107 protein-coding genes and 13 pseudogenes are annotated in these 115,343 nt (G+C 36.6%); 112 read left to right on the top strand and 8 right to left on the bottom strand.

What is annotated here, in order from left to right:
- Positions 1-70: 70 nt before the first annotated feature.
- Positions 71-844, bottom strand: coding sequence for a DeoR/GlpR family DNA-binding transcription regulator (locus A3IA_RS0102105; protein WP_018379691.1), 774 nt, complete (start codon positions 842-844; stop codon positions 71-73).
- A 438-nt stretch (positions 845-1,282) separates the two neighbouring features.
- On the opposite strand from A3IA_RS0102105, the gene lacA reads away from it, so the two are divergent.
- The 39 genes and pseudogenes from lacA (at position 1,283) to A3IA_RS0101905 (ending at position 36,038) form a co-directional block, all read left to right on the top strand.
- Positions 1,283-1,711 carry a galactose-6-phosphate isomerase subunit LacA gene (gene lacA / locus A3IA_RS0102100; RefSeq protein ID WP_018379690.1) on the top strand — a complete coding sequence of 143 codons (429 nt, stop codon included), beginning with the start codon at positions 1,283-1,285 and terminating at the stop codon, positions 1,709-1,711.
- 35 nt (positions 1,712-1,746) lie between these two features.
- Positions 1,747-2,262 carry a galactose-6-phosphate isomerase subunit LacB gene (gene lacB, locus A3IA_RS0102095; RefSeq protein WP_018379689.1) on the top strand — a complete coding sequence of 172 codons (516 nt, stop codon included), beginning with the start codon at positions 1,747-1,749 and terminating at the stop codon, positions 2,260-2,262.
- Between the two features lie 47 nt (positions 2,263-2,309).
- Positions 2,310-3,239, top strand: a complete 930-nt coding sequence (locus A3IA_RS0102090; RefSeq protein WP_018379688.1) for a tagatose-6-phosphate kinase — start codon at positions 2,310-2,312, stop codon at positions 3,237-3,239.
- Between the two features lie 3 nt (positions 3,240-3,242).
- The gene (lacD, locus tag A3IA_RS0102085; RefSeq protein ID WP_000156583.1) at positions 3,243-4,226 is read left to right on the top strand and encodes a tagatose-bisphosphate aldolase; all 984 of its coding nucleotides are present in this window, start codon (positions 3,243-3,245) and stop codon (positions 4,224-4,226) included.
- A gap of 23 nt (positions 4,227-4,249) precedes the next feature.
- Complete coding sequence (locus tag A3IA_RS0102080) at positions 4,250-4,567, top strand: PTS lactose/cellobiose transporter subunit IIA (RefSeq protein ID WP_001078303.1); 318 nt, start codon at positions 4,250-4,252, stop codon at positions 4,565-4,567.
- A complete protein-coding gene (locus tag A3IA_RS0102075; protein WP_001013687.1) occupies positions 4,567-6,264 on the top strand; it encodes a lactose-specific PTS transporter subunit EIIC in 1,698 nt (565 codons plus the stop codon). The genes A3IA_RS0102080 and A3IA_RS0102075 overlap by 1 nt, the downstream gene beginning before the upstream one ends.
- A 72-nt stretch (positions 6,265-6,336) precedes the next feature.
- Complete coding sequence (lacG, locus tag A3IA_RS0102070; RefSeq protein WP_000169292.1) at positions 6,337-7,743, top strand: 6-phospho-beta-galactosidase; 1,407 nt, start codon at positions 6,337-6,339, stop codon at positions 7,741-7,743.
- A gap of 216 nt (positions 7,744-7,959) precedes the next feature.
- Positions 7,960-8,028, top strand: a pseudogene (locus A3IA_RS12890) (DNA-binding protein); the annotation flags it as partial.
- 971 nt (positions 8,029-8,999) lie between these two features.
- Positions 9,000-9,356, top strand: a pseudogene (locus A3IA_RS11690) (replication initiator protein A); the annotation flags it as partial.
- A gap of 164 nt (positions 9,357-9,520) precedes the next feature.
- Positions 9,521-9,703, top strand: a complete 183-nt coding sequence (locus A3IA_RS11685) for a hypothetical protein (RefSeq protein ID WP_416124056.1) — start codon at positions 9,521-9,523, stop codon at positions 9,701-9,703.
- A gap of 394 nt (positions 9,704-10,097) precedes the next feature.
- On the top strand, positions 10,098-10,289 hold the full coding sequence (locus A3IA_RS0102040; protein WP_018379684.1) for a hypothetical protein: 192 nt from the start codon (positions 10,098-10,100) through the stop codon (positions 10,287-10,289).
- Positions 10,289-11,170 (top strand): replication initiator protein A, encoded by an 882-nt coding sequence (locus A3IA_RS0102035; protein ID WP_018379683.1) that lies wholly within the window; start codon positions 10,289-10,291, stop codon positions 11,168-11,170. Before A3IA_RS0102040 ends, A3IA_RS0102035 begins: the two co-directional genes overlap by 1 nt.
- A gap of 4 nt (positions 11,171-11,174) precedes the next feature.
- Entirely contained in the window at positions 11,175-11,297 is a 123-nt protein-coding gene (locus tag A3IA_RS13540) for a hypothetical protein (RefSeq protein WP_280513101.1), read from the top strand.
- Between the two features lie 9 nt (positions 11,298-11,306).
- Positions 11,307-11,627 (top strand): hypothetical protein, encoded by a 321-nt coding sequence (locus A3IA_RS0102030; protein WP_018379682.1) that lies wholly within the window; start codon positions 11,307-11,309, stop codon positions 11,625-11,627.
- Positions 11,628-11,642: 15 nt separating this feature from the next.
- Entirely contained in the window at positions 11,643-11,969 is a 327-nt protein-coding gene (gene ssb / locus A3IA_RS0102025; protein WP_018379681.1) for a single-stranded DNA-binding protein, read from the top strand.
- Positions 11,970-11,979: 10 nt separating this feature from the next.
- Positions 11,980-12,135 carry a hypothetical protein gene (locus A3IA_RS13215; protein WP_016480938.1) on the top strand — a complete coding sequence of 52 codons (156 nt, stop codon included), beginning with the start codon at positions 11,980-11,982 and terminating at the stop codon, positions 12,133-12,135.
- A gap of 290 nt (positions 12,136-12,425) precedes the next feature.
- On the top strand, positions 12,426-12,737 hold the full coding sequence (locus A3IA_RS0102015; RefSeq protein WP_018379680.1) for a hypothetical protein: 312 nt from the start codon (positions 12,426-12,428) through the stop codon (positions 12,735-12,737).
- Positions 12,738-12,753: 16 nt separating this feature from the next.
- Positions 12,754-13,473 carry an LPXTG cell wall anchor domain-containing protein gene (locus A3IA_RS0102010; protein WP_018379679.1) on the top strand — a complete coding sequence of 240 codons (720 nt, stop codon included), beginning with the start codon at positions 12,754-12,756 and terminating at the stop codon, positions 13,471-13,473.
- 80 nt (positions 13,474-13,553) lie between these two features.
- Positions 13,554-15,770: a YSIRK-type signal peptide-containing protein gene (locus tag A3IA_RS0102005; RefSeq protein WP_018379678.1), complete on the top strand. Its 2,217-nt coding sequence runs from the start codon at positions 13,554-13,556 to the stop codon at positions 15,768-15,770.
- A 201-nt stretch (positions 15,771-15,971) separates the two neighbouring features.
- Positions 15,972-16,199 (top strand): hypothetical protein, encoded by a 228-nt coding sequence (locus A3IA_RS0102000; protein ID WP_018379677.1) that lies wholly within the window; start codon positions 15,972-15,974, stop codon positions 16,197-16,199.
- Between the two features lie 105 nt (positions 16,200-16,304).
- The gene (locus A3IA_RS0101995; RefSeq protein ID WP_018379676.1) at positions 16,305-16,850 is read left to right on the top strand and encodes a hypothetical protein; all 546 of its coding nucleotides are present in this window, start codon (positions 16,305-16,307) and stop codon (positions 16,848-16,850) included.
- A 54-nt stretch (positions 16,851-16,904) separates the two neighbouring features.
- Positions 16,905-17,657 (top strand): type IV secretion system protein, encoded by a 753-nt coding sequence (locus tag A3IA_RS0101990; protein ID WP_018379675.1) that lies wholly within the window; start codon positions 16,905-16,907, stop codon positions 17,655-17,657.
- An 81-nt stretch (positions 17,658-17,738) separates the two neighbouring features.
- Complete coding sequence (locus A3IA_RS0101985) at positions 17,739-18,197, top strand: hypothetical protein (protein WP_018379674.1); 459 nt, start codon at positions 17,739-17,741, stop codon at positions 18,195-18,197.
- Positions 18,181-18,759: a hypothetical protein gene (locus A3IA_RS0101980; RefSeq protein ID WP_026217513.1), complete on the top strand. Its 579-nt coding sequence runs from the start codon at positions 18,181-18,183 to the stop codon at positions 18,757-18,759. Before A3IA_RS0101985 ends, A3IA_RS0101980 begins: the two co-directional genes overlap by 17 nt.
- Positions 18,760-18,805: 46 nt before the next feature.
- On the top strand, positions 18,806-19,165 hold the full coding sequence (locus tag A3IA_RS0101975; protein ID WP_018379672.1) for a PrgI family mobile element protein: 360 nt from the start codon (positions 18,806-18,808) through the stop codon (positions 19,163-19,165).
- Positions 19,107-21,497, top strand: a complete 2,391-nt coding sequence (locus A3IA_RS0101970) for a VirB4-like conjugal transfer ATPase, CD1110 family (protein ID WP_026217512.1) — start codon at positions 19,107-19,109, stop codon at positions 21,495-21,497. Before A3IA_RS0101975 ends, A3IA_RS0101970 begins: the two co-directional genes overlap by 59 nt.
- Position 21,498: 1 nt before the next feature.
- Positions 21,499-21,772, top strand: a pseudogene (locus A3IA_RS13355) (hypothetical protein); the annotation flags it as partial.
- A 354-nt stretch (positions 21,773-22,126) separates the two neighbouring features.
- The gene (locus A3IA_RS0101960; RefSeq protein ID WP_018379669.1) at positions 22,127-24,862 is read left to right on the top strand and encodes a phage tail tip lysozyme; all 2,736 of its coding nucleotides are present in this window, start codon (positions 22,127-22,129) and stop codon (positions 24,860-24,862) included.
- Between the two features lie 13 nt (positions 24,863-24,875).
- Positions 24,876-25,460 (top strand): hypothetical protein, encoded by a 585-nt coding sequence (locus tag A3IA_RS0101955; RefSeq protein WP_018379668.1) that lies wholly within the window; start codon positions 24,876-24,878, stop codon positions 25,458-25,460.
- 1 nt (position 25,461) lies between these two features.
- A complete protein-coding gene (locus tag A3IA_RS0101950; protein WP_018379667.1) occupies positions 25,462-25,839 on the top strand; it encodes a helix-turn-helix domain-containing protein in 378 nt (125 codons plus the stop codon).
- Positions 25,836-26,441: a hypothetical protein gene (locus A3IA_RS0101945; protein ID WP_018379666.1), complete on the top strand. Its 606-nt coding sequence runs from the start codon at positions 25,836-25,838 to the stop codon at positions 26,439-26,441. The genes A3IA_RS0101950 and A3IA_RS0101945 overlap by 4 nt, the downstream gene beginning before the upstream one ends.
- A gap of 21 nt (positions 26,442-26,462) precedes the next feature.
- Positions 26,463-26,723, top strand: coding sequence for a hypothetical protein (locus tag A3IA_RS0101940; RefSeq protein WP_018379665.1), 261 nt, complete (start codon positions 26,463-26,465; stop codon positions 26,721-26,723).
- Positions 26,724-26,737: 14 nt separating this feature from the next.
- Positions 26,738-27,535: a hypothetical protein gene (locus A3IA_RS0101935; RefSeq protein WP_026217509.1), complete on the top strand. Its 798-nt coding sequence runs from the start codon at positions 26,738-26,740 to the stop codon at positions 27,533-27,535.
- Positions 27,536-27,553: 18 nt separating this feature from the next.
- Positions 27,554-28,045, top strand: a complete 492-nt coding sequence (locus A3IA_RS0101930; protein ID WP_018379663.1) for a DUF3801 domain-containing protein — start codon at positions 27,554-27,556, stop codon at positions 28,043-28,045.
- On the top strand, positions 28,046-30,091 hold the full coding sequence (locus A3IA_RS0101925; protein WP_018379662.1) for a VirD4-like conjugal transfer protein, CD1115 family: 2,046 nt from the start codon (positions 28,046-28,048) through the stop codon (positions 30,089-30,091).
- A gap of 32 nt (positions 30,092-30,123) precedes the next feature.
- A complete protein-coding gene (locus A3IA_RS0101920) occupies positions 30,124-33,441 on the top strand; it encodes a PBECR4 domain-containing protein (protein WP_018379661.1) in 3,318 nt (1,105 codons plus the stop codon).
- A gap of 51 nt (positions 33,442-33,492) precedes the next feature.
- Positions 33,493-33,801 carry a hypothetical protein gene (locus A3IA_RS0101915; RefSeq protein WP_018379660.1) on the top strand — a complete coding sequence of 103 codons (309 nt, stop codon included), beginning with the start codon at positions 33,493-33,495 and terminating at the stop codon, positions 33,799-33,801.
- Positions 33,802-34,060: 259 nt separating this feature from the next.
- Positions 34,061-34,435 (top strand): plasmid mobilization protein, encoded by a 375-nt coding sequence (locus A3IA_RS0101910; protein WP_018379659.1) that lies wholly within the window; start codon positions 34,061-34,063, stop codon positions 34,433-34,435.
- Positions 34,407-36,038: a helical hairpin domain-containing protein gene (locus A3IA_RS0101905; RefSeq protein ID WP_018379658.1), complete on the top strand. Its 1,632-nt coding sequence runs from the start codon at positions 34,407-34,409 to the stop codon at positions 36,036-36,038. The genes A3IA_RS0101910 and A3IA_RS0101905 overlap by 29 nt, the downstream gene beginning before the upstream one ends.
- 483 nt (positions 36,039-36,521) lie before the next feature.
- On the opposite strand, the gene A3IA_RS0101895 is transcribed toward A3IA_RS0101905, so the two are convergent.
- A protein-coding gene (locus tag A3IA_RS0101895; protein WP_156802390.1) for an IS3 family transposase occupies positions 36,522-37,627 on the bottom strand; the annotation gives its coding sequence in 2 pieces (ribosomal slippage) (positions 36,522-37,351 and positions 37,351-37,627; 1,107 coding nt in all).
- A 93-nt stretch (positions 37,628-37,720) separates the two neighbouring features.
- Here A3IA_RS0101895 and A3IA_RS11675 point away from each other — a divergent pair.
- From A3IA_RS11675 to A3IA_RS0101820, 12 genes and pseudogenes are all read left to right on the top strand, one after another.
- Positions 37,721-38,990 (top strand): annotated as a pseudogene (locus tag A3IA_RS11675) (UPF0236 family transposase-like protein).
- A gap of 96 nt (positions 38,991-39,086) precedes the next feature.
- On the top strand, positions 39,087-40,811 hold the full coding sequence (locus tag A3IA_RS0101880; protein ID WP_018379652.1) for a DUF262 domain-containing protein: 1,725 nt from the start codon (positions 39,087-39,089) through the stop codon (positions 40,809-40,811).
- Between the two features lie 494 nt (positions 40,812-41,305).
- Complete coding sequence (locus A3IA_RS0101870; RefSeq protein ID WP_018379650.1) at positions 41,306-42,007, top strand: replication initiator protein A; 702 nt, start codon at positions 41,306-41,308, stop codon at positions 42,005-42,007.
- 148 nt (positions 42,008-42,155) lie between these two features.
- Positions 42,156-43,218, top strand: a pseudogene (locus tag A3IA_RS11670) (DNA cytosine methyltransferase); the annotation flags it as partial.
- A 1-nt stretch (position 43,219) separates the two neighbouring features.
- Positions 43,220-44,446, top strand: a pseudogene (locus A3IA_RS11665) (phage tail tip lysozyme); the annotation flags it as partial.
- Positions 44,447-44,567: 121 nt separating this feature from the next.
- Positions 44,568-45,161: a type IV toxin-antitoxin system AbiEi family antitoxin domain-containing protein gene (locus tag A3IA_RS0101850; RefSeq protein WP_018379647.1), complete on the top strand. Its 594-nt coding sequence runs from the start codon at positions 44,568-44,570 to the stop codon at positions 45,159-45,161.
- On the top strand, positions 45,158-46,000 hold the full coding sequence (locus A3IA_RS0101845; RefSeq protein ID WP_018379646.1) for a nucleotidyl transferase AbiEii/AbiGii toxin family protein: 843 nt from the start codon (positions 45,158-45,160) through the stop codon (positions 45,998-46,000). Before A3IA_RS0101850 ends, A3IA_RS0101845 begins: the two co-directional genes overlap by 4 nt.
- 6 nt (positions 46,001-46,006) lie before the next feature.
- Positions 46,007-47,401 (top strand): hypothetical protein, encoded by a 1,395-nt coding sequence (locus A3IA_RS0101840; RefSeq protein WP_018379645.1) that lies wholly within the window; start codon positions 46,007-46,009, stop codon positions 47,399-47,401.
- Positions 47,402-47,896: 495 nt separating this feature from the next.
- Positions 47,897-48,805 (top strand): putative cross-wall-targeting lipoprotein signal domain-containing protein, encoded by a 909-nt coding sequence (locus A3IA_RS13625; RefSeq protein WP_026217506.1) that lies wholly within the window; start codon positions 47,897-47,899, stop codon positions 48,803-48,805.
- Between the two features lie 170 nt (positions 48,806-48,975).
- Positions 48,976-49,551: pseudogene (locus A3IA_RS13620) on the top strand (GbpC/Spa domain-containing protein); the annotation flags it as partial.
- 15 nt (positions 49,552-49,566) lie between these two features.
- Positions 49,567-49,803 (top strand): annotated as a pseudogene (locus tag A3IA_RS13300) (DUF5962 family protein); the annotation flags it as partial.
- 13 nt (positions 49,804-49,816) lie between these two features.
- Entirely contained in the window at positions 49,817-50,116 is a 300-nt protein-coding gene (locus tag A3IA_RS0101820) for a DUF5966 family protein (RefSeq protein WP_018379643.1), read from the top strand.
- 43 nt (positions 50,117-50,159) lie between these two features.
- Here A3IA_RS0101820 and A3IA_RS0101815 read toward each other — a convergent pair whose 3' ends face one another.
- A complete protein-coding gene (locus tag A3IA_RS0101815; RefSeq protein WP_018379642.1) occupies positions 50,160-51,047 on the bottom strand; it encodes a tyrosine-type recombinase/integrase in 888 nt (295 codons plus the stop codon).
- Positions 51,048-51,137: 90 nt separating this feature from the next.
- Here A3IA_RS0101815 and A3IA_RS0101810 point away from each other — a divergent pair, with 90 nt between their 5' ends.
- Positions 51,138-52,127, top strand: coding sequence for a hypothetical protein (locus A3IA_RS0101810; protein WP_018379641.1), 990 nt, complete (start codon positions 51,138-51,140; stop codon positions 52,125-52,127).
- A gap of 266 nt (positions 52,128-52,393) precedes the next feature.
- Here A3IA_RS0101810 and A3IA_RS0101805 read toward each other — a convergent pair whose 3' ends face one another.
- Positions 52,394-53,356: a polyprenyl synthetase family protein gene (locus tag A3IA_RS0101805; RefSeq protein ID WP_018379640.1), complete on the bottom strand. Its 963-nt coding sequence runs from the start codon at positions 53,354-53,356 to the stop codon at positions 52,394-52,396.
- Positions 53,357-53,742: 386 nt separating this feature from the next.
- Here A3IA_RS0101805 and A3IA_RS0101800 point away from each other — a divergent pair, with 386 nt between their 5' ends.
- The 17 genes from A3IA_RS0101800 (at position 53,743) to A3IA_RS0101700 (ending at position 72,433) form a co-directional block, all read left to right on the top strand.
- Complete coding sequence (locus A3IA_RS0101800; protein ID WP_018379639.1) at positions 53,743-54,066, top strand: hypothetical protein; 324 nt, start codon at positions 53,743-53,745, stop codon at positions 54,064-54,066.
- Position 54,067: 1 nt separating this feature from the next.
- Positions 54,068-54,196, top strand: coding sequence for a hypothetical protein (locus A3IA_RS13535; RefSeq protein ID WP_018379638.1), 129 nt, complete (start codon positions 54,068-54,070; stop codon positions 54,194-54,196).
- Positions 54,197-54,813: 617 nt separating this feature from the next.
- On the top strand, positions 54,814-55,209 hold the full coding sequence (locus A3IA_RS0101785) for a hypothetical protein (protein WP_039827289.1): 396 nt from the start codon (positions 54,814-54,816) through the stop codon (positions 55,207-55,209).
- A gap of 153 nt (positions 55,210-55,362) precedes the next feature.
- Complete coding sequence (locus A3IA_RS11655; RefSeq protein ID WP_018379634.1) at positions 55,363-55,755, top strand: hypothetical protein; 393 nt, start codon at positions 55,363-55,365, stop codon at positions 55,753-55,755.
- 3 nt (positions 55,756-55,758) lie between these two features.
- On the top strand, positions 55,759-56,988 hold the full coding sequence (locus A3IA_RS12425; protein WP_018379633.1) for a hypothetical protein: 1,230 nt from the start codon (positions 55,759-55,761) through the stop codon (positions 56,986-56,988).
- Positions 56,976-57,377 carry a hypothetical protein gene (locus tag A3IA_RS0101765; protein ID WP_018379632.1) on the top strand — a complete coding sequence of 134 codons (402 nt, stop codon included), beginning with the start codon at positions 56,976-56,978 and terminating at the stop codon, positions 57,375-57,377. Before A3IA_RS12425 ends, A3IA_RS0101765 begins: the two co-directional genes overlap by 13 nt.
- The gene (locus A3IA_RS0101760; RefSeq protein WP_018379631.1) at positions 57,358-57,651 is read left to right on the top strand and encodes a hypothetical protein; all 294 of its coding nucleotides are present in this window, start codon (positions 57,358-57,360) and stop codon (positions 57,649-57,651) included. Before A3IA_RS0101765 ends, A3IA_RS0101760 begins: the two co-directional genes overlap by 20 nt.
- 262 nt (positions 57,652-57,913) lie before the next feature.
- Entirely contained in the window at positions 57,914-59,491 is a 1,578-nt protein-coding gene (locus tag A3IA_RS0101755) for a CHAP domain-containing protein (protein ID WP_018379630.1), read from the top strand.
- Between the two features lie 129 nt (positions 59,492-59,620).
- Positions 59,621-59,917 (top strand): WXG100 family type VII secretion target, encoded by a 297-nt coding sequence (locus tag A3IA_RS0101750; RefSeq protein WP_018379629.1) that lies wholly within the window; start codon positions 59,621-59,623, stop codon positions 59,915-59,917.
- Positions 59,918-60,343: 426 nt separating this feature from the next.
- Positions 60,344-63,622 carry a type VII secretion protein EsaA gene (gene esaA, locus A3IA_RS12205; RefSeq protein WP_018379627.1) on the top strand — a complete coding sequence of 1,093 codons (3,279 nt, stop codon included), beginning with the start codon at positions 60,344-60,346 and terminating at the stop codon, positions 63,620-63,622.
- Positions 63,623-64,090 (top strand): type VII secretion protein EssA, encoded by a 468-nt coding sequence (essA, locus tag A3IA_RS0101740; protein WP_018379626.1) that lies wholly within the window; start codon positions 63,623-63,625, stop codon positions 64,088-64,090.
- A 14-nt stretch (positions 64,091-64,104) separates the two neighbouring features.
- Positions 64,105-64,350, top strand: coding sequence for an EsaB/YukD family protein (locus A3IA_RS0101735; protein ID WP_018379625.1), 246 nt, complete (start codon positions 64,105-64,107; stop codon positions 64,348-64,350).
- Entirely contained in the window at positions 64,350-65,549 is a 1,200-nt protein-coding gene (gene essB, locus A3IA_RS11640; RefSeq protein WP_018379624.1) for a type VII secretion protein EssB, read from the top strand. The genes A3IA_RS0101735 and essB overlap by 1 nt, the downstream gene beginning before the upstream one ends.
- Positions 65,550-65,555: 6 nt before the next feature.
- Positions 65,556-69,965 (top strand): type VII secretion protein EssC, encoded by a 4,410-nt coding sequence (gene essC, locus A3IA_RS0101725; protein WP_018379623.1) that lies wholly within the window; start codon positions 65,556-65,558, stop codon positions 69,963-69,965.
- A 15-nt stretch (positions 69,966-69,980) separates the two neighbouring features.
- Positions 69,981-70,340, top strand: a complete 360-nt coding sequence (locus tag A3IA_RS11635; RefSeq protein WP_018379622.1) for a TIGR04197 family type VII secretion effector — start codon at positions 69,981-69,983, stop codon at positions 70,338-70,340.
- Positions 70,341-71,209: 869 nt separating this feature from the next.
- Positions 71,210-71,599 (top strand): hypothetical protein, encoded by a 390-nt coding sequence (locus A3IA_RS12200; RefSeq protein ID WP_018379619.1) that lies wholly within the window; start codon positions 71,210-71,212, stop codon positions 71,597-71,599.
- Between the two features lie 9 nt (positions 71,600-71,608).
- Positions 71,609-72,433 (top strand): hypothetical protein, encoded by an 825-nt coding sequence (locus A3IA_RS0101700; protein WP_018379618.1) that lies wholly within the window; start codon positions 71,609-71,611, stop codon positions 72,431-72,433.
- Here A3IA_RS0101700 and A3IA_RS13615 read toward each other — a convergent pair.
- Positions 72,424-72,585, bottom strand: a pseudogene (locus tag A3IA_RS13615) (IS30 family transposase); the annotation flags it as partial. The gene A3IA_RS0101700 and the pseudogene A3IA_RS13615 sit on opposite strands and share 10 nt — an antisense overlap.
- 176 nt (positions 72,586-72,761) lie before the next feature.
- Here A3IA_RS13615 and pezA point away from each other — a divergent pair.
- The 26 genes and pseudogenes from pezA to A3IA_RS0101565 all read left to right on the top strand — a co-directional run bounded on the left by pezA (position 72,762) and on the right by A3IA_RS0101565 (position 92,388).
- Complete coding sequence (pezA, locus tag A3IA_RS0101690; RefSeq protein ID WP_018379617.1) at positions 72,762-73,238, top strand: type II toxin-antitoxin system antitoxin PezA; 477 nt, start codon at positions 72,762-72,764, stop codon at positions 73,236-73,238.
- Positions 73,238-73,996, top strand: coding sequence for a type II toxin-antitoxin system toxin PezT (gene pezT / locus A3IA_RS0101685; RefSeq protein WP_018379616.1), 759 nt, complete (start codon positions 73,238-73,240; stop codon positions 73,994-73,996). Before pezA ends, pezT begins: the two co-directional genes overlap by 1 nt.
- A gap of 34 nt (positions 73,997-74,030) precedes the next feature.
- Complete coding sequence (locus tag A3IA_RS0101680; RefSeq protein WP_018379615.1) at positions 74,031-75,647, top strand: dsDNA nuclease domain-containing protein; 1,617 nt, start codon at positions 74,031-74,033, stop codon at positions 75,645-75,647.
- Positions 75,634-76,176 carry an ABC-three component system middle component 1 gene (locus A3IA_RS0101675; RefSeq protein ID WP_018379614.1) on the top strand — a complete coding sequence of 181 codons (543 nt, stop codon included), beginning with the start codon at positions 75,634-75,636 and terminating at the stop codon, positions 76,174-76,176. The genes A3IA_RS0101680 and A3IA_RS0101675 overlap by 14 nt, the downstream gene beginning before the upstream one ends.
- Positions 76,169-78,814 (top strand): AAA family ATPase, encoded by a 2,646-nt coding sequence (locus A3IA_RS0101670; protein WP_018379613.1) that lies wholly within the window; start codon positions 76,169-76,171, stop codon positions 78,812-78,814. Before A3IA_RS0101675 ends, A3IA_RS0101670 begins: the two co-directional genes overlap by 8 nt.
- 346 nt (positions 78,815-79,160) lie before the next feature.
- A complete protein-coding gene (locus tag A3IA_RS0101665) occupies positions 79,161-79,520 on the top strand; it encodes an SAG1252 family conjugative relaxosome accessory protein (RefSeq protein ID WP_018379612.1) in 360 nt (119 codons plus the stop codon).
- Positions 79,521-79,529: 9 nt separating this feature from the next.
- The gene (locus tag A3IA_RS0101660; RefSeq protein WP_018379611.1) at positions 79,530-79,889 is read left to right on the top strand and encodes a MobC family plasmid mobilization relaxosome protein; all 360 of its coding nucleotides are present in this window, start codon (positions 79,530-79,532) and stop codon (positions 79,887-79,889) included.
- A 78-nt stretch (positions 79,890-79,967) separates the two neighbouring features.
- Positions 79,968-80,735, top strand: a pseudogene (locus A3IA_RS12870) (DDE-type integrase/transposase/recombinase); the annotation flags it as partial.
- A 63-nt stretch (positions 80,736-80,798) separates the two neighbouring features.
- Entirely contained in the window at positions 80,799-80,969 is a 171-nt protein-coding gene (locus A3IA_RS13210; protein ID WP_244862319.1) for a hypothetical protein, read from the top strand.
- An 88-nt stretch (positions 80,970-81,057) separates the two neighbouring features.
- Positions 81,058-81,381, top strand: coding sequence for a hypothetical protein (locus A3IA_RS0101650; RefSeq protein ID WP_039827329.1), 324 nt, complete (start codon positions 81,058-81,060; stop codon positions 81,379-81,381).
- Positions 81,382-81,568: 187 nt separating this feature from the next.
- The gene (locus tag A3IA_RS0101645; RefSeq protein ID WP_211209170.1) at positions 81,569-81,985 is read left to right on the top strand and encodes a hypothetical protein; all 417 of its coding nucleotides are present in this window, start codon (positions 81,569-81,571) and stop codon (positions 81,983-81,985) included.
- A gap of 67 nt (positions 81,986-82,052) precedes the next feature.
- Positions 82,053-82,787: a hypothetical protein gene (locus tag A3IA_RS0101640; protein WP_244862318.1), complete on the top strand. Its 735-nt coding sequence runs from the start codon at positions 82,053-82,055 to the stop codon at positions 82,785-82,787.
- Positions 82,777-83,121, top strand: a complete 345-nt coding sequence (locus A3IA_RS0101635) for a hypothetical protein (protein ID WP_018379606.1) — start codon at positions 82,777-82,779, stop codon at positions 83,119-83,121. Before A3IA_RS0101640 ends, A3IA_RS0101635 begins: the two co-directional genes overlap by 11 nt.
- A gap of 99 nt (positions 83,122-83,220) precedes the next feature.
- Positions 83,221-83,955: a hypothetical protein gene (locus tag A3IA_RS11625; protein WP_244862317.1), complete on the top strand. Its 735-nt coding sequence runs from the start codon at positions 83,221-83,223 to the stop codon at positions 83,953-83,955.
- Positions 83,945-84,241, top strand: coding sequence for a hypothetical protein (locus A3IA_RS0101625; protein WP_018379604.1), 297 nt, complete (start codon positions 83,945-83,947; stop codon positions 84,239-84,241). Before A3IA_RS11625 ends, A3IA_RS0101625 begins: the two co-directional genes overlap by 11 nt.
- 781 nt (positions 84,242-85,022) lie before the next feature.
- Entirely contained in the window at positions 85,023-85,367 is a 345-nt protein-coding gene (locus A3IA_RS0101615) for a hypothetical protein (RefSeq protein WP_018379602.1), read from the top strand.
- A gap of 187 nt (positions 85,368-85,554) precedes the next feature.
- The gene (locus tag A3IA_RS11620) at positions 85,555-86,148 is read left to right on the top strand and encodes a hypothetical protein (RefSeq protein WP_018379601.1); all 594 of its coding nucleotides are present in this window, start codon (positions 85,555-85,557) and stop codon (positions 86,146-86,148) included.
- Positions 86,138-86,482 (top strand): hypothetical protein, encoded by a 345-nt coding sequence (locus tag A3IA_RS0101605; RefSeq protein ID WP_018379600.1) that lies wholly within the window; start codon positions 86,138-86,140, stop codon positions 86,480-86,482. The genes A3IA_RS11620 and A3IA_RS0101605 overlap by 11 nt, the downstream gene beginning before the upstream one ends.
- A gap of 99 nt (positions 86,483-86,581) precedes the next feature.
- A complete protein-coding gene (locus tag A3IA_RS11615) occupies positions 86,582-87,316 on the top strand; it encodes a protein kinase family protein (RefSeq protein WP_244862315.1) in 735 nt (244 codons plus the stop codon).
- The gene (locus tag A3IA_RS0101595; RefSeq protein ID WP_018379598.1) at positions 87,306-87,536 is read left to right on the top strand and encodes a hypothetical protein; all 231 of its coding nucleotides are present in this window, start codon (positions 87,306-87,308) and stop codon (positions 87,534-87,536) included. Before A3IA_RS11615 ends, A3IA_RS0101595 begins: the two co-directional genes overlap by 11 nt.
- Positions 87,537-87,749: 213 nt before the next feature.
- A complete protein-coding gene (locus A3IA_RS0101590) occupies positions 87,750-88,481 on the top strand; it encodes a hypothetical protein (RefSeq protein ID WP_244862314.1) in 732 nt (243 codons plus the stop codon).
- On the top strand, positions 88,478-89,734 hold the full coding sequence (locus A3IA_RS0101585; protein WP_018379596.1) for a Tle-like phospholipase domain-containing protein: 1,257 nt from the start codon (positions 88,478-88,480) through the stop codon (positions 89,732-89,734). Before A3IA_RS0101590 ends, A3IA_RS0101585 begins: the two co-directional genes overlap by 4 nt.
- Positions 89,724-90,128, top strand: a complete 405-nt coding sequence (locus A3IA_RS0101580) for a hypothetical protein (protein WP_018379595.1) — start codon at positions 89,724-89,726, stop codon at positions 90,126-90,128. Before A3IA_RS0101585 ends, A3IA_RS0101580 begins: the two co-directional genes overlap by 11 nt.
- A gap of 3 nt (positions 90,129-90,131) precedes the next feature.
- Complete coding sequence (locus tag A3IA_RS11610) at positions 90,132-90,434, top strand: hypothetical protein (RefSeq protein ID WP_018379594.1); 303 nt, start codon at positions 90,132-90,134, stop codon at positions 90,432-90,434.
- Between the two features lie 343 nt (positions 90,435-90,777).
- The gene (locus A3IA_RS0101570) at positions 90,778-91,884 is read left to right on the top strand and encodes an ImmA/IrrE family metallo-endopeptidase (RefSeq protein WP_018379593.1); all 1,107 of its coding nucleotides are present in this window, start codon (positions 90,778-90,780) and stop codon (positions 91,882-91,884) included.
- A 3-nt stretch (positions 91,885-91,887) separates the two neighbouring features.
- Complete coding sequence (locus A3IA_RS0101565; RefSeq protein WP_018379592.1) at positions 91,888-92,388, top strand: DUF4411 family protein; 501 nt, start codon at positions 91,888-91,890, stop codon at positions 92,386-92,388.
- 81 nt (positions 92,389-92,469) lie between these two features.
- Here A3IA_RS0101565 and A3IA_RS13350 read toward each other — a convergent pair.
- Positions 92,470-93,046 (bottom strand): annotated as a pseudogene (locus tag A3IA_RS13350) (transposase); the annotation flags it as partial.
- Between the two features lie 44 nt (positions 93,047-93,090).
- On the opposite strand from A3IA_RS13350, the pseudogene A3IA_RS0101555 reads away from it, so the two are divergent.
- The 7 genes and pseudogenes from A3IA_RS0101555 to A3IA_RS0101525 all read left to right on the top strand — a co-directional run.
- Positions 93,091-93,300: pseudogene (locus tag A3IA_RS0101555) on the top strand (IS3 family transposase); the annotation flags it as partial.
- Between the two features lie 653 nt (positions 93,301-93,953).
- The gene (locus tag A3IA_RS0101550; protein WP_018379590.1) at positions 93,954-94,178 is read left to right on the top strand and encodes a helix-turn-helix domain-containing protein; all 225 of its coding nucleotides are present in this window, start codon (positions 93,954-93,956) and stop codon (positions 94,176-94,178) included.
- A 271-nt stretch (positions 94,179-94,449) separates the two neighbouring features.
- Positions 94,450-94,683 (top strand): hypothetical protein, encoded by a 234-nt coding sequence (locus A3IA_RS0101545; RefSeq protein WP_018379589.1) that lies wholly within the window; start codon positions 94,450-94,452, stop codon positions 94,681-94,683.
- Positions 94,684-94,777: 94 nt separating this feature from the next.
- The gene (locus tag A3IA_RS0101540; protein WP_018379588.1) at positions 94,778-96,286 is read left to right on the top strand and encodes a tyrosine-type recombinase/integrase; all 1,509 of its coding nucleotides are present in this window, start codon (positions 94,778-94,780) and stop codon (positions 96,284-96,286) included.
- A gap of 93 nt (positions 96,287-96,379) precedes the next feature.
- A complete protein-coding gene (ylqF, locus tag A3IA_RS0101535; RefSeq protein ID WP_018379587.1) occupies positions 96,380-97,231 on the top strand; it encodes a ribosome biogenesis GTPase YlqF in 852 nt (283 codons plus the stop codon).
- Positions 97,218-97,997 carry a ribonuclease HII gene (locus A3IA_RS0101530; protein ID WP_018379586.1) on the top strand — a complete coding sequence of 260 codons (780 nt, stop codon included), beginning with the start codon at positions 97,218-97,220 and terminating at the stop codon, positions 97,995-97,997. Before ylqF ends, A3IA_RS0101530 begins: the two co-directional genes overlap by 14 nt.
- A 1,012-nt stretch (positions 97,998-99,009) precedes the next feature.
- The gene (locus A3IA_RS0101525) at positions 99,010-101,913 is read left to right on the top strand and encodes an NADH-dependent flavin oxidoreductase (RefSeq protein ID WP_018379585.1); all 2,904 of its coding nucleotides are present in this window, start codon (positions 99,010-99,012) and stop codon (positions 101,911-101,913) included.
- A gap of 31 nt (positions 101,914-101,944) precedes the next feature.
- Here A3IA_RS0101525 and A3IA_RS0101520 read toward each other — a convergent pair whose 3' ends face one another.
- Positions 101,945-102,820 carry a LysR family transcriptional regulator gene (locus A3IA_RS0101520; RefSeq protein WP_018379584.1) on the bottom strand — a complete coding sequence of 292 codons (876 nt, stop codon included), beginning with the start codon at positions 102,818-102,820 and terminating at the stop codon, positions 101,945-101,947.
- A 191-nt stretch (positions 102,821-103,011) separates the two neighbouring features.
- On the opposite strand from A3IA_RS0101520, the gene A3IA_RS0101515 reads away from it, so the two are divergent.
- The 7 genes from A3IA_RS0101515 (at position 103,012) to topA (ending at position 110,870) form a co-directional block, all read left to right on the top strand.
- Positions 103,012-104,220 (top strand): MFS transporter, encoded by a 1,209-nt coding sequence (locus A3IA_RS0101515; RefSeq protein WP_018379583.1) that lies wholly within the window; start codon positions 103,012-103,014, stop codon positions 104,218-104,220.
- Positions 104,221-104,248: 28 nt separating this feature from the next.
- The gene (locus tag A3IA_RS0101510) at positions 104,249-105,121 is read left to right on the top strand and encodes a shikimate 5-dehydrogenase (RefSeq protein WP_018379582.1); all 873 of its coding nucleotides are present in this window, start codon (positions 104,249-104,251) and stop codon (positions 105,119-105,121) included.
- Between the two features lie 11 nt (positions 105,122-105,132).
- Positions 105,133-106,329: an MFS transporter gene (locus A3IA_RS0101505; RefSeq protein ID WP_018379581.1), complete on the top strand. Its 1,197-nt coding sequence runs from the start codon at positions 105,133-105,135 to the stop codon at positions 106,327-106,329.
- 19 nt (positions 106,330-106,348) lie between these two features.
- On the top strand, positions 106,349-107,101 hold the full coding sequence (gene aroD, locus A3IA_RS0101500; protein ID WP_018379580.1) for a type I 3-dehydroquinate dehydratase: 753 nt from the start codon (positions 106,349-106,351) through the stop codon (positions 107,099-107,101).
- A 50-nt stretch (positions 107,102-107,151) separates the two neighbouring features.
- The gene (locus A3IA_RS0101495; protein WP_018379579.1) at positions 107,152-107,700 is read left to right on the top strand and encodes a sugar O-acetyltransferase; all 549 of its coding nucleotides are present in this window, start codon (positions 107,152-107,154) and stop codon (positions 107,698-107,700) included.
- A gap of 68 nt (positions 107,701-107,768) precedes the next feature.
- Positions 107,769-108,611, top strand: a complete 843-nt coding sequence (gene dprA / locus A3IA_RS0101490) for a DNA-processing protein DprA (RefSeq protein WP_018379578.1) — start codon at positions 107,769-107,771, stop codon at positions 108,609-108,611.
- 123 nt (positions 108,612-108,734) lie between these two features.
- Positions 108,735-110,870, top strand: a complete 2,136-nt coding sequence (gene topA, locus A3IA_RS0101485; protein WP_018379577.1) for a type I DNA topoisomerase — start codon at positions 108,735-108,737, stop codon at positions 110,868-110,870.
- A gap of 354 nt (positions 110,871-111,224) precedes the next feature.
- Here the strand turns inward: topA and A3IA_RS0101480 are convergent, their stop codons facing one another.
- Entirely contained in the window at positions 111,225-112,109 is an 885-nt protein-coding gene (locus A3IA_RS0101480) for a LysR family transcriptional regulator (protein ID WP_018379576.1), read from the bottom strand.
- A gap of 152 nt (positions 112,110-112,261) precedes the next feature.
- Between A3IA_RS0101480 and A3IA_RS0101475 the strand changes: the two genes are divergently transcribed.
- The 3 genes and pseudogenes from A3IA_RS0101475 to A3IA_RS0101465 form a co-directional block, all read left to right on the top strand.
- A complete protein-coding gene (locus A3IA_RS0101475) occupies positions 112,262-113,254 on the top strand; it encodes a D-2-hydroxyacid dehydrogenase (RefSeq protein WP_026217497.1) in 993 nt (330 codons plus the stop codon).
- 321 nt (positions 113,255-113,575) lie between these two features.
- A complete protein-coding gene (gene trmFO / locus A3IA_RS0101470) occupies positions 113,576-114,919 on the top strand; it encodes a methylenetetrahydrofolate--tRNA-(uracil(54)-C(5))-methyltransferase (FADH(2)-oxidizing) TrmFO (RefSeq protein ID WP_018379574.1) in 1,344 nt (447 codons plus the stop codon).
- Positions 114,920-115,133: 214 nt separating this feature from the next.
- Positions 115,134-115,343 (top strand): annotated as a pseudogene (locus tag A3IA_RS0101465) (helix-turn-helix domain-containing protein); the annotation flags it as partial.

The following is a 115,343-nucleotide window of genomic DNA, read 5'->3' as shown; positions in this document are numbered from 1 at the left end:
ATACAAAAATAAAGACACTTCTCTGATTGCAGATTTAGAAGTGTCTTTATTTGTCTATTAGTATCATTTTTTACTTGTCAGCGATGACAATTTTGGAAAATTCCTTATATTTGTCAAGTACCTCTTTTGAGATTTTTTTATCTGTGACAATCAAATCCATCCGATTCAAATCATAGAAATTATAGAAATCATAACCATCAAACTTTGAACTATCAACTAGTAGTATTTTTTCAACAGAATTATCCAAAGCTATTTTTTGAATATCACCTTCAACATCGCTGTAAGTTGCAATAGAATTATTAAACACAGCATTAGCACTGACAAATGCTTTTGAAAATGATAAGGATTTCAAATTATTTACGGCTATAGAACCAACAAAAGCTCCAGTAATTTCTCGACATTCACCCCCAATTAAGATTAAGTCAACAGAACTGCTAGGATGTAAAATTAAAAATACTGGGAGACTGTTCGTGATAACCCTAATGTTTCGATTTTTTAACTCAACAGCTAAATGTTCTAGAGTTGTACCTGGACCAATAAAGACAGTTTCACCATCTTTTATTATTTTACTGGCTGCTCGAGCTACTTGTTTTTTTTCATTTGTTTGCAAAACTTTTTTCTCGGTATGCGTTTTTTCATGACCTTCTTCGGTTTCGTTTGAATGATTTAGAAATTGGGCACCACCATGTGTTCGAATCAGTAACCCATCATTTGCTAGTGTGTCCAGATCTCTTCTGGCAGTCATATCAGAAATATTCATTTCAGCTATAATATCTTTAACTTTAATAACACCGTCAACTTTTAAAATATCGAGAATTTTTTCATGACGTTCTTTCTTTTTCATCCTAACCTCCTATTTTTTTGTTTAAGAATAACTAGTATAGGTATAATAACATAATTTTAAACAAAAAATCAAACAAAAAATCATTATATTTTAAACAAAACATAATAAAAAATGTTTTATATGAAACATTTACTTGATAGTTTGAGCTAATTTGAGCTGGAATAAGCTGATATTTAAGCTACTTATAAAAAATATCACCTAAGATTTCTATTCTAATAAATAAACACACCGGAAACACATTAAAACAAACATAAAGAACATAGATTGTCTATTTTATATAAAAATAAACAAAAAAAGTGTTGACTTGTGTTTTGTTTAGGTGTATTATAAAGTCATAGAAATAATGAAAACGTTATTTCAAATGATTTTGCAAATCTTTTCTTAGATATCTACGTAGGTTTTCCACATTTACTAATTCTAAATCATAGGAGAAATAAAATGGCAATTATTATCGGTGCTGACCAAGCAGGCAAAGAACTCAAAGAAGTTATCAAAAAGTACCTTAAAGAAGGAAACTATGATGTCATTGATGTAAGCGAAAATGAAGAGCACGATTTCGTTAACACAACACTTGCAGTTGCTAAAGAAGTAAACAAGTCAGAAGATAACTTGGGTATTGTGATTGATGCATACGGTGTTGGTCCTTTCATGGTTGCTACTAAGATTAAAGGAATGGTAGCAGCTGAAGTTTCAGATGAGCGTTCAGCATATATGACAAGAGGACATAATAATGCTCGAATCATAACCCTTGGTTCTGAGATTAGCGCACCAGGAATTGCAAAGAATATTGTAAAAGGTTTTGTTGAAGGTGAATATGAAGGTGGACGTCATCAAGTCCGTGTTGATATGCTTAATAAAATGTCTTAATTGCTTAAAATAGGGTAAAACGAGGAGAACAAAAAATGAAAATTGCTGTAGGTTGTGACCATATTGTTACTTATGAAAAAATTGCTCTTGTTGACTATTTGAAAACACAAGGCCATGACATTATTGACTGTGGGACATACGATAATGTTCGTACTCACTACCCAATCTTTGGTAAAAAAGTTGGGGAAGCAGTAGCAAGTGGTGAAGCTGAGTTAGGTGTTGTTATTTGTGGTACAGGTGTTGGTATTACAAATGCGGTAAATAAAGTACCTGGAATTCGTTCAGCACTTGTAAGAGATATGACATCAGCCATCTATTCTAAAGAAGAATTAAATGCAAATGTTATTGGTTTTGGTGGAAAAATTATCGGTGGTTTATTGATGAATGATATTGTTGATGCTTTCATCGCCGCCGAATACAAACCAACTGAAGAAAATAAAGAATTGATTAAAAAAATCGATAGTTTACAACATGCTAGTCAAGAGCAAAGCAACCCACATTTCTTTGATGAATTTTTAGAGAAATGGGATCGCGGGGAATACCACGACTAATATTTGAAACTAAGTTATATTAAATAGATAAAAAGGAGCTATCTATTGTGATTTTAACCGTTACTTTAAATCCAGCTATTGATATCTCATACCCGTTGAATGAACTGAAATTTGATACGGTAAATCGCGTCGAAGATGTTACAAAAACACCAGGTGGCAAAGGCTTAAATGTTTCTCGAGTTCTAGATGAATTCGGTGAAACAGTTAAAGCTACTGGTTGTATCGGTGGTGAAAGTGGTGAGTTTATCATTAATCATCTGCCTGATTCGATTTCAAGTCAATTCTACAAAATTTCAGGTGATACTAGAAGTTGTATAGCAATTTTACATGAAGGTAATCAAACGGAAATTTTAGAAAAAGGGCCATTATTAAGTATTGATGAAATTGAAGGTTTTACCAATCATTACAAATATTTATTAGATGATGTCAATGTAGTAACCATGTCAGGTAGTCTTCCTGCGGGAATGCCAGATGATTACTATCAGAAATTGATTACTATTGCCAACCTTAATGGAAAGAAAACGGTTCTGGATTGTTCTGGAAATGCTCTAGAAGCAGTATTGAAAGGCGATAGTAAACCAACAGTTATCAAACCTAATCTTGAAGAACTTTCTCAACTTCTAGGTAAAGAAATGACAAATGATTTTGAATCCTTAAAAGAAGTCTTACAAGATGAACTATTTGAAGGAATTGAATGGATAATCGTTTCTCTTGGTGCTAATGGTGTATTTGCAAAACACAAGGATACGTTTTATAAAGTTGACATCCCTAAAATCGAAATTGTAAGCGCTGTAGGTTCTGGTGATTCTACAGTAGCAGGTATCGCTTCGGGTTTAGCGAATGATGAAGATGATCGAGCTTTATTAACAAAAGCAAATGTCTTAGGTATGTTAAATGCGCAAGAAAAAACAACTGGGCATGTTAACATGGAAAATTACGATAAGTTATATCAATCTATTAAAGTCAAAGAGGTATAAAAAATGACAATTACTTTAACTGAAAACAAACGTAAAAGCATGGAAAAACTAAGTGTAGATGGTGTTATTTCTGCCTTAGCCTTCGACCAACGTGGAGCTCTCAAACGTATGATGGCCCAACATCAAACAGAAGAACCAACAGTAGAACAAATTGAAGAGCTTAAAAGTTTAGTTTCTGAAGAACTTACACCATTTGCATCATCAATTTTACTTGATCCTGAATATGGCTTGCCAGCAAGTCGTGTTCGTTCAGAAGAAGCAGGCTTGTTGTTGGCATATGAAAAAACAGGATACGATGCAACAACAACTAGTCGCTTACCTGATTGTTTAGATGTTTGGTCTGCGAAACGTATTAAAGAAGCTGGTGCAGAAGCAGTTAAATTCCTTCTTTACTATGATGTTGATGGAGATAAAGATGTCAATGAGCAGAAAAAAGCTTACATTGAACGTATTGGTTCTGAATGCCAAGCAGAAGATATTCCATTCTACCTAGAAATTCTAACTTATGATGAGAAAATCTCTGACAATGCTAGTCCTGAGTTTGCAAAAGTTAAAGCTCATAAAGTTAACGAAGCAATGAAAGTATTCTCAGAAGAACGCTTTGGTGTTGACGTGTTGAAAGTTGAAGTTCCAGTAAACATGAAATTTGTAGAAGGCTTTGCAGAAGGTGAAGTTCTCTTTACAAAAGAAGAAGCAGCTCAAGCTTTCCGTGATCAAGAAGCTTCTACTGATTTACCATACATTTACTTGAGTGCAGGTGTTTCAGCCAAGTTGTTCCAAGATACTTTGGAATTTGCAGCAGAATCAGGCGCAAAATTTAATGGTGTATTGTGTGGACGTGCTACTTGGGCAGGATCTGTAAAAGTCTATATTGAAGAAGGACCTGAAGCAGCTCGTGAATGGCTGCGTACAGAAGGTTTCAAAAATATTGAGGAATTAAACAAAGTACTAGATAAAACTGCAAGTCCTTGGACTGAAAAAATTTAACATTATTTTCGGAGGAAACTACAATGAATAGAGAAGAAACTACTCTTTTAGGTTTTGAAATCGTAGCCTATGCTGGTGATGCCCGTTCTAAATTCCTAGAAGCTCTTAAAGCAGCGCAAGAAGGGAATTATGCTAAAGCAGAAGAATTAATCGCAGCAGGTAGTGAATGCTTGAACGATGCTCATAATGCTCAAACAAGTCTACTACAAAAAGAAGCTGCGGGAGAAGATTTGGCATATAGTGTTACTCTCATGCATGGTCAAGATCATTTAATGACTACCATTTTATTGCAAGATTTAATGAAACACATGATTGAACTTTATAAGAGAGGAGCAAAATAATGAATGGATTAATTGCTCAGATTGAGAAAGGGAAACCTTTCTTCGAGAAAATTTCTCGAAATATCTATCTTCGTGCTATTCGTGATGGTTTTATCGCTGGTATGCCAGTCATCTTGTTCTCAAGTATCTTTATTTTGATTGCCTATGTTCCAAACGCATGGGGCTTCCATTGGAGTAAAGATATTGAGAATCTTTTGATGACACCATACAATTACTCAATGGGTATTTTAGGTTTGTTTGTGGCTGGTACGACTGCGAAAGCATTAACTGATTCAATGAACCGCTCATTGCCTAGCACGAACCAAATCAACTTTATTTCAACCATGCTTGCTGCTATTGTAGGTTTTCTACTAATGGCCGCTAATCCAGCAAAAGACGGTGGTTTCTTAACTGGATTTATGGGAACAAAAGGTTTGTTGACAGCCTTCATCGCAGCATTTATTACCGTAAATGTCTATAAAGTCTGTGTGAAAAACAATGTCACTATTCGCATGCCTGAAGAGGTTCCACCTAATATTTCTCAAGTATTTAAGGACTTGATTCCATTTACGTTATCAGTTGTACTGCTTTATGTGATTGAATTGATTGTTCATACTACATTAGGCGTTAACGTTGCGGAATCGATTGGTAAACTTCTTGCACCATTGTTCCAAGCAGCAGATGGTTATGTTGGAATCACTATTATCTTCGGTGCATTTGCTTTCTTCTGGTTTGTTGGTATCCACGGTCCTTCTATTGTTGAACCAGCCATTGCAGCGATTACTTACGCAAATGCTGAAACCAACCTTCAATTACTTCAAGCTGGTGAACATGCGGACAAGATCTTGACTTCAGGGACTCAAATGTTCATCGTTACCATGGGTGGTACTGGTGCAACTCTCGTCGTTCCATTCATGTTCATGTGGTTAACAAAATCAAAACGTAACAAAGCCATTGGACGTGCATCTGTTGTTCCAACATTCTTCGGTGTTAACGAACCTATCTTATTCGGTGCTCCACTTGTTTTGAACCCAATTTTCTTTATTCCATTTATCTTGGCACCAATTGTCAATGTATGGATTTTCAAATTCTTTATTGACACACTTGGAATGAACAGTTTTACTGCAAACTTGCCTTGGACAACACCAGCACCATTAGGTCTTATTCTTGGGACAAACTTCCAAGTGCTAGCATTCATTTTGGCAACTTTGTTAATCGTTGTTGATGTCATTATCTATTACCCATTCTTGAAAGTATACGATGAGCAAATTCTTGCTGAAGAAGCAGCAGGTACGAATTCATCAGATGCGCTCAAAGAAAAAGTAGCAGCAAACTTTGATACTAAGAAAGCTGATGCTATTCTTGAAAAATCAGCAGCTAAAGAAACTAAAGAAATCACTGATCAAACTAATGTTCTCGTTCTTTGTGCCGGTGGTGGTACTAGTGGACTACTAGCAAATGCTTTGAATAAAGCAGCTAAAGAATATGGTGTACCTGTCACTGCAGCAGCAGGAAGTTATGGTGCTCACCGTGAGATTTTATCACAATATCAACTTGTTATCCTTGCACCTCAAGTAGCTTCTAACTATGAAGATATGAAAGTGGAAACTGATAAACTTGATATTAAATTAGCTAAAACAGAAGGGGCTCAATACATCAAATTGACTCGCGATGGTCAAGGTGCATTGGACTTCGTTAAAGAACAAATGGAAAAATAATATTTCGCAAGGGAAGGTTGGGGGGACTCAATCTTCCTTTATAGTGAAATGAAAATTTAGAAGAGGTATATCATGACTAAAACATTACCTAAAGATTTTATTTTTGGTGGTGCTACAGCTGCTTACCAAGCTGAAGGAGCTACCCACACAGATGGCAAAGGACCAGTAGCTTGGGATAAATACTTAGAAGACAACTATTGGTACACTGCTGAACCAGCAAGTGATTTTTATAATCGTTACCCTGTTGATTTGAAACTAAGTGAAGAATTTGGTGTCAACGGCATCCGTATCTCTATTGCCTGGTCTCGTATTTTTCCAACAGGAAAAGGAGAAGTTAATCCTAAAGGGGTAGAATATTACCACAATCTCTTTGCAGAGTGTCATAAGCGTCATGTTGAGCCTTTTGTTACACTTCACCATTTTGATACACCAGAAGCTCTCCACTCGGATGGTGATTTCCTCAATCGTGAGAACATTGAACATTTTGTAAATTATGCAGAATTCTGTTTTAAAGAATTCTCAGAAGTTAACTATTGGACAACATTTAACGAAATTGGGCCTATTGGTGATGGCCAATACTTGGTTGGTAAATTCCCTCCAGGTATTCAATATGATCTTGCTAAAGTTTTCCAATCACACCATAACATGATGGTTTCTCATGCTCGTGCCGTGAAACTCTTTAAAGACGGTGGCTATTCAGGTGAAATCGGTGTTGTCCATGCTCTTCCAACTAAGTATCCATTTGATGCTAACAATCCTGACGATGTTAGAGCGGCTGAACTTGAAGATATTATTCATAATAAATTTATTCTTGATGCAACTTATCTTGGTAAGTATTCAGATAAAACAATGGAAGGTGTTAACCATATCCTTGAGGTGAATGGTGGTGAACTTGATCTTCGTGAAGAAGATTTTGTAGCACTGGATGCTGCAAAAGATTTAAATGATTTCCTTGGTATTAACTACTATATGAGTGATTGGATGCAAGCTTTTGATGGTGAGACTGAAATTATTCATAATGGTAAAGGGGAAAAGGGAAGTTCTAAATATCAAATCAAAGGTGTTGGTCGCCGAGAAGCACCAGTTGATGTTCCAAAAACGGACTGGGACTGGATTATCTTCCCACAAGGTCTATATGATCAAATCATGCGTGTCAAAGCCGATTACCCTAACTACAAGAAAATTTATATCACAGAAAATGGTCTTGGTTACAAAGATGAGTTTGTAGATAATACAGTCTATGATGATGGTCGTATCGATTATGTAAAAAAACACTTAGAAGTTATTTGTGATGCCATTGCAGATGGTGCAAATGTTAAAGGATACTTCATGTGGTCATTAATGGATGTCTTCTCATGGTCAAATGGCTATGAAAAACGATACGGTCTCTTCTATGTGGACTTTGAAACACAAGAACGTTATCCGAAGAAGAGTGCGTATTGGTATAAGAAAGTAGCAGAAACTCAAGTAATAGAATAATTTTGCAAATACTTATTTTATACATCATGGTTAGCGGCTCTTTGTCAGCTGTAGTGGGTGACTTATAGCTAACATCTAGAGAGAACCAAAATGGGAGCCCACTGAAAAAGTAAGCTCTACGGTTTAAATAAAAGGAAAAAAGAGGAATCTAGCTCATACTTGGGGAGGTTCCTTTTTACTTTTGGCTTGTTAGAGCCATAATCCTCTTCATATCAGAAATTAGTCTTTATTAATTTGGAAGGATTTGAAGAGTTTTTTAGATCGAAGCAAAGAGCGGTAAAATAAAGAGAATCGTAGTATAATAGGCATTGTCAATTATTCTATTAAATACAATCTCGATTTTCTTTTAGTTGATAATATATTATGTATTATAGAAAAAGCAATTAATGCACTAAATAACTTCATTGAGAAAAATCAAATTTCTTTATCTGCTTTAAAGACTTGGTTCTGTAAGTATTTTCGACCATTAAATGATTGGATAGAAAAATACTACAGTCGCAGAAAAATGAATTTGAATTTATAAGAATTCCGAGATATAATCGGAATAAAAGACAGCTATCTTCCAAGGCATGTTAATGTTAATACCATCTCAAAATTGTTAAAAGATATTAAGAAACATCATTCTGATTTTGAGATAGTATGCACACGTGAAGAAAAGTAAGAAATTATTGGTATGAGATGGTTTGGTAAAATCAGACTAATTTGGTGACCCGATGAAATTTAGGCTGGTTTGAACCCATCAAACCCTTGATATGAAAGGAATTATAAACTCATGGCTACTATTCAATGGTTGGATGGAAGTCGAGATTTTTTTTCAGAAAATCGAGCTTAATTTTTTAGGAGAATTGACTGTTAAACCCTTGATTATAAGGGTTTTTCTTATTGATTATTGAAGCACCATCAATCGTGATAAAAATTGGATTTGAGCAAAAATAAGCAATGTTAATCAATTTTTTGGTGACTAATTTGGTGATTAAAAAAATGAACAATTAAAACATATCAGAGGACTAGACATAAAAATGGGTTGTATATTATGCGAGAACATTTCAATAAGTGTTCTCGTTTTTTTATTTTCAGAAGGAAAAACATGCAAAAGGAAGAACAGTCCTCACGACAAATTGTGGTGTGTCATCTTATGGCTATGATGAAATTGATATTGAAAAAATAAGTAGGATTGTTTCAGAACTGGAAGAATCTGGTTTAATCCAGTTTGATGAGTTGGGAAATGTTAGTCTGTTAGTGTTGGAGGGAAAATCATGAAACGCATTACTGCAAATCAGTATCAGACATCAGAGCGTTACTATAAGCTCCCAAAACTCTTGTTTGAGAGTGAGAGGTACAAGGACATGAAGTTAGAAGTTAAGGTTGCCTATGCAGTTTTAAAAGACCGATTGGAATTGTCACTGAGTAAAGGTTGGATTGATGAAGTACAACAGTCTTCTAGTAAAAAAGGACGGCTCGCAAACAAGATTTATCTTGGCGAGTTGGAGCATGAGATGCCTCTAGTATTAAATTCAGACGAGGCTAGTATTCAAAAAACACTAGGGAGGTGTCAAAATCAGCCGAGGCAGGTCTTAAATTCAGCCACTAGTGAGACTGAAGTTAGTGAGACGTAAGTGTCTAGAGTTTTGGGAAAAGTAAAAATCAAATATTTATTGTCTAAGAGAACGAGAAAATCGTTCTCTTTTTTCGTTGTCTAAAACCGATGAAAGGATACAAGATAATGTCAGATAATCTAGAAATCGTAATGGATATTGATACTTTAGAAATCTTTGAAGTGATTGATCTAGATAATGCTTCTGAAAGTGAAATTTTAATATCTAAGGATGTTACGAGAGAAATCAAGATATTTAATTCAGAGACTTATTTTGAGAGTCGTTTTCGTCAAACTTTGTTATTTAGAAGTCTTTTGAAATCTTGTTCTGACTATAGTAATCAACTATTTTATGATTCTTCTTAACGAAAAGGTGATTACTTGATTCATATTAGCGATTAAAAAATAATTGTTGAAATAAAAAACCTGGACTAAGCCAGGTGTAAGGAGAATAAGATGAATATTTTCATTAAGATTTTTACTAAAGTAACGACATATATTTTTTTAGGATATGCCCTAGTTATGATTAGATGGGTAGGTGGATTTTCAACTTTAGTATCCTTAATGTCTATCAGTTTATTCCTCACCCTTCTTGTTTACGGTTGTACAGTTATTGAATCATTTTTAAAGCAACGAAAAGACACCAATAGCTGATATTTACTCCATAGCATCTCCAATAGCATAGTTGACTAAAAAGAGATATTAGGAACGAAAAACTCTTAGTACGTTAATACTAATAAAAAAAGTGATTGAGGTATGTATGAATCAAAAAAATAAAAAATGCCGACTTAAACAACGTCAATCTAGAAATTTATTGATTGTGTCGCTTATGAAAGAGACTGGTTGGGAGCGAGAGAGGGTAGTTGATGCTCTTGAAGAACTTGAGACCTTTAATCTAGTAAAGTTTCCCAAAAAGGGAGGCATGTTACTTAAAACAGGAGAGGTAAGATAATGGCATACGGAAGAATTTCATTGGAACAAGCACTTAATAGTGATAATTTTTATCAGCTTCCAAAGGTCATTATTGGAACAAAATACTATCAAAGATTAAAAGCAGAGGCTAAATTACTATTCATGCTTTGCCGTGATCGTATGAGTGCTTCATTGGATTCAACACGAAAAGGAGATCTTCGCTTTGTAGATGATGATGGTGATATCTTTATTTATTACTCTATCGAAGATCTTTCTGAAGACCTAGGATGTGGTCGTGCTAAGGTCATTAAACTAAAAAAAGAACTTATCAAATACGGGTTAATTGATGAAGTGAGACAAGGTGTCATGAAAGGCAATCGGATTTATGTAAAGAATGTGATCACCGATATTCAACTTTTAAATATGGATTTTGATGAAGCACAACACTTGTTAAATCCAGTAGTATCAACTGAAGTTCCAAAATCGAACTTCAAGAAATTCGAAAATGAGACTTCAAGAAATTCGAAAATCGAACTTCAAGAAGTTCCAAAATCGAACGCAACTTATATTAAAGAGAGTGAGACTAAAAAGAGTAATACTAAAATAAATAATTTAGAGGACGACGAGGAGAGTATTGCTTCTCACGAAGAAAAAAATTCCCAAGATATCATTCGAAAAGTAGAACAAGTTACTCCGTATGATCAAGATTATATTTGGAACTTAGTCTATGAGAAATTGATATGCGAAAATTTCACTACCTCTTCAGCTGATTATGCCATGGTCTACTTTGAAAAGCGATACCGTTATGCTCTTGAACATATGAGATTTGCAAAATCGTCTGAAGCGATTGCCGAATATGTATTTAATGGTGTCTTAGCAGAATGGAATCAAACGGTCAGAAAAAATCAAGAGGTGATTTAGGTAAATGAATTATTTAAGACACAGGCTACTCTATCTCATCATCGGAAAAACGGTTAAGAAAGGATATCGTAAGTCAGCCTGGCAAGGTATCAGAATTGGGCGTTTATTATTAAGGATTTTGAAATAGGAGGTAATGATGGCACGATTAAGTAAAGACCAACAGTTAAAAACCCAGTTGTTATCAGGACTTGATACTTTTTTAGAAACCTTCGATGATTTTTGGAACATCTTAGACAAGGAATGCCAAAAGAATAAAGGACATCTTCTGCCACCAGTCTTGAAAATCGCTTTAAAACAGTATTACGAAGAAAAAGCTGCACGCTTAGCAGTCTTAATGGCTGGCAATTCTTTCACTATCGAAGAAGCGATGGAGATTCTGCCTGAAATAACGTTACTAGCCTATGCTTCTGAAGAGAAAGAAAAACTAGAGAAAATAGTGATGGCCTCTCGTTTGTAAGAAGGAATGACGGATATGAATACCACTAATTTAATCGGTCGCTTGACCAAGAAACCCGAGCTATATCAAACACCCGATAAGAAGACTTATGCACGTTTTACCTTAGCGATTAATCGCAAGAAGAAAGTCGGAGGTGCAGGCAATGAAGCTGATTTTATCCCTTGTGTGATTTGGGGTAAAGCTGCTGAAAACCTTGTTAATTGGACTGATAAAGGAGTCCTAATTAGCTTAGAGGGAGAACTTAGAACACGAAGTTATGAGAAGGAGGGGAAAAGGACTTTTGTTATGGAAGTTTGGTCAAACTTTTTCCAAGTGTTATCAAAACCACATCAGAATGATTAGAGGATAACGAATGACCAGTAGAGAATGCATTGAACAACGGATTGAGCAGTTAGCACAACAGAATGAACGACTTGCTAGCTTAGCTCAAAACCAATATGATCTCTTAATTCAGACAGGTGCTCAAGAAAGACACTATCAGACATTTTTACAAGATTTGACCTTTTAACGACGAGTATGAATTGACCTAAGCACGTCATGAAACTACTTTGTCCTTTGAGAACTAAATATCCAGACCGTCCTGATCAGCGAGCCTATGAATAAGACATAATGAGGGCGGTGATACACGCTAGGCTACCTAGTTCAGGCTCAAAACATACTAAAAGCACGTTAATCTAATTAGCGTAATGAGGTTGATGTCAACCAGCTGAAGGAGTTACGAGGAACCAAGCTTTAACTCGTGCGTCAAAAGACAGATGGTGATAGATCACCACATAAGTCACAAGGAGGTTATCATACATGACCAACAAATTTTTATCAGATCAAAGCATTATGCGCTTATCTGATCTACGCTGTCTCGGTCGTCAGGGAGGAGCAATACTTACCCTTGATGATGGCAGACAAGCTCTAATTAAACCACAGTTTGCGGTGGTCATAAGACCAGGTAAACATACTAATAATCCATCCTATGAGACAAATGAGATACTACGATTTCACTTAATTTACCATGCTATCACAATCGTCAAACGAAAACACTTTATTATAGCGAGAAGAATACAACGAAATCAACGGTCAAAACTTGTCTTAACAGGGATTGGTTATCATCGTTAGACGAAAAGGAGAGAATATGTTTAAGAAACAATTGTATGCCACATTGCTCTTATCATCAGCTTTATTGTCGGTATCAACACTAGCTAGCGCTGATGAAGCTCCAACACCAACTGATGCAACAGCACCAGTCGTTGTGATACCGACAGAACCAACACAACCCGTTGATGTTCCAGTAGAACCAACGCCTGCTCCAACACCAGAAGCACCAGTTGATACAACTACTCCAGTTGAAACGCCGACTGAGACATCAGTTCCTGAACCAACAGATCCAACGACGGCACCTTCTACAGAGGAGTCAAGCCAACCTGAGGTGACACCAGAAGCACCAAAGACAGAAGAAACGCCAGATACAACAGAACCTGCCACTGAGAAACCTGTCTTACAGCCTGAGATCTCTCAGCCAGTACAGCCCACAGAAGGACAAGTATCGCCATCAACTGGTCAAGTAGTTTCTACGGTAACGACAGAAGCACCCGTTGAAACAGCTGCGGGTGTCTCAATCGTAAGCACTAAAGAAGGCAAAGTCGTGCTATCAGATGGCTCTAAAGTTGCTCCTGAAGAAGTTGGGGGAAAAACTAACGAGGACAAAACTATTACGGTTACTAAAAACGACGGCTCAAAAGTGACACTCCCGCACACAGGAGACGCTAAGACACTAGGCTTATCACTCTTAGGCGCTTTAATGGCACTAACGGGTACGCTTGTCTGGAAACAGAAAAAAGTCCAAAACAACTAAAACGATTAATGCTTATTAACTGACCTAGGCAAGTCATTAAACTGTTTCGAACAATCATTTTTTTAAAGGAGATTTCTGAGATGACTCAAGAAACAAAACAAATTTTTTCAATTCGTAAATTTAGCACGGGTACTCACTCTGCTCTTCTTGGCAAGGCTAGTCTTGCTTTGGCGGCTACAGCTATCGTAATAGGAGCTGTCGGAAGTGTCTCTGCGGATGAAGTAACAACACCTGTAACACAGCCTGCGACAGAAGTCGTTGCACCTACACCAGAAGCAACAACTGCAGAAACACCAGCTATCACAAGCGACATCCGAACAGCTGTACCAGCTAATACAACACAAGACCAAGCAGTCACAGCTGTTGATGAAGCACAAGCAACGTTGAAAGACAACGTGAAAACAGCGACTGAAACTGGTGTCGTTGTTAATGAGGGTGAGACTCAAGAAGTTGTCATTAATGACGCTAACGCTTCTGAAAAAACATCAGAAGTCTTGACTGACTTGAATAAACAGGATCAGGCAGTTAAGGAAGCAACAGCTAAACAGGCTGATAACCTCAAAGCTTATGAAGAAACCACAACAGCTCACAAAGAAGCTGTGACAGAAGGTCAAGCTAATCTAGCAACCTCGACATCAGAAGTTGATAAACTCCTAGAACAAGCGAAAAAAGCAGGTCTATTGGTCACAGAAACAACAACTGATATGACACCTGAGTACGCAGATACTAAAGGTTTAACAGGTGATGACTTGCGTCAAGCAATGGCAGACAATCTGACCTTGTACAAGGAAGCTATCAATGCAGGTATCGCTATCCAAGGTAAATCGGTAGAAGACCTTAAACGTGCGTTAGCTCTGTACTCTAATAACCAAAAAGCCTACACAGAAAGCAAAACAGCTCGTGATTTAGCTGTTTCAGAAGGTCAATCAACATTAAAAAATGCAGTAGCTAAGCTTGACGAGCAAATCGCTATTGCTAAGAAAAATGACCTAACGGTCAATGAGTCCACAACGAATAACACACCAGCTTACAAAGACACTAAGGGTCTAACTGGTGAAGCTCTAAAAGTGGCTATGGCAGAAAATATCAAGCTTTACAATGACGCTGTTAAAGCGTCAGCAGGCTTGATGGATCAATCAACAGCACAAATGAAAAAACAAATTGACGCTTATATTTTAGCCCTTGCAGATTACAAAAAAGGTATCGGCACAAACACTGGACTTAAATGGCAAAATGGTGTCACAGTCTCTGCAGGCGCAGGAGCACAGAAAATGACGGGTGCTGAAAAAGTGGTTAACTTTGCGGATGGTACGCTTAAGTCTGCGGCTATGTATGCCACTCAATCAAACGCTCTTAATCAAAACACAGACGCTAACTTTAACAATATCTTCAAAATCAATGGCTCAGGCACAATTTACGTGAAGAATACGACTAACGGTGACGTGACATTGACATTCAGTGAAATCAATTCCCCAGGAAATACTGGAACATATGTGGCAGTTTGGGGTGCTGATAACGGTGGTATTGCTTGGTCAGTTTTCGCAACTTATACTGGTGGTGCAACTGGTGGTGTCGGTGAAGCTGCAGGCGGTGGCTCTGGCGTTGGCGGAGCAATCCTCAACTACGTTTATTCCTATAAAGTTAAAGCAGTCACAGCTAATGATGTCTCTGTTGTAACCTTTAATGATTTGGATGTTGAGCAATCTATCAAGGTATCAGGCTTAGATGGAGCGACTATCGAAAAAGGTAAAAATATTTCAGGATCTGGCACAAACTTTACGGGTACTCCAGGAGAGGAATCACAAGCCTCTGCAGGTGTTCTCGATTCTAACGGTGTTGGATGGACGTTCGAGACTGCTAAGAAACAAGACTTTACCTTTGTACACAGCGTACCAACTAAAAATTCATCAATCGTTGGTGGAATCTTTGGGGTAGCGAGTGAAAAACCAAAAGAACCTAAGAAACCAACGCTTGAAGCTAAGAAAGCTACGGTAGACGCTCCAGCAACACCAGAAGCTCCTAAAGCGCCAAGTGTAGCCGTGAACAAAGTAACGGTTGAAGCACCAGATGCTCCAGAAGCACCAAAACCAATTGAAGTTGACGTACACTACTACAAGATGACCAAAACGCCAGCGCCAGAAAAACCACAGCCACAAACACCTGTACAAGGCGCAAGTGTGGCAACTTTACCAGAAACTGGTGAAGCAGACAATGTATCAACTATTGCGACAGCGCTTGGACTTATGACTATTGGTTTTGTTGGCTTTGGTCTTAAGAAAAAGAAAGAAGAAAACTAAGCTAAAAGGCTTAAGTAACTGAAAAAACAGGCTTTGCCTGCTCAAGCTAGCAACTGAGACATAGAAATTATAATCTCCTAAAATATTCTCTCTAACTCAGTTGTTAGCTTGGGCAGGTAAGGTATTGTATTAGTTAATCACAGAATCTAAGTAGATTTTGTGATCTTTTTGTTTTAAAAATGAAAGTGAGAACAGATAACTATGGATACAGCAGCACGTGTAGTGACCGCTTTAGGTGCGGTACTAGCAATTGTCGGGCTTGGATGGGTCTTGACAGGTGCTTTTGATTATTTTGCGGGACGCAAAAACGGTAACCCTCAGATGATGGACCAGGGGATGACTTCAATGATTTCAGGTGGAGCCATTGCGGCTATCTCTGCGGGAGTAGCAGCTGCGATTGTGGCAGCTATGCGGGCCATTTCTTTTTAACCCTCTATTTGAAAAAGCTGATTAAGGCAAGAAAAGTGGGGCACCATTGCTCTAAATTATGGTATAATATGATTAAGAAAAACAAGCGGAGAGGAAAGTAAGATAATGGCTGAAACCTTTGATTATGTGGCTTTTGCCAAAGACTTTGAAAGAAGAAATGGACGACCACCGACAGCTGCAGAATTGGAGCAGAAGGTTGATCCTCTGGAAGGGATTGTGACCTATCATACGCCTGAAGAGACCCAAGCTGAGATTGAGCGTATCAATGCTTTTTATAAGCCTAGTTTAAGCGAGCGCTTAAAAACAGGACTCAGTTTTGTGACAAGAAACTTCTTTCGAGCTATTATGCTTTTAATCAAAACGCCAGTCTATCTGACTCTCTTCTTCTTTAATGTGATTAAATCAGCGATTGGTGTTGTGATTATCTTTGTTGTGACAAAAGGAATTGTAGGAATTTTGTTAGCTGAGTTTCTTAGTTGGCGTAACATAAATACTTTATCGCAAGCCCCAAGTCTAATTCGATTTTTCGCTCAAAATTTTATGATGAATAACTTAGAACCAATTTATTTTACTGAAACTGATCTCATGATCTGTATTATTTCTACATTATTCTTAGCTTTAGTTGCCACTTTTTCAAATACAGAAGTTTAATTGTTTTAAGAACCTTTCGAGGTTCTTTTTTTATTTGAGTTAGAAAGGAGATCAATGAAAGATATACTTTCAGAACTAACGAAGGGTTTGGGAAGTTACAATAAAACGGTCAATAGCTCAATGACGGCAGTGAATAAATCGTTAATGGCTATCGGTTACATCCTGGTATCTCTTTTATTTTTGATTGAAATGTTATCTTGGTATCGATTTATCCGTAACCAAGGTGGAGAAATGACCTGGAAGCTCTTTTTAGAAGTGGCTGTGAAATATCTAATGGCTTATTTCCTAGTGGCGCAATCAGGAGCTATCCTTAATGCTATTCTATGGTTTGCAAATGGAGTTACTAAAGTAGTCGGTGTAGATCTAAGTGGAAATAATTTATTTGAATTTAGAGCCTTAAAAAAGGGGGCGTATGGAATACGAACAGGCCTCAACTTTTTAGCATATTTAATTGGCGCAACAGCTATTGTATCAATAAGAGTTATGGTATTACTTCGATTTATTGAACTTTATTTTTACAAAGCAATTGCACCAATTATAGTAGCTTTTTGGATGAGTGATGATACCAGACCAATTGCCAAAAATTTTCTCAAAACTTTTGGGGCTATAGCACTTCAGGGAGCTGTAATTGTTATATTTTTAACTATTTGGCAAGGGTTTAAAATTGATACGGCAATACAATTAGATGAGAATAGTTGGTTAGGAACATATGCCCCAGCTATTAGTTACATCGGTAAATGTGTGATCTTTTTAATTTTACTCTTTGGCTCTCAACGCAAAGCCAAACAGTTATTACAAGTATCATAAGGAAAGTAACACTATAATAAGTGACAAACACTTTGTATCAATGCAAGGTGTTTTTTTGTTCAATGGAAAAGGAGAATAGGGATGTTTAACGACGAACAGAAAGACCATTATTTTCAGGAAAAAATCAGTGCTCTAGAAAGTGAAGTGAGCCGTTTGTCTCCTTATGAATATGACTATCGGTTGCTGAGAGATGTTGTAGCCGATTGTCTTTTACAAGGGCGGTTAACAGTCAGTGAATTGCCACAAGTCACTCGTTTACTACAAAACGATGATCTTTTTTACACTTATGCGTGGCGGTTTGTGGAAGCTAAGGGAGCTTATCAAGAAGGAATCATCATCTTAAAAACGCTTCAAGACGACTTGAACTATCTATTATCAATTGGGAAACTATCACAAGAACAGTATTCTCAGTGGCTGGAGAAGTGGTTAAGTTTTTTAGAACGTGGTAGAATAGCTTTTAAAGGAGAGAAAGACTTTGAGCGCTATTTTCAAGACCAAAAAGAAGTTAACCGAAGCTTATTCAGTGATTTCAACTTATGATAGGCAGTTAAGAACTCTAAAAAGAGAAAATAAAGCTTTGAAAAGGCAATTAGCCTACTTTGAAGAGTTCAATCAGAATGACCGAAAGTTACTCTATTGTCAGTCTGTCAAAGGCATCTATATGCTTGCAAGTGTATCTTATTCACTTGATCATCTAAAACGGATTAATCGTCTGGAGTTTAAGGTAAATGATACTTTTAAGCATAGTCGTAAAGACCGATTGAATTTTTTGAACGTGGAAGCTTATTACCATGATAAAGAGAGTGATAAGCTTGGGACGTTAAACTATTTATTGATTAGAGATTTTCTTATGGCAAAACCTAATAAAGGCTATGGTAGTTTCTTGTTGCGAGAAGCATTGTTTCATATTAGCCAATTATTTGGAGAACATGTGAAGATTAAGGGTAAGCTATCTTTTGTTGATGAACGAGACCCTAACAATCAGGCTCGTCGAGATCATGTCTATCAAAAGTTTGGTTTTACACTTAGAGACCATAGTATTAGAATAGACACTATCCCATTAGACAGGATTGCTAAGGAAAGAGAAAAATATAATAAATGACAAACAGTTCTACGTGAGCTGTTTTTTTGATAGAAAGGGACTCGCTATGAACAAATTAGGCAGTGAGTTTTTCAAAGCCATAGACCAATTTGAAAGAGGGATTATTGGTGGAGCAACCTGGAGACAAGTAGTGATGGTCATTGGGATTGCTTTGGGAGTTAGTCTTGCGACAATCATTTCATTGTTGCAGCTGCCAAGCATTCTCTTTTACCTCTCGCTTGCTTTAACAGTGCCACCAGCCTTTGTCTATGGTATTAAAAAAGATGAACAACTCAAAGAAGTTATAACCTTTAGGCTCAAGGTACAAGAAAGAGCCTATCAAACGGAATTTGAAAGTGAGGAGATACATGGTAAGTTTATTCCCGAAAAGGGCACCCAAGAATGGAACGCCCCTAACGAAAGCTGATAAAGAAAGAGCCAAGCAGCTCCAGAAAGCCCTGAAGGCTAGCACCCAAAACACGATTAAGTATACCTCTTTATTCGAGGATGGTCTCATGCATATTGTTGAGGAAGATTTTTCAAAAACCTGGCAATTGGGAGACACCAATTACATTACAGGTAGTGAGGATGAAAAGCTAGATATTATTGATTATTATGTGGAGGCTTTAAATGGTTTAGATAGTGACAACACCTATCAATTAACCATTTTGAATAGACCCGTCCCGTCTACCTTGTTAGACCAAATCACCTATGATCTAGAAGGAGATGACCGAGACGTCTTTCGTCAAGAATACAATGAGATGATTCGTTCCCGTTTTGCCACAGATCAAAATAACTTTAAAGTAGAAAAATTTGTGACTGTCTCTACCTCTGCTAGAGATCGTAAACAAGGCTACCGTAAACTCAATGATATTGCTAATCACTTTACCAAACAGTTTCAGATTGTGGACATCCCTTTTCAAGCACTGGATGGGACGGAACGTCTTAATATTTTTGCGGATCTCTTAAGAGGAAACCCTTATCTCAATGTGGATTACAAAGATGTGAGAATATCAGGGCTTCGTACCAAATCCTTCATTGCTCCAGGTCGTCTATGGTTTCAACCTGACCAGTTTATGATGGATAAAAAGTATTGTAAGATTTTGTTTGCAAGAACTTTTCCGGCCTTTTTAAATGACCGCCTAATCAAGTCCTTGACGGACATTGGCATTGAATTAACCATTTCCATTCATGCTAACCCCTATGATGTGGCTGAAGCAGTGAAGAAAGTGAATACCGCTGAAGCTAGTGTTAAGATGGATATGGTTAAATCTCAAGTGGCTGCTGCTCAAAAAGGAGTATCAGGAAACTTAGCGGTTTCAAGCGTCGCCCAGGGCACGGCAGAAGAAGCGGATAAGTGGAAAACAGAAATTAATGACAACGACCAGAAAATGTTTTCTGGCGTTTTTTTAGTTATGGTTAAGGCTGATCGTGCCGAAGAATTGGCAGACTATACCAGTCGTATCAAGCAAGCTGGTCGTAAACATGTCATTGAGTTTGAAGAAACCTATTATCATCAGGAAGAAGCACTTAATAGCATGTTGCCGATTGGAAAGACCTATATTGATGTCAAGCGTCGTTTTATGCGTGACATGACGACCACTAATATTGCCACACAAATTCCCTTTACCAATACTGACTTACAAAGCGCCAGCCCTCTAGCGAATTACTACGGGCAAAATCAAATTTCAAATAACATCATTACCCTTGATCGTCAACGAGATTTAGATACAGCATCAGGGGTTATTTTGGGTTCTTCTGGTTCTGGAAAATCAGTCTTTGTCAAAACCAATGAAGTGATTCCAGCTATTTTAAGGTTCCCTAATGACCGAACCATCATTGTGGATCCTGAGGAAGAGTACGTTGATATCGGTCGTGCCTTTGGTGCCCAAGTCATTGATATTTATCCTGGTACCAAAACGCACTTTAACCTCATGGATATTCCTGATTTAGATAAACTACAAGACGAAGATAAAGACTTTGTTGGTCAAAAGTCGTCTCTTATCATGGGGCTCTTTGAAAATATCCTACAGGAAGTGACAGATGATGATGTGTCATTGATTGACCGTGTGACACGACTTTGTTATGAACGAATTACAGATCGGACACCAACCCTAAAGGATTGGCATGATATTCTCTTAGAACAACCCGAAGAAGAAGCGCAAAGCTTAGCTCTGAAATCAGAATCCTATACCAAGGGTTCCCAAGATATATTTGCTTATGAAACTAATGTAGACCTCAATAATCAAGTGGTTATTTTTAACCTGAAGAAACTCTCAGGTAAGCTAAAACCGTTTGCCCTAATGGTTATTCAAGATTATATCTGGCAACATGTTGTCGATCATAAAGATGACTTTGTGACCAGGGTTTACTTTGATGAGATGCAAAATCAATTTGAAACGGACGACCAGGCTAGGTTCTTCACCAATATGTATGCCCGTATTCGTAAATATGGCTCTATTCCAACTGGAATCACTCAAAACGTGGAAACCTTATTATCTCGTAAAGAAGGGCGTAACCTGCTTTACAACAGTGAATTTATCGTTCTCTTAAAGCAGAAGAAAACAACCATTCCCTATCTACTTAAAACCATCAATCTTACCGATGCCCTTATTCGTTATATTGAAAAACCAAAATCCCTTGGAACAGGGCTTATTATAGCAGGGTCGACGACGGTTCCATTTGAAAATCCAATTCCTGAAACGACTGAATTGTTCCGTTTAGTTGCGACGGATGCTTATAGAAATATGGAGGTATAATATGTTTGAAGATGTTACTCTAAAACTATCCAAAAAAAGGAAAAAGAATTACTAGCTAATTATAGTGCTAAATTACAAGTTGCTTTTGAAAAAGCTATAGCTGATCAAGAACATTGGAAACCTTATGTTAGGATGTCTGATTTATGTCAATACTTGGGGGTCTCACCACAACCTTAATCAAATGGCAGAAAGAGGGCATGCCACATATCGTTATAGACGGTGTAACCTTGTATGACAAACGCAAAATTTCAAAGTGGTTAAGCCATTTTGAAAGAAATAAAATCATAGATCAAGAAAATCAGATGAAGCTTTTACCTGGCTATTTATCCATCAAGCATGTTTTTGGGACTATTGTTACCTATCCTAAGAAAGTGCTTCTAGAGTTAATCGAAGACCTTAAAGAAGGGGATATTCAAGAATTTTCTTATTGGTCACCGCTATATTTTTTAAAGTATGACGAACTAGGGCAACCTGTTTATCTCATTTATCTAGTTAATGAAGTTGGTTCTGCACTGCATCCGGAATGCTATTACTATGTTACATTGACAAAAGAAGAAGAGCATTTATTGGAAAGTTTGGAACTATCTCTCTAGGACAGACTATTAGAACAATAAAGAAAGGAGGATTCTGTGACAAAGGAAAAACAAGACCTTAGAAGCCGAATTGTAAGGCAACGGCAGATTAAAGAACGCGTGCAGCGTCACAACGAGTCTTCCGCAAAGAAAGCACAAAAAGCAGCTAGAGGAGACTTCCTAGAAGCCACACAGAATTTAAGAAAAGCAAAAGAAGTCTATTCAAAAGCTCAATCAGACTTCAAGGCAGGAGTGATTGACGATCAAAAGCTTCAGGAAGCCAGGACCAGTCTTAAAGAAGCTCAGGCAAATCAAAAGATTACCAAAAAAGTTAAAAGGAAAGTCCGTAAAACAAACCCTACTATTGGTCAAAAAGCTCGTCAAACAGGGCGTCGCATAACGACAAGAGCTGGTCAAGAATTTTTGGAAGTAGGTATGGATCAAGACGATGCCTTATCAGACCTTCTTAGGATGAAACGTCAAGCTCGCCAAGCAAGAGTGACAGCTAAACAAGCAGGTCGAGCAACAGGAAGAGGAGCGAGGCTAGCCTATCGTGGGGCTAAAGGCACAGTTAAAATGGGTGCTAAGGGCACTAAATACACCTATGAGAAAACTCGTAAGGGAAGCCTAAAAGCGACTCAAGCAAGTGCGAAAGTTGCCTCAAAAGCAACTCAGGTCATAGCGACAGCTACTAAGGCGATTGTTAATGTCGCAACCCCAATAATAACCAATCCTTTGACTTGGCTCATTTCAGGAGTGATGGGCTTGTTGCTGCTGATTATTATTCTAGTATCTTCAGTCTTTGCTAGTAATATCATCCAACAAGATGAGTTCACCTTAAATCACTCCTGGCTACACATTTCCAGAATGGATCGTAAAGAATCAACGGACAAGGTAGATTACTACACGGATATTGACTCTATCTTACTCTACATGAATTATCGCTATGGTGGTGAGTGGGAGCCAGATGCTAAATGGGAGGAAGGTCGAGGGGGTAAGTTGAGTGGAGTTCTTGGGTTTAACCACTTTTCAGATGCTTTAGATGATATCTGGAAGGAAGAAAATAAAGATCCCAATAACCTGAAAACTATGGCGGAACTCTATACGAACGGCAAAGAGTGGATGAAGTTTTCTAGTGATGAGTTAGAGGAATATAAAGACATTCTTGATAGTCAATCCGAGACAGGAAAATATTTAGCTTATCAAGAATTAGCCAATCCATTTTACTCAGTTGATGATGAGAAAGCAGAAACCGAACATTTAACCGTAACCCAACGTTATGGCTACACAGATAAGAATACTATTGATCCTACCACAACAGTTCAGGCTGCTAGCGATAAACTCTATGCGCCAATGGATGGGAAAGTAACCATCACAAAGACAGACCTTAAAGGCAAAAAGACTAAAACAACAAATGTGATAATTGCGGATAAGGAAGCAAGATTTATCTTTTATGATGTCAAACAGATCAGGGTTAAAACAGATGATAGCGTTGAAACAGGCGTAGAACTAGGTAAAGTATCTGGTGATACGCAACAGATTGCTTATGCTAAAAACTATGGTGAAATCGAGGATAAGGACGCCAAATGGCTCAAAGAGATTGGGACAAAGGATGTTTCTTACGCCTTTACCGAAAAGACTAAACAAGATAAAACAAATACCTGGGTACTCGTTAATCCAGGTTTTTATTTTCCCTTTGTAACGTATGCCCAACAGACAACCGTTATCCAAGAAGCATCTGAAATGAGTGGTCGAGCCAAACAATTTTATGACCTGGTCAAAAAGAAAGTTAAAAATGCGACTGATAATGGTATCGCAGCTATTGTTGGTTGTTTTGGCGTAGAGTCAGGTGTTCAGCCTAAACGAGCAGAAGGCGATTTCCTTAGTCCTCCAGTCGGGGCTAGTCCATCCTCCTGGGATGATGCCAAATGGTTAGATATTCCTGGTCCTGCTATCTACGGTGGTGGTTATCCTAATATCCTACGTCGAGGACTAGGGATGGGGCAGTTTACAGATACAACAGATGGTGCTATCAGGAATACCCTCTTGCGGGAATATGCTAAGAAAAAAGGGAAAAAGTGGTATGACATGGAATTACAAGTGGATTTCATGCTAGAAGGAGACAATCCATACTACACTAAAATCTTTAAGGAAATTGCGACCAGTAATCGTGACGTCGATACTTTAACGGCTGAATTCTTAGCTAAATGGGAAGGTGTACCAGGGAATAAATTAGCCCAACGTCAAGCCATTGCCCACCAGGCTCTAAATTGGTTTAAGATGGATTTCTCTATTGGCGGAAGCATGTCTATTGCAAAAGGAGAAATTGCTCATATCTTTTCTGTTCCCTACACCGTGGTTCAACCATATGGTAAAACGCCTTGGTCGCAAGGTGGAGGGGCTTGGATGTATCCGATGGGAAGACATTCAGGTATTGACCTCCAGGGACAAGGTTTCCAATCAGGTAATGTCTCTGTACACAGCGCCACAGATGGCAAAGTCAATACCGTTTCAGCTGACCCTATGGGAGGCTACTATATTGTCATAGAGCCTAAATTGGGAGGTTATATCTATTACGGACACATGAAATCAGCGTCTGTACAAAAGGGACAAACCGTTAAAAAAGGGCAACAAATTGGCATTATGGGAATGGGAGGTGGTGTTTACCATGTTCACTTTGAATATAATACCAATATTGCCACACTCGGTACCGCCCTGTCGCAAGATAGAGACCCTGGCTTTCTGATCCCTGCAAAGGGTTTAACGCAAAACCAAGTTATCAATCCAAAATAGAAAGAAGACAAACATGTATTTAGACAGACAAACGAAAGTCATTTACGGGATGATTGCGACTGGAGTGGTTGTTTTATTGCTCATAACGGGTAGCCTTGCCTACCATTTTGGTAAGCAAGCGACACCTCAAACAACTTCCCAAGTGACGAAACAGATTAAAACAGAGACAGTAAAGCCAGCTGATGTCAGAGCTTTTCTAAAAGCATACACGACCAAGCAAAAAGATGGTGACAATCGACGTGACTATCGTCCGTTTATGACCCCAGAAATGTACCAAGAAGAAGTCTCAAAAGAAAAAGAGCCTGATCGTAAGCAATTTGGAGCTTTTATGGTGGACTACAAGTACCAGAACTCAGATATCTATATCAATCCTGAAAAACCAGAAGTCCTGGTAAAAGTTGATTACACCTTGACCTATCTTCGCAAACCTGATCAGTATGAGGATGCTCAAAAAGGGATAAAAAATACCCTGCAGCTAAAGCTGACTTATATCAAAGAAGGCAACCGCTACCTGGTCGATCGGATGGAACCCGTCACTTTAGAAGATGTGACAGCAGCGTCAACTCAAGCAACACCAGAAATAGCAAGGATGCCTTAGTTTGGAAAATAACGTTAAAATTTTTAAAAAACCACCAACAAGAATTAGAAAGTTAATATCCGAATCAGGTAAGAAACTAAAAGAAATCAGCAACGAAGCCGATATACCTTATGGCGCTCTTAGTTCTTACAACCAAGGTATTAGGACACCTAAAAAAGAGAATGCCAAAATCTTAGCTGATTATTTTGGTGTATCTGTGCCTTACTTACTAGGATATGAAAAAGAGCCTAACTTGATAAAAGCAGAACCTATAATTCCTCTAGAATTGGTTCAAGAGTTGTCTTCTATCAATGACAAAAAGGAAAAAATTCTACAAGAATACTTAGAACTGGGTAAAAGAGAACAAGTTATTCTCAAACAGATAAGGGAGGATTTATGATTGATACGGTTAAGCTAAAAATATTTAAAGGGATCATGATTACTATAGGTATTTTGATCATTTTCTTTATTGGTTTAGGATTTGGTCAAATGGGAAAAAATGAAAATCAAAACACCGCAGTGACTACGACAAAGCCCAAAAAAGCTAAAGAAGGTAGTCGGCTAACTGAGGATTGGGTCAAGCAATTTCTAGTTGTTTACTATACCAAAAAAGATCTCGAAGAAAATCGTTCTAGATACAAAACTTATATGACTGAAGGACTATACCAAGGGGTGATTACTGAAGAGGAGACGGCTAAACATCAAGCTTATAAAGGCTTTAAAGTTAACTATGAATTTCAGTCAGCTAATATTTTTATTAACCAGACGACTCAACAGGTTATTTGTGAAATCACTTTTACAAACGATCTCTTAAAAGCCAAAGACAATACAACAAACGCTCAAAAAAGCATATCTCATCACATGACCCTACAGTTGGATTACACTGACCAAGATGGTATCTATTTGATTAATCAGATTAGTCCTATTGACATTACAGTAGACGAGGAAGGAACAATTGTTCCTGATGATACTGACGACATGGTGTCAACAGAGGACGAGTAAGAAGAAAAGAGGAATCACATAATGACAGAACAAACTTATCAAGAAAGACCTGAAATGAAACCTAAGACACGTCGTCAAAAATCGACAAAAGAGCGATTAGATGACAAGGTGAAGCAACTTAAGAAAGCGAATGACTCACTGGAAGTCATTCAAAAGAAAATAAAGACGTTAAAAGAAGATATTGTTATTTTAGAGGGCAAACGCCAACAGGAACTACTCAAGGAATATGATATGAGCCTGGAAGATCTGGAGGCATTGATGGCTGCCAATAAAGACAGATAAGGAGGTCACAAATGATGTTTCGACTACAAAACCAAGCCAACGGTAAGGAACAAGAATATGCTAATAGAGCAGCCTTATTGATTGGATTAGAAGGTGAAGAAAATAGATGCTTACAACTAAATATGAGTGCCACTTTTTATCTTTTCCATATCGATAAACAAGGGGCAGTGATGGAATCAATGGAGTTAACCATTCCTTCTTCTGAAGACACTTCTATCAAAGAGCTGCTAGGACAATTTGGGTTAAAGAAAGACGATAAGAAAGGCTTTTCTGCTCGTTTTGCTAAGAAAACGCCAACTAAAGAAAGCCAATCACTCGCCAAACAGGAGAACCAGGTATCAGAAGTGACGTCTCATCAAAGAGGGCGAGTGTTTAAGGGACTCCTTTGGACGGTACCGATGCTCCTATCCTTAACCAGCCTTATTCTAGCGCTTCAGAAACCGACAGAGCTACCCTTAGCTAGTCATCAGGAGATGTCAAGGGAGCAGGTAACGGTTATTGATCATGAACCAGATGTTTTTGCACGTTACTTTATTGGTTCTTATTTTTCAGGATCAGGCACTAGGGAAAAATTCCTGTCTGAAGACCTTTCTGTTGATGACATCACCGTTGACAAAGCCACCCCAACAAGTGTCTTATTAGAGTCTCAACGAACAAAGGGTGATACCAGTACATTGACTTATGTGATTACTATTCGTGATGAAGAAGAGAAACTTAGTAGTAAACGATTAGAACTGACAGTTAAGAAGTCAAAGAATGCCACTTATGGCTATCTCATCCACAAAACACCTCGGTTAAACAGTTACCCTTAATCAAGAAAGGAGATCATCATGGATCAAGAAAGAGTGATGGAAAAAGGCGCTAGGGTTACCCTAGAAACAGGTAAGCAACTTTTCCAATTTTTAGCCTATGCCTTTAGTCAAGGCGCTAAACAGTATCAAGAACACAGACAAACAGGAGAGCAATCTTGGAAGGATTTTATGAAAAGCTCTCATACTAAGGATCATATCGACTTTCAAGAAGCTGAAGTCAATTTTGATAAATTCAAAAAAGAACTAAAAAAATCAGGTGTTAACTTCCACTTCACAGATAATAAGGATGGTACCAAGCAAGTATGGTTTGAGGCGATTAATCAAAAAGTCATCCAAGAAGCCCTGAAAAAAACCATTCAAGAGATTGTTAATGATCCAAAGGCTGCCACTAAAAAATACATGAAGCAACCAGAAGAGCTGACCCCTAAACAACAAATTGAAAAACTTAAAAATACTGCCAAAACACCAACTGAAGCAGTTGTCAATAAGAAGAAAGGAAAGAGCCTTTAAATGATAGTAAAACGAAAACCCCTCATTCCTTATCTCTTATTAGGTACCCTCTTAGCTTATATAATGCACCGTGCCTATGTGCTTTATAGCATGGCACCAGAACCCGATATCACCAATCTGTTTAAGCCCTATGCCTATGTTTTGGAGAAGATAACGGAAAGACCGTACTTTTATTGGAATACTAGCCCACTAGCTTTACTTGCAGCTCTAGTGGGCTTTTTTATTGGTTTGTTATTCTATTTGAAAGTTCGACCAGACGGTAATTACAGGCATGGTGAGGAGTCAGGATCTGCTAGATTTGCGACAGCCCAGGAGTTAAAAGGATTTCAAGATGACAAACCAACCAACAATATGATTTTTTCCAAACAAGCACAAATGGGGCTCTTTAATAAGCGATTGCCCTTTGAGTGGCAGCTCAATAAAAATGTCGTGGCAGTCGGTCTGCCTGGAGACGGAAAAACCTATACTTATGTAAAACCTAATCTGATGCAGATGAATTCTTCTTTTGTTGTGACAGATCCAAAAGGGTTGTTAGTCCGTGAAGTAGGAACCATGTTAAAAGAAAATGGGTATCAAATCAAAGTTTTTGATCTGGTCAATTTGACCAATTCGGATATGTTTAATCCCTTTAGGTATATGACGTCAGAATTAGATATTGACCGTATCACAGAAGCTATTGTGGAAGGAACAAAGAAAGGAGATCGTGAGGGTGAAGATTTCTGGAATCAAGCGAAATTGCTTCTGAATCGTGCTCTTATTGGCTATCTTTATTTTGATAGTCAAGTTCGTCATTATGAGCCTAATCTGTCGATGGTGGCAGACTTACTGAGGCATATGAAACGCCCTAATGAAAAAGAACTTAGTGCGGTTGAGAAAATGTTCAATCAATTAGAAGAAAGGCTCCCCGGTAATTATGCTAGCAGACAATGGGAACTCTTTAACAGTAACTTTGAAGCAGAAACAAGAACCAGTGTCTTAGCGATTGTAGCGACTCAATATTCCATCTTTGATCATGATGCTGTCACCAATCTCATCAAGACGGATACCATGGAAATGGATACTTGGAATACCGAAAAGACAGCGGTCTTTGTGGCCATTTCAGAAACCAACAAAGCTTTTTCTTTCTTAGCATCAACCTTTTTTACGGTGGTTTTTGATCAACTGACCCATAGTGCAGATGCCATCATCCAGGGTGATAAGCAAGGATATGAACCAGAAGACCTCTTGCACGTGCAATTCATTTTTGATGAGTTTGCGAACGTTGGTAAGATCCCTCATTTTAACGAAGTTCTAGCTTCTATCCGTAGCCGTGAAATGTCTATCAAAATTATCATTCAAGCGATTAGTCAGTTGGATAGCCTTTATGGTGTTCCTGCTCGAAAATCAATAGTTAATAACTGTGCAACCTTACTCTTTTTAGGGACAAATGATGAAGATACCATGAGGTATTTCTCTATGCGAGCTGGTAAAGAAACGATAACGCAAACGAGCTACTCAGAACAACGTGGTCAGAGGGTATCAGGAACAACAAGCCATCAAACGCATCAACGGGATCTGATGACTCCAGATGAAATTGCTCGTATTGGTGTCGATGAAGCCTTGGTTTTTATTTCCAAACAAAATGTATTTCGTGACAAAAAGGCTCAGGTATCTGACCACCCTATGAAACATCTTCTAGCCAATCACTATAAAGATAAGACTTGGTATCACTATAAGCGATTTATGGAAGAAGGCGCAGAATTTATTGATGCCGTTATGACTGGAGAAATAGCTGAAGAAACTATTTGGGCTCCCGATATGGAGGAATACCCAGTCTTTTTAGAAGACAATGGATTTAATGAGCCCCTTGAACAAGCTCCTGAGATGACAGTTCGTGAACGAGTGCCTGAAACTGATCCTGAAATGAGCTCAGAAAGCCTCTCTCAGACACTAGAAACGTCTAAAAAAGTCGTGGATATGGATACTGGAGAGATATTTGAGTTACCACCTGAAGACCAGGATGACTACGGGGAAATATCTTTTGAAGATTACCGAGTGGAGGTCTAAAACCTTCACTTTTTTGATAGAAAGGAAATGATATGTCAAAAACACAAGATTTATTATCACAACGCTTTGAAGCACAGAAACAAAAATTAATAAGTATGGATATTTTAGCGGTAGCGACTTCTTTAGGGATGGATGTGAAACCAGGCTCAAGTGGTAGCTATTATTGGAAAGAGCACGATAGTTTTCATATCTATCCAGATACCAATAGTTTTCGCTGGTGGTCAAGGCGTACAGGAGGTGACACGATTAATTTAGTCCAAGTAGTCCAGGAAGAACTGACTGGGAAAAAGCCTAATTTTAAAGAAGCGGTCAATTATTTGGAAACAGGTTCTTTTGAGCACGTCGAGGTCAAAGAACGGGTCTATGAACCCTTTGATTATTACTTATCTCCTTATGAGCATCAGGATTTTGAATTTGGCAGAAACTACCTCAAAGAAGAGCGACAGCTATCAGATGAGACCATTGATACCTTTTTAGCCACTGGCAATTTAGCACAAGCGACTCGTAAAAAAGGGGATTATTTTGAACCTGTTATTGTCTTTAAAAGCAGAGATGAGGATGGAAAACTGATTGGTGCTAGTTTACAAGGGATTGTCGAAAATCGAGTACAACATCCTGAAAGAGGTCGCCTTAAACAAATCATGAAGAACTCAGATGGTTTATCTGGTTTCCACTTAGATATAGGGAAACCAAATCGCTTAATCTTTGCGGAAGCTCCTATTGATTTGATGAGCTATTACGAACTCCATAAAGACCAGTTACAAGACGTGCGCTTAGTAGCTATGGAAGGACTCAAAAAAGGAGTCATTAGTCGTTATACAGTGGACTTGCTGACGGATGGAAAATATTCTCAGACCATGAGTCGAGAACAAGTCAGAGGCGCCCTAGATGCTCTAGCCAAGACCACCAGTCATCTAGAAGAGCCTCCAAATCTGATCACATTAGCCGTTGATAATGATGAAGCAGGACGTCGTTTTGTCCAGGACTTGCAAGAAGATGGTATTCCGATCACTGCTGCGCTTCCTCCTCTTAAGGAAAATCAAGAAAAAATGGATTGGAATGATTATCTGAAGCAAGCAAAGCGTGTCAGAGAACCAGAAGTAGCTACTCAATTACCCCCAGTTTATTTAGGACAAGATGGCAACCTCTACGAAAAGTCAGATGAAGCTATCCGTTCAATCAATCCTAAACAAACAAAAAAAGCCCTTGATACAACTCAAGGACAAACAAAAAAGATTGAGAGCCCAATCGGGGATTATCCTGACAAGAGTCAGGTGGCAGCACCTCTACCTAATCCTCATAAAGAGGATTCTTTGAATGAGCCGTCACCGACTCAAACTCAGTCTCAATCTTTACTTTATTTTACCATTTCTGACCCAGAAAAGTCAATGTATAAACAAGGTTATCATCCTATCAAGACAAAAGAATTAAATAAATTAAATCGCTATGCTTCACAAATTCAGGAGAACGCTGCCTGGTATCAATCGGAACTAGCCAATAGTCAAGTGACCTACTTTTACTATAATCACAATCAATTACAAGCACTTCAGGTATCTTTTAAGCCGGAGCACTATCCGCATTTAATTGGTCTTTTTGCAATTGATGATCATCAAACAGCAGCTAAAACCTTAACAGATTTAGTCGAAGGTAAGGGAGATTATCAGAATATTATGATTGCTAACCAGGGAGCAACGTTTAGTAAAATCCAAGTGTTACCAGATTTCAAAGCTGTTGTGGATGCCAATAGCTTTATTTTTGATGATTTAACAGAAGTGGAACGCATGAATCGTCTTGACTTAGCGAAGGCTATTCGGACAGAAGATCGTGACGTCTTAGTTGCTTTTAGGAATGTTGATGGTGAATTATTTCCAGCATCGTTAATGAAAGTGACAAATAAACTAGAGACGGATTTATCTATTGCTTCAAATAAGGCTATTCTAGGTGTTCTTAGTGAAAAGGACGGGCAAGTAAAAATCCTATCTGTTAATGATCAGTATATTACAGATGGTGGCTTATCTCTAAAAGCCATGATAGAAAACCGTGAACTAGAACCAATTAAAACAGAAACACTACAACGGACAAGCAATCAAGAGTCTCTCTCTCCAAAAGATTCAGATGGTGATGGGTTAACGGATGATGAAGAAATGGCATTAGGGACTAATCCGTATAGCCCAGATAGTGACGGTGACGGTATCGCAGATAGTATTGAAAAAGCTAGTGGAACAGATCCAACCAACGCTTCTGATAATGACATGACAAGAAAAGCAGAGGATAATCAACGTGATGTCACCTTATCAGAAATGATAAAAGCCAAGAATACTGTGGCACTTAATCAGCACCTTCAGGAAGGTATTAAAAACTATTTTGACAGTGACGCCTATAAGCAATATCTTGATGGCATGGCTCACTTTAATAACTATTCCTCTCGAAACATTCAACTGATAAAATCACAATTACCAGAAGCTACAATGGTTGCTTCTTTTAATGAGTGGAAGAAGCGAAATGGCTCGGTCAATAGAGGAGAGAAAGCTATCTATATTCAAGCCCCTGTTTCTGTGATTAGAAAAGATGAGAAAGGTAATCCCATTCTTGATCCCAAAACAGGTGAGAAAGAAACAATCACCTATTTTAAACCTGTTCCTGTTTTTGATGTTAGTCAAGTCTCTCCACAACAAGGAAAAGAACTCAATATTCCAAAAATGGTGGGAGATATTCCAGAACAATTGGATAAAAGCTATTATCAAAATATTTATCGCAGCTTAAGAGATATTTCTCAAAACGAGAACCATGTCTCTATTCGCTTTAGAGACCATGGAAGAGAAGATGGCTTCTACAATCCTAATACAAATGATATTGTCATCAAGAAAGGGATGTCTTATGAACGAACACTGTCAACACTAATCCATGAAATAGCACATTCTGAACTACATAATAATCAAAGTTTAACAGAACGCTTCGGTGGTCAATTGACAAGAAGTACAAAGGAACTGCAAGCAGAATCCATTGCTTACGTTGTGTCAAGTCATCTAGGTTTTGACACTAGTCAAGAGTCTTTTCCTTATCTGGCTTCCTGGTCAAAAGAAAAAGATGGACTTGCTAATTTATCGGCTCAACTAGAGATTGTACAAGAGACAGCTAAAAGTCTGATGGATCGTCTTGATAAACAATTGAGTAAATACCAAACGATGTCACTCAATCAAGAGGCTAAGACGTTTGAGAAACAGGAAGTGACAAAACAGGCTCACCCTTTTTATCAAAGTTTAGCAGCTGCTAAATCATCAACAACTCAAACGCCGTCACAAGATAAGGAGACTAACATAAAAAAAGACAGACGACCTACGATGCCGTAGTGCAACGTAGGTCATCATCAAAAACAATGACACTATCAGGAGGACAAAGAAATGATAACCGAAGAGATGAAGACTACAACTGAAACTATTTTAATGACTTACTTAATGGATATGGTGACTTGGTTAATCGGTCAAAAAAATATCAATCAGGATATGGCGAGATTGGATAAAGAAGAAATGCTTACCGTTCTCAAAAATGACTATGATGATTTCAAAGTTGATCAGACGACAGAGTACGATGAAGAACTTTTGACGGCAATCACAACACTTGAAAAGTTATCTGAAACACAATTCCAAGAATTAAAAATGACCATTCTGTCTTGGGAACCAATAAGGACAACATCAAAAACAGCACTTTAAAAAAGTGTGCCAGTTTAAAAAATGCACGTAGTGCCAAAAAGGGGATTGGGGATTTCCCCAAATGGTAAAAAGGCAAAAGTCTGTTTGTGGGATTCCCGCAAATAGGCTTACTGACCTTTTTATTTACACATGTGGGGTACCACATGCTACGCTTGCCAGAGAACAAGTCTGCCAGCCCCTGTAGGATTTGTCAACCCCTATAATTTAGCTGTTTTGATGTTTGTGAATCCACTACTTTACACATAAAGGAGAATATAGTATGACACAGAAAAAGCGAAAACGTTATTTAGAGTTTAAGCTACGCACGACACAAGAAGAAGCCGACCTTGTTAGACGTCGTATCACACAAGCCAATAAGAAAACATTTCAAGCTTATGCTTTAAAGATGTTACTACATGGCAAAATTGAAACCTACGATTATTCTGAATTACGACAACTACGGATTGAGGTCAATCGTATTGGTCAGAACGTCAATCAGCTAGTGCGATATGTTAACACTTTTGAGGAATTGGATAGTGAACTTTTAGAAGCTTTGCAAGATGACATTAAAGAAGTGAAGAAACTCGTTACGAATGAATTTAAAAGAAAGGAGCACGCGAAACAAAATGGTAGTCACCAAAGTAATTCAAATTAAAAGCAGTAAAAATCTTAAACGTGCCATCAATTATATTGCTAGAGATGATGCAACACTAATAAAGGATAATGGCAATCAGGCAGATGAAGATTATTCTTATGAAGTTGTTAATGGTCAAGTGATGAAACGGTTAGTCACTGGTCATGACCTAACAGATATTTCTGATACTGATATGATCTATGAAGATTTCATGTTATTAAAACAGTCTGTCGATGCCTTATATGATAATGACACTTTGTCAGATTTGAAAAATGCCAATCGTGTTTTAGCGCATCATGTCATCCAGTCCTTTTCCCCAAATGATGAGTTGACACCTGAAGAAGTAAACGAGATTGGTAGAAAGACAGCTTTGGAATTGACAGGAGGTGATTATCAGTTTGTGATTGCCACACACCAAGACAAGGGACACTTGCATAATCATATCATTTTCAGCACAACCAACCAAGTCACTCTTAAAAAGTTTCGTTGGCAAAAAGGTACTAAGAAAAGTTTAGAACATATTTCGGACAAGCATGCGGAGCTATACGGCGCTAAAATCTTAGAACCAAAACTTAGAAACTCCTACACAGATTATTCAGCGTGGCGTCGAAAAAATAATTTTCGTTATGAAATAAAAGAGCGATTGGATTTTTTACTGAAACATTCTTTAGATAAAGATGATTTCTTCCAAAAAGCCAAAGCATTGAACCTACACATTGATGCGAGTGGTAAGTATGTTACTTATAAACTAATAGATAGTCCACAAGAAAGACCTATCCGTGATCGCACATTATCTAAAAAAGGAAAATACCGTTTAGATAAAATGGTAGAGCGTTTTGCGATTAATGAAGTTGTTTACAATTTAGAGCATATTAAAGAAAAGTATGATGAGGAACAGGATAAGAAAGCAGAAGACTTTGAGATGAAGATAAGGATTGAACCATGGCAAATTAAACAAATGACAAACCAGTCCATTCATGTTCCAATCATTTTTGGTTTAGACAGACAAGGCACGGTTTCTATTCCTGCTCGCATGCTTGATCAAAGTGAAGATGGATCTTTTACGGCTTATCTCAAGAAAAATGATTTCTTTTACTTTTTAAATGCGGATCATTCGGAGCAGAATCGATTTGTCAAAGGGACGACATTAATCAAACAACTCTCAGCTCAAAATGGAGAAGTCATTCTTACGAATAATAAGCAGATTGCAGAATTAAATCGTTTAGTGGATGAATTTAACTTTTTGGCTGCTAATCAAGTGACTGATTCAATACAGTTTATGCAACTTAAAGAAACGTTTTTGGAGCAGTTAGCAGAGTCAGATAAAACATTGGAACAATTAGATGATAAAATGACTTATCTTAATAAAGTGTTAGGCGCTTTGACGGATTATCAAAATGGTATTATTCCGTCAGAAGTTACCATGACAATTCTTGATAAGGCTAAAGTTGATAAAGATGGTGACACGAAAAGTCTTCGAAAAGAAATCAAAGAATTACAAATTGAACGAGAGACTCTTCATAAAGTTCGTAATCAAATAGTTAAAGACTATGATTTTACGATTGAAATGACTAATCGTTATGATGAAAGCAAACAAGAATCTAAGAGAAGGAGTATGCTTTAAAGAACATATTAATAATTTTTTAAGACAGCTCTTGCAAATGCAATGGTGTTTATATTAATCAAATATATGTAGTATAATTAAAGAAGCATAAAATAAAAGGAGTTATTTAAGTATGAATTTTTTTGGGAGCTTAATAGAATATTTGGGAAATTTATTTGTATCTGGCTTATGGGCAGCAATGGTTACCATGTTTTTATTTATTGTTTTACTACTTGTAGAGAAATTTACAAAGCTAAGTTTCTTGAGACACGGAAAGATTACTATAAGTATTATGGCTGTAATATTTTTTATACTGTGGATAGTTGGATATACAGTAATCTTACCGAATTTATAAAGTTTGAGTACGAGAGGCTTCTCTTAGCCATTGTCTAAGCAACCTAATAACCAAGTATCTTGAAAGTAATTTTCAGAAATTCTTTTCAAGATATTTTTAGTTTTGAAAAGGTAACCCTTTTCTGTACAAAATTTATAAAGTGCTTTTTGTTAAGCGATAACTCGTCTAGCCATGGGTGTTTGATAGTTGAGACTGCCGTGAATGCGATGATGATTCCACCAGTGGACGTAGTCCTTGGTTTTAAGAGTTAGTTCTTCAAGTGAATGAAAGCTTTCTTGATTAATAAACTCCAGTTTGAAGGAGCGATAGGTACTCTCAGCTACGGCATTGTCATAAGGACATCCTGCTTGACTAAGTGAACGGGTGATACCGAATGCTCCTAATACCTCATCAATCAGCTGATTATCAAACTCCTTGCCACGATCAGAATGGAAAAGATTGACCTTGGTTAGTGCATAAGGGATACTCTGGATAGCTTGCTTTACGAGCTCTGCAGTCTTCTGCCAACCGACTGACAGACCAATGATTTCACGATTATAGAGGTCTATTATCAAGCAAACATAAGCCCAGCGCTTACCAACACGAACATAAGTCAAGTCAGTTACAATCGCTTCAAGTGGTCTTTCTTGGTTGAATTGTCTGGCTAAGAGATTTGGAATGAGTGCTTCATTTTTCCCTTTAGAATGCGACTTGAAGCTAGTCTGCTGGTAAACAGATACGAGATTCAATCGCTTCATTATCCGATGAATGCGACGGCGAGACAAGAGGAACCCTTCTGTTTCCAGGCATTTTTTGATCTTTCGAGCACCATATCTAGATTTGCTCTCAAGGAAAATGCGTTTAACCATTTCTTCAAGCTCTGTTTCCGATACTGGCTCTATGGCTTTGTAGTAATAGCTGGCACGAGGGAGGTTCAACCAACGACACATGGCTGAAATGCTATATTTATCCTTGTTAGCAGTGATTATTTGCCTTTTTGTGCCATAATCACTGCCGCTTGCTTTAGGATGTCTAGCTGCATTTTGAGTTCTTTATTGTGCTTTCTAAGGGCTATTAGCTCTCGTTGTTCCTCTGTTAGATTATCAACCGATTTGAAGGAACCGGTTATTTTGGCTTGTCTCACCCATTTGTCGAAGGTTGAGGGGGTTAAATCATATTCTTTGATGATCTCGCTACGTTTCATGCCTGCATTGTGAAGGTCAACGATTTGTTGTTTAAAATCATCTGTGAATTGACGACGTACTTTTCTAGACATAAATTTCTCCTGTTTTTGATTACTATAGAACACTTTATAAATTCTGTCTAGTTTAGTATAACCGATTCAGTTTAGTAAACTATTAGTATGAATATGGGATTTGATGAAAGAGTATTTGTATCAGAAATGGCTAGATTGTGTGAAGAGCAATTTTTGAAAAAAGTTCGTGCTTATGATAATGAGGTAGCAGCTACTATGCGATTAAAAGGATATAAGCGAGTAGATGCTAGCGAACGTACGGTAGTCTTTACTTTTGGAGAAATGACCTTCAGTCGCAGCCGATGGCGAAAAGATGGTATAACATGCTATCCCGTGGATGACTGGCTTGGGTTAAAACCTTACATGCGTTATTCTTCTGAATTAATTTTTCATCTAGCTAGGCATGCTTCGGTCTTGTCTTATAGAGAAGTGTGTCGAACTATACAATTATCCTATCAAATCGATGTAACTAAAGATGCAGTTCTAAAAGCTGTTAAAGTTGCGGGAAAATTATTTGCGGAAAAAGAGCGTTATCGTTTTTATTTAAACGAAGAGAAGCCCCAAAAAATCCAGGCAGACAAAATCTACCTGGAAGGGGATGGGGTGATGATCAAGACTACTTCGGAAGGAGATGAGCGTCACAATACCGATCTAGCTCATTTTTTGATCCATACTGGCGTAAAGAAGATTGGGAAGAATCGTTATATCCTGCAGAATAAACATGAGATTATCCATACCAAGCATGATAAAGCTAAAGAAGAGCTTTTGGACTACCTCTACAATCATTTTGAAATCACCGATCAAACGGTTTTAATTACTAATTCGGATAATGGTAAAGGCTATACTAAGCGAATTTTTCAAGAGATCAAAAAAGCTCTGGGGATTAAACACCACGAGCATTTTTGAGATGCCTATCATCTGAATGAAAAAATCAAACAGTATTTTAAATCGTACCCTGGACCATTAAAAGAATTAATGTTTAAAGCCATCCAAACACACAATAAATCACTAATGATCACCGTTTTAGATACTGTTGAGTCTTTGATTTTATCTGAGGAAGAATTAGAGCGATACCGGCATTTTAGACGTAAACTGGTTAGCCGATTTAAAGAGACTAAGCCTCCTAAATTACGTGGGTTATCCTCTCGAGGTATTGGTGTCATGGAAAGCCAGCATCGCAAAGTGACCTATCGAATGAAGCACCGTGGAATGTATTGATCAGTTAGAAGAGTTGTTTTTTGGTGATTGGCGGCAGCGCTACCTTTATTATCGAGGGAATCGTTTTAGCGCAGGTCATGTCGTGAACCACTATCCTCACAAACCTGTCTTATATAGTCGAAAGTGTAAAATTTTTAGAGGGGACAGAGGTAGATTTATAGAGTAAATAATGGCTGTAACGACTGTGGGAAACCATTGTGGTTACAGCCATTTTTTGCTTTTTGTGGTAAAATATAGATAATAAAAATTAAGGAGAACTACGATGGTTAAAGGGTTTCAAAGTCCAATAACGATAAAGGAAGCAATGGATAAGATTGATGAAAATAAATTTGTTTTACCGGGGATTCAGAGACGGTTTGTCTGGCAACCTGAACAAATCGAATTATTATTTGATAGTATCATGAGGGATTATCCAATGAACTCACTAATGCTATGGGAAATCACAGACCCAAAAATAAAAAATGAATATAATTATTATTCTTTTTTGAGGAAATATAAACAAAGATTTGCTGTGGAGAATGAATTGATTAATAAAACTGCATCAGATTCTGATTTTTTTGCTGTAATTGATGGGCAACAGCGATTGAATAGTTTATATATTGGATTGAAAGGGAGTTATACTGTAAAAAAATCCCACAAACAGTGGATTGATAAATCGGATCACTTTGATGAAAAATTCTTATTTTTAAATATTTCATCTGAATTTACTAGTGAGTCTAGTATTGATAGGCAGTATGAATTTAGATTTTTGACCCAAGTTGAATCAGAGGAGGATGGGAACAACTGTTGGTATAAGGTAACAGATATTTTAGCAATTAATCAAGATGATATATTTGAAGAAATTTCTGACTTCGTAAATAGTCATGAAAATATTTTGGATAAAAAGTATGCTCGCAAAACGTTAGACAAATTGAATAAGGTTATCAGAGAAAATAAAATTTTAAACTATTACCAAGAAGACGAGCAGGATTTAGATAAGATATTAGATATTTTTATTAGAACCAACGATGGTGGAACTAAGTTAACTTTTTCAGATTTACTGATGTCAGTTCTAACTACTCATTGGAAAGAAAGTCGTGATGAGTTCGATGAATTGATTAAAGATATTAGAAATTTTGGGGATTTCAATATTAATTCGGATTTGATTATTAAATCAATCTTGGTAATTTATTCGTCGGATATAAAAAATAGGGTGAAGAATTTTGACCAAGAATTGCTGAGGAATGTAATTAAAGATTGGGATCGCATTAAGATAGTCGTTTCAAATGTTTTCCAAATGTTTTATAAAATGGGATTCAATGGTCAGACTTTCCCTGCATTAAATGCGGCTATACCGATAATTTATTTTGTTTATAAACATCAATTGGAACATGAAATAGTTAAAGTTAAATTCATTGGAACTCAGAATCACAAATCAATTAAGAAGTGGCTGATTCTTGCTTTCTTAAAGAGAATTTTTGGTGGCCAGGCTGATACAGTACTCTTGGAACTTAGAAAAATAATAAATGAACAAAATGATGGGGAATTTCCACTTCAATCCATTATCGATAAAGCTAAATCTCATCCAACGAAGAACTACAATTTCGATTCAGAATTTATTGATGAATTGTTTGAACGTACATATGGTGGGGACGTATTTTTCGTTCTATCTTTATTTTATCCTGATCTTGATTACTACAATCAAAACTTCCATGTTGATCATCTTCATCCACAAACTTTATTTAAACAGAAAAATTCGGAGTACGGTGATCTGCTAAGTCGTGTCTCAAATAATTGGAATAAACTTGGGAATCTGCAATTACTGAATAGTGAGTTGAATACTGCAAAAAATGATAAATTGCTGAAAACATGGGCAGAAGAGAATGATATTTCTAGACAGAAACTATTCATTTTTAATGAAACTAGCTTAGATTTTTCAGACTTTGAGGCTTTCTATAATGAAAGGGTTAAATATATGAAAGAAAAACTAAAGACTTTATTAGAATAGTTTCGTTCAAAAGTATAATCCTAAATCTGACCAACTTTATTTCGTTCTATAGTATAGAGGGTTGCTCTCAGCACACGTCGAGTGTGTAGTGTTGCTACAACGAAGCAACGGGTAAAAATCCTTTATTTTAAGCACTTTTTCAAGCATTTTGTCTTTATTGAAAAGAGTGATTTTGACATAAAAAAGGTTCAAAAAAGTACATTGATGTGAACGTCTGTTTGGATGTCGACTGAGTAGACAAAAAATAGATAAGTCATAAAATATAATAGTTCAGCGAGAACATTTTAATAAGTGTTCTCGTTTTTTTATTTTCAGGAGGAATTCATGCAAAAGTATGAACAATCATCTTGTTAAATGGTGATGTGTCATCTCGCGGCTATTTTAGGAGTTGATATCGAGAAAGAAACTCAGCTAATTGATGAATTGGAACAAGTAGGTTTAATCCGATTTGATGAATTTGGAAATGTTGGAATATTAGTCTTGGAGGGACAATCATGAAACGTATTACCGCTAATCAATATCAGACATCAGAGCGTTATTACAAACTCCCTAAAATTTTGTTTGAGAGTGAATGTTATAAGGATATGAAGCTGGAGGTTAAGGTAGCCTACACGGTTTTAAAAGATCGGTTAGAATTGTCTTTGAGTAAGGGCTGGATTGATGAAGTCCAACAGTCCTCTAGTGAAAAAGGTCGTATGGCAAATAAAATTTACTTAGGAGAATTAGAACATGTGCCTATCCCAGTCTTACATTCAGACGGGGCTAGTGTTAAAAAAAAAACTAGGGGGGCTCAAAAAAAGACGGGGCCGGTCTTATATTCAGCCCCTAGTGAGACTGAAGGAAGTGAGACTAAATATAGTGAAACTAAAGGGAGTGATTTCCTTATTGAGGACGAGGAGGAGAGGCAGCTAGTAGATGAGAAACAAGAAGAGAACTTTACTTCAAAAGTTGATGGCGTGACCAAGTACGATCGAGACTATATTTGGGGTTTGGTTCATGACCAGTTAAGACAGACAGGTCTATCTCAGTCAGCTAGTGACTATGCCATGCTCTATTTTAGTGACCGTTATCAGTATGCTTTGGAACATATGCGATTTGCTCTGTCAGCGGAAGTAATAGCTGAATACGTATTTAATGGTGTGCTGTCAGAGTGGACCAAGCAACTGAGACGACAAGAAGTAAAGGGAGGTGAATAAGGTGATTTGGTGGATACTAGGTGGAATCTATCTGATTTCTATCGTCATTTTGATTGTTGAAATCATCCGTGCACCTGAAATGGATGAACATATATAAGCAAGAGTTTTACAAGTTTAAGGCTCTTTTTTAGTTGGAAAGAGAGGAAAAATGAAATTTTTAGATTTATTTGTTGGGATAGGCGGTTTTAGGCTAGGGATGGAATCACAGGGTCATAAATGCCTGGGCTTTTGTGAAATTGATAAATTCGCTAGAACATCTTATAAAGCCATGTTTAACACAGAAGGGGAAATAGAATACCATGACATTAAAGGAGGTCACAGACCATGACTTTAGACAATTTAGAGGGCAAGTGGACATCATCTGCGGGGGATTTCCTTGCCAAGCATTTTCACTCGCAGACAGACGATTGGGATTTGAAGATACTCGAGGGACTCTCTTTTTTGAGATTGCTCGAGCGGGCAAACAAATCCAACCACGTTTTCTATTTTTGGAAAACGTCAAAGGCCTACTCAATCACGACGAAGGACGGACGTTCGCCACAATCCTCTCCACGTTGGATGAATTGGGGTATGATGTCGAATGGCAGGTGCTTAACAGCAAGGACTTCCAAGTCCCGCAAAATAAGGAGCGGGTCTTTATTATCGGACATTCTAGAAAATACCGTTCCAGATTCATATTTCCTCTCAGAAGAGAAAACAGCCCAGCTCATCTTGAAAGGCTAGGAAATATCAATCCCTCTAAACGTGGTTTGAATGGTGAAGTCTATCTGACGAGTGGACTTGCTCCTACACTAACAAGAGGTAAAGGAGAGGGAGCTAAAATCGCCATTCCAGTCTTAACACCAGATAGACTAGAAAAATGGCAACATGGTCGTCGATTTAAGGACAATCAAGCTCCTATGTTTACTTTGACAAGTCAAGACAGACACGGAGTTGTTGTCGCAGGAAATCTGCCGACTAGCTTTGACCAGACTGGAAGAGTATTTGACATTTCTGGTTTGTCACCGACTTTGACCACCATGCAAGGTGGAGACAAGGTGCCAAAGATTTTACTGAGGGAGGAGCTGCCATTTCTGAAAATCAAGGAAGCCACAAAAACAGGGTACGTAACGGCAACTCTTGGAGACTCTGTCAATCTGGCTTATCCAGACTCAACCAAACGTAGGGGACGTGTGGGAAAGGGAATATCCTATACCCTGACGACTTCAGACAGGCATTCATTCAGGTCGTGTGAGTGAACATCAACAAGTCTTGGCAGGAGATATTATTGGTCAGACCAAAGACGGAACGGGTCTAAAAGTCACCTATCAAAAGGTTGATGATGACACGGATAAGCTAGTCTATGTCAATCCAGCTTTCTACTTTCCAAAAGTGATCCAAGTTCAGACCACCATTCTTCCAACTATCGGTCAGTTTGGTGGCGATGAGTTAGAGAGAGCCAAGGCTATTTATGATTATCTTAAAAGTAAGGGTGCTACCAATCAAGCTATTGCAGCCATTTTAGGAAATTGGTCGGTAGAATCCTCCATTAATCCAAAACGAGCTGAAGGCGACTATTTATCTCCACCAGTTGGTGCGACAGATAGTTCGTGGGATGATGAGGGCTGGCTCTTACTTAATGGTCCAACTATATACAATGGACATTACCCAAATATTCTTAAGCGTGGTTTAGGCTTAGGCCAATGGACAGATACCGCGGATGGGTCACGCAGACATACTTTATTGTTGGAATATGCCAAAGGAAAACATCAAAAGTGGTATGACTTAGGGTTACAACTGGATTTTATGTTGTATGGGGATAGTCCTTATTACACCAACTGGTTAAAGGACTTCTTCAAAAATTCAGGTAGTCCGGCCAGTCTTGCCCAACTCTTTATCATTTACTGGGAAGGAAATAGTGGTGATAAGCTACTTGAACGTCAGATACAAGCAAGTGAGTGGTATTACCAAATTGAAAAAGGCTTTAGTCAACCTAACGGTGTGACAGCACAAAGTGATTCAAAAGCACTTGAAGATTTACGAGGAGACCTTTTTGAAAACTCGGTTCCAGGAGATGGTGACGGGATGGGTTACGCTTTCGGCCAATGTACTTTGGGAGTTGCAGCCCGTATCAATCAACTGGAGCTAAAACACAAAGGTAAAAACGGTGAGAAAATTCCAGTTATCAGTACCATGGGCAATGGCCAAGATTGGGTACGAACAGCCGCAAGTCTCGGTGGGGAGACAGGGACAAGTCCACAAGCAGGAGCTATTCTTTCCTTTGCGGGAGGAGGACATGGCACCCCAACAGAATACGGACATGTGGCTTACGTCGAAAAAGTCTACTCAGATGGCTCATTCCTTATCTCCGAAACCAATTACAATGGCAATCCCAACTACACCTTCCGTAAATTATCTGGAGTGGATAGTAGCTTGAGTTTTGCCTATACGACGAAATAAAAAAGGATATACTAACAATAACTTGATTTGTTAGCATATTATTTCGTTTATCGTTGATTATTTTAAAACAATGTGCTAACATTGTTTTAAAGTGTTAGCATATTGTTTTGGAGGTGGTGATATGGATTTGTTAGAGAAACCCGTTTATAATTATATTAAAAATAATCATGGAGTAATAACTTTTCGTGATATGGAAGAGCTTAACTTTTCTTATCAACAACTGAATCAATTAGTCTCAAAAGGGAAAGTGGAATCAATTGAAAGAGGTATCTATCATCTGCCAGATACCTATATCGATGACTATTTTAGTTTACAGTACCGTTTTCCAAAAGGAATTTATTCCTTAGAAACAGCACTTTGGTTACATGGTCTGTCCCTTACCATTCCATTTGAGCCTGTGATGACTTTTCCTTTCGGGACAAATACGAGGCCAATGAAAGAAGCTGGTGTCAAGCCAATCGTCGCTAGAAAGTATCATGAAATCGGTATTATTAGACTGGAGCGACAGGCTGGACAGTTTATCTCAGTATATGATATGGAACGAACATTAGTGGAGTGTTTGAGAACAGCTTACCATGTCGATATTCAAGTTATTGCCCCAGCTTTTCAAGCTTACTTCAAAAAAGAAGTTGTAGATTACACTAAGTTGTATCACTATGCACATCTATTTAAAGTAACTGAAAAACTACAATCATATGTGGAGGTCTTGTCGTGAAATTTTCAAATGCTAATAGTTTCAAAGCAAAAGTCAAGAATATTGCAAGAGAAAAAGGAATACCTGCTCAACAAGTTCAGCAAAATTTTCTGATTGAACAAGTCTTAAAACTCATCTCAGAGAGCAGGTATAAAGATTCTTTCATTGTGAAAGGTGGATTTCTTATCGGACAGATGATTGGCTTAGATAAACGGACAACAATGGATTTAGATGTTACCTTGAAAGATAAACCTCTTAACGAAGAAAGTATTCAATCAATCTTCAAAGAAATAATCAATCGACCTTCTGAAGGTTTCCAATTTGAAATTGATAAGTTAGAGCCAATTCGACAAGATGACGAATATGGTGGTTTTTCCCTTAAACTAAATGCGACATTTGACACCTTACGTGAAGTTGTCTTTATTGATATAACGACAGGTGACCATATTACGCCACGAGAAATTACATACCAATTACAATCCATTTTCTCAGAGGATAAGCTAGAAGTTTGGTCTTATAATTTAGAAACAGTTCTTGCTGAAAAATTAGAAACCATTATAAGTCGAGGAGCTGCTTCAACTAGACCTCGTGACCGCTATGATCTCTATACATTGTACCATCTTCGAAAAGATGAGATTGATGTACACATATTGAATACTGCTTTGCACAATACTGCTAAAAAAAGAGAAAGTTTAGATATTTTGATAAATTGGGAAGAGCAATTAGAGGCATTACGTAGATCTGACTATCAGAAACAGCTTTGGTCTCGTTATCAAAAATCTTTCAGATATGCCAGTGAAACGAGTTTTGAGGAATCTGTGGACATAGTAGCAATTATTTTAAATCATTTGGAGGTTTAGTATTGTATGCTGACAGGAACTTTACAGATGATGGGGTATGAATTTTTCTTTACGTTCGATGAAGAAAGTTTATCCTTGATTCCCAAAGAAGAGGAAAAGGATGAGATTAGGTATGCTTGGTTCCATGCAAAAATAGGAACAGCAATCTTTGCTTGGCCAGAGAATCCTAAATTCGTAGAAGAAGACTTTCTTTATGGACGGGCAAATGAAACAAATCGAGCTATTACATTTCTAACAAATAAACACACGCAACTTCAGGAAAATAACGGTATCATTACAGTGCCGATTTTGGCCTATTTTTTTAGTTATTCTGACAGACCTAGGATTAGTCGAATATCATTTAGCGGGCTAGAGTTAAACTATATTCATCCAATTAATCGTACCTTTGAAATTTCGTATAAACCTGAAGAACACGATGGAAAAATCAATATTAGTACCTATGATTTTGATTCAACAACGACAGAAGAACAGAAATTTAACGTTTTTGGAAAAGAAGTTCAAGTTTATTTCGGCGTCACTAGAACAACAAGTTTATCTATCGAAAAGCCACCTCTAGCGTTATCATCGTCAATGATTTTTCATTTTGAAGAAACTCAAGATTATACTTTTGTACGAGAGTTATATCGTATCGCAAAGGAATTTATCCAATTTCTTTGTAATCGAAGAAATGTTAGTTTTACAGATATTCGATTATCAAATACTCAAGGAAAGGTTGGGGAATTCAATGTGATTGAAGAAAGTATTGAGATTGAGATGAAGCCATTGAAAGACGGAAGATATATTCAACAAAAATATATTGCTGGTTATGAGGGAAAGATATTAGATGACATAGCTGAAAATAATCTATATCTCAGACATCTAGGTAAGAGTTTTAGGGATAGTCGGATAATTGATGCTGCTAGTTTTGTATTAAGAACCGCTGCATTTGAATGGGAGTTTAGTAGACTATTTTCAGGAGATAAGTGGAAAAGTGATCAACGAAAAATACTGGAAGAAGAAGCTAGTAAAGAATTAGAGCGTTTGATTGAAAACTCAACAGGTAAACTGAAACAGATATATAAAGATTTGAAAAAATCAGTTGTTTCTTATCTATCTCTTTCTCAAAAAATTAGTCAAATTTTTGAAGAATACGGTGTGACTATACTGGATAAATTCGGTCATTACATGTATAAATTAAACAGTATTTCTTATAATCACTCTGAAAATGCAGAGCGAATAGGCAAACAAAGAAATAATTTTGCTCATGGAAATTTAGATAAGGAATTTATAAATGAGTCTTTGCTAGATGTGGTGTTCCTTGAACAAATTGTCCTAGCTATGCAACTCCAATATTTTGGAATAGGTGAAGTAGAAACTAAAAAAATCATAAATGAAGTATTTCGTCATAATTTAATCATATAGAGTTGTTAAAAAAGTATATTCCGAAAGTCTAGAAATACTAATTTTGTAGATTTGTGTTCACATCATGGCTTCATTTTAGTTTTGCAATAGAGTATAACGATAGAAGTTGTCAATTCAATAAATAAGTAAGTTTATTTACGGAAAACGAAATTAGTGGTATCATATTTGTATCGAATTGGGGCGTGCTTGTCACGTCTGGGAGGGTCTGATGCGTCAGTCCTCCTCTTTTTTTATTTTTAAGTATTCTTCAGAGGTTACTGGTTGTGCTTCCGATAGCTTTTTTCTTTTCACTGAACTTAATGTGATAACAAAATCAAGTCATCTTTTTTATAATGGTATTGAACTTGGGCTACGAGCTGTACAAAAAAGAGAGTTTCTCCTAGAACGGAAAGTTCTTCGTCAAAACTCCTATTTTTGTCGTGCTCGCTTAACGCCCTCGTATCTAATAAAGAGTGACAGTTTGTTGCTACAGAAAAAAGAAAAGAAGGACTATTTATGACCAAAACATGTAATCATCACTTTCTTGTCAATCAGGAAAAAAGCGAGAAACACGTCTTTCGCAAGAGTAAAAAATATCGAACGCTATGTTCGGTTGCCCTTGGAACTATGGTGACTGCCGTTGTTGCTTGGGGAGGCACGGTTGCACATGCTGATGAAGTTACACCATCAGTTGACACTACCATTCAACGAACGGAGAATCCAGCCACGAACTTACCAGAAGCACAGCCAAACCCTGTATCTGAACAAACTGAAAGTTTAGCGTTAACTGGTCAATCCAATGGAGCGATTGCTGTCACCGTACCACATGATACGGTAACACAAGCAGTTGAAGAGGCCAAGGCTGAAGGTGTTTCTACAGTTGAAGATAGTCTAATGGAATTGGGGAATACAACTTCAGCGTCAGAGACCACCCAACAAATTTCAAAAGCTGAAGCAGATGCCCAAAACCAAGTTGAGGCTATTAATGAAGTTACTGAAACCTACAAAGCTGATAAAACGACATACAAATCGAATAAAGCCCGCATTGAACAAGAAAATAAGGAGCTGACACAGGACTACGAAGGGGCCAATCTAATTGGTAAAGAGACAAATGCTTGGGTTGATATTAAAGTCAATGACCTAAAATCCCAGTATGCAGATGCTGATGTGACAGTAAAAGAACAAGTAGTTTCATCAGGAAATGGGACATCTGTACTAGACTATACAAACTATGGCAAGGCTGTTGAAACCATTCAATCAACTAACGAACAAGCTGTAGCGGATTATCTAAAAAAGAAAACCAAGGCAGATGATATTGTTGCGAAAAATCAGGCCATTCAAAAGAAAATGAAGCTGGACTTGCTAAGACAAAGGCAGATAATGAAGCCATTGAAAGGCGTAATCAGGCAAGTCAAGCAGCTGTAGATGCTGAAAACCGTACAGGCCAAGCTGCGGTGGATCAGGCTAATCAAGAGAAACAACAATTAGTTTCAAATCGTACAGCTGAGATTGAAGCCATTACAAAACGCAATCAAGAAAAAGAAGAAGCTGCCAGAAAAGAAAATGAAGCGATTGATGCCTATAATGCCAAAGAAATGGAACGCTATCAACGTGATTTGGCCGAGATTTCAAAAGGTGAAGAAGGTTATATTTCTGAAGCCCTTGCTCAAGCCCTCAATCTCAATAACGGTGAGCCACAAGCACAACATGGAGCCAATACCCGAAATCCTGATCAGATCATTTCAACTGGCGATGCTTTGCTGGGTGGCTACTCAAGAATATTGGATTCAACAGGATATTTCGTCTATGATAGCTTCAATACAGGTGAGACCCTTAGTTTTAACTATCAAAATCTTCAACATGCACAATTTAATGGAAAAAAGATTAGTCGTGTGACTTACGATATTACCAACCTTGTATCACCAGCTGGAACTGATGCCGTGAAATTAGTTGTACCAAATGCCCCTACCGAAGGCTTTATTGCCTATCGAAATGACGGAAACGGTGACTGGCGAACAGACAAGATGGAGTTTCGTGTAGTTTCTAAGTATTTCTTGGAAGACGGCTCACAAGTTACCTTCTCCAAAGAAAAGCCAGGTGTCTTCACGCATTCTTCCCTCAATCATAATAACATTGGTCTAGAATATGTTAAAGATTCATCTGGGAAATTTGTGCCGATTAATGATTCAACCGTAGATAGGGCAAACTACCAAACTTTAAAGGAACAGTATGAAGATGAGACCTTTGATTACAGTTTTTCAAAGCGTGAAAGTACTGGACAGCTGGAACTCATCATCACAACTCGTGAGAATGACTTTCCAGATCTAGATGAGGTGTTGAAGGCGAAATACCTTGATTTGGTTACCCAACTTGATGAACTTAACCAGGAACAGGCTGACTATTATCGCAAGCAATTAGCCTAGAAAGAGGTGTAAGATGTTGGAGCAAATTCTACAAAGCCTTTTAATTATCGTCGTAATAGGATTGATGTTGCTTGTCCTTTATCAGATTGTGAAAGGTTCAGGTACTTTATTTCTTATCGGGATCATCAGTGGATTAATCTTTATTGAAATCTATGGAATCTATCTCTTCTTTACTGAGAGATACCTCTATTCAGTAGATTTAGCAACTAATGGTGTTTGGAGTTTTACAGGATCCTTTATTATTTTTAATATTCTGCTAGTGCTTGGACTTATGACCAACCTCGTGAAAAGTAGAATTACGGAATACAAATAGGGCTACCTGATTCTAGGTAGTCTTTGTTTTTGTATGTTTTTGATTAAGTGTAGATAGATGAAATTGGATTATAGGAACTTAGTATCTCTTTTTGTCTTGATTGTGATACGTGTGTATATATTTGAGTAATCGAAATAGAACTGTGTCCAAGTATCTGCTGGATGTACCGAATATCGACATCATTATCTAATAACATCGTAGCAAAGCTGTGGCGAAACATATGAGGTGTAATAGTTGTAGTGAGTCTGGTTTGTATTTTGGCTGTTTTTAGAAGCAAACGAACACTTTGTTCTGTTAGTGGTTTTTTTAGGGATTTTCCGGGAAATAAATAATCGTCTGTATGAGTGCAATAACAAGTGATATAAGCTTTTAATAACTGAAAAGTTCGTTCATCCCCAATAAAAATCATACGCTCTTTTTTACCTTTTCCTAGAATTTGGAGTGTTTGTTCCGTTAGATTAATATCTTTGATTTGAATATGACACAGTTCAGAAATCCGAATGCCAGTAGAAAGTAATAAGGAGACAATTAACAAATTTCTTTCAGCTTTCTGTTTTTGATAAATAGTTTTGGCTGAGATAATCTTCTTTTGTAGATAGGCATATAGGATTTTTAAACTATCGTGAGGGATTGTCTTCGGCAATGTTTTTTCTGCTCGAAATTGAAACCGTAATTGATTAAAGGGATTGTCGGTAATAACATTTTTCAATTGAAGATAGCCATAGAACACTTTTAAACTTGCGATTTTTCGCCGTAAAGTACTAGTCTTTAAGTTTGAATGTGTCAAACCTTCAATATAACTTATCACACATTCGTAATTGGAATTGTAAAATTGCATTAAATCGTTTTTATAAGCCCGCAGGGTGTGTGTACTCAAGCGTTTATGAGCTTTACAATAATCCAAGTAGTTAGAAATAATAGTATATTCCATAATAGTCTCCTTTAACGATAATGACGCTATTATAGACTGATTTTGACGCTTTGTATAGTGATAATAAATAGTTATCGGTAGGAGAATGCTATGAATATATGGATTGTTGATAAAATTCTTTCAAAAAAATGTCTATGGGGTGTTATTTTTACATGCTGGATTTTTTTTGGAATAATTCTATCAATTTTTGACTCTTCGCTGAAGAATAACTATGTATACGTAATCGGTGTAAATCTTTTGCTATTTGCACAAATTGTAACGTATCATTCCCTAACGAGGAAAGAGGATCTACTTTCATTGTCTATTTCAGGCATTACTATTGATGGATATTCGCTATTTTCGATATGTAACAGATTTGGAACTTATCTACAAAAATGGTACAGTATCATTATTTCTATAGCAATTGGAATTATCTATATCATTTCATTGATTTTGCTAAAAGTATTAATGTGGAACAAAGTTATTACAGTATACGGTAGTATTACTTTAATCTTTACAGTTTTTATTGCAATACAACTATACTTAAAGTACATATTTTACATTCTTACTTTAAGAAAAATTGCAAATCTAGAATTTACTACATTTACTCCAATTTCTCTTCATAATCCATCTGAGGCTACTTGGATTGTTAAATTCACAGACACAATGAGCACTTTTGGTAATTACTTTGGTGTCCTTGGGATTGCTTATACTTTATTATTTTATTTAACAACTCCTTTATCTGCTATATCATTTTCAAATAATAAACTAAATATAAATACGTCTAATGATATTGTATTCATAATAACATGGGGAATTATCGTTATATTAATTGGTTTGGGTTATATATTATTTGATTATCTATGGAAAACTTATATCAAGATTATTATAAAAAAAATAAAGAGAAATAGACTTTTAGAATATGACAATAGCCCGAATCAACAATCACAATTAAATAAAGACTTTATCGATCTCTTTAATTTATATAGAGACACACCTAATTTCCCTGAATTATTCAACGGGCAACACGTAAATCCTCTTGGTTATATTCCAGTGATAATCAACCTGTATAACGTAATAATCCCTTTTCTATCACAATAATAACTGAACAAAAGAGACTGGGCAAGACATCCATGATGGCTCCGCCCTCACCCACAGAATAATGAAAACGAACATAAAGCCCTCATGAGGTGTATAATCTTAGTGAGGGAGTTTTTGCATTCTTTTTAGTTTTCGTATAAAAACTAAAAAATTCCCCCTCCTATAAAAATTTTATTTTATCAATCAAAAACATCTTAGAATCAACGCTTCTGACATCGCGATTCTAAGATGTTTTCTATTTTTAAGACTTTTTGCCCAGCCTCTTTTTATTTGATACTCGCCCTAGTTTTAGCTAAGTTTATAGCATAGTCAATAAAGAATGATAAGCGTTGCACATTCATAGTTTCTCCTAAAATATTTAAATTATTCTGTATATCTAATTCAATACAGTAAATTTCTTTTTTTATTAAATCCAATATGTTATATTTATTCAACAAATTATCCAGAATAGAGTACTTTCCGCGATCAAGTTCGGATTTTTCTTTATAGTTAAGAGACTGTTCTAAATATGAATAACATAAATTTTTTCGCTGCTTGTTAATATCAAAATTCATATTTCCTTTATATTTTATGGAAAATTCAGGATTAAAATATACTTCACAATCATTCAACAATTGAAACAAATACCCTAATTTATAACCTACTATTTCCAAATATTGATTATTGATAGATTCATTATAGGATTTCATACCAATCAATAAACTATTCTGTATTACTTGAGAAGTTTGGTTGTCCAAAATTTTTCTAATATCTGCAATAGCTGTCTCATCGTTAATATTTAATTCACTCAATGTTCCTTGGCACATCTTAATAATCATCTGACTAAATAATCTAACAGTAGAATCATCAATATCTGACAGCATTTCTATACACTTTCCTAGTAAAAATACTGATATTATCAAAGCTTCATTTAGAGAATATTGTTGATGAACAGTTGGCATACCATGCCTTTTTATATCTTGATCAATAATATCGTCAATAATAATAGAAGCCTTATGAATTAATTCGATTGCTGTGGCTGATTGATAAATAGTTTCATTTAACTCATCAGAATATAATGTATACCCATAATATGTTAATAGGGGGCGAAAACGACTTCCTCTTACAATTTGTAAGCTGTTATGATATGATTCAGGCAACTCTAGTAATAATGCTTTTATTCTAGAATCAATTTCAAATAAAAAGAGTTTTTCATCATTATTTAATTCAATTTTCGGCAAATTTTTCATAGTTCTCTCCTACCGATAACTATTTATTATCAGTAGTATATCATAAATGTCAATGTGTTAATGTTTAAAAAATATTAAGTCAACTAATTAAACGGATTCTGGTCAATGGATTGCTAATTAGAATTCTCTCAATAAACAGGAAAAATGTAGGTAGATATTATAATACAAACAAAAATCGTTTTAGACTTTGCCAAGCAAGTTGAAAAGGATCTTAGATGTCTCTATCATGTTAGAGGAACAGTTATGAGTAAAAATCTTTGTGTTATACTATAAGACAATAATTATTATTGTTTTATAGCATAATATAAGGGGGAATTATGAGGAAAAATAGTTTAATAGTAAGTCTAGTTATTATATTAATCGTTTTTTTAATAGGAGGGTGTCGTATGAAAGAAAAAGAAACATTAACAAAACGTCAACAGGATAATGTGGTGCGCTGGATTGCACGTGGTTATGATGTAAATAAAGTCAAGTTTTTAAATTGTGAGAAAAACCCTACTACAGGTACTTACAGTTTAGTCTTTAGAATAGATGAGAAAGCAGAGACTAATATTGTACAGGTTGAATCCTTGAAAGAATTTGATGATTCAAACGGAGATATTGGCTTGGATCCTATAGAAGATTTTATAGATTTAGAAAAATCAACTCCATTAGATAATGATGAACCTGTAAATATTAGTGATATAGAAATTACATACTTAGGAGAATAGTGTGGTAACAGAAAAGCAATACAGATGGATAGCCGATCATGTTTACAGTGTTGATCACAATAAACATGATGGACAGTATACCAAAATAAAAGAAAAACGTATTATTTTGACAGGAGAAACAAAAATTTAGGTCAATTCCAAGTCCTCAAAGTAGAAGACAACACTGATAACGGCATGCAGGCCATGGCGGTAGCACCGGTTGATAAAAATGGTAAGGCGGATTACAGCGAGTTTGTGATTGCTTATGCGGGTACCAATTCTAAGAATATCGCAGATTTGGTTACAGATGGGAAAATGATTGGCCTAGGAGATACAGAAGCTTATGGGTTTCATCCTAACAGGATGATGATACCTGCCCAATCAGCGACCGCCCTAGACTNCGCCAAGCAAGTNGAGAAAGANGTCAAAANGAAAAATCCNNNTGCTGTTATNACNACNACTGGTCACTCNTTAGGNCAGTCACTTGCCATGTATGTGGGTTTAAAACAAGGTTATGCCAATGTCGGCTACAATGGTCCAGATATTCATAAGATGATTTCTGACAAGGAAATCAAGTATATGCAAGAACATCCAGAACAGTTCCGTAATTATCGCAATAAGCATGATGANATCGGAAATGTCATGGGCAATGTGACGAAAACAGCTATTTACCCCAAGGTCACAAAAGCTAGATATGAAGTGAAATATTTGTATTATACTATAAGGTAATAATCATTGTTGTTTTATAGCATAATATAAGGGGGAATTATGAGGAAAAATAGTTTAATAGTGAGTTTAGTGGTAATATTTACAGGTTTAATAATAGGAGGCGTAATAATGTTTAATTCCTTTCCTAGTAAGGATGAGTCGAAGTATAAAGAAGAACAGGATCGAATTGTTCAATATATCGAAAATCACGTAGGATTAACTGATGGAAAACCAGTAAGTAAGATTGAGTTTATAGAGTTTAAACAAAATGATATGACAGGAACCTGGAGAATAACAACTAAAATTAATGAAACATATAAAATTTCATTTACAGAAGATGAATTAGGAGGAGAAATCGAAACATCCAATTATTCGCCGAAAGAGTTTAAAGAAAACGATGATATACTGGAGAATAATATTATAGATAATGTTGAGATAGATTATTTTGAGGAGTAAAAGTGGTAATAGATAAAGATTATAAAACCCTTGCAGACCGTGCTTATGATGTTGATTCTGGAAAAGTAGATAACCCTATCAAACAAACTCTTTGTGTTAAACTATAAGATAATGAACTTCATTGTTTTATGGGATAATATAAGGAGATTACTTATGAAGAAAAGCTTAATAGCAGGTTTGGTTACTATATTGATAGGTTTAATAATGGGAGGAATATTGATGTTTAATAGTCAAGAGAAGAAAAGAGAACAAAATTATAAAAGAGAACAAGATAGGATTGTCAAATATTTTGTTGAGAACTATGAGTTATCAGATGGTGATACTATTAAAAATATCGAATTTACGGAGTTTGAGAAAATTGTAGAAACTGGATATTGGCATATCACAATCTTAGTTAATGATGCCTATTATATTTCTTTTAGTGAGACTGAATTCGGTAAAGAACTTGATGGAAGTGGATATTATTCGAGAGAAATATGGTATTTAAAAGATAAGAAAAAGGCAACTGATATTGAAAATATTAAAATAAAGTACATTGAGGATTGATTTATGATAACAGAACGAGATTATAATAAAATATCGGACGATGTCTACAAAGTGGATTCAAGAAAGGTAAAAAGGCCTTATCAGACAGGACAAGAGGTTGCTGATGGCAAGTATGTCATTATTAACGCTAAAGAAAACGTAGATAATGGTATGCAAGCTATGGCTGTTGCTCCAATTATGGGATATGATGAAAAAAAGACTCCTATTCCTAATTACAGCGAGGTTGTGATTGCTTATGCAGGTACCAATTCTGAGAATATCGCAGATTTGGTTACAGATGGGAAAATGATTGGCCTAGGAGATACAGAAGCTTATGGGTTTCATCCTAACAGGATGATGATACCTGCCCAATCAGCGACCGCCCTAGACTTCGCCAAGCAAGTAGAGAAAGAAGTCAAAAGGAAAAATCCCAATGCTGTTATCACGACGACTGGTCACTCCTTAGGACAGTCACTTGCCATGTATGTGGGTTTAAAACAAGGTTATGCCAATGTCGGCTACAATGGTCCAGATATTCATAAGATGATTTCTGACAAGGAAATCAAGTATATGCAAGAACATCCAGAACAGTTCCGTAATTATCGCAATAAGCATGATGACATCGGAAATGTCATGGGCAATGTGACGAAAACAGCTATTTACCCCAAGGTCACAAAAGGCAAGGACAATATAAAAAATAGCATATCAGATCACTCACTGACTAATTGGCAATTTACCAAGGATGGGCAGCTAAAAGATTTGGATGGCAAAGTTGTGACGGATAAAGTCGTCAGTGCTTATGCTCAAACGATTGCTGTTATGGCCCGCATTACTGCCAAAAGTGAACAGTTGGCAAAAGGCGGATACAGTAGTAGGGAACAGATTTTTCTGGACACTGTTCAAGGTGCTGCTGTGGCACAGGGCATGGCTGCTGCTGCTCAAGCTGGCGCTGATGATATTGAGCAAGTCGTCAAAGAAGGTGTCGAGAAAGCTAAGAGCTTATGGGAGGCGATCGACTTTACAGCTTACCAAGAGTTGAGTTACGATGAAGTTGTGAGTCTATTTGCAAGCCAAGGGGCTACTTATGAGAGCATTGTGACAGAGACTCAGTCGACGCTTGAGGTTGGTCAGACAAATGCTGGCACGAAGGCCGAAGCCTTTACGACTTTAAAGGGACAAGTTGACCAAGTGATTCAAGCAAACATAGCCACCGATAAAAATCTAGCAAAGGATATTGAGAATTGGACAAGATAGACTTAGGGATGAAAGCCTACCGAGAACTTTCTGCAAAAGAATCTGAATATGAGGCGTTTATTGCTGATTATACTCGTCAACTCCAGATATACGAAGATGAACGCCTAGAGTTGCACCAGCGTTGGGTGGATTTACAACGTCTGGTTGAAAATGAACAAATGCTTATGAAGCAGTTCGAAGAAGTTCTTGGTGATTCAGGAGATGATTTAGTAGCCCATATTAATGAATTAGAGGGTCTAGTCGGAGAATCAGAAATCATTTATCATCAAAAAATCGCTGATATTGACAATGATGAGAGTATGACGAGAGAAAACTTTCAGAAAAAACGACTTGATTATGAGGACAAAATAGAGAGGTTACGACAAAAATATGCTAGTACCTACCAATGAGTATTATACAGAAGAAGAGCATGCGCATGCTCTAAAAATGATGCGTCGGTCAATGGAGACAAAAAGAGCTATTACCCAAGCTAAGGCCGTCGTCACCAAGAAAAATAATAATATTGAGACCTATAAACAACTTATTCAAGAAAAGGCAACTCAAACTAAAACTGCTGTTACCAACATAAAAGGACAACTAGATACGGCCATCAAAGGAGCTACTTCTGATAAAATTAATGAATCTGTAGATACACTGGTAACAGGTTATGACGAAATTGTTTGAGTGGTGAATTTTAAATAGGAATTATACGGCATCTCACAAAATAATCAATTAGTTTTAAATAATAGAGGTCTGATCCGAAATGAACAACAAAATAGCTACCGTTATCAAAACACTATTCACTTGAGTAGTGTTTTTTATAGCCAAACCTTTAAGAATTGTTTGAATAGTGAAAATTGGACTTACATTTTTTGCTTTTTAATGTTATAATTGATAGCAACTTTGTATATTTATCAAATTTATTAATTCACCAAAGGAGATAGTAATGAGAAAGAGTAAAGTGCTGACTTTACTGTTATTGAGTAGTTTAGTGTTTTCGGTTGCTGATCCAGCTATGGCTGTGACAACCATGGCAGAAAACAAAACTTCTGAAAGTAAAGAGAAGACTTTGGATAAAATAGAAGAATCTAGAACAGAAGCCCCTTTACCTTTTGAAACTCAAGAATCAAAAGACAATAGTAATGCTTCTTCAAAAGATATTAGAAACCCTAAGGAGCAAACTTCAACTTCAGAAACTATTGTAGAAGTAAGTACTGACACGAGTGAAGAAGTGGAAACGACTACTAATACATCACCAGAGCAAGTGCTACCGCAATCAAATAAAGATTCAAACGAAGGTTTAGGTGAATCCGATAAACCAGAGAAATCTGTCAAACCGACCCCTACCAAAGTACAGGATTCGAAATCTAATCAAATATCTTTGGAGAAACCTCAATATCAAAATCTGTCGAATGATTCAGGAAAGGCAGAATCAAATAGAAAAAATATTCAAGCTAATCCTACATCTGTTCATTCGACTATTCACCAGACCATTACATCAGATTTGTCTGATCTTGCTTTAATGACTAGTGTCATAACTGGTGACAACTATGTTGAGCACTGGTCTGGCAGTGATGCTTATACTCATGATTTACTAGCGAAACGTTTTGGGATTTCATCAGATCAATTGGATGGTTTTCTTAATAGTACGGGTATCAATTATGACAGAAATCGAATTAATGGCGAAAAATTGTTGGAGTGGGAGAAATCCAGCGGTTTAGATGTAAGAGCCATTATTGCGATAGCAATAGAAGAAAGTTCACTGGGAACTCTAGGAGTTGCAAGTGATAATCAAGCTAATGCTTTTGGCTTTGGGGCATTTGACAATAATCCTAATAATGCCAAACATTATAATAATGATGAATATGCTATCAAGGAACTTACCCAAGTGGCAATTATTCAAAATAAAAATAATAGTTTTAAACGACAGGATGAAAAGGCTCTCCAAAATGCGGCAGGAGTCCTGAATGTTTCTAAAGATGGCGGGGTTTATTACACAGATACATCAGGAACTGGAAAGCGACGTGCTAAAATTATGGAAGATATCGATAAATGGATTGATCAGCATGGTGGAACGCCTAAAGCTCCTAAAAATTTAAATCGATTTGTTTCAAGTGGAGCAATTGTAGGTCAAGCACTTCCTGAGTTTGGCATGATAAAAGACATGAACCTAGAAAAATATAGTGCAGCAACTTACCCTTGGGGACAATGCACATGGTATGTCTATAATAGGGCAAAAGAATTGGGCTATTCTTTTGGACCATTTATGGGAAATGGTGGTGATTGGCAGTATAAACTTGGTTATGAGAAAAGTCATACTCCAAAAGTTGGCGCAGCTGTTTCATTTTCGCCAGGACAAGCTGGTGCAGATAGGACTTATGGTCATGTGGCAATTGTAGAGGCTGTCAATGAAGATGGGAGTATTCTTATTACAGAATCAAACATTGTGGGGCTCGGTAAGATTTCTTTCAGAACATTCTCACCTACTGATGCTTCTTCATTAACTTACGTTTTCGGACAATAATGGTAGAAATGTAAACTTTGTTAGTTTTTTTAATGCTCTCATGAGATAAAAGATATATTTTTTCAGAAATCGATTGCATAATAGTCTATATTTTGTTAATATTGTTACATAAAATTTAGGAGGTCTACAATGGCTACAATTAAACTTACCCCTGAAGAACTTCGTCAGTCTGCTGTTCAGTATTCTAACGGATCTCAGACAGTGACAGATGTTTTGACAACCTTGACTAATGAGCAAGCTGTTATTAGTGAAAACTGGGAAGGTTCAGCATTTGATAGCTTTGAACAGCAATTCAACGAGCTATCACCAAAAATTCAAGAGTTTGCAGAATTGCTAACTGCAATTAATCAACAACTTAATTCTGTTGCTACAACACTTGAAGAAACAGATTCACAAATGGCTTCACAAATCTATCCAGGAAGCTAATTATTGGTGGAGCGGGAAGGCAAAATGCCTTTCTGCTTTTTTTATTATTCAAAGATTCCTAAATTTTTCAGGGAATATAAAAATAGAGAGAAAAAAGGTAATAAAGAGACAAGTGGGAAGGATAGTTTTTTTCCGTGCTAGTCAATGGAAATCTAGAAATGTTATGTGATGAAAATCACTGACTTCATTTCAAATAGATTATTTATGCAGAGTTATCAGCTGGAGTCAGGAGATGATATAAATGTTTACTACAGAGAAAGCTATACGAATGATTACCATAAAAAAATCAACCTAAATTCTGTATTAACTATGGTTTAATGCAATAAATGAAGAAATAAAATCATGAAAAATTACAAAATGCAAGGAAAATAATGTATTTTTATTGATATAATAGAAGAGAAAAAATGTTTAGGAGATTAAAAAGATATGTTTAAACTTTCCAAACCTGTTAAATACGGAATTTATTTGTTTGCTATATTTGGCTTACTATGGGCTATTGTTAGCTTAAATACCGCTATTCAACATAATAATGAAAAAAGTAGAGAAACACGATTAAAAAAGGAAAATGCGCTACTTAATGTTGCCATTGTGAATGAAGATAAGGCTGCCTCAACACATAATGAGTCTTATAATCTTGGTGCAGCCTATGTCAAGAAACTCGAAAACGATAATAGTCAAAATTGGTCTGTTGTTAGTCGCGGGTCTGCTGAAGCAGGTTTGAATAATGGTACGTATCAATTGATGGTTATTATTCCCAGTGATTTTTCAGCAAAAATCTTAGATGTTAATAATATTAATGTTGAGCGAACAACAGTCACATATAAGGTTAACGGAGGCGGTAATCTTCAAATTGAAAATAATGCAAATAAGTTAGGTAAAGATATTGTCTCTGATTTAAATAGTCAGCTGGTTGATATGTATATGGCTAGTATTTTAAGTAACCTCTACACTGCCCAACAAAATGTACAGGGTGTTTATGAAGTACAATCAGGTAATATTTCAAATTACCGTGATACGCTATTGCAACCAACAGAGAATTTTAAAAATGTTTTTCCTTCTCTAGTTGCATCAGCTAACAGTAGTTTATTAGCAAATCAGGGGTTACAAGATTCATTAGCAAGTGATAATGATTTTTATAACACTTTGATGGAATCACAGAACGGCGTTGAAACCTCATTGAAGACATTGATGGAACAACGAGCAAAGAGCGATATTTCAACCAGTGAGTTTACAGAAGCTTTAATGTCAATGAATACTGATACCTTAGGGACTCAGTTAACCAGTCTTATAGAGGCTACCCAAACTATTCAGAGTCAACTGTCTGATAAAATCGCTAAAGTTTCTGAAGAAGCAAAGACAAGTGATGATGTTCAAGATGTGATTGATACTATTGATGATAGTACAGACACAAGTACCACAGAGACAGTTCCAAGCAGTTCGAGGGATACATCTAGCACTAGTTCTTCAAGGGAAGAAACTGACACAAGAGAAACTGATGAAGCAGATAATATTGAGAATAACAGTGCTTTATCTCAAGCTAATCAAAAAATTGCTGATTTAGAGAAGCTAATAAAAGATCAACAAGATATTCTAGATAAAAAATTGGAAAATGTCGATACTTTTGTTGACGAACAATTAGCAGCTTATTACGGTGTATCAATTGACGATTTAAAACAATTAACATTAAAAGATTTTTTAAATACCGATACAGATCAACCACTAGATTATTCAACAACTGAGTTTCAAGATAATATTGATGCTTTAGTTGAGGGTGGTCTGAAAGCTATTCCTAGCCTCGACCCCTCCTCCCTCACTGGATTGGATCAGGATGCCTTAAAACAGATTTCGTTTGACGCCGCGTTAGCTTCCTCTCTTAATGTAAGCGTAGATAGTTCATCTGCAAAAGAGTTAGAAACGCTATACACAGATCTTGAGGATAAGAAAACTGCTCTAACAACTATTCGGACTGAGCCAACAGATAATAAAAACAATCCAGAACAAAATCTAAGGATTACAACAAATAATAGTAATATCACTATTGATAGTATTGATATTAACGGTGTTAACGCGAGTAATCCTACAACAATTGATCCAAGTCAAGTGAATGACATTACTGTTCATTATACTTATACATCAACAGTTACAACGACGACTGAAAATACGGGCTCTGCTATCGAAACTAGTGACGATATATCTGCTCCATTAAGCGACGAGATGTCTAGTCCGTCAAATGCGACTTCTTCCACGACAACAACTACAGTTCCAGAATCATCTACCTTCAATATAGAAATCGGAGATGTTTCTATAGAAAAAAACGTAGAAACTAAAAAAGAAGAAGAAGCTTACCAAGAAGCCGAGATTGCTTATCAGAAAAAAGTGCAAGCAGTGATCGATGCCTATAATCACGCAGGGACTTTAATGGCAACTTACTATACATATGAAGATGGGAATGTGGTCAGTTTAACAGATTCATTTATGAATCAAAATGCTTATGGTCTCATTTCAAGTATTTTGAAAGAGAAATTGAAACTAGGACTGGCATCATATCAGGATTCAGATGATTCAAAAACAGCTCTTAAACAAAAATTAGAAGAATTGAAAACCTCTCAATCTGAATTGTCAACATCGATGGCTGATATTCAAACCACCAATGAAGACCTGGCTATTCAGATTGGAGAACAATTAACCCTTCTTGAGCAAATTAATGCGGATTCATCAGCTTTACTAGATGCTAATAGTGCAGCAAACGATGATAAAACCAATCAGGACACCAGTCTCTCGGATATTAGCAGTGGTCTACAAGAGCTATTAAGCACAACATCAACGCTAGAAACAACTGCAGCATCAACAAGAGAGCAGGCAAATTCTGTTAAAGATGTGTTTGATAACTTTAACAAAGAAGTTGAAAATGCAGAAACAAATGGCAATAAATTGTCTATGGATGCAACCGCCTTGATGAATAAATTTGATGAGGAACTAAAAAATAATGGTAACTTTATCGATTCTTTTGCAAAAGTTTTCAATAATGCTTATCAAAACGGTGTGCCAAATGATGTTCTTCTTGATTTCCTAGCAAATCCTGTCACAGAACAATCATCATCAGTTAGAGCAACAATAAATGCTTACCGTCCTTTTACTTGGGTACTATTGTTAGAAATGGTAACTCTCTTCACCGCTTATATTTTTGCAACCCAAAAAACGATAGCGCGTCTGAAAAATCGCTTCAAACTGAATAAGTTTTTGGAGACAGATTGGTTAAATACAGCATTATTAAGTGCTTTATCTTTAGTAATTGGCCTTATTCTAGGAATAATTTCTAGTCGAAGTTTGGCTGTTGAGAATGAATATATACCAATCTGGACTGTGCTAGTCACCTTCTTTGCCTTTTTATTGGTTCACGGTCAATACTTTGTCATAAAAAATCTTAGAGTTATTGGTATGGGATTCAATTTCTTTATGATTATTAGTTTCATTTATCTGTCAAATGCTATTGGAACAGCGACTGTGCTTTCAGGATTACCAGCATTGATGAAAAAGATTAATCCATTGATTTTGTTTGAAAATCGCTTGTCTTCAATCTTTGATGGTACAACACCACCGTTTTTTTACCTTGTTTTCCTTATTTTTGCGATTGTATTACTTTTACTTCTTAATATTTTTGTGACAATTGCTTACGAAAGAGTAGTAACTTCAAAAGAGGTTTAAATGAAAAAAAGTATTCTTTTAGTAGTTATAGTATTAATATTTTCTGCCACCACTTCTGTGCATTCAGATGGCCTAAAAGATAATTCTCTACAGTTTGACAGTGACCGTATTTCAAAAGAAGAAGTGCTTGATACTGGGTTTCAGCCAGGTCATATTAGCGAGCTCTTTAAAGAAGACGACCAAGTGAAGTTTTTAGATTATCAAAAACAGTTAGAAGTAGCTCAGGAGAAGCAAAGAGAGACATTGTTCACATCAAATAAAATGATGTCAAATCAAGGAGAAATCACTAAACTTTTTTCCGAGCAATCAGAACAGAATTTTATCATGACAGAGGAGCAAGTCCAAAATAACGGTATGACCCCTTACCAGATCATTTATATTGCTCTGATGATCGTCGTATTAACAGTTTCTACTGTGGTGACTTATCTTTTGTATCACCAAATGCAAGAGCAAGAACTGAACGAATAAATGGAAAGAAAGATATGGAAACACATATTAATATAACAATCTATTTAAATGACAATAATTATGATATTCGAATACCACGAAAAATTGAAACCAAACAACTTATTAAGGAACTAGACACTATATTCTCATATCCCAAAAAACGTGTGAAATACCAATTGAAGGTACTCAATAAAGGCTTGCTTTTGGACGAGGGAGATGTATTGTCAGATTTTCCTTTAGCGTCTGGCGATCAATTAAAGATAGAAGAAGGGAGTGTTTAATGGATCAATTCACATTTGAACAACAATTATTCCAATTTGACAAAACAAATACTAGCTGGAACCTAGCGCTTAAGCGGTCAGATATTAAAACTCATGATTTACAAGCTTTGTCCATGTTAAAACTACACCACCCAGAATTTCTTGAACTTGGAATGACTATGGATGAAGACAGTGTTCACTTCCATTATCAACTTCCTGAAAAAGGGCTAAGTTTTGAAGAGTGTCGCAACATGTCTTTGTCTGAAAAGCTAAGGTTAGCTTTAAATGTTTTGGATTTAGAAAGAGTCTTAAAATTACCAGTCACGGTCATTTTGCATCCCTATAACTTGTTTATCACAAAAAATAGTCAACCTATGATTGCCTATCGTGCTCTTGAAAAAGTAATGGTACCAGATGTGTTGACAACAAGTGACTTTATCAAGCAGTTCAAGTGCTATTTAGTGAGTTTGATGACATCAAATGACTTCTCGGATCTGTACAAAGGCTCTTTGGAAGTTGTCAAACTTCCTGAATTTTTAGAAACTGTAAAAGCTCTAGATGATGTAGAAGACATTCGAGCCTTCTTAATATCAGAATATGAAAAGCAAAAAGAACGTGAAGTAAGATCCTTAAGCTTGGTGTCAAAAACACGCCACAAAATATATAAGTTTGCAACAATTTGGCTATCGGCTTTATCGGTTATATTAATGGTTCCTTTAATTTACTTTGTTTTTATCCAGAATCCATTGAATACTAAATTATTAGATGCTGATACTGCATTTATCAAAAATAATTTCTCAAATGTTATTGATAAATTATCAAATGTGCCACTTGATAAACTACCATATACTCAAAAATATGAACTAGCCTATTCTTACATCCAAGGATTGAACTTTTCTAAAGAGCAGGAGGCTGTTATTTTAAATAATGTTACTTTGAAGACAGAGGAGCTCTATTTTGATTTTTGGATTCAAAGTGGACGTGGAGAAAATGATGATGCCATTGATATTTCTAAACGTTTAGAATCTACAGATTTGATTATCTATGCTTTAGAACAAAAAATAGAGGAAGTCAAATCAGATAGTAATCTTTCTGGAGAAGAACGCCAAACACAACTTAAAGATTTGCAAAGTGAGATTGATACCTATTGGGAAGATCGTACCGAACGATTGGAACAAAAAGAAGATACTACAGATGAGGAAACTGTAGAGGAGAAATAGTTACTTATGAAAGTTATCATTTATGACACCTTATACCGCTATTCCCTCTACTTAGAGGATGGTCAAAGTACTCGCATCGATCGAGAAGCCAAAAACGGTCTATCTTTTGAGTGTTTAGAGTCAGAATTTATCTTAAAAGCTGAAGCTGGGAAGCTATACTATAGTTATCTTGAACAATCCGGTTTAATTGAGCAGGGGCAAGAAATTGAAGGGCTTAGCTTTTTCCTTAATACAGGGAAAGCAACCATTCTATCTCCTTTAGACCGTCAATTGCTTTTGGTTGGTCATCAAAAAGGTAGTGATATTTTTCTCGCAGACAGTCCTGCTTCCTTCCAGTTAGAAAGAAAGGGAGATAGTTGGCAGCTCCATGCTATTTCAGGCCAGCTCTACCTGGATAATCACATTTGGCATGGTCATCAAGAAGATTTGGACTTTGGAACTGAAATCAGTTTCAACCAAATGACCTTGAAAGTTTTCCCAGATGAATTCTACCTCTGGGGACAGGAGGAGCTACAGACTGAGCTGATTGCGAAGGCTCGTTCTGACTATGATTTTTATGACAACTACCCAGATTTTCATCGCTCACCCCGGATAATTTACCGTGCGAGTGAAGAAAAGGTCACTGTCAATGCTCCTGGTAACGAACCCAATAAACCCAAAGATGGGCTCGTCAAATTAATCTTGCCACCGATCATTATGATCAGTGTGATGACTTTGATTACGATTTTCCAACCTCGCGGGCTCTACATTATCGCCACTATGGCCATGAGTCTGGTGACAATTACCTTTTCCATCACTGGTTATTTTAAAAACCGTAAACAGTATAAGCTTGATCTAGAAGAGCGTATCAATACCTACCATCTCTACCTTTCGGATAAATCCAAAGAGTTGACGGCATTAGATAACCGCGAACGTAAGGGGCAGTTCTATCACTACCCTGATCTAGAGACTATTGCGGCCTTAACCAAGACCTTTGATCACAGGATTTATGAAAAAACACCCCAACAGTTTGATTTCTTGTATTACCGCTTGGGCTTAGGTGAGGTCGAAACCAGTCATAAGTTGACTTATTCCAAAACAGAGCGTTCTGGAGTGAAGGATCCTTTAGAGGTTGAGGGATATCAACTCTATCGTCGTCATTTAACCCTCAAACAGATGCCGATTGAGGCAAATCTTAGTCATGGGCCAGTCGGCTACCTTGGGCCAAGACCCTTGGTGATTGAACAACTGCAGCTCATGGTGCATCAGCTAGCGGTCTTCCATTCTTATCATGATGTGCAATTTATTACGATCATGCCAGAGGAGGAAAAAGAGCAGTGGGACTGGATGCGCTGGCTCCCTCATGCGACGCTTCAAGAAATGAATGTGCGTGGTTTTGTCTATAATCAACGTACGCGTGACCAAGTCCTTAACAGCCTCAACCAAATCTTGAAAAGTCGTCAAAATGCGGCTAAGGAGACCGAAGGACGGGAGACCACCCTCTTTACGCCTCATTATGTGGTTATCGTCACCGATGAGAGTTTGATCATGGATCATGTGATTATGGATTTCTTCACCGAAGACCCTACCTCTCTTGGCTGTAGCCTGGTCTTTGTCCAAGACGTTCTCTCTAGCCTTTCTGAAAATGTTAAAACCATTGTTTCCATCAATGACCGTAATCAAGGACAGTTCTTGATGGAAGAAGGGACACTCAAAGAGACACCGTTTGCTTTGGACCATTTCCCAGAAGACTTTGACAAAGAGTCTGTTTCCAGACGGCTAGCACCGCTCAACCATCTTCAAAATCTGAAATCATCTATTCCAGAGAGCGTGACTTTTATGGAGATGTATGAAGCTGAGCGTTTTGAAGACCTGGCAGTACCAAGTCGCTGGTCGCAAAATAGCCCTTATAAGAGCTTAGCGGTTCCTCTAGGCTTACGTGGTCAAGGTGATATCGTTAGTCTCAATCTCCATGAAAAAGCCCACGGGCCACACGGATTGGTCGCAGGAACCACCGGTTCTGGTAAGTCTGAGATCATCCAGTCTTATATCTTATCGCTCGCGGTTAACTTCCATCCCCACGATGTGGCCTTTCTCCTCATCGATTATAAGGGTGGTGGGATGGCCAACCTCTTCAGAGACCTACCACACTTGCTTGGTACCATCACCAACTTGGATGGTGCCCAGTCTATGCGGGCTCTGGTTTCCATCAATGCGGAGCTCAAGCGCCGGCAACGCCTCTTCTCAGCTGCCAATGTCAATCATATCAACCAGTATCAGAAGAAGTATCAACTTGGCGAGGTGAGCGAGCCTATGCCTCATCTCTTCTTGATTTCTGATGAGTTTGCGGAGTTGAAAGCCAACCAACCAGAGTTTATGACCGAGTTGGTTTCCACAGCCCGTATCGGGCGTTCCTTGGGGATTCACTTGATTCTAGCAACACAGAAACCGACAGGGGTCGTTAATGATCAGATCTGGTCCAACTCTCGCTTCAAATTGGCACTTAAGGTGGCTGATCGTCAAGACTCTATGGAAATGCTTCGCACACCCGATGCGGCAGATATTACCCAAGCTGGTCGTGCCTATCTCCAGGTTGGTAATAATGAAGTTTATGAACTCTTCCAGTCAGCCTACTCAGGGGCTGACTACCAGCCAGAGAAGGAAGCCCAAGGGATTGAAGACCATACCATCTATGCCATCAATGCTCTAGGGCAATACGAGATTCTCAACGAAGATCTCTCAGGCTTGGCAGAAGCTGATGATATCCGTCAAGTGCCCTCAGAGCTGGATGCGGTTGTCTCAGGGATTCAAGCCTTGGTGTCTGACATGGGAATCAAAGCCCTCCCACAACCTTGGTTACCGCCGTTAGAAAAGGTGATTCCAGTGGAGAGCTTACGTCCTGGTCACTTTAAGGTCTTCTGGGCTAAAGGGCTTCGTTCTTTAGAAGCGATGATTGGTTTTGTGGATATTCCTAGCCGTCAGACCCAAGAAGCCGTTAGTCATCACTTTGAGACCGATGGACACTTGGTCATCTACTCAGCACCAGGCATGGGGAAATCAAGTCTCCTTCAAACCATGGTTATGGACCTCAGTCGCCAACTCACTCCAGAGCACCTGCACGTTTATCTCTTTGACTTTGGGACTAACGGGCTCTTGCCGCTCAGAGACTTGCCGCACGTGGCTGATAACTTCTTGTTAGATGATACTGAAAAACTAACCAAGGTTATGGCTCGCTTTAAAGCTGAGATGGCTGACCGTAAGAAACGCTTTAGTCGTCATGCGGTCTCTAACATCACCTTCTACCGTCAAGTGAGCGGGGAGACCTTGCCAGACATCTTGATTGTGATTGATAACTTTGATGGGATTAAGGAAATGCCTCAGGGACAAGACCTGGAAAATCTCTTCCAAACCATCTCTCGTGAGGGGGGGAGTCTGGGGATGCACCTTGTTTTAACGGCAGGTCGTCAATCGGTCATTCGCCCAGGGCTACAAACCAACCTAAAGACCCGTATTGTGCTTAAGATGACAGACGATAGTGAAGCAAGAACCCTCATCGGGCGCAACCAACATATCATGGAAGACCTCCCTGGTCGTGGTTTGCTTCGTATGGAGGAGCCAGAAGTCTTCCAAGCTGCCTTACCAACGCAAAGCGATGACCCCGTGTCACAAGTAACCGCGATAAAAGCAGAAGCGACAGCCATGTCAGAAGCCTATGAGGGCCCCCTACCCAAACCAATCCCAATTGTTCCAGAAGAATTGGCGTTTGAGGACTATCTGGCTAGGGACAGTGTGCAAGAAGGTCTTGCCAAAGGGGAACTTCCAATCGGTTTAGATATGACTAACGTGGAACATATAGGTATCCCGTTAGCCAACTTCAAACACCTGCTTTATTTGTCGGATAATGATGACAGCTATACAACTATCACACATCATCTTCTACGCATTTTTACCAGCCTTTCAGCAACTAAGACAATGCTTATAGATGCTAGAGGCAGCTACAAACAATACGCTGATCAGGTTAGAACATATGTGACAAATGAGGGNATTTCTGATATTATGAAACAATTAAGTTATGAAATTACCCGGCGCCAGAAGACAGGGCATCGGGAGCCTTGGTTAGTGATCATTCCAGATTTTGAAGCCTTTGTTGGACAAGCCAATCCTGCCCTTGCAGATATGACGGTCTTGCTGGAGAGTGGTCCAAGTGTTGGTATGCATGCTATTATTGGTAGCCCTTATCAGTTTACAGGAGCCAAAGCTGATGCTTTAAACAAACTGCTCAAAGATCGCATGCAGTATGTTCTCTTGGGAATGCGTCTTAATGACCAAACCTTCTTGGATAAGGTTTATAATAGTCGTGAACCTAGGCCAGAACTTGATGTGGCTTACCTTCATGATAGGAAACAGTCACAGGCTTTGAAATTGACACGTTATTAGAAAGGAAAACACGACATGGTATTGATCAACAGTAGCAGTGATACAGCCGCTAGTCATGCGACTAGTATCAGTCAAGGTGGGGCCCAACTCTTAGGCGTTGGGAAGGCTACCAAAGATAGTGACACAACGTTAAAAGGTAATCAGTCTGCTGGTGATGCGATTGATTTGGATGAAACACAAAGTAATGAGATTGCGACAGCTATCAACTCTTTTATCACGATTATTAATGGTATGGCTAGTGAGTTTGAGAGTACAGATACAAGGCTTAGCTCAATGTTGTTACTAGACCGTAATGGTTCAGATTTTCTCTCTCAAAACGGTGCTGCTCTCCCGCCAAATCCGACCTTTTCTCCTAATCCAAGCTTATTTCGGTGATGCCTATGGATACTAAAGCATTAGATACTATTCAGAAAGGGCTTAAGGCAAATGCCCTAGCTCAGGAAACGCTGGTACAAAAAGCCTATACCTTTCGTCAGTTGCAAGAGGATTTGGACAATCATCTGGCCTACCAACAAGTGCTATTTCATCGTATCAGTGAGTTGCCCTTGTCCTCACAAGACCGTTTAGATATGGAGGCATTGGAGCAATCGTTTCGTCAAGTCGGTAGTCTTTACCAGGATGATTACGATGCCTATCAGTTATCACTCAGTCGAGACAGAGAGCGCTTATTAACCGAAGAAGCTACCCTTATCAANGAGAGGCAACTCGTCATGCAGGGAGATCGCAAAGAGAAAGGAGAAGCAGANAATGGTAAAAATGGAACTAGGNGCTTCTAGCGCACAAGCNAATTNAGTTAGTTCAATGAGTGCTAGTCGNGTAGCTGGTTACCAGGCTGCTATNACNAGTTTGAGTTCTTTTTCAGCATCAGACAGTCTGTCTGGGAATGCTTACGACAATGCCAAAGCTTATGCGACAGGTATTTTAGTGCCATTGATGCAGGGGGGTATCCTCTTATCGCAGGGGATTGCCAAAGCAGCCGCTAAACTCCCAGCNGATTATGTGTCAGAAGTAGCGCCAGAAAGCTTGGATTCAGATGTCTTAGAAGAACAGATATCCCTTCAGAAAACNTTACTAGCGTCTGCAGAAAGCCAGTTCAAAAGTGCGTCTAAGCTGAAGGACCCGATTGCCAAACAAGAGACGCAGCTACGAGCTGGTCAATCGATGGCACGTCTCAATGCCAAAATTAATGAGCTGGAAAGATTGGTAAAGCGATTTCAAGTAAAGCTTTTGCGATTGGTACAGTAGTGTTAGAAGGTGGCGTTAGAAGTGCCTCAGCCTATTTTGACAAAGATTCTGAAGCCTATCACAATGTAGGGAAGTCGGTAGTTAGTGGTACGGTTGATACGATAGCTAATGTAGGACCAGTTGATGGAGCGCTGTTGGGGGCTACACTTGGAGGTCCTATAGGTGCGGGAATAGGTTTTACAGCTGGATTATTAATTCAAGGCTTCAAATATTATAATCCAGATATTGCTGATGATGTTAAGGAAATAGGCTATGATTTTGTGGATAATGTTTCTAAAGTTGGCAAAAGCGTCAAAACAGAAGTAAATCGTATGGTATCAAGTGCAGGTAAAGCTTTTGAAAAGTTTAGTTCCAAACCGTTATCAGTAGCTTCAGGTTGGTTTGGATAGGAGAATGGGATGAAACAAACAATTTTTAATGCGTCATTGGAAGAAAGCATGAATTTGGTAACGGATAAGTATATCCAAACGTCTATGGAAAATGTCAAAGAGCATGGAGTGTGGAAGAAAATTATTGGGACTTTAACCCTACTATTTATGATGTACTTATTTAGTTTTATAACTAGATTAGATAGCCTTTCTTCTAATACATTTCTTTCATTCAAAACTAGTTTTATAACTAAGATGATTGTATTTAATGCGGTATTTGTTGCTTTTATTTACTTCATATACATTTTTAAAAATATAAATTTTAGATATAGACAATATAGTATATATGGCAGTTTTTTAAGCATCATGTCGTTGATTTTCCTTCTTGAAGCTTTTATAATTTTAGTATCATTAGCAACTACAACCTTGGGCTGGTGGATAGGAACTTTTGGATATACTGTAATATTTATTTTTGTATTGGTGTCAAGGTTTAAATGGTTGATTTTCTTTATAAAGGGCAAATTATATGGCGCAAGTCATAAAGAGAATAAAGCTTTTAAATTACTTGAGACATTTTCTCAAGTATCGCAAAAATACGGCCCTATTTTACTATTTTTGATCTTTATTCTACGTTGGTTTTTTCCCTCAAACATGATGCAGGAAAATGACTTTGTACGGTTTATCATTGTTTCCTTTAGTCCGTTAGGGATTTTTATACCACTATATTTTACAATCTCAATGCTAGCCGAACACTTTCAAGGCTATTACCTCAAAAAATACAGTGAAGATTACCGTCAGATGTCAGGCTATTCTATAGAAGAATGGTATGGTAAAAAGTCAAAGATGTACTCATAGGCTGAATGTCCTGCTTTAAGATAGTGTATAACCTTATAAATCATCTGTTTTGATCGCCCTAATGACGCAACAATAGCACTAACTGTTGCACCTTCTTGGTAGTAAGCCTCTATCATAACAAGTTCATTTGTGGTAAGATGAGTATAGGTCATTTATGTTAGTTCCTTTCAGACAAATGTGGTGTTTATCTGAGCCTAACATAGATGGCTTTTTTCTGTCTAGCTTAATTTTACAAATTAGGAATTATAAATAAAGCAGATAACGCACCATTTTTGGTGCGTTATTTATTTTTTATGATATAATAAATCTTAAATAGAGGAGGTCTTTTATGATTGGTGATAATATCAAATCCTTACGTAAAACCCATGATTTAACACAACCAGAGTTCGCAAAGATTGTGGGAATTTCACGAAATAGCCTTAGTCGTTATGAAAATGGAACAAGCTCTGTTTCGACAGAACTTATTGATCGGATTTGTCAGAAATTCAATGTGTCTTATGTCGATATTGTAGGAGAAGAAAAGATGTTAACACCAGTAGAAGATTATCAATTGACGCTAAAAATAGAAGTCATCAAAGAGCGTGGTGCAGCTATTTTATCTCAACTGTATCGTTATCAAGATAGTCAAAAGATTGCCTTTGATGATGAGACCAATCCTTGGATTTTGATGAGTGATGACTTGTCAGATCTTATCAACACTAAGATTTATCTTGTTAATACCTTTGATGAGATTGAACGTTACAATGGCTATTTGGATGGTATTGAACGGATGTTAAATCTTGCTCATCATCAGGTGGTGGCTTAATGGCGTTAGAAAAATTCAATCAGGCTGATTTTGAGTTAGCACTAAAACGAACCATTCGATCTTTAACTCGTGGTAAGACCACTTCATCAAGTCCGAAAGCTATCTTACTTGGTGGACAAAGTGGGGCAGGTAAAACAACAATTCATCGGATTAAGCAAAAGGAATTTCAAGGTAATATCATTATTATTGATGGCGATAGTTATCGCTCCTTGCATCCAAACTACCTTGCTTTACAAGAAAAATATGGTAAAGATAGCGTGAATTATACCAAAGGCTTTGCAGGAAAAATGGTAGAACATCTTGTGGATGAGTTAAGTAAAAAAGGTCATCATTTGTTAATCGAAGGAACTTTGAGAACGACAGAAGTCCCACGAAAAACGGCTCAGCTATTGAAATTAAGAGGTTATCAAGTCTGGTTAGCCTTGATAGCGACCAAGCCAGAATTGTCCTACCTCAGCACCTTAATCCGCTACGAAGAAGTCTATGCGGTGAGTCCTGACCAAGCTAGAGCAACTCCTAAAGAACATCACGATGGTATTCTAGAGCATTTAGTTGATAACTTACGAGAATTAGAAACTGATAAACTCTTTGACCAGATTCAAATATATCAAAGGGATAGAACATGTGTCTATAATTCTGAAATTGATGATGGTCCAGCAGCAGAAGTACTACAAGAGTATCTCTTCGGAAAATGGAGTAAGATAGAGGAGGAGATGTTGAAGGTGGGACAGGAACGGTTGGATAAATTTAGTACTTAACTAAAGAAAATAATGGGAGAAATCACAACTTTATATGATAGAAAACGATTTGTTAAATTCTAGTAAAAATGTATCTGAAGAAGTGAAACAAAAATACAATAGTTTCATTTCTTCTAATATTAATCAGAATACCTCTTCTCCAATTTCAAACAATGATTTAGAAGATATTTTATCGGGACAGGAAACATCTGATAATGGTGGCATTGTCGCAATGACAGGATTTTATTATCAAATGATGGTTTCAGTACTTTATTTAGGAGAAGTTTTACAAGGTAAGTGGGATGGAATGTATTTAGATCACCACCAGGATATTGTGCTATTTAATAATTCAGAGAAAATAGTCAAATTTATTCAAGTTAAAACAAAAAATAAGTCTTATTCACTAGCTGACATTAAAATAGCTGAGAGCTGGATTCCTAAATTATTTATTACAGCATATAACATAGAAAAATTGACAGAATTTGAATTAAGGTTTGAAATAGTATCTAATTGTTTTTTTCAAGATACAAAAAGCTTTAATATCTCACCGTTTTACCTTAACTCAGATAATAGGAGTGATAAACAAATCAAGAAGTTAGTTGCTGAGAATTTTGATTTAAAACATATTGATGATAGAGATACAAAAGACAATTTATTAAATCAAGCGTTTCAAAATTTCAATATGAAGCATCTCCCTTCGGAATCATTAGAAAACGAGGTAGCAACAAGTATTCCAAATATTCTAGGGTTTGAGCAAAGTCAACTTTCACCTGAAATATTAAACCAAGTCATTGCAGAATTTTTTAAAGCTTGTTACAATCCTGAAGATGCGACAATTCAACTAATTAAAGGTGAAAGTTTAGATAAACTCAAAGAATATATAAAAAAACAACTAGAAAATTCAATAGTGACCGCATACCATAAAAGTTCTGAAAAAATCTTAACTAAATATTTTACAAAATTGGATGAGGATTATTCTAATTCAAAACTGAATCCAGATTTTGTCAGTGAATTTAAATCATTTGTGGATGAGTTTAGGAAAAATTTAGAAGAGCTTTTGTCAAATAGTAGTTTAACAATGATGAGTATTATCAATATGTATCTAAAATATAATAGGGGTATAGATGCAAAGCTTGAAGAAAGAGAGTGTGAAAATCATTTTAATGACTTACTGTCATTGCTACTTTTCCTCAAGATTTCTATTGAAAAGAATTTAATGATTGAAGATGAAAATAGGCACATTTTATCAATAAAATTAGATAGACTCCTATTTTTGATTTTAGGGAATAATGATGATATGAGAGATTCTTTAGAAGTTATTGATAACTTCAAAGATTTATTTCCAATGCTAGATACTTCAGAAAAACTAAGAATAGCAAGTACTCAAGATGTTTCTATAATTATTTCAGGTCAATTTGATAATGAAAATAGTGATCAGCATATTGAACTAAAAAAAGAAGAGCTTGATTTTTCTTTAAATCCTAGCATAAATAATTCTAAATTAGATGAAATTAATGCCAATAATATTACAGAAGTTCAGATACCAATTAATATTTTATACGCACATCGTGATAACTTAAATGTAGTAAATAAAACTAGAAAACAATACAATAATCTCAAAGAGATGCAAAAAAAGATTGATGAGGAGTTGAAGTTAAATGGCACTAGTTGAGGAGTTACTAACTCAAATTAATAACGCTCAATACAAAGATGTAACCATTCAGGGGATAGAGTATCGTACTTTTTATGATGAGGTAAATGGAAATTTACTTATTATTTATAATGAACAAATTATACAAAATCATTTGTTAAGAGAGGAAATTAATAATATTGCGAAAAATATTAGAGAAGTTATCAAGAAAGATACGAGATATAATTTATGGAATACGTATTTTTTAATTTTGGTTAATAAAAATTCGTTCAATGAAAAATATTATTATATAGAAAGAGATGTAAGAAATCTCAGAAAGTATGTTATTCAAAATGAAATGGATATTTTAAGGCTACCATTTCTGGAAATATCAAATAGTAATAAGAAAAACAAGCAAGTAGAAGAAAGTATATCCTTTACTAGCGAAAAAATTAAAGAATTGTATTTAGATATAAGGAATAAAGGAGGAGAGCAAAAAAAATTAACAAATGCTGAAATAAATAAAATTTTGGAAGAAATAAATTTTTTAGAAGGTGATTCAGATGATTAGATTGAAACGAGTAATAATCAAAAATTTTAGGAATTTCCAAGGAGAATATGAATTTGATTTTACTAAAAATATCACTATATTTTTAGGTGACAACGGGAACGGAAAAAGTTCAATTTTTGATGCAATTCAATGGTGCATTACTGGAAAAATTGATAGATTTGGGGAAAATAGTGCTGAATCTTGGAGGAATATATTAATTAATAAGGATTCTAATGACTGTTTCGTTGAAATACTTTTTTCAAATGAATTAAAACTTAAAAGATCAGTATCACGAAATAGCAATATAACTGTTAGTTGCCAAGATGGAGATGATAGGGTTGTAAGAGGTGAGGGAAATGTAAAAGATTGTCTCAATAGTGCGTTTGTAGATTCTCAGAATAATAATTTTGATTTTCAAGAAGCTTTGAAATCCTCTCTGCTTGCTCAAGATCAGGTATTGAATTTTATTGCAAGTGATACTCCAACTCAACGTTACAATGTCCTTTCTTCGATACTAGGAATGGAAGAAATAGCAAAAATAAAACAAAACTTAGAGACAGTTCGGAGAATAATAGAAAAGAAAGTTAACGAGGAGGATAGAATTGAGAAACAAATCACAGAAGAAATTGAAAATCAGAAATTAAAACTCGAGACGAAATATGATCTAGCTAATATAAATATAGAAATAGCTAATGAATTTAATTTTGAAGATAGGCAAAATGAAAAGGATAATCTTTTAAAAAGTAAAATTCAAATTGAAGATAAACTAAATAGATTTCATATATTAAATACAACTGATGCGGATATGGGAAATCTAAGTCGACTAACTGAGAAGATACAAGGATTAGAAAGTTTTCTAAAAAACTCTCAGAGTGAGAGAGAGAGGATAATAAAAGATCTTGCTTTGAATGAAAATAGTCTTGAGCAGAACAAAAAGAATATTGAACGAGTAAATCAGGAAATGGAAATTATATCTCAAAATGGAGAGAAGGGGGAAGAACTAAAAAAAATTGAGAAGCAGTTGTCAAGTCCAGAACTCTATGAATTATCGTTTGAGCTTGAAGAAAATATTCAAAAACAAGTTTTTAAATTTGAACGTTTACTAGATGAATATCAATATGCTCTGTCAAATATTGCTGAATATAATCAATTATTGCAAAAGAGGAGAAATATTCCGAAATCTATTGACGAATTTAGACAAAAAATTAAGCATAAAGAACTTGAAATATCTAATTATCAAAATAATATTATAGACTTGAATTCTGAACTACTTTCAAATAATTCAGACAATGATATTGAGTTATTAATCGAAATGGTTCGAGGAGCTTCAAAATTTGTAAATAGCCACAGAGAATTTGAAAATAATTGTCCAGTGTGTAACCAAAGTGTTTTAAATGTTTCTGTGCACTTTGACAGAAGGATTGCACACTTGCTTCAGCAAAGTAAAATTACTGCTGAGAGAATTGATAAACATAAAAGGCAGACACGAGAACTTGAAGAACAAGTTAATAACAAACATAAAGAGATTGGGCAACTTCAATTTACTATATCAGACTTAGAAAATCAATATAGTGAAATTCAGAGAAGACTTCTAAGTCTAGAAGGCCACTCTCTATATGTAAAAGAATACTTTAGTTTAGATCATTCTCAAATAGATTTAAGAATAAATAATCTAAAATATAATATTGAGAAGCGACAACAATATTTGACGTTGCAAAATAAAAAAGGTCAAATTGAGCAGCAATTAGAAGAACACTCTGAAGTAAGATTTTCTGGCTTAAATTTAGAGCAATTGCTAAAAGAGAATAGAGCTCTCACTAAAAAGAATGACGAGCTATCAACTCTTGAGAAAGAGTTGATGTTAAAAATTGAGAAGCAAAAAATAACCTTGGACTCTCTTAAACGAATGGATGAACTGATTAGTGAAATTTCCAAAGAGTATAGATTTGCTGACAATGTTAATCCTTCAATAGTTTTGACTGACTTAATAAATGATAAAGCTAAAAAAATAGATAGATTATCGCAAGAGTTACGGAATCATAAAAACATTATTGAGTACAATACTATAAAAGATGATTTACTTAATAAGGAAGAGTCATTACGTCATGTTCAGAAGGTAAAAGAAAAGCTTGATAATAAATATAAACTAGTTGACAAAGAAATTAATCATATTAATCAGAAATTTAGTTTTTCTAAGATCATTAATAGTAATAAGTCCATAATTCAAAAATATTTTAACTACCTTAATCCAAATGTAGCTACCTATAGAAATCTACACCTTAATATTGATGACAACAAAAACACCTTAGATATTGAAATAGTAAATAATAATCAAACTATCAAAGCTGCCAATGTTCTGAGTTCTGGACAGCTTAATGTTTTGGCAATTTCAATTTTTATTGCAAAGAATATAGGTCAAAATAATTCAGCAATTGATTTCATTGCCATAGACGATCCTATTCAAAATATGGATGATATTAATCAATTTTCAATGATTGATGTTTTAGGCCGATTGAATAAACAGCTTATTTTTACAACACATGATGCCAAATATGTAAATCTTTTTTTGAAGAAAAATGAACTTAGGTTGAATAATATTTCTGTTTATTATTTGAATGCTGATGAAGGTAGATATGAAAATATATTAGAAAATAACTAACGTAATAAAATTTATTATATATTGTTTGCAAGAGAGCTTCAGCTCTCTTTTTTTACTCAAATTTTCATACTGTGATAACTTTTCCAATTCATCCCTGTTATCCTTATATCATTCCTAAGAAAATCAAATTCTGATTTTTTACTGGGGGTTTGGGGGCGAAGCCACCAAGTTATCTTATCGTTGGCTGTCAAAACTGGAAGGTTTTTGTCGGCTGGCGATATGATTTTTTGGGTATTGTGACCACAATGCCTGAGCTCGCAAAGACCGAACAAGGACTTTAAGAAATTTCTCGCATGACACACGGGGTCGGGGTTTACCCGAGAAAGGATGAAAGTGAGGGAAAGAGATGTCTGAACAGTACCGTGACATTAGAAAAGAGGTAAATCTAACCGCAGATGAGCTAAAACAGATTGAAAAAATGATGGAGGTTGATAATTATCGTCACTTTTCACCATTCGTCAGGTATAAAATTTTGATGACTGATGACAAACAGTTAGCTGCCAAAGAATGGTTCTTCCTTTGGAAATCTCAAAAGTTTGAGCAGATTAGTCGAGATGTGTATGAAGTTTTGATTATTGCAAGAGAAAATAATCAAGTGACGCAAGAGCACGTTTCAATCTTATTGACCTGTGTTCAAGAATTGATTGCAGAAGTCAATAAAGCACAACCACTCAGTCGTGAGTTTCGTGAAAAATACATGAGATAGGAGGTTGCTATGGTTTATCGTACCAACCTTAAAAAAGTATTTTTAACAGATTCGGAGTTACATCAATTGAATGAGCGAATTGCTAAGAGCAATTGTCAAAATTTTTCAGTCTATGCCAGAAAAGTGTTGCTGAATCCCAATATGTCATTTGTCACCATTAACACGGATACCTATGAGCAGTTAGTGTTTGAATTGAGACCGATTGGAAATAACATCAATCAAATTGCGCGTGCTATCAATCAAAGCCATCTGATTTCTCAGAAACAGTTAAAAGAATTAAGTAAGGGAGTTAGGGAGTTAATTACTGACGTAGAGAAAGAATTTCAAGTGGAAGTGAAAAGACTGAAGGAGTTCTATGGTAGTCACTAAACACTTTGCAACACACGGAAAAAAATATCGTAGGCGTTTGTTATTCGAATAGATGAGATTGAATAGGTACCTGACAACTCACATCGTCCCTTAACACCACATCCTAAAGCGCACACGGAACAAGAGTTGACCTGGATTAAAAACATCATTCGGCGTAATCCAAAGGCTTCTCTCATCGAAATATTTTACAAGCTCAAAACTCAAAAAGGCTATGACAGATACCCCTGCTCACTCTTTCGTATTCTCAGAAAACTCGGTTTCTTCAAACAGAAAAAAAGTAAAAGGAAATCTTACCTTCCTAAACCGTATGACACCCCTAAAAAGATCGGAGTCAAATGGCAAATGGATGTGAAATTTGTCCCTAAACACTGTTATACAGGCACTATGCCTGACAAGTTCTATCAGTACACTGTCATTGATGAGGCCAGTCGCGAGCGGTTCATCTTCCCTTTCAAGGAACAATCCTCTCACTCTACTGTCCAATTTCTTCAGATGGCCATTAAGCATTTTGGTTACCAGCCTCAAATCCTTCAAACCGATAATGGCTTTGAGTTCACTCATTTCAGGGAAACAAAGCAGATACACCCACTTGATATCCTCTGTCAGAAACTAAGAATTGAGCACAAGTGTATTCGTCCTAGAACGCCTCGCCATAATGGAAAGGTGGAGCGCAGCCATCGAAATGACAATGAACGTTTTTACCAACATCTCCAGTTTTACTCTTACGAAGACCTCATCAAACAAATGAAAACCTATCTCTACAAATCAAACAGACTACCTATGCAGAATTTAGGTTGGAAATCTCCTATCGAAATCAGAAAAGTCCTATCAGGAGCTAGCTCCTGATAGGATAACAAACAAAAGTTTCTTGTCTCCCTTTTTAGGTCTCACATCATTGACAAATGTTCAATGCAAGAACATCCAGAACAGTTCCGTAATTATCGCAATAAGCATGATGACATCGGAAATGTCATGGGCAATGTGACGAAAACAGCTATTTACCCCAAGGTCACAAAAGCTAGATATGAAGTAAAAATCTTTGTGTTATACTATAAGGCAATAATCATTATTGTTTTATAGCATAATATAAGGAGGAATTATGAAGAAAAATAGTTTAATAGTAAGTCTAGTTATTATATTAATAGTTTTTTTAATAGGAGGATGTCGTATGAAAGAAAAAGAAACATTAACAAAGCGTCAACAGGATAATGTGGTTAGAGGAATAGCAAGAAACTACGATATAAAATCAATCAAATTTACAAAAATCAATAGAGATTCAAAAACAGGTAGCTATCATCTGCTATTTATAATAAATGATCATGAAAAATATAAAACAGGTATTACAGTTTCAAAAATATCAGAATTTGATGAAAAACTAGATAATATTGGTTTGTCCCCTATAGATGATTTCAAATTTATAGAAAGAGATAAGCCAATTAACAATACCGATAATATTTTGAAAACAATTGAAATAACATATTTAGGAGAGTAGTATGTCAATTACGGAGGAAAAATATAGGTGATTAGCAGAACAATCCTACTGGGTTGAAAAAGATAGAAATGATGTTGACTATCATCCAGAAGAAGGAAGAATATATAGCTACAAAGATGATAAACCATCATTAGGTCAATTCCAAATCCTCAAAGTATAAGACAACACTGAAAATGACATGCAGGCCATGGCGGTGGCACCAGTTGATAAAAATGGTGAAGCAGATTACAGCGAGGTTGTGATTGCCTATGCAGGTACCAATTCTAAGAATGTCGCAGATTTGGTTACAGATGGGAAAATGATTGGCCTAGGAGATACAGAAGCTTATGGGTTTCATCCTAACAGGATGATGATACCTGCCCAATCAGCGACCACACTAGACTTCGCCAAGCAAGTTGAGAAAGAGGTCAAAAGGAAAAATCTCAATGTTGTTATCACGACGACTGGTCACTCCTTAGGACAGTCACTTGCCATGTATGTTGGTTTAAAACAAGGTTATGCTAATGTCGGCTACAATGATCTAGATATTCATAAGATGATTTCTGACAAGGAAATCAAGTATGTTAAAATAATACGTATAAATAGCATAATGATTCCTGTTTGATTGTTAGGTTTCTAAGTGTTAGTAAAGCTATTAGTAATAGTTAGAAATGTAATAAGGAGGATTTCATGTGAAAAAGATAGGGTCTTGTCAGCTGTTGAAGACAGTTTGTTTAGTAATTTTAGGAGGATTGTTGGTTATGGGTTTAGCAGGTTGTGATGTTAGAAAAAATAGTCGTGCTTATTTAGAAGGCAAGGCAGCAGAGTTGGAACGTGTTTTTCCAACTGAGAATTTGGAAGACTTATTTGAAGAATTTCCGGGTGGATTTGAATTTGGAAGTCTGTACCGTATAAAAAACGAAAATGGTTATAGTTATACTCAATCTTTAGAGATTAATGGAAATGCTGACACTAAAAATATCCAAGGTGTTGTGAAAAATTTAAAGACAACGGATGAACCATTTTATAACCAAGAAATATTGAAAGAAAGTCAGTTTGAGTATACAGATGGACAGTTCAAGTTTGAGAACCCAGAATTTGAAGAAAGTGACCTTGCAGTTGATGGTTTCTTGATGCAGTATTTAACGATTAATAAAAAAATGCTATCTCAGTTGGAGCTACTTGATAAATCTTACAGTTGGGAAAGTGAAGATGGTTCAATTTCTTATCAACTACAGGATCATAGCTTGAATCATTTTTTACAAGAAGAGAATAATAAAAAAGCAAAAATAATTATTGGAATTCATTATGAAACGATTCATGAGAATAAATTTCAATATGGCATGCGAATAAAATATGATAATAACATAAAATATACATTTGGTTTTTCAGGTTACGAAACTATAGGTAAAGAAAATGAAGAATAGTAATATATCGACTTTAGATGCATCTAACTGGACTTATCAATTTGAGAAAAAAGCTATTGAAGGATTTGACACAGACGATATAGTAGATAATGTTCAGAAGTATTCACGTGCAAAACTCCCCACCCACCTCGAATACCTCGACAGCACCTACGATAATAAGACAGGCACGAGTGGCACTGCCTTTCTAGACAAAAACACCGGTGAGGTTATCATAGCCTATACAGGAACCAATAAGGATGGTAATGCTGTTCAGGATATCATTGGTGCTGATAATGGAGGTATTGGGATGGGATTTGGTATTCCGATTATTACGATAGTTATGATGTCAAAATAATAAGTATAATTGATCTCGTCATGTCTATGAGATTGTTAGATTTCTAAGTGTTAGTAAAGCTATTAGTAATAGTTAGAAATGTAATAAGGAGGATTTCACGTGAAAAAGATAGGGTCTTGTCAGCTGTTGAAGACAGTTTGTTTAGTAATTTTAGGAGGATTGTTGGTCATGGGTTTAGCAGGTTGTGATGTTAGAAAAAATAGTCGTGCTTATTTAGAAGGCAAGGCAGCAGAATTGGACCGTGTTTTTCCAACGAAGAATTTGGAAGACTTATTTGAAGAGTTTCCGGGTGGGTTTAAATTTGGAAGTCTGTATCATATAAAAAGTGAAAATGGTTATAGTTATAGCCAAGTTATGGATATCACCGGAAGCTCAAAGATGAAAAAAATCGAAGGTACTGTTACAAATTTAAAAAACACAGCTGAGCCAAGATATAAGCGAGAGGTGCTAAAGGAAAGTAATTTTGAATATAAAAATGGACATTTCATCTTTGAAAATCCTGAATTTAGCGAGGATGACTTAGTAACCGAAGGATTCTTGATGCAATATTTTAAGATAAATAAGGAAAAGTTAGCGAAGTTAGATGTAATCTCAAAATCATATAGTTGGGAGACAGAAGATGGAACTGTCACATATCAATTGCTGGACAAAGGATTAAACAATTTTTTAAGGGTTAATGGAAATAAAGAAGCAGATATGTTCATTGATATTGATTATGAAACCATCCATCAAAATGAATTTAGTTATGCACTGACTTTTAGATATGGTAAAGAAGTGAAGTACACTTTAGGTTTTGCTGGTTATGATAAGGCAGGCGATAAAGATGAAAAATAGTGATATAGCAACACTTGATGCATCAAACTGGACTTATGAGTTTGAAAAAGCTGAGATAAAAAATGTAGAACAAGGAGATTTGTTAGATTTTGTCCAAGAAAAAGCAAAAAGTAAAATTCCTTCAAATCTCGAATTTATAGATAATGACCATAATAAAGCCACAGGAACAAGTGGCACTGCCTTTCTAGACAAAAACACCGATGAGATTATTATAGACGACACAGGAACCAATAAAGATGGCAATGCTGTTCAGGATATCATTGGTGCTGATTTAGGATTTGGTTAGCCTTAGTGTTAATCTATAATATGGTGTCAGTCAGAAATGTAACAAGGAGGATTTCACGTGAAAAAGATAGGGTCTTGTCAGCTGTTGAAGACAGTTTGTTTAGTAGTTTTAGGAGGTTTGTTGGTCATGGGTTTAGCAGGTTGTGATGTTAGAAAAAATAGTCGTGCTTATTTAGAAGGCAAGGCTGCAGAATTAGACCGTGTTTTTCCAACGGAGAATTTGGAAGACTTATTTGAAGAGTTTCCGGGTGGGTTTAAATTATGGGGATTATATGATATAAAGGACGAAAACGAATATAGCTATTTGCAAGATATAAAAATTAATGGTCATTCAAAAAATAAAAAAATAACCGGTATTGTCCAAAATGTAAAAACAACAGCNGAACCAACCTATAAAGAAGAAGTTTTAAAAGAAAGCGAGTTTGAATATAAAAATGGGCAATTTAAGTTTGACAATCCAGAATTTAAAGAAAGTGACCTTGTAGTTGATGGTTTTTTGGTGCAGTATTTAACGATTAATAAAAACGTATTATCTCAATCAAAACTACTCTCAAAATCTTATAGTTGGGAAACAGAGGATGGAGTGATTTCTTACAAGTTAGTTGATAAGGCCTTGAATCAATATTTAAATGAAGATAGCAATGCGAAAGTTGATATNATCATCGATATTGATTACGAAACGATTCACGATGATGGATATGGCTATGCTTTAACATTTAAGTATGGAAAAGATGTTAAGTACTCTATAGGGGTAGCTGGCTATGATGAAGTAGGAGATAGCAATGAAGAATAGTAATATATCAACTTTAGACGCTTCAAACTGGACTTACGAGTTTGAAAAGGTACAGATAGAAAATATCCCTAAAGAAGATTTATTAAGAAAAGCACAAGAAAAATCCCAAAACTCCCTCCCTTCCAATCTTGAATACCTCGACAGCACCTATGATGACAAAACAGGCACCAGTGGCACTGCCTTTCTAGACAAGAACACAGGTGAGGTTATTATAGCCTATACTGGAACTAATAAGGATGGTAATGCTGTTCAGGATATCATTGGTGCTGATTTAGGGGGTATTGGGATGGGATTTGGTATTCCGATTATTACGATAGTTATGATGTCAAAATAATAAGTATAATTGATCTCGTCATGTCTATGAGATTGTTAGATTTCTAAGTGTTAGTAAAGCTATTAGTAATAGTTAGAAATGTAATAAGGAGGATTTCACGTGAAAAAGATAGGGTCTTGCCCAGGGTTTAGCAGGTTGTGATGTTAAAAAAAACAGTCGTGCTTATTTAGAAGGCAAGGCAGCAGAATTGGAACGTGTTTTTCCAACTGAGAATTTGGAAGACCTATTTGAAGAGTTTCCAGGTGGGTTTGAATTAGAAACTACTTTTTGGTATAAAGAGACGGATAAAGCATCTTATAGACAAGATCTCTTGTTAAAAGGAGATCCAGAGACTAAAAGAATTTCTGGAAGTATTTTAAATGTAAAGTCTGAATCTGAGCCTAGATATCATGAAAAGATCTTAAAGGAGAGTGGTGTTAGATACGAAGATAGACAGTTAAAAATAGAGAATCCAGATTTTAAACCAACTGATGTAATGGCAAAAAATTTTTTATTAACAACTCTTCAGATTGATAAAGAATTTTTACATAACTTAAAATTAATTAGTAAAGAATATAGCTTTGAATCTGGTAATGGTGAATTAATTTACCAGATAAACAACGACAGTGTTTCTAGGGTATTTGGTAATACTGAAGCTGTTGACAGCACACTTAGAATTGGATTGCCTGATGATTTTTTAAGTGGGTTTCAATTTGTATCATCGGTCACTTTAAAGGAAAATGGATTAGAATATAATGAGGTGTTTAGAGAATTAAAAGGAGTTCGTGATAATGGTAAGTAGCTATATTTCAACGTTGGATGCTTCAAATCTAACTTATGAATTTGAAAAAGCGAGAATAAATGGCGCGAATGACAAGAATGCGATGGAAAAAGCACAAGAAGTAGGTGGTAAAAAAATACCTTCTAATCTTGAATATCTCGACAGTACCTACGATAACAAAACTGGTACCAGCGGCACCGCTTTTCTCGATAAGAACACAGGCGAGGTTATCATAGCCTACACAGGAACCAATAAGGATGGCAATGCTGTTCAGGATATCATTGGTGCTGATAATGGAGGTATTGGGATGGTTTTTGGTATTCCGAGTATTACGGTAGTTATTATGTTAAAATAAGACGTATAGATAGCATAATGATTCCTGTTTGATTGTTAGGTTTCTAAGTGTTAGTAAAGCTATTAGTAATAGTTAGAAATGTAACAAGGAGGATTTCACGTGAAAAAGATAAGGTATGGTCAGCTGTTGAAGACAGTTTGTTTAGTAATTTTAGGAGGATTGTTGGTCATGGGTTTAGCAGGTTGTGATGTTAGAAAAAATAGTCGTGCTTATTTAGAAGGCAAGGCAGCAGAATTAGACCGTGTTTTTCCAACTGAGAATTTGGAAGACTTATTTGAAGAGTTTCCGGGTGGGTTTAAATTTGGTGGTGTATATGATATTAAACGTGAAGATGGATATAGCTATATACAAGATATGGATGTGTACGGTGATCCAAAGAATAAAAAAATAACTGGTATTGTCCAAAATGTAAAAACAACAGCAGAACCAACCTATAAAGAAGAAGTATTGAAAGAAAGTCAGTTTGAGTATACAGATGGACAGTTCAAGTTTGAGAACCCAGAATTTGAAGAAAGTGACCTTGCAGTTGATGGTTTCTTGATGCAGTATTTAACGATTAATAAAAAAGTATTATCTCAATCAAAACTACTCTCAAAATCTTATAGTTGGGAAACAGAGGATGGAGTGATTTCTTACAAGTTGGTTGATAAAGCCTTGAATCAATATTTAAATGAAGATAGCAATGCGAAAGTTGATATAATCATCGATATTGATTACGAAACAATTCATGAAGATGGATATGCTTACGGCTTAATGTTCAGGTATGGAAAAGATGTTAAATTTACAATGGGAATATCTGGATATGAAGAAATAGGAGATAACGATGAAGAATAGTAATATCGCAAGCCTAGATGCCGCAAACTGGACTTATGAGTTTGAAAAGGTACAGATAGAAAATATCCCCAAAGAAGATTTATTAAGAAAAGCACAAGAAGTAGGTGGTAAAAAAATACCTTCCAACCTCGAATACCTCGACAGCACCTACGATAATAAGACAGGCACGAGTGGCACCGCTTTTCTAGACAAAAACACCGGTGAGGTTATTATAGCCTAGATAGGAACCAATAAGGATGGCAATGCTCTTCAGGATATCATTGGTGCTGATTTAGGCGGTATTGGGAAGGTTTTTGGTATTCCGAGTATTACGGTAGTTATTATGTTAAAATAATACGTATAGATAGCATAATGATTCCTGTTTGATTGTTAGATTTCTAAGTGTTAGTAAAGCTATTGGTAATAGTTAGAAATGTAACAAGGAGGATTTCACGTGAAAAAGATAAGGTCTCGTCAGCTGTTGAAGACAGTTTGTTTAGTAATTTTAGGAGGATTGTTGGTCATGGGTTTAGCAGGTTGTGATGTTAGAAAAAATAGTCGTGCTTATTTAGAAGGCAAGGCAGCAGAATTAGACCGTGTCTTTCCAACTGAGAATTTGGAAGACTTATTTGAAGAGTTTCCGGGAGGGTTTACTTTTAGCACAATTTACTGGATGGATGATAAAGATGGTTGGTCTTATGCTCAAAAAATAAAGATTAAAGGAGACGGAAAAACTAGAAAGGTAACTGGCTTAGTAAAAAACATTAGAACAAAAGCAGAACCAGTCTATCGAAAGGAAGTTCTAAAAAAATCAGAAATTACTTACCAAGATGGACAATTAATTTTCGAAAATCCAGACTTTACTCTGGGAGAGTTAGAAACCAATGGTTATCTAATGCAAAAATTAGAAATTAGTAAAAATTCACTTTCGAAACTAAAGTTATTATCAAAATCTTATAATCTTGAGACTGGTGATGGGAGCTTGAGCTATGAATTAAACAATACAAAAGTGTCTAATTTTCTAAAAGTTAGCCGAGAAAATCCTATTGTTATGTATATAGATATTGATTACGAAACAATTCATGATGGAGCTTATAAATATGGTATTTCCTTGAAACAGGAAGATGATATAAAATACGTCATGGGTATAACAGGTAATGAGAATTTGAAAGGTAGTAAGAAGTGAAAAATAGTAATATCTCAACTTTAGACGCATCAAATTGGACCTATGAATTTGAAAAATCGGCCATCCAAGGAATCTCTAAAGAAAGAATTGTAGAATCTATAACTGAGAGAGTAGAGAGTAATTTTCCCACCCACCTCGAATACCTCGACAGCACCTACGATAATAAGACAGGCACGAGTGGCACTGCCTTTCTAGATAAGAACACAGGCGAGGTTATCATAGCCTATACAGGAACCAATAAAGATGGTAATGCTGTTCAGGATATCATTGGTGCTGATTTAGGCGGTATTGGGATGGGATTTGGGGAACATTACCAACCCGCTTTTGATTTTTACGAGAAAATTCGTGGGCAATATGGTGATAACATCACCTTAACGGGACATTCTTTGGGAGGAAACGTTGCTCAACGGGTTGCGCTTGAATACAATGTTGATAACACGGTAGTCTACAATTCTGCGCCATTATATGTCAATCAGACATATGGATTCAAAGAGCGACTTTATGACTGGGTGACACCGGGAGAGAGTAATGTTGAGAGAATTGATAAACAACGGAAAGCTTTCACTGGTCAGGTGACGCGTATCACTACGAAGTGGGACCAGTTAAACCTTGTAACTGGTCCTTTTAGAGACGTTCATTTAGGAGAAGAGTACATCCTTAAGAACTCAGGCGGTCATGGTTTAAACGATATAGTCAAAGACAAGGGGCAATTAAGTCAAGTTCAAAAGATTCTAAAGCAACGAGGTCTAGGGACAGTGACGACAGTCGAGAAAAAACAAGCCAAGACCCTGGAAACAGTCAAAACGAGCTTAGCTAATTTGGGAAAACTTAAGAAGCAGTTTTCAGCCTCGGGAGGAGGGTTATCAAGTAACGAGCAACTCTATCTGGAAAAGGAGCAAGCTTTGATTTTAGCTTCTGCTATGCATGCTGCAGCTGTGACGGGTCGTGAGGACATAGCGTCTTTGGCTGAGAAGGCAGTCAAAAAAGCTGAGGATCTATATGATAAAACCAATCATATACCAGCCATGGTTACAGAGCTAAGCCTAGATGAAGTAAAAGCTGTTTATGCAGAAGCTGGTGTAACTGAAAATAGTATTGTTGGAAAAACTAAGACGCATTTTGAAAAGAAGGTTAAAAAAGCTGATAACTTTGTTGAACCATTTGAAACCTTAAAGACAAATATAGGTCTTACCGTAGATGAGCTCGTTGCATCTGATAGCACACTGGCAGGAGAAATTGGTCATGCAGGATAAGATTGATCGTATCAATACAGAGATTCTGAAAGATCAGATAGCTCTGGAAGATTTGGAAATAGACCATCAAAAGAAATTAAAGGCACTTGAAGAAGAATATAATCTGCTGGAAGAAGACTTTTATCGGATAAGAACGATTTTTGAACAATCAGCCGAAGCGGCTCACTATGATGCAGACTATTTCAATAATCCTGATGGTTTGGCAACTTTTTATAAGGCGCTGGGTGATTTTTCAGAAGCGGCAGAAACAAAATTTTTTGAGGATAGAAATCAACTCACTCAAAAAGAGGAAGCTATTTTGACTGATTTTTCTCGTAAAAAAGGATTGTTAGAAGATGACCTAAATCAGAAATACTATCAGCGCAAACGCTATTTCGAAGAAGCGGAGAGTTAGAAAATGGGCTATACAGAGATAATGGACATGATCACATCTGGCGCGACAGGGGGCGTGGAAGGTGCCAGAGCGTTAAAAAAGAAACTTGACCGATACTATATCAAAACCTATTGTGCGCCACCGATTAAAACAGATCGAAAGCAGATTGAGAAAACTTATGATGAACTGATTGATGTCGCAGCAGCTTCTGCTGGAACAGCTGTTCAAACGATTGGTGCACAGATGGATTCAGGCATCAAAGGAAAATCTGGAAAAGCAGTTCTTAATGTTGTCAATGATAACCGTAGTAAATTTTCAGATTTTTAAATAACCTTTAATGATTGCTTCCTTTATTTAGAGTGATTATGAGTTGATGATGGTCTATCGTCATTCATTCTAAAGACAATCCTGAAAACGGCATGCAGGCTAGCTAACACCTAGAGGGAATCGTTTGAGTTCTCTCTATTTTGATGTCAAAAGGATAAAGATTAAAAGGTTTTAGTGTTAAATGACCATTTATCAGATTCGACTGACTTATAATTTCAATGCTTGAGATAATCAATCATATTGATTCCGAAGTCGTCACGAACGATAGGCAAATAAATAATAAGAAAATAGAATTTTTCTAAATTTTTTGATAAAATGAATTAAAAAGTATGGGAGGCAAGTTATGATTCAACGTTTAAATGTAAATACTGAAGTTCTATCTACATATATTCGTAACTCTAATACTCCTATCGAATATTTACGACAAAAATTACCTAATATTGATAAGTTTTTAAGAGGGGAATTAGAGCCTACCTTTAATCAATTATCTGCACTTTCTAAACTGATTAATGTTCCTACTGGATTATTGTTATTAAAAGAGCCGATTTCTCCTAGCTCTTTAAATGTTGATTTTAGGACATTCAATTCAGAACTAGTATCAGATATCAGTTCTGAATTGAAAGATACAATTCTTGAAATGCAAGAAAAACAGGAATTTTTGAAAGAACTAGTTGAGAATGATTGTCCTTTTGTAGGTATTTTTACTTTTGATGATGATAGGTCAGAGGTAATTTTGAAAGCAAGAGAATTGTTAGGAAATGAAATTACCAGAAAAAGATTTGATAATTATAGAAAAATACTGAGTGATTTAGGAATATTCATTTTTTTAAATGGTAAGTATAAGGATAATACACATCGTCCGTTAAATCTAAAAGAGTTTAGAGGGTTTGTTTTATCTGATAGGAAAGCTCCAATTATTTTTATTAATCAGTTGGATTCAAAGACGGGACAGTTATTCACTTTAATTCATGAGTTTGTCCATTTATTATATGGGGATAGTGACCTATTTGATGGTGAAGATTCTAAAAAACGTAGTAAGACAGAGGCATTAATAAATTCAATAACAGCCGAGATTTTAGTTCCCAAAGAATTAATTGGTGATATGTTTGACAATCAAATAGATATTAGAACCAATTTGGATACTTTATCAAAAAAATTTGAAGTAAGTAAATTTGTTGTATTAAGACGATTATATGATTTATCTATGGTTTCAAAAAAAGACTTTACATCTTTACAAAATGAACTTGAGGCTGAATTTAAGTTAATTGAAAATATTAATAAAAAATCCAATGGAGGTAATTATAATAATAACCTTCGATTTAGAATGGATTCTAATTTCTTCAATTATGTGAGTAATGCTGTTCAACAAAATAAAATTTCTTATACAGATGCTTTTGGTATCGTAGGAGTTGGATATAAAGGATATAAAATATTAAGCAGGGGAGGATGATAAATGTATTTATTAGATTCAAATATATACATAAACTTTTATGATAGATATTATCGTAAGGATTTTTTCCCTACCTTCTGGTCAAATTTTGCTGGTATTTTAAACTCAAATGTGGTGATTCCTAGAATTGTAGTCTCGGAAAATTACCAAGATGACTGGTTTAGAGACTGGTTAACGAATAACTACACTAAGTCCATAATTGATCATAAGTCTTATGTGGTAGAGTGGAGTGCCATTATTCAGCATATCCAGAGTAGCCCTTATTATAAAGATGCAGCACTTACATCACAAAAAGGATGGGCAAATGCTGAAATTGCGGACCCATGGTTGATAGCCATTGCGAAACGTATGAATTTTACTATAGTTACTGATGAAGTGAAAAATGTGAATTTAAATTCTACAAACCCTAGCAAAAATGCTAAAATTCCAGACGTGTGTGACCAATTAGGAGTAAAATGTATCACAATGAATGAGTTCTTTGAAGAAGTTTGTTTATCTGTTTAAAAGGCTTTTCATCAACTGTAGTGTGTGACTCATAGTGGCTCTATAATTTTTGTAGTGGGTAAGTTCTATAGCGATTATAATCTAACATCTAGAGTGAATCGTTCTGGTTCTCTCTTTTTGGATGTTTAAAACGATGAGAATTTTCGTTTTAAAGTTCTTAAACTTCAGGAAACCAAAAGCTTGGCGTTTTTGATATCCTTGATGAGTTTACTGGTTGCTTCTAGCTTAGCGTTAGAATAGGGAAGTTCTAAGGCATTGATAATATAGTCGTTGTATCTCAAAATGGTTTTGAAAACGATTTTAAACTCTTTATTCACAATCTCAAGATGCTCCTCAATCAAGTCAAAAAAGTGGCTAGTCTGTTCTTCTTGAAAATGAAAAAGCAATAGTTAATATAGGTTATAGTAAAAGCACAGTTCTTCAGAAAAGGACAAGGTCTTCTGAACAATCTCCCGAGGAGGAACGATTTGCCTAAAAGTCCTTAAGTAAAAAGCTTTCAGAGATAGTTTTCGACTATCTTTATGCAAGATTTTCCAGTGGTTCTTCATGGCTCGGTAAGCTAAATATTGTGTTTCAAAAGACTTCATGAAGGCAATTTTCGTTGACATCATGTGTGCTGTATGATGTGAAAGCGTTCAAGAACAGTGCGAACATTTGGGAGTGAAACAATCCATTGGATTGTTTCAGCCTGAGGTAAATATAGCATATTACTACAAAGCTGTGGAGCCAGTATCTGAAGTAGAGCTTGGAGAGATAATCAAGCGCATTTTTCTTGAGAGTAAGTCCAGATATGGTGCTAGAAAAATCAAGAAGTATTTGGAGAATGATGGTATCACACTATCTCGCCGTTGGATTTGTCGTATTATGAAAAAACTCAATCTGGTCTCTGTTTACCAGAAAGCACCCCTCAAAACTAAAGATTATGTCCACCGGTAGAGCTACCATCGCATTCATGGCAATCTCAACTACCAAATACCAATGAGTAAAAGATTAATGGCTTAATAAAAACACTTTATAAATGTTGTACAGAAAAGTGTTACCTTTTCAATTCAAGGCATGCACACAAACGAAACCAACTAGCAGGAGTTTAGCTTCTGCTTTTTTTGATAGAAAAATGTTTTGATAAGAATTGAAAGATTGAATCAAATCTTACGTTAGAATAGGACAATTTAACCATGTAGAGGTAGTGGAAGAGGCCTACCAACCTTTTGTTATTTCTTTATTTTCTAGAGTAAGAAGCATTTGATAAAGAACGAACTGACTCGTGGCTTGAGTGATGAAACTATGATATTCCGCTAAAATGTATTGTTTATGAGTAATAAAATAAGTCTTTTACTTTTCATCTCTTATGAAGTATTTTTAGAAGCAAGCTTAAGGTGATTTAAAAATCAAATTTAGTGCCATATTCTTAGAAGTTGTAAACAGTTTAGAAAAAATAACTAAGACTTAAAAACATATATTTATTGGAAAAGTAGTAGCTTCGCTTCAAAAATTTATTGTCATAATTTGACAATTTCAAAGATTTCTTCGAAAAGTAACATATACTTTTCTTAGGAGAAAGCTAGATGTACCAACGTATAAGAGATTTGAGGGAAGATCACGACTTTACTCAAAAATTTATTGCAAATTTACTTTCCTTCTCTCATACAAACTATGCAAAAATTGAGAGAGGAGAGGTTGCTTTAACCGCAGATGTTCTTGTGCAACTTTCTAAACTCTATAAAGTTAGTACGGATTACCTATTAGGATTAACAGATTGTCCAGATAGGATAAAGTATAAAATAAAATAGTCTCTCCTTGATTTGTTCATTGACAATTGAATAAACTGAGGTGGGACTTTCTTATTTGTCGAGCAATTTAGTGAGATACGCCGTGATAAGAGCGATGACAGTCAACTATAAAATAGAGTGGTTCTCTATCTGCCATGACCACAAATGAGGATAATGATACTTCTGCACGTTCAGGCTGCCAGCGTAAAAGGACAGCGGGTGAGATGCCCATGAATGAATTAACCAGTCATACCCGCGGAGGTTAATAATTTGAATATAGAGAGAAGCTATTATGAAAATTAAATTTGTATCTGTTGAGAACAGTATAGCCGAATGGGCTGATAAAAAAGCATTATTGAAAAGATGGGATGGCTTGAATCAGTACACATTAAATCGTTGGCTGAGTGAAATGAGGAGTCATAAAAATTTTAGAGATTATGTGATTAATCCGACTCATAAATTGGTCTTTATTAATTTGGAAGGATTTGAAGAGTTTGTGAGATGGAAACAAGGAGCGGTCAAATAAAGAAAATCGTGGTATAATAGGGAATGTCAATTATTCTATCTAAATATAATATAGTTTCGATTTTCTTTTAAGTTATTACAAAGAGGACGATATTATGTATTATAGAACTAGGAAAAATACAAAAGGAGAAACTCGTTTTGAAGTAGTTGAAAAATATAAGGATCCACTAACAGGAAAGTGGAAAAATGCAACTGTAACTTATTCTAAAAATACTTCGAGAGCTCGGAAAGAGGCAGAAAGACGACTATTAGATAAGATTGATACTCTTGTTAATGGGATTGAATATCAATTTAATCCGCAAAAAATAAAAACATTTGGTCAATTAAAACAAGACTGGCTAGATACATGGTCAGTTTCAGTGAAACCGCAGACAGCAAAAAGAGAAGCGTTTGTGATAAAGAGACTTGGAGAAATTATTGGAGATGATTTTTTATTAGAAAACATTACACCATTACTGATGAAAAAGTGCCTCACTACATATGCCGAAAGGTATAATGCTTCTCAATCTACATTAGTACATATCAAAAGTACTTGTAATAAAATATTTAATCATGGCATAATGTATAATATCATCCCCTATTCTCCAATGTCTGTCATAAAGATAGATGTACCTTTAGAAAAGAAACGTGAAGCAAAGAAAAAGCGTGATGCAAAGTTTTTGGAAATACATGAATTAGTTGCTTTTTTTGAGACATTAAGCCGAAGGAGAAATCCTAATTACTATGATTTAGCAATTGTGCTTCTTTGCTCAGGATTGAGGATTGGAGAAGCCGCTTTTACGAAGGAAGATTTCAACCCTGAGACAGGTGTTTTGAAAATAGATAAATCACTCCAATATCATGATTTAAAAGTAGAGGATTACTATTTTGACAATACGAAAACAATAAATGCAGATCGAGATGTCGCTTTGCCCAAAGTTGCTTGTGAAGCCATTTTGCGAGCGATAGAAAGAAGTGATAACTTTGAGAAATATGCTTTAGAGAACCCTAGTAAGTCTTTTTCACAAACGGAGAGCATTTTTCGGACAGAATATGGTTCTCCAATTACCTCACACTCTTTTCGAGAAGTTTTGGGCAGAGTGGAAGAAGAGTTGATTGAAACGTGTGAGGAAAAATTTGGTTTTAAATGGACCAAACACGTAACACCACACTCTTTTAGGCATATGCATATTACATATCTTCAAAGTGCTGGTATGGAATTAGCTGTGAAAGATATTATGGAGCGAGTAGGACATGCTAATTTTGAAACTACAATGGGATATACTCATAAACAAGCTAGCTCCCAAGATAAGGCGGTTGAGGCATTAAATAATTTTATTGAAAAAAATCAAATTTCTTTTTCTGCTCTAAAAAGTTGGACTTGTAAGTATTCTAAGCCATTAAATGATTGGATCGATGAAAACTATGATAGCAGAAAAATGAATTTGAGTTTAGAAAAATTCCGAGAAATAATCGGCTTAAAAAGTGACTATCTTCCGAGATATATCAATGTCAATATCATCCCAAAATTGTTAAAAGATATACGAAAGTATCATTCTAATTTTGAAATAATATGCATACGTGAAGGTAAACAAAAAATTACTGGGTATGAGATGAAATGGTGAATCAGTCTAAATTTGGTGACTTTTTGGTGACCTGATGGGAGTCAGTCTGATTGACCATCCTTAAACCCTTGATATGAAAGGATTTATAACTCTATGGCTACTATTCAATGGTTTCCTGGACACATGTCCAAGGCTCGCCGTCAGGTGCAGGAGAACCTTAAACACGTTGATTTTGTAACGATTTTGGTGGACGCTCGTTTGCCTTTATCTAGTCAAAATCCCATGCTGACGAAAATCGTTGGTGATAAACCTAAATTATTAATTTTGAATAAGGCTGACTTAGCTGATAGCACGCGCACTAAAGAATGGCGCAAGCACTTCGAATCTCAAGGTATTAAGACTTTGGCTATCAATTCTAAAGAGCAAGCGGCGGTCAAATTGGTGACTGATGCAGCTAAGTCATTGATGTCTGAGAAGATTGACAGGCTGCGTGAGCGCGGCATCCAAAAAGAAACCTTACGCACCATGATTATTGGGATTCCCAATGCTGGCAAATCAACTCTTATGAATCGTCTGGCTGGTAAAAAAATTGCCGTTGTTGGCAATAAACCAGGGGTAACCAAAGGTCAACAATGGCTCAAATCTAATAAAGAATTGGAAATTTTGGATACACCAGGGATTTTGTGGCCTAAATTTGAAGATGAAGTCGTTGGGTTGAAATTAGCCTTAACTGGTGCCATCAAGGATCAACTTTTGCCTATGGATGAGGTCACTATTTTTGGTCTTAATTTCTTTAAAGAACATTACCCTGAACGCTTACAAGAACGCTTTAAAGCTATGAATTTGTCAGAAGAAGCCCCCGAAATCATCATGGATATGACACAAAAGCTTGGCTTTAGAGAAGATTATGACCGTTTTTACAATCTTTTTGTCAAGGAAGTTCGCGATGGTCGCTTGGGTCGCTATACTCTAGACTTTGTTGAGGAAGATTATGGCAACGATTAAGGAAATCAAAAAAATGCTCGCTTCACTTGATCGGCTTGATGATCCACAATGGCAAGTTTTTGAAGAAGATAGCAGACGTGGAGTGCAACAAGCGGTTCATCAACGAAAAAAAGCTATTCAGGTGAAACGAGATGAGGAAATCCGCTTGGAAGCTATGTTGGCATATGAGAAAGCGTTATATGACCAAGGTTTCAAGATGATTGCTGGAATTGATGAAGTTGGTCGCGGACCGCTAGCTGGTCCTGTGGTCGCTGCTTGTGTCATTTTACCGGTTAATGAAAAAATTGTGGGACTTAACGATTCAAAAAAAATTCCAAAGTCCAAGCACGAAAACATTTATCACGAAGTAATGAATAAGGCATTAGCTGTTGGTATAGGTATCATAGACAATGAGATTATCGACCAGGTCAATATTTATGAAGCAACTAAATTGGCTATGAAAGCATCCATCAATGATTTAACTAAAAATTGCATCACACCAGACTATCTTTTGATAGATGCGATGACCTTGGATATAGACTTGCCTCAACAATCCATTATCAAAGGAGATGCTAGCTCACTATCAATTGCCGCGGCTTCAATTGTCGCTAAAGTGACACGTGATAAAATAATGACAGACTATGATAAGATGTTTCCAGGTTATGATTTTGCTCAAAATGCTGGTTATGGAACCAAGGGGCATTTGGAAGGCATAGATAAATATGGCATCACACCAATCCATCGTAAAACATTTGAACCCATAAAATCGCTATGGCGTAATCTTTAATGTAAATAATCAATCGCTTTAAAAATACTATCCCAAAACCAAGAAAGGTAGAATCAATTTCGAATTTCTTGGTTTTTTAATAATTTACAACACGGAAAAATAAGTCTTTCTAATGCTTAACATAAATAGATGCATCGTAGATACTATGAAAGTCCTTAGCAATGAAACGAATTATAGTCAAATAATTAACTTTGATACATTGTCACTTTCGATTTGCCATACTCATACTCACTGAAAATCAAAAGCAGGCTAGGCGATGGCGATACCTATAGAACTGTCTTCATCAAATCAAGTCAGCAAGGTCTGTTTTTGATTTTCGAAAAGTATCAAGTGCTGTTCTGCGTCACAGTTCCTTGTCTGAAAGTTACTTTATTTGACTATAAAACAAGCATAAACTATGTTTCCTCAGATTGGAGAGAAAGTTCATTTTGGACATTTTTCTCCAATCTTTTTTGCTAGCTAAAAACTTGAAATAACAGCCTTTGTAAAAATTTAGTCTCTCCGCAAGATGTCCCAAATTATCAAATTTTCAGAGGGTGTCTACCTTCTGATCAAGCATAAGCTATGTTCCCTATCCCAGACTTATCCAATGCACCCCTTATCATGATCTAACTTCTTAGCAATCTCCTTGCTTTCGCACCGTAAAGAGCTAAGGCAAGTCTTTAAGAGGCTTTCTGAAGTTTTGAATCACTGTAAAAAGTCATTCAAAGCCTGCATTGGTCTGACTTAATACTCTTCGACAAGCAAATTCAGATGTTGTTGACTTGGTGAACTGCAGTGCTATCTGTATCGGCGTCATCCAGTCTTGTTTTGATTTTTATTGAGTATAACATCAATTGTTCATGGAAGTGGAACTGGAAGCTATTCTTGATTTTAGTTAGTGTAAAAAATGAAAAATTCTGTATTCTTTTATAGTTTGTGACTTCACAAACAAAATAATAAGTGATATAATTTATTTATAAAATATAAAACAAAGATATAAATTTTTGATTGAAAATAGAAAGGGAAGACTATGTCACTTATTAATCAAGAACTTACCTTACCACAATCAGGTATTACTTTAAAAAATCGTGTTGCAATGTCTCCGATGACGACCGAATCAGCTTACCATGATGGGAGTGTGCCTGAAGAGCTCATTTCATACTATGCAAAACGGTCTGGACAAGCAGGAATGATTATTGTTGAAAGTTGCTTTGTTGACTCAAATGGAAGAGGGTTTGATGGTGCGCTAGGTATCGATTCTGATGATAAAATTGCTGGCTTGTCTCAATTAGCTTATAGCATTAAGTCTGCTGGTTCTAAAGCAGTCGTGCAAATTTATCATGCTGGGAGAATGGCTTTCCCTGATATGAATAGAGGAATGAATCCAATAGGACCTAGCCCCGTTGCAGCGTTACGTCCGAATGCACCAGTACCTACAGAAATGACAGATGAAGAAATAAAGGATATGATTTCTTCTTTTGCAGAAGCAACGCGCCGCGCTATTAAAGCAGGTTTTGATGGTGTTGAATTGCATGGAGCAAATACTTATTTGTTGCAACAATTTTTCTCCCCTCATTCTAATCGTCGTCAGGATGCTTGGGGTGGTAGTTTAGTGAAACGTATGCGTTTTGCCAAAGAAGTTATATCTGCTGTAAAAGCTGTTATTTTAGAAGAAAATAAAAAGGATTTTATTCTAGGGTATCGTTTTTCACCAGAAGAGCTTGAAATTCCTGGTATACGTTTTGATGATACAATGGCTTTTTTGAATGAAATAGCTCTGTTAGGTCTCGACTATGTTCATTTTTCAATGGGATCATACACTCGAAGTTCAATCGTTGAAATGCTCGATACAGAAATGCTGATTAGTAAATACCTAGAGGAACGCTCAGAAGCACTTGCTGAGATTCCAGTTATGGGTGTTGGCGGTATTCTTCAAGGAAAAGATGCTGAAAAAGCCTTGTCTATTGGGTATGATTTAGTAGCGGTTGGTAAGGGATTTCTTCTTGAACCAAAATGGGTAGAAAAGGCTTCAGCCAACGAAGTTATACCTGCTTTTGCTGATTATCAACAAAGAGAAGAACTTGTCATTCCAAAGCCACTTTGGGATTTCATGGACACGACTTTTAATCTTGTCAAAGATTCACAAAAAGAATTAGAAACTCAAGAAAAACAAAAAGCTCTCCTCACCCGAGAACCCCAATTCGTTCCTGGAGAATATAAGGTTGAAGCCAAAGGACATAACAACAATTTGCCAATGGTTGTTTCTTTTTCTGAACACCGTATTGAAAACATTACCGTTGATAGTTCGTCAGAGTCAGAAGGCTTGTCAGATTTGGTATTTGAAAAATTACCACAACAAATTATTTCTTCTCAGACTCTTAATGTCGATGCAGTTAGTGGAGCATCGACAACGTCAAAAGGCTTGATAGACGGTGTAGCTGATGCTGTAAAACTAGCTGGTAATGAGGAAGCTTTGGATATCATCAAAGCGCGTCCAAAGCCACTTGTAGAAAAATCTATGGAAATCGTTGAGGAAGCAGTTGACCTCGTCGTTGTTGGGGGAGGAGCAGCTGGAATTGCAGCTGCTTTGAGAGCAGAACAAGAAGGTCAATCAGTCATCCTTATCGAAAAACAAAGTTATATTGGTGGTGCTATCTCAGTTTCAGGTGGTAACCAAGTGGTTATGGGATCAAAACTTCAAAAACAAGCAGGAGTTACTGATGATAGTCCTTTAATTATGGCAGCTGATTTCCTAAAGAATGGAAATAATGAAAATATTGTAGAATTGCTGGCTTTGTTAGCAGAAAATGTTGGACAGACTACAGATTGGGTACACGAATATGTTGGTGTAGAATACGACATGACGGAAGGTTTGCATATTCTTGCTGAGTATTCAAAAAATCGGGAACTAGCTTATGCCCATGGGGGACATGGATTTGCAGCAGCCGTTAGAAAAAAAATGGCAGAAAGTTCCGTTACCCTCTATCTTCAAACTAAAGCAACACGTTTGATTGCAGAAAATGGACAGGTTAAGGGATTGGTTGCTATTGAGGAAAATGGTAAAAAACACCGTATTTATAGCAAGGCTGTTATTTTAACAACTGGCGGATTTGGTAATAATAAAGCCTTGCTAGGTGAAGAACTTAAAGATGTCCTGTTTTATGGAACAAAATCTTCAATGGGAGAAGGATTGCTGATGGCTCAAGCTCCCGGAATTAATGCTGCAACACGAATGTTGGACTATGGAAAGATTTATCCAAATGGTATTGAAGTCTCTCCTGGTAGTGCTAAATCAACCATTGGTGGCAATATTGCCGTTCTTAGAGAAAATGCATTGTTAGTTAATACCGTTGGTAAGCGTGTTGTTAACGAACGAGCAAGCAACCATGATATTTTAAAAGTGTTAATGAACCAAGAGTCAAAAATGTTGTACATTCTAATGGATCAAAAACATTTTGATATTTTTAAAGAAGAAGTTGCAGAAGGCGGTATTTCTCAAATTGATATTGATGCTTGGTTGGAGAAAAATGGTAGTGAAACACCTTATTTCTTCCATGCTGATACTCTTGATGAGTTAGCTAGATTAGCAGGTATGCCAGAAAATAGTCTAAAAGATACCGTGTCGCGTTACAACCAATTTGTTAAAGATGGAAAGGACGCTGATTTCAATAGACAAGCTCAGTTCTTGCAAAAAGAAATCGGTGCAGGACCGTACTATTTGGTTGAACAAAAACCACGTTTTGCAACAACTATGGGTGGCTTGGTTGTCAATGATAACCTTTCTGTCATCAATACAGATGGTCATGTAATCAAAGGTCTTTACGCCGCTGGCGAAGTTGTCGGTGGAGTGATGGGAACTGATTCACCTTCAGGAGCAAACAATGCTTGGGCGCTAACCTCAGGCAAGCTAGCTGCAGAAGCTACCAAAAATTAGTTCAAAAAAAGCTAATATCAAATAAATGATACTAGCTTTTTTGGTTTTGGAGAAATGAAATAAAGGTTTTAACAATAGGAGTTAGGAAAGCATTTTTTTTCGTAACGATATAAATACGTCGTTTTTCAAAAGTGTCAGAAATAGGTATTTTTTTAACATTATAAGCAATGATAGAAGGAATATCAGGCATTATAGCAACACCATAGCCATTTGAGACAAAACCTAGCATCGTATGATCTTCTTCAACTTCGATGACAGGATGAATGGTAAGATTCTGCTTTAGCCACAAATTGTCTAGGAAAGGACGTAAGCCGGAATGTTGGTCGAAGTAGACAAGACTTTGATGGGAAATCTCTTTGAGTGATATTGTTGAAGCGTTTGCCAATTGGTGATCAGCTGGTAGAACAGCAACTAAGGATTCTAAACAAAATGGAGTGAATTCTAAATCATCAAAATTAGCTAATGATGCCGATAAAGCTAAATCCAATGTTCCGTCTGAAACTTCTTTTAATAGTGCCTTTGTGTTATTCTGAGCAAATTCAAAGACGACTTTTGGATACTCATTTGAAAATTGTTTCGTTAATTTTGGAACAATTTCAGCACCTAAGGTATATAGAAAACCAAAACGGACGACCCCTCTATCAGGCTGTAATTCTTGTTCCAAGTGAGATTTGCCATTTTCGAGCGATTTGACAGCTTCTTTGGCAAATTGATAATATGTTCTCCCATATTTTGTTAGTGAAATATTTCGCCCCTTTTTTTCGAATAGCGGCAGTTGTAATTCCTTTTCTAATTCATTAATCGAATAACTAATATTTGGTTGCGAAGTATTTAATAATTTAGCAGCTTTAGTCATGTGTTCAATTTCTGCTAAACAAATAAAATGCTCTAAATGTTTTAAATGCATATGTGCTCCTTTTCTACCTATATCATACCATCTTCTATAAAGAAATTAAATGAATTCTAAAATAATGTTTATGAATAATAAAAAAAATAGATGAATATCTAGTTATTTATTTAAAAATCTATGGATTTTTAAATAAAAGTTTGTTATACTAGTCACGTGAAAAAAATCACTATAAAGGAGGTGGTAAGTCTTTGGTCAATAAAAAATCCTATCTCCCTCTAGTTCTTTCGTTGTATATTAATTTTATTTTTCAAGGTATTGCTGCCATAGTAATTTCCCAGAATTTAAACTTATATCAGGAAAGATGGAATGCCTCTCTTAGTCAAGTCACTCTTGTAATCAGTGCTATCGGTATAGGAAGGATTTTAAGTTTACCATTTTCTGGCTACTTCTCAGATATTTTTGGTAGGAAAAAATCAGTTTTATTTGGCATCATATCATACATTATCTTTTTTAGTGGGCTTTTACTGGCTTATGATTATTGCTTGGCTTTTATAACCAGTTTGGCAGCTGGTTTTGGGAATGCCTTTTTAGACACCAGCACATACCCAACTGTTACCGAAGCTTATCCAGAAGAAAAGCACAGCACTTCCTTAAGTGTTCTAAACAAAGCATTTATTTCAATCGGACAGTTTATTTTTCCTATATTAACAGGATGGACGATTTCACAAAAATGGTACTTTGGATGGATTTTAATCGTTTGCATTTTAGTTCTTATGCTAAATTATTTTTTAATTAATCTAATGTCGTTTCCCCCAACAGGAGTTAACCCTCAAACTAAAGTGAGTGTTGATGTTGATCGTATGAAAGATAATCATCGGATAAAAGCACGATTTGCAATTGAAGGAATTTGTCTGCTAGTCTTCTCGTTTGTTTCCGTTTCTTTGTTTAATATCTTAGTGCTATGGATTCCTACCTTTGCCGAAAATTTTCTTAAAGTTTCAAAATCACAAAGCATTCTTTTAGTGAGTGTCTATAGTGCGGCATCGTTTGTTTCAGTTTTCCTTACTTCGTTCGTGATGTCTAAAGGTATCAAGGCAACAACTTTTATTCTTGTTTGTTTAGGAATGACAATATTGTCTATTGGCTTAATGCTAGTATTACCAATCAGTCAGACTGTTATTTTTTCAAGTCTAGTCATCGGTTTTTTTGCGGCAGGTGGTATTTGGCAGATAGGGCTAGCCTTATTGTTAGAGCTTTTTCCTGAAAAAAGAGGGGTTAGGACAAGTTACTATTCATTAGCAACTGCAATATCAGTTGCTGTTACTCCCTATTTAACTGGTATTATGGCTGAACATGAGATAAGGTGGGTATTTTTTTACCAACTATTTCTGGCTGTAATTGGTTTGATTGCTGTTGCAATCGTTAATAATCGTTATCAATACGCTATAAAAAAATAGCAATTAAAAAGAAAAGAGGAATTTTAAAATGGCAGAACGCTTAAATGGTCACACACTTTTAGTAAGTCTTATCGCAACTCCAATTCGTCATAGCTTATCACCTACGATGTGGAATGAATCTTTTGCAAAAAATAAAATGGATTATGCTTACCTAGCTTTTGAAGTTGGAAATGAGCAATTAGAAGATGCAGTTAAAGGTATTCGGGCATTAGACATTCAAGGTTCTAATGTTTCAATGCCAAATAAACAAAAAATTATTCCACTTCTTGACGAGCTATCTCCTGCAGCTAAGTTAGCTGGTGCAGTCAATACTGTTGTTAATCAAAATGGTCATTTAGTAGGTCATGTTACTGACGGTACGGGATGTATGAGAGCCCTTCGTGAAGAAGGAGTTGATATTAAAGATAAGGTTGTAACTCTGACAGGTGCTGGAGGAGCAGGGACAGCTATCGCTATTCAAGCAGCTCTTGATGGCGCAAAAGAAATCCGTATTTTTAATATTGATGACCAGCATTATGCAACTGCAGAAGCTAATGCTCAAAAAATTAATGAGCATACAGATACTGTTGCGACGGTAACACCATTGGAAAATCAAACAGCCTTCAAGCAATCATTGTCTGAGAGTGATGTCTTTATTGAAGCGACTGGAGTAGGGATGCATCCTTTGGAAAATCAAAGTTTAATTACGGACCCATCATTTATTCGTGAAGATTTAGTTGTTTTCGATGTTGTTTACAGTCCTGCTGAAACAGAGTTATTGAAATTTGTCCGTGAACACGGCGTTAAAAAAGCATACAATGGCTTAGGAATGATGCTTTATCAGGGAGCAGAAGCTTTCAAGCTAATCACCGGTGAAGAAATGCCAATTGCTCACGTTAAAGAAGTTCTTGGATTAGATTAAGAGGATTAGATATGAAAAAAAGTTACATTCCTACGGTACTAGGATTATATATCAATTATATTGTCCATGGTATCGGAGTTATTATCATTTCACAAAATAAGGATGCCCTTGCTCTTCAATGGAATACAGATGTTACAGGTGTCATGACAGTTGTTTCTATGCTGGGTATTGGTCGTCTGATTGCGATTATATTTTCAGGCTATCTATCAGATAAATTCGGTAGAAAACCATTTGTTTATTTGGGCATGTGTTCCTACATTCTATATTTTCTAGGCTTGATTTATGCCCCTAATACAACAGTAGCAATGATTCTGACAGTAGTTGCAGGTATTGCCAACTCATTTTTAGATTCAGGTACTTACCCTGCTTTGATGGAATCATTTCCCAAACAAGCTGGAACGGCAACTGTTTTAATTAAGGCTGCTGTGCAAATTGGACAATTTATTTTCCCATTTATTTTAATTCTGGCTTCAAGCATGGGACATTATCAATTATCTTTCTATATTGCAGCTGCCCTACTGGTATTAAATGCCGTATACATGTGGAAGATGCCATTTCCAGATGCTGATGCCAAAGAAGCGGCTTCAGATGGAAAAGCAGATGCTGTGGTTACGTCAACAGTATTTAAATCACAACCTAAAATGTGGTTAGAAGGTATTGCTTTTGTTGTTTATGGTTTTATCTCTCAAGCAACTTTCTATACCATTTCTCAATTTATCTCAGCATATGCGGTAGCGTCTGCCAATATGTCAGAAAATGCAGCTTCATTATTGTTGTCTACCTATTCTACCGGTACTCTAGCCTGTGTGGCCTTTACAGCGATTGTAGGTTTAAAAATACGTCCAGTCAATTTGGTCTTGCCTTACACTTTTATGTCAATGCTCACTATTGGAGCAATGACCTTTTTCCCATCACCAACGGTTTTACAAGTAGGATCAGCACTTGTCGGCTTCTTTGCAGCAGGTGGTGTCATGCAATTAGGTTTGACTGTCATGGGAGAAATGTTCCCAGCTGGTAAAGGAACTATTACAAGTATTTTTTACACATTTGGTTCTATTGCGTCGTTTGCCATCCCATTTATCGGTGGTCGCATCTCAGTTCAAAATGTGATGTTAATGGACACGATCTTTGCAGTCATCGGTTTTATAATAGCTGTCATCGTGTTTGTACGTTATTATCAAACCATCGATACTAATGCATCTAAATAAAACACTTTAGGAGGTTATCATGTCTGTAGTAACTATTGGAAATGTCAAAATTGGACAGGGACGTCCGAAAATTATCGTTCCTATTGTAGGGAAAACCGAAGCAGAAATTTTAAAAGCTGCTGAAGAAGCAAAAACACTGGACTGTGACCTTGTTGAGTGGCGAATTGATTGGTATGAAAATGTCACAAAAGAAAATGAAGTTGCAACCTTATCCAAAAAGGTAAAAGAAGCGATTCAAAAACCTCTTTTGGTAACCTTCCGTTCTTTTAAAGAAGGTGGTGAACTTGAGATTTCAGATGATGTTTATGTTTCAATTTATCAAGATATTCTAACCAACGGACAGCTTGATTTGCTAGATGTTGAGCTATTTATGCCTGAAAACTATGTCACCCAGTTAATCGATCTAGCACATGAAAAGGGTGTAAAAATTGTTATGTGTAACCATGATTTTGATGCGACACCTGAAAAAGAGGAAATCATTAAACGACTTGTTACAATGTCAAATAAAGGGGCTGATATTTGCAAAATAGCAGTTATGCCACAATCTAACATAGACGTCATTACGTTACTAGACGCTACAAGAGAGGCTAAATTGAAAATTGATCAACCATTGATTACGATGTCTATGGGAGCTCTAGGAATGGTCAGTCGTGTGTCTGGAGAAGCATTTGGTTCTGCTGCAACGTTCGGAGCGGCAAAAAAAGCTTCCGCGCCCGGTCAGGTTCCGGTAGGAGAGCTGAGACAAATCTTAAATACTCTAAAATTATCATAAAAAGTGAGCTATGGTATAATAGTTACCATAGCTTTTTTAAGGGGGTAAAAATGACAGAACGAGATAAAATGATTGCGGGGCAGCCCTACAATCCAGCTGATACAGAGCTTACAAACATGCGCCTTCACGCCCGTCGGCAGATGAAGTTATTTAATCAAGAAGACGATGCTACAAAGAGAAGTAGCTTGCTCAAAGATTGGTTTGGCGCAACTGGCGAGAATTTGTACATGGAGCAGCCCTTTCGCTGCGATTATGGTGCTAATATTTACGTTGGCGAGAATTTTTATGCTAACTTCAATCAGACCTTTCTTGATGTTTGTGAGATTCGTATTGGCGATAATGTCATGATTGGTCCGAATTGCCAGCTCTTGACGCCTCTGCACCCGCTTGATCCGACTGAACGAAATTCTGGGCTTGAGTACGGTGCTCCCATCACCTTCGGTGATAATGTCTGGCTAGCTGGGGGTGTTACCATTCTTCCTGGTGTGACTTTGGGGAATAACGTTGTTGTTGGAGCAGGTAGCGTTGTAACCAAATCCTTTCCTGATAATGTTGTTCTTGCGGGAAATCCTGCTAAGGTGATTAAAACTATTGATTAAAAAGAGAAAATCTTAGCTTGGCTAGGATTTTTTTCATGTTTTTTCGAATAACTAAGTGGAGGATTAACATGAATAATTTCGAATTGTACAAGCTAAAAAAAGCTGGCTTGAAGAACCAGCACATTTTAAATATCCTAGATTATGAAGCTAAGCACCAAAAATCATTATCACTAAGAGATCGAGCAGTGGTTTCTAAATGTCAAAATCCTGTCGTCTTTATGGAGCATTACAAAGCACTTGATAGTAAAACATTGCGGCAAGAATTTTTAAAATTTCCTAGTATTTCCATACTAGACGATGATTATCCTTTGGAACTTAAGGAAATCTATAATCCACCAGTTCTTCTCTTTTATAAAGGCAACCTTGAACTACTGGAAAAAGCTAAATTAGCAGTAGTGGGTGCTCGAAAATGTAGTGAGATTGGAACAAAGTCTATTCATAAGATTATCACGGAATTGGAAAATCGTTTTGTGATTGTAAGCGGACTGGCGCGTGGTATTGATACGGCAGCCCATCTATCAGCTTTGAAAGTTGGTGGCGCTAGTATCGCTGTTATAGGAACGGGACTTGATGTCTATTATCCTAAAGAAAATCAACGTTTACAGGATTTTATGATGCAAAATCACTTGGTTCTTTCAGAGTATGGACCAGGTGAGCAACCACTTAAATATCATTTTCCAGAGCGAAATCGAATTATTGCAGGACTTTGTAGAGGAATTGTTGTTGCTGAGGCTAAATTGCGATCAGGGAGCTTGATTACTTGCGAACGTGCATTGGAAGAAGGAAGAGATATTTTTGCCCTTCCTGGCAATATTTTAGATGGAAAATCATCAGGTTGTTTGCACTTAATTCAAGAGGGGGCAAAATGCATCACATCAGGAGTTGACATCATTAATGACTATCAACTTTAAAGACAGTTCTCCTATAGGAAAAAGTTTTTTATTGACACATAGATAAAAGAGGGTTATCATGTTATAAGTTTCAAAGGATCAGAAAATATAACCTTTGACAATTCTTGTATAGGAAGTGTGTTTATGGCAACTGCTACGGCAACAAAATCAAAAAAGAAAACGGGTTCTAAAAGAACTAGCAAAAAGAAAGCAAGTCCAAAGAAAAATTTGGTCATTGTGGAGTCGCCTGCTAAGGCGAAGACCATTGAAAAATATCTAGGACGCAATTATAAGGTTGTGGCTTCTGTCGGTCATATTCGTGACCTTAAGAAGTCAAGTATGTCTATTGACTTTGACAATAACTACGAACCTGAATATATCAATATCCGTGGCAAGGGTCCCTTGATTAATTCACTTAAAAAAGAAGCTAAAAATGCAAAAGAAGTCTTTTTGGCAAGTGACCCGGACCGCGAAGGGGAAGCTATTTCTTGGCATTTGGCTCATATTCTTAATCTGGATCCAAAAGCTAAAAACCGTGTTGTCTTTAATGAGATTACCAAGGACGCTGTTAAAAATGCCTTTGTAGAACCAAGGGAAATTGATATGGACTTGGTTGATTCGCAGCAGGCTCGCCGTGTTCTCGACCGTATTGTGGGGTATTCTATTAGTCCTATTTTATGGAAGAAAGTCAAAAAAGGTTTGTCAGCAGGGCGTGTTCAGTCTGTCGCATTGAAGCTCATCATTGATCGTGAAAATGAAATTAAAGCCTTTAAGCCAGAAGAATATTGGACCATTGATGGTGCTTTTAAAAAGGGAACCAAAAAATTCCAAGCTGCCTTTTATGGATTAGATGGTAAAAAGCTAAAATTATCAACTCAGGATGATGTTAAGGCTGTTTTGACTCGCATCAAGGGCGATGACTTTAATGTTGATAAGGTAGAGACAAAGGAACGACGCCGTAACGCCCCTCTTCCTTATACGACCTCATCTATGCAACAGGATGCGGCTAACAAGATTAATTTCCGTACTCGTAAGACCATGATGGTTGCTCAACAGCTCTATGAGGGCCTTAGCTTAGGTAACGCAGGCCATCAGGGGTTGATTACCTATATGCGTACTGACTCAACACGTATTAGTCCTGTAGCGCAAAATGAGGCGGCTGGCTTTATCACGGAACGTTTTGGTAGTCAGTATTCTAAACTTGGTGCAAAAGTTAAGAACGCAGCTGGTGCTCAAGATGCTCACGAAGCTATTCGTCCGTCGTCTGTTCATCATACGCCAGAAGCCATTGCCCAATACCTTGATAAGGATCAACTCAAACTTTATACTTTGATTTGGAATCGTTTCGTAGCGTCTCAGATGACAGCGGCTGTCTTTGATACGATGAAAGTTAACTTATCACAAAATGGTGTTATGTTCACGGCTAATGGTAGTCAGGTGAAATTTGACGGTTACATGGCCGTTTATAACGACTCTGATAGGAACAAGATGCTGCCAGAAATGGAAGCCGGTGATACCGTTAAGAAAGTGCTCACAACTCCGGAGCAGCATTTCACACAGCCACCTGCGCGTTATTCAGAAGCAACCTTAATCAAAACACTAGAGGAAAACGGTGTTGGTCGTCCGTCAACCTATGCACCAACGCTTGAGACGATTCAAAAGCGTTATTACGTCAAATTGTCTGCTAAACGATTTGAGCCGACAGAATTGGGTGAGATTGTCAATTCCTTGATTGTTGAGTTTTTCCCCGATATTGTAGATGTTGCCTTTACAGCTGAAATGGAAGGACGTCTAGATGAAGTTGAAATCGGTAAGGAAGAATGGCAAAAAGTCATTGACCAGTTCTACAAACCTTTTGAGAAAGAATTAGCCAAAGCTGAAGACGAAATGGAAAAAATCCAAATCAAGGATGGACCGGCTGGGTTTGATTGTGACGTCTGTGGCTCACCAATGGTGATTAAATTAGGGCGTTACGGTAAATTCTACGCCTGCAGCAATTTCCCAGAATGTCGCAACACCAAAGCTATTACAAAAGAAATCGGTGTCATCTGTCCTGTTTGTGAAAAAGGCCAGGTCATCGAGCGTAAAACCAAACGCAATCGTATCTTCTATGGATGTGATCGTTACCCAGAGTGTGAGTTTACCTCATGGGATATGCCAGTTGGACGTACTTGTCCAAAATCAGGTGATTTCTTAGTTGAGAAAAAAGTTCGTGGCGGTGGTAAACAAGTGGTTTGTAGCAGTGAAGACTGTGATTATAAAGAAGCAGTTGCTAAATAAATAGTAAAAACACTGATTTCGGTCAGTGTTTTTGCTTATCGTCATCTGTGGCTATGAAGGGATGCTAAGTTATAGTCGTTTGAATTAACTTTGATACATGGTTACTTTCGACTTGCCGTACTTCTACTCAATGAAAATCAAAAGCAGACTAGGCGACACAGATAGCAGATAGAACTGTCTTCATCAAATCAAGTTAAGAAGGTCTGTTTTTGATTTTCGAAGAGTATCAGGCACTGTCCGCGTCTCAACTCCTTGTACTGAAAGTTAATTCATTCGACTATAAATGGTCATGTAAAAAAGGTCGATAGAAACCTGCTATCTATCCCCAGAGATTATCTTTTAGCTGGTAAATGCTTAGTTGGACTTGATTGCAGACAAGAAAGCATTGATTGTTGATGTAGGCTTATGCTCTTTCAAAGAAGCAATACCAATAGGGAAAAAGGCATTTTTATCGTCGAGTGGTATCCAAACTAAATCAGGGTTATTACTATAATTTTTAAATTCTGAAGGTAGTAGTGTTACTGAATTGAGAGAACTCAGGCTATGAATCAGAATCCCCCAATCATTATGCTGAAAAATAATATTGGGTTCAAAACCAATAGAGCGACACTTTTTCATTAGAAGATCAGTTATCATGTAATCGTTACCTAAACTTGAAAAATTGACGTCTCTAAGATCATTGAATGTTAAAAAGGGAGAAGTGGATAATGGGTGTTTTTTGTGCATAACAAAACTAAGATAGTAACCTTTTGTACTAGTAAGCAGGGGTTCAATAACAATACTATCATCTACGGAGGGGAATGATAGTATTCCAATATCGAGTTTTTCTTCTTTTAATAAAGACTGAATTTTTCGAGAACCCTCCTCTCTTAAGACTAATTCAACATTTGGATGATTTGATATAAATGAAGCTATTTCTGGCATGAATTGAATTGCAATAAGCTGAGTGATACCAACTTTTAAAACCTCCTTTTTAGGTTGTCCAAGCTCTTGGATTTCTTCAATCAGATTATTGACATCTTTAACAATTAGCTTTCCTTTTTGATAAAGAATTTGTCCTGAATTTGTTAAAAAAAGTTCACGTCCGTTTTGATAGAAAAGTTGTGTATTTAATTCCGATTCTAACTTCTTGACACTTTGCGAAATGGTAGGCTGAGTTACAAATAGATTGGTAGCCGCTAGAGAGTAGCTTTTAGTCTCTGCAACTGTAATAAAATAGGTTAGTTGTCTAATATCCATAGTAATTTCCTTATTATTATTAAAATTAGTATAACATATATTGGAAAAGGCTTTCTTATTTGGAGGCAAAAAAAGATAATTTTTAAGAATCTTATATGATATTAGGATTATGATAAAATAGATGTAGAAGAATAATGATGGGAGAAGAGCGAATGAAAATTAAGATTTATGGTATTCGTGATGAGGAAAGACCAATTGCTGAAGCATGGGCAAAAAAGCACAGTGTTGAAATTTCACTGACAGAGCAACCTTTGACTAAAGATACGGTTGAAGAGGCTAAGGGATTTGACGGTGTAAGCAATTCCCAAATTTTTCCTTTGGATAAGGAAGTCTATCCACTGCTCAAACTTTTTGGCATAAAACAAATTGCTCAGCGCAGTGCCGGGTATGACATGTATGACTTAGAACTGGCTAGCGCTAATAATATCATCATTTCAAACGTTCCATCTTATTCACCAGAATCCATCGCAGAATATACGGTTATGGTTGCCATGACTCTCGTTCGGCAATTTGAAGGCATCAGACAGCATGTTAGTGAGCAGAATTTTGCCTGGGTTCCAAGTATTCGCGGTCGTGTTCTGGGGGATATGACAATAGCCGTTATCGGTGTTGGACGTATAGGTAAGATTGTTGCCAAGATTTTTAAAGGATTTGGTTGCCGTGTTGTTGGTTATGAGATTGACCCTGATAATCGGATTCCTGATATTGTTGACTATAGGAATTCAGTAGAAGAAGCAGTTAAGGATGCTGATATTGTTACCTTACACATGTACCCATCGGATTTTAACTACCATCAGTTTAATGCGGAGATGTTCGCGCAATTTAAAAAAGGAGCTATTCTCATGAACATGGCGCGTGGAGTTTTAGTTGATACGGCTGATTTGTTGGATGCTTTGGATAGTGGGCAATTAAGCGCAGCAGGTATCGATACATACGAAGCAGAAGGTCCTTACGTTCCTAAAAATTGTCAAGGCAAGGCAATTGAAGATCAACTCTTCAAGAGACTGCTGGATCATGAAAAAGTAATCTATACACCACACACAGCCTTTTATACTGATGAAGCGGTCAAAAATCTTGTCGAAGGGGGATTGAATGCGGCTAAAGAGGTTATTGAAAGTGGAACTACAAGCAATCGCGTCAATTGATTTTTTTACATAATTAATATTACGCAAAAAACTTAAACTTGTTTTTCTGAGGATTTTTGATTTGAGTCCTTTAAAAAAGGAATTTTATATTTTGTTCAGTTCTAAAAAACTTTCTTGCTAAAGAGAGACCTTAGAACTGAAGCCCTGTGTTAAACTTTCTGTCTTGAATTGTCAAATTAAGTGTACAAATTCTCCGTAAAACACTTCATACGGTGTTTTCCAGTTTAGACAATATAAAACTTATGATATAATAATGTTTCATCATATATAGAAAGATTTGTGAGAATGGTATTTCAATTGTTCTCAAAGAGGTATTAGTGATTGTCTCAATCTAAAGCAAATTACATCAATGTTATTGGAGCTGGTTTGGCTGGATCTGAAGCAGCTTATCAAATCGCCAAACGTGGCGTTCCTGTAAAGCTCTATGAAATGCGAGGAGTTAAACCAACTCCTCAGCACAAAACAGACGGTTTTGCAGAATTAGTATGTTCTAACTCATTCCGTGGGGATTCCTTGACCAATGCGGTAGGTCTTCTTAAGGAAGAAATGCGTCGCTTGGATTCTATCATCATGCGTAAGGGTGAAGCTAGCCGTGTTCCAGCTGGTGGAGCTATGGCGGTTGACCGTGATGGTTTTTCGCAATCAGTCACTGCTGAATTAGAAGCCCATCCTCTAATCGAAGTTATTCGCTGCGAAATCACTGATATTCCTGATGATGCCATTACCGTTATTGCAACAGGTCCTTTGACGTCAGATACGCTTGCTGAAAAAATCCATAAGCTTAATGGTGGTGATGGTTTTTACTTTTATGATGCCGCAGCGCCGATCGTTGATAAATCAACTATTGACATGAGTAAGGTTTACCTCAAATCACGTTATGACAAGGGGGAAGCAGCTTATCTGAATTGCCCAATGACTAAGGAAGAATTCTTAGCTTTCCACGAAGCCTTGACAACAGCAGAAGAGGCTCCACTTAATTCCTTTGAGAAAGAAAAATACTTTGAAGCCTGCATGCCGATTGAAGTCATGGCAAAACGTGGTGTCAAAACGATGCTTTATGGTCCAATGAAACCTGTTGGTTTAGAATACCCAGATGACTACGAAGGCCCACGAGACGGTGACTTTAAAACGCCTTATGCTGTTGTTCAATTGCGCCAAGATAATGCAGCAGGTAGCCTTTATAATATCGTTGGTTTCCAAACACATCTAAAATGGGGCGAGCAAAAGCGTGTTTTCCAAATGATTCCAGGCCTTGAAAATGCTACTTTTGTGCGTTATGGTGTTATGCACCGTAACTCTTATATGGACTCTCCAAATCTGCTCAATCAGACCTTCCAATCTCGAAGTAATTCAGACCTTTTCTTTGCTGGTCAGATGACAGGAGTTGAGGGTTATGTGGAATCAGCCGCAGCTGGATTGGTTGCTGGCATCAATGCTGTAAAACGCTTTAAGGAAGAAGCAGAAGTTATTTTCCCACGCACAACGGCTATTGGTAGCTTGCCATACTACATTACGCATACAGAGAGTAAACATTTCCAACCAATGAATGTTAACTTCGGTATCATCAAAGAATTAGAAGGACCGCGTATCCGTGACAAGAAAGAACGCTATGAAGCCATTGCTAAACGCGCATTAACAGATATTGAAGCATTCTTAACTGTCTAAGATTATTTGTAAAAACAGGGCGTGAGAAAGCACGTAAAGAAAGTTAGTTCTCAAGGCGTTAAGAGCTACTTTACATCAACGATTATAAGCATTTTGCAAGTCTCTTGTAAAGTGCTTTTTTATTTCCTAATTTGTAAAATTAAGCTAGACAGAAAAAAGCCATTTATGTTAGGCTCAGATAAACACCACATTTGTCTGAAAGGAACTAACATAAATGACCTATACCCATCTTACCACAAATGAACTTGTCATGATAGAGGCTTATTACAAAGAAGGAATAGCCGTTAGCCATATTTGTCAATCCCTCAAAAGATCAAGACAAACGATTCATAAGGTCATTGCTTATCTCAAGGCTGGCCACACTGCTTATGATTACTACAAGGACTACAAAGCTAACAAGAAACGTTGTGGTCGTCGTCAGACC

This window comes from Streptococcus thoraltensis DSM 12221, assembly GCF_000380145.1.
Taxonomy (GTDB): Bacteria; Bacillota; Bacilli; order Lactobacillales; family Streptococcaceae; genus Streptococcus; species Streptococcus thoraltensis.
The sequence above is the reverse complement of the archived record's forward strand: the minus strand, read 5'-3'. Positions and strand labels throughout refer to the sequence as shown.

Excerpts from the sequence above, each read along its gene's own strand:
- A3IA_RS0102105 (WP_018379691.1), bottom strand. The coding sequence starts at position 844 with ATGAAAAAGAAAGAACGTCATGAAAAAATTCTCGATATTTTAAAAGTT.
- lacA (WP_018379690.1), top strand. The coding sequence starts at position 1,283 with ATGGCAATTATTATCGGTGCTGACCAAGCAGGCAAAGAACTCAAAGAA.
- lacB (WP_018379689.1), top strand. The coding sequence starts at position 1,747 with ATGAAAATTGCTGTAGGTTGTGACCATATTGTTACTTATGAAAAAATT.
- lacD (WP_000156583.1), top strand. The coding sequence starts at position 3,243 with ATGACAATTACTTTAACTGAAAACAAACGTAAAAGCATGGAAAAACTA.
- A3IA_RS0102080 (WP_001078303.1), top strand. The coding sequence starts at position 4,250 with ATGAATAGAGAAGAAACTACTCTTTTAGGTTTTGAAATCGTAGCCTAT.
- A3IA_RS0102075 (WP_001013687.1), top strand. The coding sequence starts at position 4,567 with ATGAATGGATTAATTGCTCAGATTGAGAAAGGGAAACCTTTCTTCGAG.
- lacG (WP_000169292.1), top strand. The coding sequence starts at position 6,337 with ATGACTAAAACATTACCTAAAGATTTTATTTTTGGTGGTGCTACAGCT.
- A3IA_RS0102040 (WP_018379684.1), top strand. The coding sequence starts at position 10,098 with ATGAATCAAAAAAATAAAAAATGCCGACTTAAACAACGTCAATCTAGA.
- A3IA_RS0102035 (WP_018379683.1), top strand. The coding sequence starts at position 10,289 with ATGGCATACGGAAGAATTTCATTGGAACAAGCACTTAATAGTGATAAT.
- A3IA_RS13540 (WP_280513101.1), top strand. The coding sequence starts at position 11,175 with ATGAATTATTTAAGACACAGGCTACTCTATCTCATCATCGGAAAAACG.
- A3IA_RS0102030 (WP_018379682.1), top strand. The coding sequence starts at position 11,307 with ATGGCACGATTAAGTAAAGACCAACAGTTAAAAACCCAGTTGTTATCA.
- ssb (WP_018379681.1), top strand. The coding sequence starts at position 11,643 with ATGAATACCACTAATTTAATCGGTCGCTTGACCAAGAAACCCGAGCTA.
- A3IA_RS13215 (WP_016480938.1), top strand. The coding sequence starts at position 11,980 with ATGACCAGTAGAGAATGCATTGAACAACGGATTGAGCAGTTAGCACAA.
- A3IA_RS0102015 (WP_018379680.1), top strand. The coding sequence starts at position 12,426 with ATGACCAACAAATTTTTATCAGATCAAAGCATTATGCGCTTATCTGAT.
- A3IA_RS0102010 (WP_018379679.1), top strand. The coding sequence starts at position 12,754 with ATGTTTAAGAAACAATTGTATGCCACATTGCTCTTATCATCAGCTTTA.
- A3IA_RS0102005 (WP_018379678.1), top strand. The coding sequence starts at position 13,554 with ATGACTCAAGAAACAAAACAAATTTTTTCAATTCGTAAATTTAGCACG.
- A3IA_RS0102000 (WP_018379677.1), top strand. The coding sequence starts at position 15,972 with ATGGATACAGCAGCACGTGTAGTGACCGCTTTAGGTGCGGTACTAGCA.
- A3IA_RS0101995 (WP_018379676.1), top strand. The coding sequence starts at position 16,305 with ATGGCTGAAACCTTTGATTATGTGGCTTTTGCCAAAGACTTTGAAAGA.
- A3IA_RS0101990 (WP_018379675.1), top strand. The coding sequence starts at position 16,905 with ATGAAAGATATACTTTCAGAACTAACGAAGGGTTTGGGAAGTTACAAT.
- A3IA_RS0101985 (WP_018379674.1), top strand. The coding sequence starts at position 17,739 with ATGTTTAACGACGAACAGAAAGACCATTATTTTCAGGAAAAAATCAGT.
- A3IA_RS0101975 (WP_018379672.1), top strand. The coding sequence starts at position 18,806 with ATGAACAAATTAGGCAGTGAGTTTTTCAAAGCCATAGACCAATTTGAA.
- A3IA_RS0101970 (WP_026217512.1), top strand. The coding sequence starts at position 19,107 with ATGGTAAGTTTATTCCCGAAAAGGGCACCCAAGAATGGAACGCCCCTA.
- A3IA_RS0101955 (WP_018379668.1), top strand. The coding sequence starts at position 24,876 with ATGTATTTAGACAGACAAACGAAAGTCATTTACGGGATGATTGCGACT.
- A3IA_RS0101945 (WP_018379666.1), top strand. The coding sequence starts at position 25,836 with ATGATTGATACGGTTAAGCTAAAAATATTTAAAGGGATCATGATTACT.
- A3IA_RS0101940 (WP_018379665.1), top strand. The coding sequence starts at position 26,463 with ATGACAGAACAAACTTATCAAGAAAGACCTGAAATGAAACCTAAGACA.
- A3IA_RS0101935 (WP_026217509.1), top strand. The coding sequence starts at position 26,738 with ATGTTTCGACTACAAAACCAAGCCAACGGTAAGGAACAAGAATATGCT.
- A3IA_RS0101930 (WP_018379663.1), top strand. The coding sequence starts at position 27,554 with ATGGATCAAGAAAGAGTGATGGAAAAAGGCGCTAGGGTTACCCTAGAA.
- A3IA_RS0101925 (WP_018379662.1), top strand. The coding sequence starts at position 28,046 with ATGATAGTAAAACGAAAACCCCTCATTCCTTATCTCTTATTAGGTACC.
- A3IA_RS0101920 (WP_018379661.1), top strand. The coding sequence starts at position 30,124 with ATGTCAAAAACACAAGATTTATTATCACAACGCTTTGAAGCACAGAAA.
- A3IA_RS0101915 (WP_018379660.1), top strand. The coding sequence starts at position 33,493 with ATGATAACCGAAGAGATGAAGACTACAACTGAAACTATTTTAATGACT.
- A3IA_RS0101910 (WP_018379659.1), top strand. The coding sequence starts at position 34,061 with ATGACACAGAAAAAGCGAAAACGTTATTTAGAGTTTAAGCTACGCACG.
- A3IA_RS0101905 (WP_018379658.1), top strand. The coding sequence starts at position 34,407 with ATGGTAGTCACCAAAGTAATTCAAATTAAAAGCAGTAAAAATCTTAAA.
- A3IA_RS0101880 (WP_018379652.1), top strand. The coding sequence starts at position 39,087 with ATGGTTAAAGGGTTTCAAAGTCCAATAACGATAAAGGAAGCAATGGAT.
- A3IA_RS0101870 (WP_018379650.1), top strand. The coding sequence starts at position 41,306 with ATGAAACGTATTACCGCTAATCAATATCAGACATCAGAGCGTTATTAC.
- A3IA_RS0101850 (WP_018379647.1), top strand. The coding sequence starts at position 44,568 with ATGGATTTGTTAGAGAAACCCGTTTATAATTATATTAAAAATAATCAT.
- A3IA_RS0101840 (WP_018379645.1), top strand. The coding sequence starts at position 46,007 with ATGCTGACAGGAACTTTACAGATGATGGGGTATGAATTTTTCTTTACG.
- A3IA_RS13625 (WP_026217506.1), top strand. The coding sequence starts at position 47,897 with ATGACCAAAACATGTAATCATCACTTTCTTGTCAATCAGGAAAAAAGC.
- A3IA_RS0101820 (WP_018379643.1), top strand. The coding sequence starts at position 49,817 with ATGTTGGAGCAAATTCTACAAAGCCTTTTAATTATCGTCGTAATAGGA.
- A3IA_RS0101815 (WP_018379642.1), bottom strand. The coding sequence starts at position 51,047 with ATGGAATATACTATTATTTCTAACTACTTGGATTATTGTAAAGCTCAT.
- A3IA_RS0101810 (WP_018379641.1), top strand. The coding sequence starts at position 51,138 with ATGAATATATGGATTGTTGATAAAATTCTTTCAAAAAAATGTCTATGG.
- A3IA_RS0101805 (WP_018379640.1), bottom strand. The coding sequence starts at position 53,356 with ATGAAAAATTTGCCGAAAATTGAATTAAATAATGATGAAAAACTCTTT.
- A3IA_RS0101800 (WP_018379639.1), top strand. The coding sequence starts at position 53,743 with ATGAAAGAAAAAGAAACATTAACAAAACGTCAACAGGATAATGTGGTG.
- A3IA_RS0101785 (WP_039827289.1), top strand. The coding sequence starts at position 54,814 with ATGAGGAAAAATAGTTTAATAGTGAGTTTAGTGGTAATATTTACAGGT.
- A3IA_RS11655 (WP_018379634.1), top strand. The coding sequence starts at position 55,363 with ATGAAGAAAAGCTTAATAGCAGGTTTGGTTACTATATTGATAGGTTTA.
- A3IA_RS12425 (WP_018379633.1), top strand. The coding sequence starts at position 55,759 with ATGATAACAGAACGAGATTATAATAAAATATCGGACGATGTCTACAAA.
- A3IA_RS0101760 (WP_018379631.1), top strand. The coding sequence starts at position 57,358 with ATGCTAGTACCTACCAATGAGTATTATACAGAAGAAGAGCATGCGCAT.
- A3IA_RS0101755 (WP_018379630.1), top strand. The coding sequence starts at position 57,914 with ATGAGAAAGAGTAAAGTGCTGACTTTACTGTTATTGAGTAGTTTAGTG.
- A3IA_RS0101750 (WP_018379629.1), top strand. The coding sequence starts at position 59,621 with ATGGCTACAATTAAACTTACCCCTGAAGAACTTCGTCAGTCTGCTGTT.
- esaA (WP_018379627.1), top strand. The coding sequence starts at position 60,344 with ATGTTTAAACTTTCCAAACCTGTTAAATACGGAATTTATTTGTTTGCT.
- essA (WP_018379626.1), top strand. The coding sequence starts at position 63,623 with ATGAAAAAAAGTATTCTTTTAGTAGTTATAGTATTAATATTTTCTGCC.
- A3IA_RS0101735 (WP_018379625.1), top strand. The coding sequence starts at position 64,105 with ATGGAAACACATATTAATATAACAATCTATTTAAATGACAATAATTAT.
- essB (WP_018379624.1), top strand. The coding sequence starts at position 64,350 with ATGGATCAATTCACATTTGAACAACAATTATTCCAATTTGACAAAACA.
- A3IA_RS11635 (WP_018379622.1), top strand. The coding sequence starts at position 69,981 with ATGGTATTGATCAACAGTAGCAGTGATACAGCCGCTAGTCATGCGACT.
- A3IA_RS0101700 (WP_018379618.1), top strand. The coding sequence starts at position 71,609 with ATGAAACAAACAATTTTTAATGCGTCATTGGAAGAAAGCATGAATTTG.
- pezA (WP_018379617.1), top strand. The coding sequence starts at position 72,762 with ATGATTGGTGATAATATCAAATCCTTACGTAAAACCCATGATTTAACA.
- pezT (WP_018379616.1), top strand. The coding sequence starts at position 73,238 with ATGGCGTTAGAAAAATTCAATCAGGCTGATTTTGAGTTAGCACTAAAA.
- A3IA_RS0101680 (WP_018379615.1), top strand. The coding sequence starts at position 74,031 with ATGATAGAAAACGATTTGTTAAATTCTAGTAAAAATGTATCTGAAGAA.
- A3IA_RS0101675 (WP_018379614.1), top strand. The coding sequence starts at position 75,634 with ATGGCACTAGTTGAGGAGTTACTAACTCAAATTAATAACGCTCAATAC.
- A3IA_RS0101670 (WP_018379613.1), top strand. The coding sequence starts at position 76,169 with ATGATTAGATTGAAACGAGTAATAATCAAAAATTTTAGGAATTTCCAA.
- A3IA_RS0101665 (WP_018379612.1), top strand. The coding sequence starts at position 79,161 with ATGTCTGAACAGTACCGTGACATTAGAAAAGAGGTAAATCTAACCGCA.
- A3IA_RS0101660 (WP_018379611.1), top strand. The coding sequence starts at position 79,530 with ATGGTTTATCGTACCAACCTTAAAAAAGTATTTTTAACAGATTCGGAG.
- A3IA_RS13210 (WP_244862319.1), top strand. The coding sequence starts at position 80,799 with ATGCAAGAACATCCAGAACAGTTCCGTAATTATCGCAATAAGCATGAT.
- A3IA_RS0101650 (WP_039827329.1), top strand. The coding sequence starts at position 81,058 with ATGAAAGAAAAAGAAACATTAACAAAGCGTCAACAGGATAATGTGGTT.
- A3IA_RS0101645 (WP_211209170.1), top strand. The coding sequence starts at position 81,569 with ATGGCGGTGGCACCAGTTGATAAAAATGGTGAAGCAGATTACAGCGAG.
- A3IA_RS0101635 (WP_018379606.1), top strand. The coding sequence starts at position 82,777 with ATGAAGAATAGTAATATATCGACTTTAGATGCATCTAACTGGACTTAT.
- A3IA_RS0101625 (WP_018379604.1), top strand. The coding sequence starts at position 83,945 with ATGAAAAATAGTGATATAGCAACACTTGATGCATCAAACTGGACTTAT.
- A3IA_RS0101615 (WP_018379602.1), top strand. The coding sequence starts at position 85,023 with ATGAAGAATAGTAATATATCAACTTTAGACGCTTCAAACTGGACTTAC.
- A3IA_RS0101605 (WP_018379600.1), top strand. The coding sequence starts at position 86,138 with ATGGTAAGTAGCTATATTTCAACGTTGGATGCTTCAAATCTAACTTAT.
- A3IA_RS0101595 (WP_018379598.1), top strand. The coding sequence starts at position 87,306 with ATGAAGAATAGTAATATCGCAAGCCTAGATGCCGCAAACTGGACTTAT.
- A3IA_RS0101580 (WP_018379595.1), top strand. The coding sequence starts at position 89,724 with ATGCAGGATAAGATTGATCGTATCAATACAGAGATTCTGAAAGATCAG.
- A3IA_RS11610 (WP_018379594.1), top strand. The coding sequence starts at position 90,132 with ATGGGCTATACAGAGATAATGGACATGATCACATCTGGCGCGACAGGG.
- A3IA_RS0101570 (WP_018379593.1), top strand. The coding sequence starts at position 90,778 with ATGATTCAACGTTTAAATGTAAATACTGAAGTTCTATCTACATATATT.
- A3IA_RS0101565 (WP_018379592.1), top strand. The coding sequence starts at position 91,888 with ATGTATTTATTAGATTCAAATATATACATAAACTTTTATGATAGATAT.
- A3IA_RS0101550 (WP_018379590.1), top strand. The coding sequence starts at position 93,954 with ATGTACCAACGTATAAGAGATTTGAGGGAAGATCACGACTTTACTCAA.
- A3IA_RS0101545 (WP_018379589.1), top strand. The coding sequence starts at position 94,450 with ATGAAAATTAAATTTGTATCTGTTGAGAACAGTATAGCCGAATGGGCT.
- A3IA_RS0101540 (WP_018379588.1), top strand. The coding sequence starts at position 94,778 with ATGTATTATAGAACTAGGAAAAATACAAAAGGAGAAACTCGTTTTGAA.
- ylqF (WP_018379587.1), top strand. The coding sequence starts at position 96,380 with ATGGCTACTATTCAATGGTTTCCTGGACACATGTCCAAGGCTCGCCGT.
- A3IA_RS0101530 (WP_018379586.1), top strand. The coding sequence starts at position 97,218 with ATGGCAACGATTAAGGAAATCAAAAAAATGCTCGCTTCACTTGATCGG.
- A3IA_RS0101525 (WP_018379585.1), top strand. The coding sequence starts at position 99,010 with ATGTCACTTATTAATCAAGAACTTACCTTACCACAATCAGGTATTACT.
- A3IA_RS0101520 (WP_018379584.1), bottom strand. The coding sequence starts at position 102,820 with ATGCATTTAAAACATTTAGAGCATTTTATTTGTTTAGCAGAAATTGAA.
- A3IA_RS0101510 (WP_018379582.1), top strand. The coding sequence starts at position 104,249 with ATGGCAGAACGCTTAAATGGTCACACACTTTTAGTAAGTCTTATCGCA.
- A3IA_RS0101505 (WP_018379581.1), top strand. The coding sequence starts at position 105,133 with ATGAAAAAAAGTTACATTCCTACGGTACTAGGATTATATATCAATTAT.
- aroD (WP_018379580.1), top strand. The coding sequence starts at position 106,349 with ATGTCTGTAGTAACTATTGGAAATGTCAAAATTGGACAGGGACGTCCG.
- A3IA_RS0101495 (WP_018379579.1), top strand. The coding sequence starts at position 107,152 with ATGACAGAACGAGATAAAATGATTGCGGGGCAGCCCTACAATCCAGCT.
- dprA (WP_018379578.1), top strand. The coding sequence starts at position 107,769 with ATGAATAATTTCGAATTGTACAAGCTAAAAAAAGCTGGCTTGAAGAAC.
- topA (WP_018379577.1), top strand. The coding sequence starts at position 108,735 with ATGGCAACTGCTACGGCAACAAAATCAAAAAAGAAAACGGGTTCTAAA.
- A3IA_RS0101480 (WP_018379576.1), bottom strand. The coding sequence starts at position 112,109 with ATGGATATTAGACAACTAACCTATTTTATTACAGTTGCAGAGACTAAA.
- A3IA_RS0101475 (WP_026217497.1), top strand. The coding sequence starts at position 112,262 with ATGAAAATTAAGATTTATGGTATTCGTGATGAGGAAAGACCAATTGCT.